Origin of the sequence: Streptomyces sp. NBC_01618, from assembly GCF_045209435.1 — a bacterium.
GTDB lineage: Bacteria > Actinomycetota > Actinomycetes > Streptomycetales > Streptomycetaceae > Streptomyces.
This window is the reverse complement of the sequence record NZ_CP109297.1, coordinates 5,260,942-5,376,284: the sequence shown is the minus strand read 5'-3', so window position 1 is coordinate 5,376,284 and position 115,343 is coordinate 5,260,942. Positions and strand designations below refer to the sequence as shown.

General features: G+C 70.4%; 100 protein-coding genes, 1 tRNA gene and 1 pseudogene (2 of these 102 only partly in view). 31 read left to right on the top strand and 71 right to left on the bottom strand.

What is annotated here, in order from left to right; genetic code table 11:
- The 3 genes from OH735_RS25095 to OH735_RS25085 form a co-directional block, all read right to left on the bottom strand.
- Window positions 1–906, bottom strand: the start of a protein-coding gene (locus OH735_RS25095; RefSeq protein ID WP_406383781.1) for a tetratricopeptide repeat protein. 1,368 nt of this gene lie to the left of the window's left edge; the window shows 906 of its 2,274 coding nt (coding positions 1–906); its start codon is at window positions 904–906; its stop codon lies beyond the left edge, outside the window.
- 213 nt (window positions 907–1,119) lie between these two features.
- Window positions 1,120–1,193: transfer RNA gene (locus OH735_RS25090), tRNA-Met, on the bottom strand.
- Between the two features lie 52 nt (window positions 1,194–1,245).
- Window positions 1,246–4,203 carry a UPF0182 family protein gene (locus tag OH735_RS25085; RefSeq protein ID WP_406386722.1) on the bottom strand — a complete coding sequence of 986 codons (2,958 nt, stop codon included), beginning with the start codon at window positions 4,201–4,203 and terminating at the stop codon, window positions 1,246–1,248.
- 128 nt (window positions 4,204–4,331) lie between these two features.
- Here OH735_RS25085 and OH735_RS25080 point away from each other — a divergent pair, with 128 nt between their 5' ends.
- Window positions 4,332–4,901: a PPA1309 family protein gene (locus tag OH735_RS25080; RefSeq protein WP_406383780.1), complete on the top strand. Its 570-nt coding sequence runs from the start codon at window positions 4,332–4,334 to the stop codon at window positions 4,899–4,901.
- A gap of 65 nt (window positions 4,902–4,966) precedes the next feature.
- Here the strand turns inward: OH735_RS25080 and OH735_RS25075 are convergent, their stop codons facing one another.
- The 4 genes from OH735_RS25075 to OH735_RS25060 form a co-directional block, all read right to left on the bottom strand.
- Window positions 4,967–6,055 (bottom strand): PDZ domain-containing protein, encoded by a 1,089-nt coding sequence (locus OH735_RS25075; RefSeq protein WP_406383779.1) that lies wholly within the window; start codon window positions 6,053–6,055, stop codon window positions 4,967–4,969.
- Window positions 6,056–6,199: 144 nt separating this feature from the next.
- Window positions 6,200–6,370 (bottom strand): hypothetical protein, encoded by a 171-nt coding sequence (locus OH735_RS25070; RefSeq protein ID WP_389983097.1) that lies wholly within the window; start codon window positions 6,368–6,370, stop codon window positions 6,200–6,202.
- A 128-nt stretch (window positions 6,371–6,498) separates the two neighbouring features.
- Window positions 6,499–6,960 (bottom strand): molybdenum cofactor biosynthesis protein MoaE, encoded by a 462-nt coding sequence (locus OH735_RS25065; protein ID WP_406383778.1) that lies wholly within the window; start codon window positions 6,958–6,960, stop codon window positions 6,499–6,501.
- A gap of 166 nt (window positions 6,961–7,126) precedes the next feature.
- Complete coding sequence (locus OH735_RS25060; protein ID WP_406383776.1) at window positions 7,127–8,269, bottom strand: SDR family oxidoreductase; 1,143 nt, start codon at window positions 8,267–8,269, stop codon at window positions 7,127–7,129.
- Between the two features lie 192 nt (window positions 8,270–8,461).
- On the opposite strand from OH735_RS25060, the gene OH735_RS25055 reads away from it, so the two are divergent.
- Window positions 8,462–9,928: a zinc-dependent metalloprotease gene (locus tag OH735_RS25055; RefSeq protein WP_406383775.1), complete on the top strand. Its 1,467-nt coding sequence runs from the start codon at window positions 8,462–8,464 to the stop codon at window positions 9,926–9,928.
- On the top strand, window positions 9,925–10,473 hold the full coding sequence (locus tag OH735_RS25050) for an NUDIX hydrolase (RefSeq protein ID WP_406383774.1): 549 nt from the start codon (window positions 9,925–9,927) through the stop codon (window positions 10,471–10,473). Before OH735_RS25055 ends, OH735_RS25050 begins: the two co-directional genes overlap by 4 nt.
- A gap of 76 nt (window positions 10,474–10,549) precedes the next feature.
- Here OH735_RS25050 and OH735_RS25045 read toward each other — a convergent pair whose 3' ends face one another.
- The 4 genes from OH735_RS25045 to OH735_RS25030 form a co-directional block, all read right to left on the bottom strand.
- Window positions 10,550–11,305 (bottom strand): AIM24 family protein, encoded by a 756-nt coding sequence (locus OH735_RS25045; protein ID WP_406383773.1) that lies wholly within the window; start codon window positions 11,303–11,305, stop codon window positions 10,550–10,552.
- Between the two features lie 19 nt (window positions 11,306–11,324).
- Window positions 11,325–12,005 carry an AIM24 family protein gene (locus OH735_RS25040; protein ID WP_406383772.1) on the bottom strand — a complete coding sequence of 227 codons (681 nt, stop codon included), beginning with the start codon at window positions 12,003–12,005 and terminating at the stop codon, window positions 11,325–11,327.
- Window positions 12,006–12,016: 11 nt separating this feature from the next.
- Window positions 12,017–13,654 (bottom strand): TerD family protein, encoded by a 1,638-nt coding sequence (locus tag OH735_RS25035; protein ID WP_406383771.1) that lies wholly within the window; start codon window positions 13,652–13,654, stop codon window positions 12,017–12,019.
- Between the two features lie 107 nt (window positions 13,655–13,761).
- Window positions 13,762–14,385 (bottom strand): M48 family metallopeptidase, encoded by a 624-nt coding sequence (locus tag OH735_RS25030; RefSeq protein ID WP_406383770.1) that lies wholly within the window; start codon window positions 14,383–14,385, stop codon window positions 13,762–13,764.
- A gap of 220 nt (window positions 14,386–14,605) precedes the next feature.
- Between OH735_RS25030 and OH735_RS25025 the strand changes: the two genes are divergently transcribed.
- Entirely contained in the window at window positions 14,606–15,742 is a 1,137-nt protein-coding gene (locus OH735_RS25025; protein WP_406383769.1) for a ThiF family adenylyltransferase, read from the top strand.
- A gap of 41 nt (window positions 15,743–15,783) precedes the next feature.
- Window positions 15,784–17,193, top strand: coding sequence for an ABC1 kinase family protein (locus OH735_RS25020; protein ID WP_406383767.1), 1,410 nt, complete (start codon window positions 15,784–15,786; stop codon window positions 17,191–17,193).
- 51 nt (window positions 17,194–17,244) lie between these two features.
- On the opposite strand, the gene OH735_RS25015 is transcribed toward OH735_RS25020, so the two are convergent.
- The 5 genes from OH735_RS25015 to OH735_RS24995 all read right to left on the bottom strand — a co-directional run bounded on the left by OH735_RS25015 (window position 17,245) and on the right by OH735_RS24995 (window position 21,326).
- Window positions 17,245–17,460 carry a hypothetical protein gene (locus OH735_RS25015; protein ID WP_406383766.1) on the bottom strand — a complete coding sequence of 72 codons (216 nt, stop codon included), beginning with the start codon at window positions 17,458–17,460 and terminating at the stop codon, window positions 17,245–17,247.
- Between the two features lie 193 nt (window positions 17,461–17,653).
- On the bottom strand, window positions 17,654–17,977 hold the full coding sequence (locus tag OH735_RS25010; protein WP_406386721.1) for a hypothetical protein: 324 nt from the start codon (window positions 17,975–17,977) through the stop codon (window positions 17,654–17,656).
- Window positions 17,978–18,009: 32 nt separating this feature from the next.
- Window positions 18,010–18,378: a WhiB family transcriptional regulator gene (locus tag OH735_RS25005; protein WP_384448887.1), complete on the bottom strand. Its 369-nt coding sequence runs from the start codon at window positions 18,376–18,378 to the stop codon at window positions 18,010–18,012.
- A 173-nt stretch (window positions 18,379–18,551) separates the two neighbouring features.
- Window positions 18,552–18,905 carry a hypothetical protein gene (locus OH735_RS25000; protein WP_406383765.1) on the bottom strand — a complete coding sequence of 118 codons (354 nt, stop codon included), beginning with the start codon at window positions 18,903–18,905 and terminating at the stop codon, window positions 18,552–18,554.
- Window positions 18,906–19,070: 165 nt separating this feature from the next.
- Window positions 19,071–21,326 (bottom strand): ATP-dependent DNA helicase UvrD2, encoded by a 2,256-nt coding sequence (locus tag OH735_RS24995; protein WP_406383763.1) that lies wholly within the window; start codon window positions 21,324–21,326, stop codon window positions 19,071–19,073.
- A gap of 182 nt (window positions 21,327–21,508) precedes the next feature.
- Between OH735_RS24995 and OH735_RS24990 the strand changes: the two genes are divergently transcribed.
- Complete coding sequence (locus tag OH735_RS24990) at window positions 21,509–21,763, top strand: mycoredoxin (RefSeq protein WP_351075460.1); 255 nt, start codon at window positions 21,509–21,511, stop codon at window positions 21,761–21,763.
- A gap of 130 nt (window positions 21,764–21,893) precedes the next feature.
- Here OH735_RS24990 and nudC read toward each other — a convergent pair whose 3' ends face one another.
- The 5 genes from nudC to OH735_RS24965 form a co-directional block, all read right to left on the bottom strand.
- Window positions 21,894–22,841, bottom strand: coding sequence for an NAD(+) diphosphatase (gene nudC, locus OH735_RS24985; RefSeq protein WP_266748400.1), 948 nt, complete (start codon window positions 22,839–22,841; stop codon window positions 21,894–21,896).
- 44 nt (window positions 22,842–22,885) lie between these two features.
- Entirely contained in the window at window positions 22,886–24,280 is a 1,395-nt protein-coding gene (locus tag OH735_RS24980; RefSeq protein WP_406383762.1) for a dipeptidase, read from the bottom strand.
- A 10-nt stretch (window positions 24,281–24,290) separates the two neighbouring features.
- Window positions 24,291–27,929: a UvrD-helicase domain-containing protein gene (locus OH735_RS24975; protein WP_406383761.1), complete on the bottom strand. Its 3,639-nt coding sequence runs from the start codon at window positions 27,927–27,929 to the stop codon at window positions 24,291–24,293.
- 61 nt (window positions 27,930–27,990) lie between these two features.
- Window positions 27,991–31,461, bottom strand: a complete 3,471-nt coding sequence (locus tag OH735_RS24970; RefSeq protein ID WP_406383760.1) for an ATP-dependent helicase — start codon at window positions 31,459–31,461, stop codon at window positions 27,991–27,993.
- Between the two features lie 393 nt (window positions 31,462–31,854).
- Entirely contained in the window at window positions 31,855–32,286 is a 432-nt protein-coding gene (locus tag OH735_RS24965; RefSeq protein WP_406383759.1) for an MGMT family protein, read from the bottom strand.
- A 236-nt stretch (window positions 32,287–32,522) separates the two neighbouring features.
- On the opposite strand from OH735_RS24965, the gene OH735_RS24960 reads away from it, so the two are divergent.
- The 3 genes from OH735_RS24960 to OH735_RS24950 all read left to right on the top strand — a co-directional run bounded on the left by OH735_RS24960 (window position 32,523) and on the right by OH735_RS24950 (window position 39,021).
- The gene (locus OH735_RS24960; protein ID WP_406383757.1) at window positions 32,523–35,372 is read left to right on the top strand and encodes a YbhN family protein; all 2,850 of its coding nucleotides are present in this window, start codon (window positions 32,523–32,525) and stop codon (window positions 35,370–35,372) included.
- 374 nt (window positions 35,373–35,746) lie between these two features.
- Entirely contained in the window at window positions 35,747–37,354 is a 1,608-nt protein-coding gene (locus OH735_RS24955) for an alpha/beta hydrolase (RefSeq protein ID WP_406383756.1), read from the top strand.
- Window positions 37,355–37,440: 86 nt separating this feature from the next.
- Window positions 37,441–39,021, top strand: coding sequence for an alpha/beta hydrolase (locus OH735_RS24950; RefSeq protein WP_406383754.1), 1,581 nt, complete (start codon window positions 37,441–37,443; stop codon window positions 39,019–39,021).
- A gap of 164 nt (window positions 39,022–39,185) precedes the next feature.
- Here the strand turns inward: OH735_RS24950 and moeZ are convergent, their stop codons facing one another.
- The 7 genes from moeZ to OH735_RS24915 form a co-directional block, all read right to left on the bottom strand.
- On the bottom strand, window positions 39,186–40,364 hold the full coding sequence (gene moeZ, locus OH735_RS24945) for an adenylyltransferase/sulfurtransferase MoeZ (protein ID WP_406383753.1): 1,179 nt from the start codon (window positions 40,362–40,364) through the stop codon (window positions 39,186–39,188).
- An 85-nt stretch (window positions 40,365–40,449) separates the two neighbouring features.
- The gene (locus OH735_RS24940; RefSeq protein ID WP_406383752.1) at window positions 40,450–41,328 is read right to left on the bottom strand and encodes a spherulation-specific family 4 protein; all 879 of its coding nucleotides are present in this window, start codon (window positions 41,326–41,328) and stop codon (window positions 40,450–40,452) included.
- Window positions 41,316–42,281, bottom strand: coding sequence for an NAD-dependent epimerase/dehydratase family protein (locus OH735_RS24935; protein ID WP_406383751.1), 966 nt, complete (start codon window positions 42,279–42,281; stop codon window positions 41,316–41,318). Before OH735_RS24935 ends, OH735_RS24940 begins: the two co-directional genes overlap by 13 nt.
- 158 nt (window positions 42,282–42,439) lie before the next feature.
- Complete coding sequence (locus OH735_RS24930) at window positions 42,440–43,483, bottom strand: hypothetical protein (protein ID WP_406386720.1); 1,044 nt, start codon at window positions 43,481–43,483, stop codon at window positions 42,440–42,442.
- Window positions 43,484–44,102: 619 nt separating this feature from the next.
- Window positions 44,103–45,986 (bottom strand): DUF3492 domain-containing protein, encoded by a 1,884-nt coding sequence (locus OH735_RS24925; protein ID WP_406383750.1) that lies wholly within the window; start codon window positions 45,984–45,986, stop codon window positions 44,103–44,105.
- A 425-nt stretch (window positions 45,987–46,411) separates the two neighbouring features.
- The gene (locus tag OH735_RS24920) at window positions 46,412–47,686 is read right to left on the bottom strand and encodes a DUF3152 domain-containing protein (protein WP_406383749.1); all 1,275 of its coding nucleotides are present in this window, start codon (window positions 47,684–47,686) and stop codon (window positions 46,412–46,414) included.
- An 8-nt stretch (window positions 47,687–47,694) separates the two neighbouring features.
- Window positions 47,695–48,654 carry an alpha/beta fold hydrolase gene (locus OH735_RS24915; RefSeq protein WP_406383748.1) on the bottom strand — a complete coding sequence of 320 codons (960 nt, stop codon included), beginning with the start codon at window positions 48,652–48,654 and terminating at the stop codon, window positions 47,695–47,697.
- 109 nt (window positions 48,655–48,763) lie between these two features.
- Between OH735_RS24915 and OH735_RS24910 the strand changes: the two genes are divergently transcribed.
- The 4 genes from OH735_RS24910 (at window position 48,764) to OH735_RS24895 (ending at window position 50,683) form a co-directional block, all read left to right on the top strand.
- Complete coding sequence (locus tag OH735_RS24910; RefSeq protein ID WP_266748386.1) at window positions 48,764–48,979, top strand: hypothetical protein; 216 nt, start codon at window positions 48,764–48,766, stop codon at window positions 48,977–48,979.
- A 168-nt stretch (window positions 48,980–49,147) separates the two neighbouring features.
- Window positions 49,148–49,789, top strand: a complete 642-nt coding sequence (locus OH735_RS24905; protein ID WP_018105511.1) for a TetR/AcrR family transcriptional regulator — start codon at window positions 49,148–49,150, stop codon at window positions 49,787–49,789.
- 142 nt (window positions 49,790–49,931) lie between these two features.
- Entirely contained in the window at window positions 49,932–50,159 is a 228-nt protein-coding gene (locus OH735_RS24900; protein WP_406383747.1) for a DUF3107 domain-containing protein, read from the top strand.
- A gap of 254 nt (window positions 50,160–50,413) precedes the next feature.
- A complete protein-coding gene (locus tag OH735_RS24895) occupies window positions 50,414–50,683 on the top strand; it encodes a hypothetical protein (protein ID WP_406383746.1) in 270 nt (89 codons plus the stop codon).
- Window positions 50,684–50,738: 55 nt separating this feature from the next.
- Here OH735_RS24895 and OH735_RS24890 read toward each other — a convergent pair whose 3' ends face one another.
- A complete protein-coding gene (locus OH735_RS24890) occupies window positions 50,739–51,473 on the bottom strand; it encodes a ferritin-like fold-containing protein (protein ID WP_406383745.1) in 735 nt (244 codons plus the stop codon).
- A gap of 477 nt (window positions 51,474–51,950) precedes the next feature.
- Here OH735_RS24890 and OH735_RS24885 point away from each other — a divergent pair, with 477 nt between their 5' ends.
- Window positions 51,951–53,795 (top strand): DEAD/DEAH box helicase, encoded by a 1,845-nt coding sequence (locus OH735_RS24885; protein WP_406383744.1) that lies wholly within the window; start codon window positions 51,951–51,953, stop codon window positions 53,793–53,795.
- Between the two features lie 160 nt (window positions 53,796–53,955).
- The gene (locus OH735_RS24880; protein WP_406383743.1) at window positions 53,956–54,804 is read left to right on the top strand and encodes an alpha/beta fold hydrolase; all 849 of its coding nucleotides are present in this window, start codon (window positions 53,956–53,958) and stop codon (window positions 54,802–54,804) included.
- A gap of 20 nt (window positions 54,805–54,824) precedes the next feature.
- On the opposite strand, the gene OH735_RS24875 is transcribed toward OH735_RS24880, so the two are convergent.
- On the bottom strand, window positions 54,825–55,712 hold the full coding sequence (locus OH735_RS24875) for an NYN domain-containing protein (RefSeq protein WP_406383742.1): 888 nt from the start codon (window positions 55,710–55,712) through the stop codon (window positions 54,825–54,827).
- Between the two features lie 243 nt (window positions 55,713–55,955).
- Here OH735_RS24875 and OH735_RS24870 point away from each other — a divergent pair, with 243 nt between their 5' ends.
- Window positions 55,956–56,108, top strand: a complete 153-nt coding sequence (locus OH735_RS24870; protein ID WP_177328023.1) for a hypothetical protein — start codon at window positions 55,956–55,958, stop codon at window positions 56,106–56,108.
- A gap of 79 nt (window positions 56,109–56,187) precedes the next feature.
- Here OH735_RS24870 and OH735_RS24865 read toward each other — a convergent pair whose 3' ends face one another.
- The 3 genes from OH735_RS24865 to OH735_RS24855 form a co-directional block, all read right to left on the bottom strand.
- Window positions 56,188–56,793, bottom strand: coding sequence for a MarC family protein (locus OH735_RS24865; protein WP_406383741.1), 606 nt, complete (start codon window positions 56,791–56,793; stop codon window positions 56,188–56,190).
- A 245-nt stretch (window positions 56,794–57,038) separates the two neighbouring features.
- Window positions 57,039–57,905, bottom strand: a complete 867-nt coding sequence (locus tag OH735_RS24860; RefSeq protein ID WP_406383740.1) for a PHP domain-containing protein — start codon at window positions 57,903–57,905, stop codon at window positions 57,039–57,041.
- 127 nt (window positions 57,906–58,032) lie between these two features.
- The gene (locus OH735_RS24855; protein ID WP_406383739.1) at window positions 58,033–58,671 is read right to left on the bottom strand and encodes a DUF6758 family protein; all 639 of its coding nucleotides are present in this window, start codon (window positions 58,669–58,671) and stop codon (window positions 58,033–58,035) included.
- A 154-nt stretch (window positions 58,672–58,825) separates the two neighbouring features.
- Here OH735_RS24855 and OH735_RS24850 point away from each other — a divergent pair, with 154 nt between their 5' ends.
- Window positions 58,826–60,058 (top strand): MFS transporter, encoded by a 1,233-nt coding sequence (locus OH735_RS24850; RefSeq protein WP_406383738.1) that lies wholly within the window; start codon window positions 58,826–58,828, stop codon window positions 60,056–60,058.
- Window positions 60,059–60,158: 100 nt separating this feature from the next.
- Here the strand turns inward: OH735_RS24850 and OH735_RS24845 are convergent, their stop codons facing one another.
- A complete protein-coding gene (locus tag OH735_RS24845) occupies window positions 60,159–60,743 on the bottom strand; it encodes a suppressor of fused domain protein (protein ID WP_406383737.1) in 585 nt (194 codons plus the stop codon).
- A 424-nt stretch (window positions 60,744–61,167) separates the two neighbouring features.
- Here OH735_RS24845 and OH735_RS24840 point away from each other — a divergent pair, with 424 nt between their 5' ends.
- Together OH735_RS24840 and OH735_RS24835 are read left to right on the top strand one after the other, a co-directional pair.
- A complete protein-coding gene (locus tag OH735_RS24840) occupies window positions 61,168–62,283 on the top strand; it encodes a magnesium and cobalt transport protein CorA (RefSeq protein WP_406383736.1) in 1,116 nt (371 codons plus the stop codon).
- Window positions 62,284–62,295: 12 nt separating this feature from the next.
- Complete coding sequence (locus tag OH735_RS24835; protein WP_406383735.1) at window positions 62,296–62,817, top strand: hypothetical protein; 522 nt, start codon at window positions 62,296–62,298, stop codon at window positions 62,815–62,817.
- Window positions 62,818–62,937: 120 nt separating this feature from the next.
- Here OH735_RS24835 and OH735_RS24830 read toward each other — a convergent pair whose 3' ends face one another.
- On the bottom strand, window positions 62,938–63,717 hold the full coding sequence (locus OH735_RS24830; protein ID WP_406383734.1) for a hypothetical protein: 780 nt from the start codon (window positions 63,715–63,717) through the stop codon (window positions 62,938–62,940).
- Window positions 63,718–63,920: 203 nt separating this feature from the next.
- Between OH735_RS24830 and OH735_RS24825 the strand changes: the two genes are divergently transcribed.
- The 3 genes from OH735_RS24825 (at window position 63,921) to OH735_RS24815 (ending at window position 67,023) form a co-directional block, all read left to right on the top strand.
- Entirely contained in the window at window positions 63,921–65,195 is a 1,275-nt protein-coding gene (locus tag OH735_RS24825) for a magnesium transporter MgtE N-terminal domain-containing protein (protein ID WP_406383733.1), read from the top strand.
- Window positions 65,185–65,742, top strand: a complete 558-nt coding sequence (locus OH735_RS24820) for a DUF1003 domain-containing protein (protein ID WP_406383732.1) — start codon at window positions 65,185–65,187, stop codon at window positions 65,740–65,742. The genes OH735_RS24825 and OH735_RS24820 overlap by 11 nt, the downstream gene beginning before the upstream one ends.
- Before the next feature lie 147 nt (window positions 65,743–65,889).
- Window positions 65,890–67,023: an Mrp/NBP35 family ATP-binding protein gene (locus OH735_RS24815; RefSeq protein WP_406383731.1), complete on the top strand. Its 1,134-nt coding sequence runs from the start codon at window positions 65,890–65,892 to the stop codon at window positions 67,021–67,023.
- A 244-nt stretch (window positions 67,024–67,267) separates the two neighbouring features.
- Here OH735_RS24815 and OH735_RS24810 read toward each other — a convergent pair whose 3' ends face one another.
- The 5 genes from OH735_RS24810 to sigE form a co-directional block, all read right to left on the bottom strand.
- The gene (locus OH735_RS24810) at window positions 67,268–67,927 is read right to left on the bottom strand and encodes a hypothetical protein (RefSeq protein WP_406383730.1); all 660 of its coding nucleotides are present in this window, start codon (window positions 67,925–67,927) and stop codon (window positions 67,268–67,270) included.
- Window positions 67,928–68,046: 119 nt separating this feature from the next.
- Window positions 68,047–68,532 (bottom strand): sec-independent translocase, encoded by a 486-nt coding sequence (locus tag OH735_RS24805; RefSeq protein ID WP_406383729.1) that lies wholly within the window; start codon window positions 68,530–68,532, stop codon window positions 68,047–68,049.
- A gap of 99 nt (window positions 68,533–68,631) precedes the next feature.
- Complete coding sequence (locus tag OH735_RS24800) at window positions 68,632–70,326, bottom strand: trypsin-like peptidase domain-containing protein (protein ID WP_406383728.1); 1,695 nt, start codon at window positions 70,324–70,326, stop codon at window positions 68,632–68,634.
- A gap of 110 nt (window positions 70,327–70,436) precedes the next feature.
- The gene (locus OH735_RS24795) at window positions 70,437–71,522 is read right to left on the bottom strand and encodes a zf-HC2 domain-containing protein (RefSeq protein ID WP_406383727.1); all 1,086 of its coding nucleotides are present in this window, start codon (window positions 71,520–71,522) and stop codon (window positions 70,437–70,439) included.
- Window positions 71,519–72,280, bottom strand: a complete 762-nt coding sequence (gene sigE, locus OH735_RS24790; protein WP_406386718.1) for an RNA polymerase sigma factor SigE — start codon at window positions 72,278–72,280, stop codon at window positions 71,519–71,521. Before sigE ends, OH735_RS24795 begins: the two co-directional genes overlap by 4 nt.
- Before the next feature lie 182 nt (window positions 72,281–72,462).
- Between sigE and OH735_RS24785 the strand changes: the two genes are divergently transcribed.
- Entirely contained in the window at window positions 72,463–73,128 is a 666-nt protein-coding gene (locus tag OH735_RS24785; RefSeq protein ID WP_219574098.1) for an O-methyltransferase, read from the top strand.
- A 173-nt stretch (window positions 73,129–73,301) separates the two neighbouring features.
- Here the strand turns inward: OH735_RS24785 and OH735_RS24780 are convergent, their stop codons facing one another.
- A complete protein-coding gene (locus OH735_RS24780) occupies window positions 73,302–73,469 on the bottom strand; it encodes a DUF3117 domain-containing protein (protein ID WP_003966491.1) in 168 nt (55 codons plus the stop codon).
- Between the two features lie 313 nt (window positions 73,470–73,782).
- Between OH735_RS24780 and OH735_RS24775 the strand changes: the two genes are divergently transcribed.
- Window positions 73,783–74,595: an enoyl-CoA hydratase/isomerase family protein gene (locus OH735_RS24775; protein WP_406383726.1), complete on the top strand. Its 813-nt coding sequence runs from the start codon at window positions 73,783–73,785 to the stop codon at window positions 74,593–74,595.
- 15 nt (window positions 74,596–74,610) lie between these two features.
- Here OH735_RS24775 and OH735_RS24770 read toward each other — a convergent pair whose 3' ends face one another.
- The gene (locus OH735_RS24770) at window positions 74,611–75,201 is read right to left on the bottom strand and encodes a DNA-3-methyladenine glycosylase I (protein ID WP_406383725.1); all 591 of its coding nucleotides are present in this window, start codon (window positions 75,199–75,201) and stop codon (window positions 74,611–74,613) included.
- Window positions 75,198–75,827 carry a DivIVA domain-containing protein gene (locus OH735_RS24765; protein WP_406383724.1) on the bottom strand — a complete coding sequence of 210 codons (630 nt, stop codon included), beginning with the start codon at window positions 75,825–75,827 and terminating at the stop codon, window positions 75,198–75,200. Before OH735_RS24765 ends, OH735_RS24770 begins: the two co-directional genes overlap by 4 nt.
- 109 nt (window positions 75,828–75,936) lie before the next feature.
- Between OH735_RS24765 and folP the strand changes: the two genes are divergently transcribed.
- Entirely contained in the window at window positions 75,937–76,809 is an 873-nt protein-coding gene (gene folP / locus OH735_RS24760) for a dihydropteroate synthase (RefSeq protein ID WP_406383723.1), read from the top strand.
- Between the two features lie 118 nt (window positions 76,810–76,927).
- Here folP and OH735_RS24755 read toward each other — a convergent pair whose 3' ends face one another.
- Both OH735_RS24755 and dapE read right to left on the bottom strand, forming a co-directional pair.
- Window positions 76,928–77,686, bottom strand: a complete 759-nt coding sequence (locus tag OH735_RS24755) for a TIGR00730 family Rossman fold protein (protein WP_406383722.1) — start codon at window positions 77,684–77,686, stop codon at window positions 76,928–76,930.
- A gap of 97 nt (window positions 77,687–77,783) precedes the next feature.
- Window positions 77,784–78,863, bottom strand: a complete 1,080-nt coding sequence (dapE, locus tag OH735_RS24750) for a succinyl-diaminopimelate desuccinylase (protein ID WP_406383720.1) — start codon at window positions 78,861–78,863, stop codon at window positions 77,784–77,786.
- Between the two features lie 118 nt (window positions 78,864–78,981).
- Here dapE and OH735_RS24745 point away from each other — a divergent pair, with 118 nt between their 5' ends.
- Together OH735_RS24745 and OH735_RS24740 are read left to right on the top strand one after the other, a co-directional pair.
- The gene (locus tag OH735_RS24745) at window positions 78,982–79,962 is read left to right on the top strand and encodes a hypothetical protein (RefSeq protein ID WP_406383719.1); all 981 of its coding nucleotides are present in this window, start codon (window positions 78,982–78,984) and stop codon (window positions 79,960–79,962) included.
- A gap of 405 nt (window positions 79,963–80,367) precedes the next feature.
- Window positions 80,368–80,781, top strand: a complete 414-nt coding sequence (locus OH735_RS24740) for an ATP-binding protein (RefSeq protein ID WP_406383718.1) — start codon at window positions 80,368–80,370, stop codon at window positions 80,779–80,781.
- 84 nt (window positions 80,782–80,865) lie between these two features.
- On the opposite strand, the gene dapC is transcribed toward OH735_RS24740, so the two are convergent.
- Both dapC and fdxA read right to left on the bottom strand, forming a co-directional pair.
- Complete coding sequence (gene dapC / locus OH735_RS24735; protein ID WP_406383717.1) at window positions 80,866–81,960, bottom strand: succinyldiaminopimelate transaminase; 1,095 nt, start codon at window positions 81,958–81,960, stop codon at window positions 80,866–80,868.
- A 124-nt stretch (window positions 81,961–82,084) separates the two neighbouring features.
- The gene (fdxA, locus tag OH735_RS24730) at window positions 82,085–82,405 is read right to left on the bottom strand and encodes a ferredoxin (RefSeq protein WP_037688837.1); all 321 of its coding nucleotides are present in this window, start codon (window positions 82,403–82,405) and stop codon (window positions 82,085–82,087) included.
- A 117-nt stretch (window positions 82,406–82,522) separates the two neighbouring features.
- On the opposite strand from fdxA, the gene OH735_RS24725 reads away from it, so the two are divergent.
- Window positions 82,523–83,524, top strand: a complete 1,002-nt coding sequence (locus tag OH735_RS24725; RefSeq protein ID WP_406383716.1) for a GNAT family N-acetyltransferase — start codon at window positions 82,523–82,525, stop codon at window positions 83,522–83,524.
- A 17-nt stretch (window positions 83,525–83,541) separates the two neighbouring features.
- Window positions 83,542–84,399, top strand: a complete 858-nt coding sequence (locus OH735_RS24720) for a tetratricopeptide repeat protein (protein WP_406383715.1) — start codon at window positions 83,542–83,544, stop codon at window positions 84,397–84,399.
- Between the two features lie 91 nt (window positions 84,400–84,490).
- On the opposite strand, the gene OH735_RS24715 is transcribed toward OH735_RS24720, so the two are convergent.
- The 3 genes from OH735_RS24715 to OH735_RS24705 form a co-directional block, all read right to left on the bottom strand.
- On the bottom strand, window positions 84,491–84,676 hold the full coding sequence (locus OH735_RS24715; protein ID WP_406383714.1) for an ATP-binding domain-containing protein: 186 nt from the start codon (window positions 84,674–84,676) through the stop codon (window positions 84,491–84,493).
- A gap of 285 nt (window positions 84,677–84,961) precedes the next feature.
- Entirely contained in the window at window positions 84,962–85,210 is a 249-nt protein-coding gene (locus OH735_RS24710; protein WP_406383713.1) for a hypothetical protein, read from the bottom strand.
- Between the two features lie 428 nt (window positions 85,211–85,638).
- Window positions 85,639–86,853 (bottom strand): hypothetical protein, encoded by a 1,215-nt coding sequence (locus tag OH735_RS24705; protein WP_406383712.1) that lies wholly within the window; start codon window positions 86,851–86,853, stop codon window positions 85,639–85,641.
- Between the two features lie 333 nt (window positions 86,854–87,186).
- On the opposite strand from OH735_RS24705, the gene OH735_RS24700 reads away from it, so the two are divergent.
- A complete protein-coding gene (locus OH735_RS24700; RefSeq protein WP_406383710.1) occupies window positions 87,187–87,912 on the top strand; it encodes a class F sortase in 726 nt (241 codons plus the stop codon).
- A gap of 233 nt (window positions 87,913–88,145) precedes the next feature.
- Here OH735_RS24700 and OH735_RS24695 read toward each other — a convergent pair whose 3' ends face one another.
- The 8 genes and pseudogenes from OH735_RS24695 to OH735_RS24660 all read right to left on the bottom strand — a co-directional run bounded on the left by OH735_RS24695 (window position 88,146) and on the right by OH735_RS24660 (window position 96,006).
- Window positions 88,146–88,757, bottom strand: coding sequence for a response regulator transcription factor (locus OH735_RS24695; protein ID WP_406383709.1), 612 nt, complete (start codon window positions 88,755–88,757; stop codon window positions 88,146–88,148).
- A complete protein-coding gene (locus tag OH735_RS24690) occupies window positions 88,754–89,938 on the bottom strand; it encodes a sensor histidine kinase (RefSeq protein WP_406383708.1) in 1,185 nt (394 codons plus the stop codon). The genes OH735_RS24695 and OH735_RS24690 overlap by 4 nt, the downstream gene beginning before the upstream one ends.
- The gene (locus OH735_RS24685; RefSeq protein ID WP_406383707.1) at window positions 89,935–90,690 is read right to left on the bottom strand and encodes an ABC transporter permease; all 756 of its coding nucleotides are present in this window, start codon (window positions 90,688–90,690) and stop codon (window positions 89,935–89,937) included. Before OH735_RS24685 ends, OH735_RS24690 begins: the two co-directional genes overlap by 4 nt.
- Window positions 90,684–91,622, bottom strand: a complete 939-nt coding sequence (locus OH735_RS24680; RefSeq protein ID WP_406383706.1) for an ABC transporter ATP-binding protein — start codon at window positions 91,620–91,622, stop codon at window positions 90,684–90,686. The genes OH735_RS24685 and OH735_RS24680 overlap by 7 nt, the downstream gene beginning before the upstream one ends.
- Before the next feature lie 297 nt (window positions 91,623–91,919).
- Entirely contained in the window at window positions 91,920–93,740 is a 1,821-nt protein-coding gene (locus tag OH735_RS24675; RefSeq protein WP_406386716.1) for a hypothetical protein, read from the bottom strand.
- A 430-nt stretch (window positions 93,741–94,170) separates the two neighbouring features.
- Window positions 94,171–94,617 carry a DUF6113 family protein gene (locus tag OH735_RS24670; protein ID WP_406383705.1) on the bottom strand — a complete coding sequence of 149 codons (447 nt, stop codon included), beginning with the start codon at window positions 94,615–94,617 and terminating at the stop codon, window positions 94,171–94,173.
- Window positions 94,618–94,826: 209 nt separating this feature from the next.
- Window positions 94,827–95,732: pseudogene (gene mshB / locus OH735_RS24665) on the bottom strand (N-acetyl-1-D-myo-inositol-2-amino-2-deoxy-alpha-D-glucopyranoside deacetylase); the annotation flags it as partial.
- Between the two features lie 79 nt (window positions 95,733–95,811).
- The gene (locus OH735_RS24660; protein ID WP_093896879.1) at window positions 95,812–96,006 is read right to left on the bottom strand and encodes a hypothetical protein; all 195 of its coding nucleotides are present in this window, start codon (window positions 96,004–96,006) and stop codon (window positions 95,812–95,814) included.
- 166 nt (window positions 96,007–96,172) lie between these two features.
- Here OH735_RS24660 and OH735_RS24655 point away from each other — a divergent pair, with 166 nt between their 5' ends.
- The gene (locus OH735_RS24655; protein ID WP_406383704.1) at window positions 96,173–98,305 is read left to right on the top strand and encodes a prolyl oligopeptidase family serine peptidase; all 2,133 of its coding nucleotides are present in this window, start codon (window positions 96,173–96,175) and stop codon (window positions 98,303–98,305) included.
- A gap of 68 nt (window positions 98,306–98,373) precedes the next feature.
- Here OH735_RS24655 and OH735_RS24650 read toward each other — a convergent pair whose 3' ends face one another.
- The 13 genes from OH735_RS24650 to OH735_RS24590 all read right to left on the bottom strand — a co-directional run.
- The gene (locus tag OH735_RS24650; RefSeq protein WP_406383703.1) at window positions 98,374–99,384 is read right to left on the bottom strand and encodes a hypothetical protein; all 1,011 of its coding nucleotides are present in this window, start codon (window positions 99,382–99,384) and stop codon (window positions 98,374–98,376) included.
- Between the two features lie 216 nt (window positions 99,385–99,600).
- Complete coding sequence (locus tag OH735_RS24645) at window positions 99,601–100,836, bottom strand: ABC transporter ATP-binding protein (RefSeq protein WP_406383702.1); 1,236 nt, start codon at window positions 100,834–100,836, stop codon at window positions 99,601–99,603.
- A complete protein-coding gene (locus OH735_RS24640; protein ID WP_406383701.1) occupies window positions 100,826–101,803 on the bottom strand; it encodes an ABC transporter ATP-binding protein in 978 nt (325 codons plus the stop codon). The genes OH735_RS24645 and OH735_RS24640 overlap by 11 nt, the downstream gene beginning before the upstream one ends.
- 13 nt (window positions 101,804–101,816) lie before the next feature.
- Entirely contained in the window at window positions 101,817–102,791 is a 975-nt protein-coding gene (locus OH735_RS24635; protein ID WP_406383700.1) for an ABC transporter permease, read from the bottom strand.
- A complete protein-coding gene (locus OH735_RS24630) occupies window positions 102,784–103,707 on the bottom strand; it encodes an ABC transporter permease (protein ID WP_406383699.1) in 924 nt (307 codons plus the stop codon). Before OH735_RS24630 ends, OH735_RS24635 begins: the two co-directional genes overlap by 8 nt.
- 117 nt (window positions 103,708–103,824) lie before the next feature.
- Window positions 103,825–105,459: an ABC transporter substrate-binding protein gene (locus tag OH735_RS24625; RefSeq protein ID WP_406383698.1), complete on the bottom strand. Its 1,635-nt coding sequence runs from the start codon at window positions 105,457–105,459 to the stop codon at window positions 103,825–103,827.
- A gap of 231 nt (window positions 105,460–105,690) precedes the next feature.
- On the bottom strand, window positions 105,691–106,845 hold the full coding sequence (locus OH735_RS24620; RefSeq protein WP_406383697.1) for an ABC transporter ATP-binding protein: 1,155 nt from the start codon (window positions 106,843–106,845) through the stop codon (window positions 105,691–105,693).
- Window positions 106,838–107,893, bottom strand: coding sequence for an ABC transporter ATP-binding protein (locus OH735_RS24615; protein WP_406383696.1), 1,056 nt, complete (start codon window positions 107,891–107,893; stop codon window positions 106,838–106,840). The genes OH735_RS24620 and OH735_RS24615 overlap by 8 nt, the downstream gene beginning before the upstream one ends.
- Before the next feature lie 17 nt (window positions 107,894–107,910).
- On the bottom strand, window positions 107,911–108,834 hold the full coding sequence (locus OH735_RS24610) for an ABC transporter permease (RefSeq protein ID WP_406383695.1): 924 nt from the start codon (window positions 108,832–108,834) through the stop codon (window positions 107,911–107,913).
- Between the two features lie 31 nt (window positions 108,835–108,865).
- On the bottom strand, window positions 108,866–109,789 hold the full coding sequence (locus OH735_RS24605) for an ABC transporter permease (RefSeq protein ID WP_406383694.1): 924 nt from the start codon (window positions 109,787–109,789) through the stop codon (window positions 108,866–108,868).
- A 166-nt stretch (window positions 109,790–109,955) separates the two neighbouring features.
- Window positions 109,956–111,608, bottom strand: a complete 1,653-nt coding sequence (locus tag OH735_RS24600) for an ABC transporter substrate-binding protein (RefSeq protein ID WP_406383693.1) — start codon at window positions 111,606–111,608, stop codon at window positions 109,956–109,958.
- 582 nt (window positions 111,609–112,190) lie between these two features.
- Window positions 112,191–114,062, bottom strand: coding sequence for a translational GTPase TypA (typA, locus tag OH735_RS24595; RefSeq protein WP_406383692.1), 1,872 nt, complete (start codon window positions 114,060–114,062; stop codon window positions 112,191–112,193).
- A gap of 546 nt (window positions 114,063–114,608) precedes the next feature.
- Window positions 114,609–115,343: the 3' portion of an ABC transporter family substrate-binding protein gene (locus tag OH735_RS24590; protein ID WP_406383691.1), read on the bottom strand. Its footprint extends 1,407 nt past the window's final position; the window shows 735 of its 2,142 coding nt (coding positions 1,408–2,142); its start codon lies off the right edge, out of view; the stop codon is at window positions 114,609–114,611.

The following is a 115,343-nucleotide window of genomic DNA, read 5'->3' as shown; positions in this document are numbered from 1 at the left end:
AGCGTCGTGCGGGTCGTCGGCGGCGTTGCGGTCCAGGATGCGCGCGAGGCGGTACGCGGCCTCCCGGTGCCCCTGCTCGGCGGCGGCGCGCAGCCAGCGCTCGGCGCCGACGTCGCTGCGGTGTTCCAGCAGGTCGGCGAGGGCGTACGCGCCGAGCGCGTGGCCCTGCTCCGCGGACTGCCGCAGCCAGTACTCGGCACCGGGCTCGTCGCCGCGCTCCCGGTAGTGGCGGCCGAGGGCGTGTGCGGCGGCGGCGGAGCCCGCAACGGCCGCGATACGCCACCAGCCGGCCGCGTCGTCGACGTATCCGCGCTGGTGGAGGAGGACGCCGAGGTTGTTGGCCGCGGCCCGGTCGCCGTCGGCGGTGGCCGCGCGCAGATAAGGCTCGGCGCCGTCCAGATCGCCGCGGCGCAGCAGCAGGGCCCCGAGGACGCTCATCGACGTGGTGTCCCCGGCGTCGGCGGCGCGACGGTGGCGCGCCTCACTCTCGGCGCTCTCCGGACTCTCCCGGACCTCCGGACCCTCCCGGACTTCCGGGTTCTCCCGGACCTCCGGACCCTCCCGGACTTCCGGGTTCTCCCGGGTCGCCGGGATTTCCCGGACCCCGGAGCCTTCCGCAGCCTCGATGGCCCCGGCGCTCCCGATGGCCCCGGCGCTCGCCGTGCCCTCTGCGTTCTCTGCGCTCTCGACGGTCGCGGCACACCCCGCAGTCTCGGCGGTCTCGGTCGTCCCAATGATCCCAGAGGTCTCAGTGTTCCCGGAGGCCCCGGTGTTCTCGGCGGTCTCGTCGTTCTCCACGGCGGCTACACCAAAAGCCGCATTCATCACGCTATCCGGCCGATGAGCGCGGCGCTGCACAAACCGCCCTGTCTCCAACAGAGTTGCCCTGTCCCCCATAAATACCATCGTCGCACCACCTGCAACCCGCGTACACCTGGTATATCGCGGCCAGTGAGGTCACTTCAGCGTTTTGTCGACATGCCCACAGAGAGATAAGTCAAACACGTCCGGGCCTAACTCGCGCCCTACGAACCGCCCTTCACACACACCGCACAAGAATGTCGCCGCGACACGACGAAGGCCCGGATCCTCGAAAGGATCCGGGCCTTCATCTTTCAGTAGCGGGGACAGGATTTGAACCTGCGACCTCTGGGTTATGAGCCCAGCGAGCTACCGAGCTGCTCCACCCCGCGCCGTTGTGTTCAAACCGTACCACGGCGCGAGGGGGAGCCTTTACCGAGTTACTCAGCCACCACTACCAGCTTCGGATGTTTTGTCCGCATGATTCGAACTGTCCGCATTGCTCGCGCTGTTCGCTCCGTCGGCGCTGTTCGAGCTGCCCGACTTGGGCTGGGCGGCCGCCGCACGCTGCAGGGCGTCCTGCAGATCCGCCTGGGCCTTGCCGTAGGCGCTCCAGTCCTGCTTCTTCAGGGCCGCCTCGCCTTCCGCGTAGGCCTTCTGCGCGTCCGCGATCGCCTTCTTCAGCGCCGCGTCACCGGTGGCCGGCGGCTGCGTCGTTTCGCCCGGTGGCCGGGTGGTCTCCGGTGGCTGGGTGGTGCCGGGGCCCGTCACCCCGAAGACCGCGTTGAGCGCCTCCCCGAGGCTGTTCTCGAAGACGGTCTTCGACCCGTACGAGGCGGCGACCTTACGCAGCAGCGGGTAGTTCTGCGTGCCACCGCGCGTGTACACCGGCTCGATGTAGAGGAAGCCCCCTTCGAGCGGCACGGTCAGCAGGTTGCCGTACTCGATGTCGGAGTCGGTTCCCTTGAGGTTCCTCACGAACTCGGCGACGTCGCCGTTGCCGTTGAGCTCACTCTGTACCTGGCCGGGGCCCTTCACCGTGGTGGTGACTCTCAACAGCCTTATCGTGCCGTAGTCCTTACTGGCCGCGTCGGCGTCCACCGCCATGAACGCCCCGAGGTCGGGCCGCCCCTTCGGGGTGAACGTCGTCGTCAGCGAGAACTTCTGGGCCGGCTGGTCCGGCATCTTTATGCTCAGGTAGTACGGCGGGACTGCACCGGACTCCTTCTTGGTCGGGTCATCCGGGACCTGCCACGCGTCACTGCCGCTGTAGAACTGGGCGGGGTTGGTGACGTGGTAACGGGTGAGCAGCTCGCGCTGCACCTTGAACAGGTCCTGCGGGTACCGCAGATGTTCCCTGAGCTCCTGCGGGATGTCCGCCTTGGGCTCGACGGTCCCGGGGAACGCCTTGCGCCAGGTCTTGAGGACCGGGTCCTCGGTGTCCCACTCGTAGAGCTTGACCTTGCCGTCGTACGCGTCGACGGTGGCCTTCACCGAGTTGCGGATGTAGTTGACCTGGTTCTGCTGGGCGACGACCGCGCGCTGGTTGGTGGTCAGCGAGTCGGCCGTGGTGTCACCGAGCGTCGTACGCGAGGCGTACGGGTAGCCGTTGGTGGTGGTGTACGCGTCGACGACCCACTGGATACGGCCGTTCACCACGGCCGGGTAGGCGTCGCCGTCGATGGTCAGCCACGGGGCGACGGCCTCGACGCGCTCCTTGGGCGTGCGGTTGTAGAGGATCCGCGAACCGTCGCCGATGGCCCCCGAGTAGAGGATCTGCGGCTCGCTGAACGCCACCGCGTACGCGGCACGGTTGAAGGCGTTGGAGAGACTGACCCCACTGTTGCCCTGGTAGCTGGTGGTCTTCTCGCCGTCCTCCTCGTAGTCGAGCTCCTTCTGGGGCCCGCCGACGATGGAGTACTGCTCGGTCTTCTCGCCGTAGTAGATCTGCTGCTCGTACTTGCCGAGCTCACCCGAGGTCGGCAGACCGGACTCGGTGAAGTCCGGTGAACCATTCGGGTTCTTGCCGGTCGTCGTGCCCTTGGCCGCGATGGCGCCGTAGCCGTGGGTGTAGGTGAAGTGGTCGTTGATCCAGTTGCGCTTGGGGATGCCGTCGAGGTTGAGCTCGCGCAGACCGATGACCGTGTCCTGGTCCTTGCCTGCGGCGTCCTTGTAGCGGTCCACGTCCAGCGTCTTGGGGAACTGGTAGTAGTTCCTCTTCTGCTGGAGCTGCTGGAAGGCCGGGGAGACGACGTTGGGGTCCATCACGCGGTAACTGGCGGCGGTATCCGCGCTCGCGCGCAGCTTGGCGTCGTCGTTCGTCGTGCTCTTGCCCGCGTAGTCGTCGACCTGAGCGTTGCTGATGTCGTACGCGTCACGCGTCGCTTCGATGTTCTTCCGGATGAACGGGGCTTCCTTGGCCTGCTCGTTCGGCTGGACCTGGAACTTCTGCACGATCGCCGGGTACAGCCCGCCGATCAGGATCGCCGAGAGCACCATCAGACCGAAGCCGATCATCGGGAGCTGCCAGGTGCGGCGCCAGAGCGTCGCGAAGAAGAGCACGGCGCAGATCGCGGCGATGCAGAACAGGATGGTCTTCGCCGGAAGGTAGGCGTTGGCGTCGACGTACCGCAGGCCCGTCCAGTTGTCCGTGGCCTTGAAGTCGCTGGACTTCACGGCCAGGCCGTACCGGTCGAGCCAGTACGCCACGGCCTTCAGTGAGACGAAGACGCCGAGCAGCACCGACAGATGGCCGGTGGCCGCGCCGGTCGCCCGTGCGCCGGGACTGGTGATACGGAGCCCGCCGTACAGATAGTGGGTCAGCGCGGCGGCGATCAGCGAAAGCACCGTGGCCGCGAAGCCGAAGCCCAGCAGGAAGCGGTACCAGGGCAGGTCGAAGGCGTAGAAGGAGACGTCCAGATGGAACTGGGGGTCCTTCTGGTGGAACGCCACGCCGTTCACGTACATCAGCCAGGTACGCCACTGGCCGGAGGCGGATGCTCCGGCGATCAGTCCGACGAGCGCGGTGATCGCGAGCAGCACCCACTTCTTGTACGGGGCGAGGCTCATCCGGTAGCGGTCCAGGCTCTGCTGTTCCAGGGACATCGCGCTCAGCGGCGGCCGGAGCCGGTGCGCGAGCCAGATGTTCAGGCCGACGGCGATCGCCATCAGCAGTCCGAAGACGAGGAACAGCCCGATCTTGGTCCACAGGGTGGTGGTGAAGACGGATGAATAGGCGACCGACCGGTACCAGAGCCAGTCCGTCCAGAACCCGGCGAACATGACGAACGCCATGGCGAGAACCGCCAGGACGCCAAGTGTCATGAGCAGGGTACGGGCGCGCCGGGACGGGCGGCCGACTCTGATCCGTGGCCCGGTCGGGCCTCCGCCGCGGTCCGGCATCTGGAAAGCCAACGTGCGCACCTCGAAGTTCGCGGGTCGTGTGAAGCGGGCCCAGCGATCGTAGAGCCCACCTATGCAACTTACTGAGGCTTTACCTAGTTCCCGCTCCCGGGGCGGAAGGAGGCAGGATGTTGGTCATGCCCAACGTTTCCCCCTCAGGCCCCCCGATGGCCGCGAGCCCTCTCACCGTCGCCGTGCTCGAAATCGACGAGTACATCTCCGGTCTCGGCTGGGACCAGCCGGCCCGGCTCTTCGCTCTCGTCGACACCGCCCGGCTGCGGGCCCAGGAGCCCGGCCTCGCCGCCCAGCTCGGTCTCGACAGCTCCGATTCCCCGACCGCCTCACTCACCCCCATCGAGCAGGAGGAACTTCCGCCGGGGACCGCCCTGGACGAGTTCCTCGCCACGATCGCCTGGCCCGACGCGGTGATCGGATGCGCGATGACGGTGGAGCGGCTGATGCTGCCGCCGTCCGCCGAGGCCTCCGTACCGGAGGGGCTCAGCGATGCCCAGCTGACCAAGTGGGTCGCCGAGCACCCGGAGCGCCAGGAGGTGCGGATGACGGTGGCCGTCCTTCGGGACGGTACGCGCGAGGCGGCCGTACGGCTTCGCGAGAAGGACGCCCCGCGCGAGGTACGGACCGGCGCCGGACTGGTGCCCGGGCTGGCCGACGCACTGGCCGCGACCTTCGAGGCCTGACCCCGCAGCGTCCCGCCGAGGTCCTGTCCGGCCTTGATCGGCCGGACAGGACCTGAAGGGCGCGGTCAGCCCGCCGAGCAGCTCGGCAGGCCGGCCGTGTTCCCTGCCCTGATCTTCTCCAGCGACTTCTTCGCGTCGTCGATCGTCTTCACCTTCACCAGCGTGAGTCCGCTCGGGATGTCGGTGGCGGCGGCCTTGCAGTTCTCGTCCGGTGTCAGGAAGTACCGGGCGCCCGCGTCGCGCGCGCCGACCAGCTTCATGTTGATGCCGCCGATCGGGCCGACCTTGCCCTTGTCGTCGATCGTGCCGGTGCCCGCGACGAACTTCCCGCCGGTGAGGTCGGTGGGCGTCAGCTTGTCGATGATGCCCAGGGAGAACATGAGGCCGGCGCTCGGGCCGCCGACGTCGGCGAGCTTGATGTCGATCCGGAACGGGAACGTGTGGTCCGTCCCGGCCTGGATGCCGACGATGGCGCGGTTCTCCTTGGGGGCCTTCGCGGTGGTGATGACGATCTTCCGGGTGCCCTCGGGCTCCTTGCCGGCCTTCTCGGCCTCCAGTGCCGTCTTCGCCGGGATGATCGTGAACGTGACGTCCTCGCCGGGCTTGTGGCGGGTGACGAGCTTCGCGACGTCCTCGGGCTGTTTCACCGCCGTGCCGTCGACCTGCTTGATCACATCGCCGGCGTGCAGCTTGCCCTGGGCGGGGCTGTCCTTGATGACCGTGGAGACCACTACGCGTGAGGACACCGGGATGTGCAGCTCGTTCAGGGCGGCGACCTTGGCACTCTCCTGGGACTGGCTGAATTCCTCGGCGTTCTCCTGCGTCGACTGCTGCTCGGTCTTGCCGTCGGGGTACAGGGTGTCGTGCGGTACGACCACGCTGTCGTGGGCCAGCCAGCCGTACACGGCCTCGACGAGGTTCATTCTGTAGTCGGCGCCGGTGACCCTGACCGTCGTCATGTTGAGGTTGCCGGACGTCGGGTACGTCTTGTGCCCGGAAATCTGCAGGACCGGCTGGCCGTCGACCTTGCCGAGGGTGTTCTCGGTCGGGCCGGGAGACATTTCCGAATACGGCACTTTGATCAGCAACACTGCGCAGAGCAGCGCGATGAGGATGAGGGTGGAGGCGAGCATCGTCGCGGTGCGGCGTGGCATGGAACGACAGTACGGGAAGGGTCTGTCAGTGCACTGTCGGGGCCGGTCCGTACGGGGCGGGGAACGGGGTGTGGCGCTGTGCCGGAGAGCGTCCGCGGTCGGCGCCGCTATGCGGATTGGCGATTGCGTACGTTCGCTGAAAAGTCAGAGGACATCGGAACCGGAGTGCGACTTCTCCATCGCCTCACGGAACCTGGCATAGCCGGCGAGTTCTGAAACATCACCGGCCGTACGATTACGGGTGGCCCAGCTTCCCCATATCGCAGCGCCGAACGCAGCGAAAAGCGGAATCAACAACCAAGCGAGTGCCGCCATTACGACCTCCCTACCCCGTGAGCGACCGCAACTGCACGATCAGCAGATTAACCATCTGCAGGATCAACGCTCACGGCAGGGGTGCGGTTACGCAAATCGGGGCGGACAACCACCCGATCGGCTTGCACTCAGCAGGCGCCGACCCACTCCTCGGTGCCGTCCGAGAACCGCTGGTGCTTCCAGATCGGAACCTCGTGCTTGAGGTCGTCGATGAGCTTGCGGCACGCCTCGAACGCCTCCGCACGGTGCGGGCAGGAGACGGCGACGACGACGGCGAGGTCGCCCACTTGGAGGTCACCCACACGGTGGACGGCAGCGAGTGCCCGGACCGGGAAGTCCGCGGCGACCTTCTCGGCCACCCGGCGCAATTCGTCCTGCGCGGAGGGGTGGCAGGAGTATCCGAGCGCACCGACGTCCTGACCGCCGTCGTGGTTGCGCACCGTGCCGACGAAGAGCGCCGTGCCGCCCGCGGCGTCGTCCCCGACGGCCCGGAAGATCTCGTCGACCGACAGCGGCGTCTCTCGAATCGCCAGCAGCCGGATGGGGTCGGTTGCCGCCCGCTCGCCGGGGTGGTCATGGGTGGGAGCCATGGCCCCATGGTGCCGTACGGCACCGACATCGTGGAATAGCGTTATCCACCGGCGGACCGCCCCTGACCTTGGATCCTCCTACAGACGTCCCTCGGTGCGCGGACGTCCGCGGCCCGCCCGGCCCCAGGGCCGAGCCCGGCCCCTGATCCGGACGAGAGGCCACAGCCTAGATGCGGCGGCGGGCCTTGCGGGCCCGGCGGACCAGGGCGGCGGTGCCGAGCAGCGCCACGGTCGCACCGGCGGCACCTGCCGCGGTCGCGTCCTTGCGGCCGAGGCGACGTCCGGCGACGGTGTGCCGGCCTTCCACCTCTTCCAGGAGCGCGGCGAGCACCTCCTCGTTGGTCCAGCCCGGGCGCCAGCCCGCGTCGTGCAGCCGGCTCACGCTGACCACCCAGGGGTGCATCGTGTACGCGAGATCGCCCGCCGGGGACGGGGTGAGGCCGATCCGGTGCAGCCGGGCGGCGGCGCCGAGGGCCACGGCGGAGGGCAGTTCCATCCGGCGGACGCCGCTGAGCTCCTCGACCTCCTCCTGTTCCAGCCAGCCGTCGCAGCCGACCGCGAACTCGCCGTCGATCTTCTCCAGCGCGGCGTACTCCAGGGCCGTGACCAGGTCCTCGACATGGCAGAACTGCCAGGTGGGGCGCGATCCGGCGACGACCAGGAGGCGCGGCGACTCGAAGTAGCGGGTCAGCGCGGTGTCCGTACCGCCGACCAGGACGGTCGGCCGGACCACGGTCACGTTGAGTCCGGGGTGGGCGCGGGGCGCGCGTCGGCCGAGCCGCTCGATCTCCAGGAGGTCGCCGACGCCGGTGGCCTCGGCCGTGGCGCGCAGTTCGGCGTCCTCGGCGAGCGGGATGTCGTTGTCGGGCAGCGCCCCGTAGACCATGGCCGAGGTGCACAGGACGACCCGGTGGACCCCCACGGCCGCGGCCGCCGTCAGCACGGTCTGGGTGCCGCGCACGTTGTAAGCGGTGCGGGCGGCGGGGTCGGTCTCCAGGTCGAGATCGAGTGCCAGGTGCACGACGACGTCGGCGCCGCGCAGCTTCTCCGCGATGGCGGGATCCCGGACGTCGAGGATGTGCCAGGTCGCCTCGGAGACCTCTCCGCGGCGCTCATCGATGGCGATGACCTGCTTGATCTCCTCGGATGCCGCGAGGCGTGCGGTGAGCAGCTCACCGACGCCCCCAGCGGCTCCGGTGACCGCAACGACGGGGCCGCGGCTCCTGGAGCGGTTTTTTGCGGGCTTGTTCTCGGTCGAGGGGTCGGACAGGTTTCGCGCTGCGCGAACCTGAGGATCTGGGGAACTCACCGGGCGTCTCCAGCGGTTGACTTCAGTACGTACCCGAATGACGCGTACGTACCAGGTGGCTTCCATCCTGCCGCAGGCCGGGAGCCGGCGGAGCACTGAGGCCCCAAGCGGACTTTTGGTGTCTACGCTGGATGGTGATGTCGGGCAGTCGCCGTCGGTTCGAGCCGGCGGCCCTACGAGCCGAGGAAACCCGTGAGTGACACCCCATTCGGATTCGGCCTTCCGCCGGAGGAGCCGGAGAACGGCGACGAAGGCAAGAAGAAGGACCCCACCGGAGGTGGGCAGGGTTCGGGCGGGCCGGCGAACCCGTTCGGCTTCGGGCCCGGCGCGGGCGGGGACAACCCGTTCGCGGCGATGTTCGGCACGATGAACCCCAACGACCTGGGGGCGGCCTTCCAGCAGCTCGGCCAGATGCTGAGCTACGAGGGCGGTCCCGTGAACTGGGACATGGCCAAGCAGATCGCCCGCCAGACGGTCTCGCAGGGCACGCCGGACGGCACCAAGGACGTGAGCGTCGGCCCGTCCGAGCGGTCCGCGGTCGACGAGGCGCTGCGGCTGGCCGACCTCTGGCTGGACGGGGTGACGTCGCTGCCCTCCGGTTCGGTCTCGACCGTGGCGTGGAGCCGTGCGGAGTGGGTCGAGGCGTCCCTCCCCGCCTGGCAGAAGCTGGTCGACCCGGTGGCCGAGCGCGTCGGTCTGGCCATGGGTGACGTGCTGCCCGAGGAGATGCAGGCGATGGCGGGCCCGCTGATCGGCATGATGCGGTCGATGGGCGGCGCGATGTTCGGCCAGCAGATCGGGCAGGCAGTCGGTGTGCTGGCGGGCGAGGTGGTCGGTTCGACCGACATCGGGCTGCCGCTCGGCCCGGCGGGCAAGGCCGCACTCCTGCCGTTGAACGTCGAGAGGTTCGGCAAGGACCTGAGCGTGCCGCAGGAGGAGGTGCGGCTCTATCTCGCCCTGCGCGAGGCCGCCCACCAGCGGCTCTTCGCCCATGTTCCGTGGCTGCGCTCGCATCTGTTCGGCGCCGTCGAGGGGTATGCGCGCGGTATCAAGGTCGACACCAGCAAGCTGGAGGACGTGGTCGGTCAGTTCGACCCGTCGCAGCCCGAGCAGTTGCAGGACGCGCTTCAGCAGGGCATGTTCCAGCCGGAGGACACCCCGGAGCAGAAGGCCGCCCTGGCCAGGCTGGAGACGGCGCTCGCACTGGTCGAGGGCTGGGTGGACGCCGTGGTGCACGAGGCCGCGAAGTCTCGTCTGACCTCGGCCGACGCGCTGCGCGAGACCATGCGCAGGCGCCGCGCCTCCGGTGGGCCGGCCGAGCAGACGTTCGCCACGCTCATCGGCCTCCAGCTGCGTCCGCGGCGGCTGCGTGACGCCTCGCGCCTGTGGGCGTCGCTCACGGACGCCCGCGGTCTCGACGGCCGCGACGCCTTGTGGGCGCACCCCGACATGCTGCCGACCGCCCAGGACCTCGACGATCCGGACGGCTTCGTGCACCACGAGCAGCTGGACTTCTCCGAGCTGGACAAGATGCTCGGCGAGGCCGCGAAGGGTCCGCAGCAGCCCGAGGCCGCAGCGGACGGCACGAGCGAGCCGGGCTCCGGAGGAACGGACGACCGAAAGAGCGACGGCGACGGCAAGGGCGACACCGACCAGTGAGCCTGTACGACGACGCCGTTCTCGTACTGAAGGGGTACGAGAACCCGGTGGACCCGGCCCAGGAGGAACTGCGCCAGGTCTATCTGGATCATCTGGCTCAGCATTCCGACGGCATGTGGAAGGCCTGCGAGGCCGGGCACCTGACGGCCAGCGCACTGGTCATCGATCCGGACCAGGGCCGGGTTCTGCTCACTCTGCACCGCAAGCTGCAGATGTGGCTGCAGATGGGCGGCCACTGCGAACCACAGGACACGACGCTGGCCGCCGCGGCCCTGCGGGAGGCCACCGAGGAATCCGGCGTCAGCGGCCTGACTCTGCTCGCGGGCGGACCGGTGACGCTGGACCGCCACCGGATCCCCGCGCCCTGTCACTGGCACCTGGACGTGCAGTACGCGGCGCTGGCGCCGTCGGGCGCGACGGAGCAGATCAGTGACGAGTCGCTGGACCTGCGCTGGTTCGCGTACGACGAGGTCGCGTCGGTGGCCGACACATCGGTCGTACGCCTGATGACGCGCGCCCGCGCCGCGCTGGAGCAGCGCCGGTAGGCACGACATGTAGCACGGGTAAGGGGCGGTCTCCTGGAGACCGCCCCTTACTCATGTGGTGCCGGTGCGCGGCGGCTCAGTTCCAGGCGTTATTCTGGTTCTGGCCGTGGGCTCCTTGCTGGCCCATGCCGTACTGGGCCCGGATGCCCTGGCCGATCTCGTGGTTCTGCGGCGGCAGCACCTCGCTCGGCTGGACCAGGGCGAAGCCCTGGCCGAGGAAGCTGAGTTCCCAGCCCTCGCCGGTATTGCCACGCCGCCGCCAGACGCCCGAGGAGTGCGTCTGGGCCTGCATCTGCACGCGCAGCGCGCTGGACCAGGCGACGATCGCGTCGGCGTCGGCGTTGACGTACTTGTCCGGCGTGACCTGCATCATCAACGGCTGGCCCGAGGTCATCAGGGCGACCTTGCCGGTGCCGGAGATGTTGAGCTGGTACTTGCCGGTGCCGGAGATGCCGTACTGGCTGTCCACCGCGATGACCTCGGTGTGCAGCGAGGAATCGAGGGCCAGGACGTAGGCGCTGTCCACCGTGATGCCGTCGCGGTCGACGTCCACGACGTGGATGTACTGCGCGAGGTTGGCGAGGTAGACGGTGCCCTGCCCGGAGCAGCGCATCAGTTCCAGGCCCTCGCCGGTGCTCGCGCGGGCGCGGCGCTGGCCGTGCGACTGGTACTCGCCGTCGAACTCCATCAGCCCCTGGTAGGCGACCATGGCGCCCTTGCGGGCGAGGACGTCGTCGTGACCGGTCAGCGAGACCCGCAGGAGCTGCGGGTTCTGGACGGTGTACCGGTCCTGGGACTGCTGTTCCGTGTAGCTGAAAAGCGGACTCTGCATGGTGTGTTCTCCCTCCCCCTCAGTTCCGGATCCGCAGGCGGTCGGTACTGTCCTCGCTCGGCTGTACGACGACGATGCCCTGGCCGGAGAAAGCCATTTGGTACGCCTCGCCGCTGCCCCGCCCGATGAGCGAGGAGGCCTTGAAACTGCGCTTGCCCTTCACCTTGAGGTTCGGGGACCACGCCACGAGGGCGTCCGGGTCGACGTAGGTCTCGTCCTCGCCGCGTCCGCAGTCGACGACGATCGGGGTGCCGCGTGAGGTGATGGCGACCCAGCCGGTGCCCGAGATGCAGACGTTCCACAGTCCCTGGCCGACGAACTTGGCGAGGCCCTTGACCCGCTCCACGCCCCAGGTGAGATGTCCGTCGAAGGCGAGGACGTTGGTGCCGTTGACCGAGAGGGAGTCGTTGTTGAGGTTGATGACGACCACGTCGGCGCCGTAATCGGCGAGGTAGAGCAGTCCGTCGCCGGAGCACTTCATGATCGGCGCACCCTCGCCGGTGATCCACTGGGAGGCGATCTGTCGGACGGCCGGCGGGTTGGGTTCGTACTGGATGAAGCCCTCGTACGCGACCATCGAGCCGGTGCGGGCGTAGAGGTCCTGGCCGGTGGCCATGGCGACCTTGAGCATCGTGTGCCCGTGGTTCTCCATACGGGCCGTGACGGGGGTCGGGGCGTAGCCCGCGAGTTGCTGGTTCATGACGGGCTCCCTCAGACCTCGTAGGGCTGGACGACGATGAAGTTGCCGGGGGCGCCCCGGAACTGAAGGTTCACGGTCTCGCCGCTGTGCCCCGGGTACGCGTTGCGGCGCAGCCGGACCTGGCTGGAGATGATCACCTGGGACGCGGACGACCAGGCGACGACGGCGTTGCAGTCGGCGAAGGTGGTCGGGGTGACGGGCAGGACGACGGGGACGCCGTGAGTCTTGACGACGACCGTTCCGGTGCCCTGGAACTGCATGGTGAACAGGGCGCCGCCGGGGATGCCGTGGCCTTCGATCCTGCGGACCTCGTGCTGCAGCGACTCGTCGAAGGCGAGGACGTTCTCCGCCGAGACGCAGATGCCGTCGCCCTGCAGTTCGATGGCGTGCAGATGGGCGCCGTCCTCGGCGAGGAAGACCTGTCCGCGGCCGGTGCAGCGCATCAGCTGCATTTCCTGGCCGGTCGCGTTGCCGACGACGCGGCCGGCGAAACCGGCGCCCTTGTAGCTGAAGTCGACCTTGCCCTGGTACATCACCATGCTGCCCTGGCGGGCGAGCACGGGCGTACCGCCCATGGTGAGGTCGACCCGCATGAGCTGCTGGTTCTGCGGGGTCCAACGCTGCCCGGTGGCCGTCTCCTTGTACGGCTGGAGCGCGGCCTGCAGCCCGGCCCCGGCCTGCGGCACCCCTTGCGGCACGCCCTGGGGCATACCGGGGAGCTGCATACCGGGCGGCTGCTGGCCGTACGGGGCAGGAGTCTGCTGGCCGTACGGAGCGACGGGCGCGGGCTGCTGTCCTGGGATCTGCCCGAACTGCGGTTGTTGGGGCGGCTGGCCGGGCTGTCCGTAGGGAGCCGCCGGGGCGGGGGCGGGCGGCGGCACCATGCCGCCGTGCGGTGCCATCGGGGCCGCTATCGTCGGCGCGGCATGCATCTGCTGCTGCGGCGTGGGAACCGGGGCCTGTGCGGCCGGGGCACCGAAGGACGGGGCGGGCTGCGGTGCTTGAGGGGCCTGTGGTGCGGCCGGGGCACCGAAGGACGGGTCGGGTGCCGGTGCGGCCGCCTGGGCAGGCGGGGCGAACGACGGGGCGGCGGCCTGCGGCTGAGGCGCGGCGGGCGCTTCCTCGGCGACCTCGCCGCCGAAGTTCTTCAGCAGCGCGTCGAGGCCGCCGTCGAAGCCTTGACCCACGGCGGCGAACCGCCAGACGTCCTTCAGATAGAAGTCGCCCAGCATCACCGCACGCTCGGTGGTGAACTCCGAACCGTTGAAGGCGTACCTGACGACTTCTTCGCCACCCGCGACGATCCTGATGTAACCGGGGCCGACCTGGGACATCTGCCCGGCGCCGTCGACCGTCGCGGTGAACGACAGCTTGTGGATGTTCGCCGGAATGCGCTCCAGCGTGACGCGGAACGACTCGGTGTCACCGGCCTGGGCGCCGAGGAGCTGAATGGACTCCTCGGGTGATTTAGGCTGATTGAAGAAGATGAAATACCGGTCGTCGGAGAGCTGCTCATTGGCATCGAGGCCGAAGCAGCTGATGTCAAAGGTCAGTCCCGGGCCGGCGATCTGCACACCTACGTACAGGTCCGTCCCCGGTGTGAGATCGCTGATCTTGGCCTTGTGGCCGCGTTGGAATTCCCTGGCCATGCGTAACGACCGTCCCCCATCCCGAATGTGAATGCGTCGCGTCAGGCTAACCGCAAACTCCGACATTGAGCTAAGTCGGTACAGACCCGGTACAGAACCGCTGACAGTCACTCACCGCGCGCGGCGGGCAGATGCGGCAGCCGGTCGGCCGCCACCACACCCTCCAGGTAGCCCCTGGCCCGTTCGGTACGCGGATACGCCTCCAGCAGCCGCCAGAAGCGCGGACCGTGGCCGGGGACGAGCAAATGGGCAAGCTCATGGACCAGTACGTAATCGACAACGTACTCGGGCATGCCCTGCAGCCGGTGCGACAGGCGGATGCTGCCCTCCGCCGGGGTGCAGGACCCCCATCGGGTGTTCTGATTGGTCACCCATCGCACGGACGCGGGTCTGGCCCGCCCCTCGAAATACTGGGCGGACAACCGCTCGGCGCGCTCGGTCAGTTCGCTGTCACCGAGGATGCGCTTGCTCTCCTGGGCCGCGAGCTTGTCGAGCATCACGTTCACCCAGCGCTGCTCCTCGGCCTCGGACATCCGGGCGGGGATGAGCACGATGGTGCGGTCACCCTCCCGGTACGCGGAGACGGTTCTGCTGCGGCGGGTGCTCCTGCGGACCTCGACCGCGCTCGTCGCCGAGGCGCGGGGCGGACGATTCACCGCGCTGCGCTGAGGGGTTCCGGCACTGCGCGCGGGGGTCTCCCCGGCGAGTCCGGGTGACGGGTCGGCGGGCACGCCACGACGTTACCCGGTGTCAGTGGGGGAAGTCCCGTCTCCGGGACGGTTCGCGCGCGATCCACCCCACGCCATGCACCATTTGAACGACTAATACCCCATGCCTGTGGATAACTTTCTGCACACTTCGCCGCCGACCTGCATTCTGACAACGGATCTCGCGGAGATCCGGGCCACAGCCCACGCACAGAGATCATGGAACACAGACCGGGGGGAAGGCGTGTATCCGATGTTGAAGCCCGCACTGCGCCGCGCGTGGTGCGCACAGGGCACCGTGCAATTCGGGGTGACCGCCGCTCACGCGGTGAAGCTCGGCCCGATGGATATCGCCACGGGCTGTTTTCTGGAACTGCTCGACGGTACGCGCGGCCTGCCACTGCTGTGTGAAGAGGCCCGCGCGCTAGATCTGTCGGACCATCAAGTGGACACATTGATCCGCCGGTTGTTGGACGCCGGCCTGATCGACGATGTGCGGGCCGCCGGCCCGGAGACCGATGCGTTACGGAACCGGCCCGATGCCATGGAGCGGTACCGCCCTGATCTGGCGTCGCTCTCAGTCGTCCATCCCGAGCCGGGTGGCGGGATGCGGCGGTTGGCGGCCCGCCGGGCGATGCGGGTACAGGTGCGGGGTGCGGGGCGGGTCGGTGCCACGATCGCGGCGGTGCTGTCCGGCTCCGGGGTGGGCCGGGTGGAGGTCCTGGACGGCGGGTGCACCGAGCCGTGGGACGTGTCACCCGGTGGGCTTCCAGCGGCCGCCGTCGGGGAGCGCAGGGCCACCGCGGCCCGGCAGTTGGTGCGCAGATCCGCCGCCGGTCCGGCTCCCCGGACGGCGGAGACGGCGGAGGTCTCGGCGGGTTGCGAGCCGGGGCTGTCGCTGATCGTGGTCGCCCCTCGTGACGGCCTCGCGGTGTACGTCCCCGACCCGCGCCCGGCGGAGCCGTGGATCGCTTCGGGGACTCCCCATCTCTATGCCGGGGTGATGGAGGCGACGGGGGTGGTCGGGCCGCTGGTCCTGCCCGGGGGCACGGCGTGCGCGGGATGTCTGGCACTGAAGCGTGTGGAGCGGGACAAGGACTGGTCCAGGATGCTCTCGCAGTGGCGGTCCGGGCGGCGCGCCGCCGTCCAGGCCTGCGACCTGGCGCTGGCGACGGCGGTGGCCGGTCTGGCGGCCGCCCACGCGCTGTCCTTTCTGGACGGGGAGCTGCCGACCAGTACGGGGGCCCGCTGGGAGGCCGCGCTACCGCTGTTGGACTGGCGGTCCGAGCGGATCGGGGCGCATCCCGACTGCTACTGCGGAGCGGCTGGGCACACTGAGGGGGAGCGCGCCTCCGCGGTACACGACACAATGGCCGGGTAACCGTCGCAGGCGGTACGGCAGTCTGGGATTTGGAGGGGCTCATGTCTGATCTACCCCGGAAAGCGGTCACCCGTACCGCCAAGTTGGCCGCCCTGCCATTGGGGTTCGCGGGCCGTGCCACGTGGGGCCTGGGCAAGCGGATCGGCGGGAAGTCCGCGGAGTTGGTCGCCCGGGAGGTCCAGCAGCGCACCGCGGATCAGCTCTTCAAGGTCCTGGGGGAGTTGAAGGGCGGGGCGATGAAGCTGGGTCAGGCCCTGTCCGTCTTCGAGTCGGCACTGCCCGAGGAGGTCGCCGGACCGTACCGGGCGGCGCTCACCAAACTGCAGGAAGCCGCGCCTCCCCTGCCCAGCGGCACGGTGCACGCGGTGCTGGAGGAGCGGCTCGGCGAGGACTGGCGGGAGCTGTTCCTCGAATTCGACGACAAGCCGTCGGCCGCCGCCTCGATCGGTCAGGTCCACCGTGCGGTGTGGCACGACGGGCGGGACGTCGCGGTGAAGGTGCAGTATCCGGGCGCCGGTGAGGCGCTGCTCTCGGATCTGACCCAGCTCAGCAGGTTCGCCCGGCTGCTCGGCCCGTTGATCCCGGGAATGGACATCAAGCCACTCATCACGGAGCTGCGTGACCGGGTCTCGGAGGAGCTGGACTACGAACAGGAGGCACGGTCGCAGCGGGTCCACGCGGAGGAGTTCGCGGCCGATCCGGATGTCGTGATCCCCGGTGTCGTACACCAGTCCGACCAAGTGCTGGTGACGGAGTGGATGGACGGTGTTCCGCTGGCCGATGTGATCGCGGAGGGCACGCCGGAACAGCGGGACCGGGCCGGTCAGTTGCTTGCGCGTTTCCTTTTCTCGGGCCCGGCGCGCACCGGGTTGCTGCACGCTGACCCGCATCCGGGCAACTTCCGGCTGCTGTCCCCGGACGACGAGACCGCCGAAATCGGTGGGAAAGGCGAGGCCGGCGAGGCCGGGCAGTGGCGGCTCGGGGTGCTGGATTTCGGCACGGTGGACCGGCTGCCGGGTGGTTTGCCGCAGACGATCGGTGATTCCTTGCGGCTGGCGCTAGCGGGTGACGCGAGGGCGGTGTACGAGCTGCTGCGCGAGGAGGGGTTCGTCAAGGAATCGATCGATCTCGACCCTGCTGCGGTGCTCGACTATCTCCTCCCGATCATCGAACCGGCGCAGGTGGAGGAGTTCGCCTTCACCCGGAGCTGGATACGCAATCAGGCGGCGCGGATCGCGGATCCTCGCTCGCCCGCTCATCAGCTGGGCAAGCAGTTGAATCTGCCGCCCGCCTATCTGCTGATACATCGGGTGACGCTGAGCACGATCGGGGTGCTGTGTCAGCTGGGTGCGACGGTGCGCCTGCGCGAAGAACTCGAATCCTGGGTACCGGGGTTCCTGTCGGCGGATGAGCATGAGCCCGTGGTGCAGGAGTTGGCGGGCGACGCGTAGGGCAGAGCCTTCAGGCACCGGTACCGAACCCGGGCCCTCATACCCGGGGCCTCACCACCAGGCAAAGTCGAGACGGCTCTCGATCGCCCTGATGTGGGTGCGGCCGCACTCTTCGCAGAAGTACTGGTGTCTGCCGTTCTCCACGGAGCAGATCCAGGTCGGCGGTGTGGTCTCGCTGTCGGCGGAGGTGCCGCACAGTGCACACGCGACCACCGCGGCGTCCCTCTGCGGGGGTTGCTGAATCCGGTGATGAGTCTCCTCGTTCACCTTGTGACGATAACTCCGTCGCTGCTGTGCCGCGCGGCACGGCACAACGCGACCGCGCAGCAGATCCGCGCAGCACGACCGCGGGGCCGGTCCGTTCGGACCGGCCCCGCGGAAGGGGTACTCACTATGGGTACTGATTGCTCCCGGACAGAGCGGCTGCCCGGCAGCGGGGTGGTACTGATGTCCGGCCCGACTAGTGCATGACTGCCATGGCCAACGCACGGCGGGCGCGCATCGAGGCGCGCTCGGCCCGGCGCTGCATCCGGCGGGCGGTGACCAGGCGGACGGCCTGGCGTTGCGCGTCGGCGTCCCTCAGGCGGTCGTGCATATGCGCACGAGCCAGGGCTTCTGGGATGAGTTGCATCTCGCGGGTCCTGTTCTGACGCGAGTCGTTCGCGCCGGTGATCGTGACGTTCGGTGTTGCGGAGCCGACGGGCTCATTCGTGGGGACGGACATCGGAGCCTGATTTCGGGGATCGTGGGTGTGGGGACGGTCGATGGTTCCGGGGCGCTTCATAAGTTTGGGGGCCGTGACCCCCAGCACGGCGGTCACGCCGCGACCGGGTTCTTGCGCGGACGGCCACGCGGCCGCTTGCGAGCGACGACGACGCCCTGGATGAAGAGCTCACCGCCCCAGACGCCCCACGGCTCGCGCCGCTCCTTGGCGCCGGCGAGGCAGGCCTCCACGAGCGGGCAGGTGCGGCAGAGGGACTTGGCGTACTCGACGTCGGCCGGCGACTCGGCGAAGAAGACCTCCGGGTCATAGGAGCGGCAGGGGACGGGCACGCCGAGGTTCTCGATGGCGTCGTCGAGCGCGGTGAGCGCAGTGAGGGGGATCAAGGCGGAGTCCTCCGTGAGGCCGGGCGGCGGGATCGTGTCGGAAGTCGGTACGGACGGGGCGTGCGCTTCGAGTTGCACGGTGGGTGGTGTCCTCGTCTGGTCGTTCCGGCCTGTTGGCCGGGGGGCGGCTGGTACCGGGTGCTGCTTGTCCCGAGGCTCCTTCGCGTCGTCTCGTCCGTTTGGACAAAACAAAAGGGCCGCGGATCCCGAGTGGGGTTCCGCGGCCCTGAAGGCGCCGGCCTGATGGTGAATCAGGCTGGATCACTCCAGGGTTCAGGCCCACGGAAGGCCCACATCGTGTGGTGGTGCGTCATCTGCTTCTTGGCGCCGGATTCCGCTCCCGCACCGACGGCCGCAAAGGCATAGGCCTGGGCCTGTCCCTTCGCTACTGCTGCTGCCGGTGCCTGGGTCGGTCGCTCATTGCGCTCCCGCACGGGGAGGCTCGCCAGGGACAGCGGGGCGGCGGCAGAAATGCCGGACACACCGGTGCCACGGAGCGCGGACTCGGAAGAGCAGGCGAGGCCGAGCGAGCAGGCGGAGACGACCGAGCAGGCGGAGACGACCGAGAGATCGGTCACTTTGTTGGTCTCGATGATGCTGATCACTTCAATCGCCTCCTCTCGGCGTCTCGGGGGGACCGGTGAACCGGTCCTACGTATTCGGATAAGTACAGCACAGGGCCAGGGCTTCAGAGAAGTCGCTGTTCCCGTGGTTAAGAACCTATGGTGATGACTGGGGCGGGCGCAAACTATTTTTTCGACGAGTTTTTCTCACACCTCGTCAACGGCGTCCCCGACCCCTTCCTCCACCGTCTCACCTGCGCAAATGGCAAGTACCGCGGTCCCGAACCGGTCCAGCTTCCGCGCGCCGACCCCGGAGATCCCGGCCAATTCGCCCGCGCTGCCCGGCACCGCCTCCGCGATCGCCATCAGCGTCTTGTCCGTGAAGACGCAGTACGCGGGCTGACCGATCTCCTTCGCCCGGACCGCCCGCCAGTCGCGCAGCCGCTCGTACAACGCCTCGTCCATGTCGGAGGGGCAGTCGTCGCAGCGCATCAGCTTCATCTCGCCCGCGTCGGTGAGGGTCCTGCCGCAGACCCGGCACCGGGCAGGGCCGCGCGTGCCGCGCCTGGCGACCGGTCCGAGTCCCCGCTCGATCCCGCCGCCGCCACCCGCCGCGCCACGCGCGCCGAGGGCCCCCGAGCCGGGGCGCAGTCCGTTCAGGAACCGGCTCGGACGGCGTCCGGCGCGGCCACCGGGCGAGCGGGACAGCGACCACGACAGCGAGAGGTGGAGGCGCGCCCGGGTGACACCGACGTACAGCAGCCGACGCTCCTCCTCGATCTGCTCATCGGTCTTGGCGTAGGTGATCGGCATCATGCCCTCGGTCAGACCGACCAGGAACACGGCGTCCCACTCCAGGCCCTTCGCCGAGTGCAGCGAGGCGAGAGTGACCCCCTGGACGGTAGGGGCGTGCTGGGCGGCGGCCCGCTCGTCGAGCTCCGCCACCAGGTCGGAGAGCGTCGCGCCCGGCTTGGCCTGTTCGAAGTCCTCGGCGAGCCGGACCAGGGCTGCCAGGGATTCCCAGCGGTCGCGCACCGCGCCGGAGCTCGCGGGCGGTTCCGTGGTCCACCCCTTGGTGGAGAGCACCGCGCGCACCTCCGCCGACAGCCCCTCCGCGTCGTCGAGCAGGGAGTCGTTGCCCCCCGCGCGGGCCGCGCCGCGCAGGGCGACGCCCGCCTCCCGTACCTCTGCCCGCTCGAAGAAGCGCTCGGCGCCGCGCAGCTGGTACGGCACGCCCGCGTCGGCCAGGGCCTGTTCGTAGACCTCGGACTGGGAGTTGACCCGGTAGAGCACGGCGATCTCGCCGGCCGGGACGCCCGCGGCGATCAGATCGCGGATGCGGCGGGCAGTGCCCTCGGCCTCCGCGGGCTCGTCCGCGTACTCCGTATAGGCAGGCTCGGGGCCGGGCTCGCGCTGCGAGACCAGTTCGAGCCGGTGCTCGGCGGCGCGGCCGCGGGCCTGGCCGAGCAGCCCGTTGGCCAGATGGACGACCTGGGGGGTGGAGCGGTAGTCCCGGACCAGCTTGACCACCGTCGCGTTGGGGTGGCGGGTGCGGAAATTCAGCAGGTGGTCGGGGGTGGCTCCGGTGAAGGAGTAGATCGTCTGGCTGGCGTCGCCGACGACGCACAGGGTGTCCCGGTCCCCGAGCCAGAGATCGAGCAGCCGCTGCTGGAGCGGGCTGACGTCCTGGTACTCGTCGACGACGAAGTGCTGGTACTGGCGACGGACGTGGTCGGCGATGTCATGGCGGTCCTGAAGGATGGCGACGGTGAGAAGCAGCACATCCTCGAAGTCGATCACCGAGCGTTCGCGCTTCAGCTGCTCGTACATCGCATAGATCTGGGAGATCTCGGCCGGGTCGCGCGGGGCGTCGCGCTGGGTCTTGGCGACCACGGCCGGGTAGTCGGCGGGCACGGTCTGGGTGACCTTGGACCACTCGATCTCGCTGGTGACATCGCGCAGCTCGTTGCGGTCGAGGCGGATGCGGCAGCGGGCCGCGGCCTCGGCGACCAGCTGGACCTTACGCTCCACCAGCCTCGGCAGTTCGCCACCGACCGCTTTCGGCCAGAAGTACTGGAGCTGGCGCAGGGCGGCGGAGTGGAACGTCCGCGCCTGCACCCCGCCCGCGCCGAGCTGGCGCAGCCGTCCCCGCATCTCGCCCGCGGCCCGGTTGGTGAAAGTGACGGCGAGCACGCTCGTCGGCTGGAGTATTCCGGCGCGCACCCCGTAGGCGATGCGATGCGTGATCGCACGCGTCTTGCCCGTACCGGCTCCGGCCAGCACACACACCGGGCCGTGCAGGGCCGTGGCGACCTCGCGCTGCTCGGGGTCCAGGCCGTCGAGCACGGCGTCGGCCGACTCGGGGACCTGCGGGAAGAGGGAGGAATGCGTTGCTGCTGTCACCCCGCCATGCTGCCAGGTCGGAAGAGGCCGGTGCGGAGGTTGTCCACAGGGGAGCCGCATCTGTCGTACTAATGCGGGGGGCGGCCTGATACAGGGGGCGGTCTGCCGCCCGATACGGGGGGCGCGGGAATGGTGGTTGCCTCACGTACGTTGCCCTTCCGTGCGGTGACGCACTTTCCGGTCTCTCCGCATGACGGATGAGACGGATGAGACAGACTGACGAGACAGAGGAGCGCGAAGACATGCCGGGCACTGTGACGATGTACAGCACCACGTGGTGCGGCTACTGCCGTCGGCTCAAGGGCCAGATGGACCGCGAGGGCATCGCGTACAACGAGATCAACATCGAGCAGGACCCGGAGTCCGCGGCCTTCGTCGAGAAGGCCAACGGGGGCAACCAGACCGTTCCCACCGTCCTGGTGGTCGGCTCCACGGGTGTCGAGGCCGTCATGACGAACCCGTCCCTGGCCCAGGTGAAGCAGGCGCTCGCCGCCTGATCCGGCAGCTCCCGCAGTGCGGGAACGCGGTACGGGAACGCCGTACGCGAACGCCCTCTCCGGTGCGCGACCGGAGAGGGCGTTCTCGTGTGCCGTGGGCCGTGTGCCGTGGGCCGTATCCAGCCGTACGTCAGCCGACCGTGCCCGGCTTCGGGAGCGGCTTGCCGTACCAGAGCTCGATCAAGCGGGCCGCGATCGAGATGCCGAACGGCGGCATGACCTCGCCCGACTCGAAGGCCGCCGTCAGGTCCTCGCGGGAGAACCAGCGGGCCTCCTCGATCTCCTCGCCGTCCACGTCGATCTCCGACGAGGTCGCGCGTGCCATGAAGCCGAGCATCAGACTGGACGGGAACGGCCAGGGCTGACTGGCGATGTACTCGACCTCGCCGACCGTGATGCCCGCCTCCTCGAAGACCTCGCGGGCCACGGACTGCTCGATCGACTCCCCCGGTTCGACGAAGCCCGCGAGCGTCGAGAAGCGGCCCTCGGGCCAGTGCACCTGGCGGCCCAGCAGCGCGCGGTCCTGGTCGTCCGTCACCAGCATGATGACCGCCGGGTCGGTACGCGGGTAGTGCTCGGCGCCGCAGGCCGGGCAGCGGCGGATGTGGCCGGCCGCCGCGATGACCGTGCGTTCGCCGCAGCGCGAGCAGAAGCGGTGCAGGCGCTGCCAGTTCTCCAGGGCCACCGCGTGCACCATCAGGCCGGCGTCGCGGGGGCCGAGCAGCAGCCCGGCCTCGCGCAGTCCGGCCGGACGGGCAGGCTGGTCCATGCGGCCGGGCAGGGAGTCCTTCTGGAGCGCGAAGTAGCTGATGCCGTCCTCGTCCGTGCCGAGGAAGTAGCGGTGGGTCTCTGTGACCGGGGCCTCGAAGGCCGGGGTCATGACGATCTCCGTACCGCCGTCGGCCGTGTCGTCGATCAGCACCTGCCCGCCGGAGACGACGAACACACGGGTGGTCGGGTGGCTCCACGCGGCTGACAGCCAGGCCTCGTCGAGGCGGTGGTGCGCCGCACGGTCGATGCCGCTGGGCGCCGTGAGACCGATGGGCCGGTCTGTGGTGGCGTTGTCGAAGGTGCTCACAGGTGCTTCCTACTCCCCCGGGATGGATCGGGTGTTCAGAGGATTCAGCGGAGTGCGGCGGCCAATTCGCCCCAGAGGTGGGCCGCTGTCTCCACGCCCTTGAACAGAAGGCCGAGTTCGACCTTCTCGTTGGGTGCGTGCCAGCCGTCGGACGGTACGGAGATGCCCAGGAAGAGGACGGGTGCGCCGAGCACGTCCTGCAGGTCGGCGGCGGGCCCCGAGCCTCCTTCGCGGGTGAAGAGGATCTTCTGGCCGAAGGCCCGTCCCATGGCGCGGGCCACGGCCTGCAGGGCGGGGTGGTCCAGCGGCGTGAGGCAGGGGCGGGTGGCGGGCGCGAAGGTGATCCGGTGCCGGACACCGGCCGGAACCTGCGCCTCGGCCCAGGCCCGGACGGCCTGCTGGACGTGGTCGGGGTCCTGGCCCGCGACCAGCCGGAAGCTGAGCTTCACCAGGGCGGAGGACGGGATGATCGTCTTGCTGCCGGCGCCCTGGTATCCGCCGCCGATGCCGTTGACCTCGGCGGTGGGGCGGGCCCAGATGCGTTCCAGCGTGGAGTGGCCGGCCTCGCCCGACGCCGCTCGGGACTTGGCGGTACGCAGCCAGGTCGCCTCGTCGAAGGGCAGTTCGGCGAAGAGCGCGCGCTCGGTGTCGGTGAGTTCCGTCACGCCGTCGTAGAAACCGGGGATCGCGACCCTGCCGTCCGCGTCGTGCAGTGCGGCGACGAGCCGGGCCACGGCCGTCGCCGGGTTGGGGACCGCACCGCCGAACGATCCGGAGTGGATGTCCTGTTCGGGGCCGTGCAGCTCGATCTCGCACTCGGCGAGGCCGCGCATGCCCGTGCAGACCGTGGGCGTCGTCTCGTCCCACATGCCGGTGTCGGAGACGATCACGGCGTCGGCGGTGAGCCGGGCGGCCCGCTCCTCGGCCAGGGCGCGGAAGTTCGGGGAGCCCGACTCCTCTTCACCCTCGATCAGCAGCTTGAGGTTGACGGCGGGGGTGGTGCGGCCGGTGGCGGCGAGGTGGGCCCGTACGCCAAGGGTGTGGAAGAACACCTGCCCCTTGTCGTCCGCGGCGCCCCGTCCGTACATGCGGCCGTCGCGGATCACCGGCTCGAACGGGTCGGTGTCCCAGCCGTCCTCGCGGGCGGCGGGCTGCACGTCGTGGTGCCCGTAGACGAGGACGGTCGGGGCGTCCGGGTCGTGGGACGGCCACTCGGCGAAGACCGCGGGAGCGCCGGGCGTCTCCCAGATCTCGGTGACCGGGAAACCGGTCTCCTTGAGCTTGGCGGACAGCCACTCGGCGCTGCGTCGTACGTCCCCGTCGTGGACCGGCTGGGCGGATACGGACGGGATGCGCAGCCACTCGGCGAGGTCGTCGAGGAAGGCTGCACGGTGCTGTTCGGTGTACGTACGGACGGCGCTGTCCGGGGTCTCGCTCATGTGGTTGAGCCTATCGGCCTGTGGAGGGTGGCTCGTCCAGCAGGAGTCGCTCCAGCTCCGCCCGGCCCGGGAGGCGGGTGGGGTGGACGGTCTCGCCGCTGCGTACGTACAGGAACGTGGCCGTGACGGCGGTGAGCGGCAGGTCGTGCAGCTCGGCCCAGGCCAGGCGGTACACGGCGAGCTGGAGGGGGTCGGCGGTGTTGGTGCGGGTGGTCTTCCAGTCGACGATCTCGTACGTGTCCCCGGTGCGGTACACCGCGTCGATCCGGCCCCGGATCACCCGGCCGGCCAGCGTGATCTGGAAAGGCGTCTCCACGCGGTACGGAGTTCGGCGGGCGTACGGGGTGCGCTCGAAGGCCTCCTTGAGTGCGGCGAGGTCGCGCTCGTCGGCGATCTCGGCGTCGCTCTCGTCGCCGCCGGGCAACTCGTCCGGCCCGAGCATGGGCAACGGCAGCTCCTCGAAACGGGACTCCACCCAGGCGTGGAAACGAGTGCCTCTTCGGGCCGCGGCCTGCGGGGGGCGCGGCATCGGGCGGGCCAGCTCCTGGGCGAAGCCCTCGGGGTCGTCGGCGAGACGCAGCAGCTGGGTGGCGGAGAGCGAGGCGGGCACGAGGACGTCGCGCACGGTGGCGCGGGCGCGGCGCAGTTCGCCGGTGAGGGCGTCGAGGTCACGGTCCCAGGAGGCGAGCGTGCGGGATTCCTCCGGGGTGAGGGCGCGTTTCCCGGCGGGCTCGGGAGTACGGGCTGCGGGGACATGGGGCGTGGGGGCGTGGGGAGTGGAGGCGGGGGGAGCGGAGGCGTGGGCTGCGGGGAGATGGGGGGTGGGGGCGTGGGGAGTGGAGGCGGGGGCCGGGGGCTGCGGGGGCTCCGCGGACAGGGCGTCCCAGTCGTCGGCCCCGTCGGAGAACGCCCCGTCGGGGAACGCCTCGTCGCCAGGGAACGTGGCGTCGCCGGCGAACAGGTCGTCGTCGGGGAACAAGCCGTCGTCGTACGGGGCGCCATCAGGGCCGTCGTACGGCTCCGGGGCATCGGGCAGCGCCTCGTACGCATCCGGCAGCGCACCGCCCGTCGCGGCCAGGGCCTCCAGATGCGCCATCACCGTGTCCGCGGCGGCCCGGCGGCGGGTCAGCGCGGTGTCGTCGAGGGGAAGCGGCCACGCGTGGTCGGCGTCCCTCTCGGCGAGCGCCGGGTTCTCCTCGCCCTCGGCCGGTTCGTCCGCCCAGGCCTCGATCTCGCCGTGTCCGGCCACGCAGTGCTCGTACAGCGCGTGCAGGAAGCCGGACGGGCCGCGCGGCTTCTTCTGGCTCGGGCCCCACCAGTGGCCGGAGCCGAGCAGCAGGGTGCGGGGCCGGGTGAAGGTGACGTATCCGAGGCGGAGCTCCTCGGTGTGCTGGTGCTCCTTCATCTCCTCCTTGAAGCCCTTGAGCCCCTTGGCGTCCCAGGAGTGGAGGACGGGGAGGGTGGCCGCGTCCCCGCGCAGGGCGTGCGGGAGGACCTTGGACTGGGCGGTCCAGGCGTCGCGGGACTGGCTGCTCGGGAACTGGCCGGTGACCAGGCCGGGCACGGCGACGACATCCCACTCCAGTCCCTTGGACTTGTGCGCGGTGAGGACCTTGACGGTGTTCTCGCCGCCGGGCAGGGCGTTGTCCAGGCCCTTCTCGTACTGGACCGCGGTCCGCAGGAAGCCCAGGAAGGCGAGGAGGGTGGCCTCGCCTTCGACGGCGGCGAAGCGGGCGGCCACGTCGAGGAAGTTGGCGAGGGTCTCGCGGCGGCGGGCGGCCAGGGCGTGCGGCGACGCGGAGAGCTCGACCTCCAGGCCGGTGGTGGCGAGGACGCGGTGCAGCACGTCCATCAGGGGGTCGGCCAGTGAGCGGCGCAGGTCGCGCAGTTCGGCGGCCAGGCGGGCGAAGCGGATGCGGGCCTCGGTGGAGAACGGAAGCCCGTCGTCCACGCCGCCGCCCGATTCGAGGAAGGTGTCCAGCGCGTCGGCGAGCGAGATCACTTCGGCCGGGTCGATGCCCTCGACGGCCTCGGCGAGGCGGCGGTCGGCGTCGAAGTCCTCCTCGTCGCCGTGGGCCGCGCGGTGGACGAGGAGGCGGGCGCGGCGACCTAGGAGCGCCAGGTCGCGGGGGCCGATCCGCCAGCGGGGGCCGGTGAGCAGCCGGACCAGGGAGGCGTTGGCGCCGGGGTCCTGAAGGACCTCGCAGACCGCGACGAGGTCGGCGACCTCGGGCAGGTGCAGCAGCCCGGACAAGCCGACGACCTCGACCGGGATGTCACGGGCCACCAGCGCCGCCTGGATCTCCGGGAAGTCGCCCGCGGTGCGGCACAGGACGGCGATCTCGCCGGGCGCCTTGCCGGTCGTGACGAGGTGGGCGATCGAGTCGGCCAGCCAGTCGATCTCTTCGGTGTGGGTACGCAGCAGGGCGCAGCGGACGATGCCGTCGCGCTCGGCACCAGCGGCGGAGCGCAGGGCCTCGACGCCCTCGTGCATGGCGCGCAGGGGTGCCGCGAGGCCATTGGCGAGGTGGAGGAGCCGGCCGCCGCTGCGGCGGTTCTCGCTGAGGGAGTAGCGGGTGGCGGGGGTGCCGTCGGCGTGCGGGAAGTGGAGCGGGAAGTCGTCGAGGTTGGCCACGGAGGCACCGCGCCAGCCGTAGATCGCCTGGCAGGGGTCACCGACGGCGGTGACGGCGTGCCCGGTCGCCGCCGTGGCTTCGAGGACGCCGCCTTCCGGACCGCGGCCCTCGGGGACTCCTTCCGGACCGCCGCCTTCCGGACCACGGCCGAAGAGGGCGGAGAGCAGCAGGCGTTGGGCGACCGAGGTGTCCTGGTACTCGTCGAGCAGCACGACGCGGAACTCGTCGCGCAGGATCGCGCCGACCTCCGGGCGGGTGAGGGCCAGCTCGGCGGAGAGCGCGATCTGGTCGCCGAAGTCGAGCAGGTCACGGCTCCTTTTGGCCTCGCGGTAACGGCGGGTCAGTTGCAGCAGCTCCCGGCGGGCCTGGGCCGTCTCGGGGATCTTGCGCAGCTCGGCGTTGGTGAGCCGGGCCGATTCGAGCGTACGGAGCAGGTCGGTGTCGTACTCCGCGAGCTGTTCGGGGCGTACGAGATGTTCGGCCAGCTCGGCGTCGAGGGCCAGCAGATCGCTGACCAGTGTGGGGAACGACCTGGTCAGGGCCGGGTAGGGGCCGGGCGCCTCGCGCAGTACGCGGGCGGCGAGCTGGTAGCGGATGGCGTCGGCAAGGAGGCGGGTGCTGGGTTCGAGACCGATGCGCAGTCCGTGCTCGGTGAGGAGCCGGCCGGCGAAGGCGTGGTACGTGGAGATGCTGGGCTCGCCCGGGGGGTTGTCCGGGTCGATGGCGTCCGGATCGGTGACCCCGGCCGCGACCAGGGCCTTGCGGACGCGCTCGGCGAGTTCGCCCGCCGCCTTATTGGTGAAGGTGAGTCCGAGGACCTGCTCGGGGGCCACCTGTCCGGTCCCCACCAGCCACACCACGCGCGCCGCCATCACCGTGGTCTTCCCCGACCCGGCTCCGGCCACGATCACCTGCGGGGCGGGCGGCGCTGTGATGCAGGCCGTCTGCTCCGGGGTGAACGGGATCCCAAGAAGCTCCTTCAGCTGCTCGGGATCAGTGATATGCGAGGACACCCGACCGAGGCTAACCGGACGCACTGACAACGTGCGGGCCGCCCAGAACTCCGGACCCGGCTCACTCCAGGATGTGCCGGCCCTCCGGCTGTGCGCTGCACGAGGCGCGGAAGGCGCAGTGCGTGCAGTGCTGGCCGGTCGTGGGCGTGAACCGTTCGTCCAGGACCCGTCCGGCAGCCGTGGCCAGCAGGTCGGGGACCCACTCACCGGAGAGGGGCTCCTGGGCCTGCACCTTGGGAAGGGCGTCGCCGCCCTCCTTCTTGGGGGCGGGCTGGCGCAGTTGTACGAGTTCGGCGCCGCCGGGCACGGGGCGCCGCCCGTCGAAGATCTCGTCGACCGCACCTTCCCGTACGGCCAGCTGGTAAACGGCGAGCTGGGGGTGGCGGGCAACCTCGTCCTTGGTCGGGGACTGTTTGCCGGTCTTGAAGTCGACCACGTACGCCCGGCCGTCGGCGTCCTGTTCGACGCGGTCCATGGAGCCCCGGATGCGTACCTCGTACTCTCCCGCCTCCAGCGTCACGTCGAAGTCGTGCTCACTGGCGGCGGGGGTGCGCCCGGCGCGGTCCATGACGTGCCAGCGCAGGAAGCGTTCGAGGGCGGCCCTGGCCTGTTCCTTCTCCTGCTGGGACTTCCAGGGGGCGTCGAAGACGAGGCCGTCCCAGACCGAGTCGAGCCGCTCCATCAGGACGGCCAGATCGGCGGGGGTGCGCCCGGATGCCACCTCGTCGGCCAGGACGTGGACGACGTTGCCGAAGCCCTGGGCGGCCGTCGCCGGGGCGTCGGCCTTCACCTCGCGGCCGAGGAACCACTGGAGCGCGCAGGTGTTGGCGAGCTGATCGAGCGCGCTGCCGGACAGGGCCACGGGCTGGTCCCGGTCGCGGAGCGGGGCGGTGGAACGGGTCGGCTCGTACAGGCCCCACCAGCGGTAGGGGTGGGCCGCGGGTACGAGCGGCTGGCCCTCGTCGTCGGTGAGCGCGGCGAGGCGGGCGAGGCGGTGGGCGGCTTCCTCGCGCAGGGCGTCGGAGGCGTCGGGGTCGACGGTGGTGGCGCGGAGTTCGGCGACGAGCGCGGCGACGGCGAGCGGGCGGCGCGGCCGGCCGGTGACGTCGCGCGGTTCGACGCCGAGTTCGGTGAGGAAGCGGGAGGGCTGATCGCCGTCGTCGGCGGGTGCCTTGACCGCGGTGACGACGAGACGTTCGCGGGCCCGGGTCGCCGCGACGTAGAAGAGGCGGCGTTCCTCGGCGAGGAGGGCACCGGGGGTGAGCGGCTCGGCCAGGCCGTCGCGGCCGATCCGGTCCGCTTCGAGCAGCGAACCGCGGCGGCGCAGATCCGGCCAGAGCCCCTCCTGCACGCCGGCGACGACGACGAGGCGCCACTCCAGGCCCTTGGAACGGTGCGCGGTCATCAGCCGTACGGCCTCGGGGCGCACCGCGCGCCTGGACAGGGTGTCGGCGGCGATGTCCTGGGCGTCGACCTCCTCCAGGAAGTTGAGCGCGCCCCGTCCGCCGGTACGTTCCTCGGCCCGGGCCGCCGTGTCGAAGAGCGCGCAGACGGCGTCGAGGTCGCGGTCGGCGTTGCGGCCGCCCGCGCCCCCGCGCAGTGCGGCACGCTCCAGCCGCCCCGGCCACGGGGTACCCGCCCACAGCTCCCACAGCGCCTCCTCCGCGGTGCCGCCGCCTTCGAGGAGCTCGCGCGCCTTGCGCAGGAGCGCACCGAGGCGCTGGGCACCGCGGGCGTACGCCGGATCGTGCGCGACGAGCCGTTCGGGCTCGGCGAGCGCGCGCGCCAACAGGTCGCCGGAGGGCGCCGGTACGCGATTCCCGGCGGCCCGCTCCTCGTCGCGCAGGGCCCGGCCGAGCCGGCGCAGGTCGGCCGCGTCCATGGAGCCGAGAGGGGAGGTGAGGAGGGTCAGTGCGGTCTCGGTGTCCAGCCAGGGGGGCGCATCGGGGGCGGGCGGTTCCTCCGTGGGAGTGCCGGGTTCCCGGTCGGGATCGAGGTCGGGACCGCGATCAGGATCGAGGTCGGGTTCGCAATCGGGATCGAGGTCGGGATCGCGATCGGGTTCCTGGTCGGGAGCGGGGGCCTCCGCGCCCGGCGCACTCCGGCGCAGGGCCGCTGTGGCGACCGCGCGGAGTGCTGTCAGGAGCGGGGCCACCGCCGGTTCGTGGCGCAGGGGGAGATCGTCGCCGTCGACCTCCAGGGGGACGCCCGCCGACGTCAGGGCCCGGCGCACGGAGGGGATCACGCGGCCTCCGGCCCGTACGAGCACCGCCATCTCTTGCCACGGGACGCCGTCCTCCAGATGCGCCCGGCGCAGCAGATCGGCGATGTTGTCCAGCTCGGCGGAGGCGGTCGGATAGGTGTACGCCTCCACGCTGCCGCCCTCGTGGACCGCGACGAGCTCCCGGTGGGCGCGGACCTTCGCCGAGGGCAGCCGGGTCAGCGGCATCCGGCGGGTGAGCATCCGGGTGGCGGCCAGCAGCTCTTTGCCGGAACGGCGCGAGGTGGTGAGGACGCCGACCGGGGCCGGGGCGCCGTCCGCCCGCCGGAACATGTCCGGGAAGTCGAGGATGCCGTTCACATCGGCGCCCCGGAACGCGTAGATCGACTGGTCCGGGTCACCGAAGGCGATCAGGTCCCGGCCGCCCCCGGCGCCCGGGGCGCTCCCCCGGTTGCCGGCCAGCGCACGCAGCAGCCGTACCTGCGCCGGGTCCGTGTCCTGGTACTCGTCCACGTACACCGCGTCGTACCGCCCGGCCAGCAGCTCCGACACCTCGGGGCGCTCCGCGAGCAGGACGGCCCGGTGCACCAGCTCCGCGTAGTCCAGCACCCCCTGCGCGTCCAGCACGTCCAGGTACTCGGCGAGGAACGCGGCGGCGGCGGCGCCCCAGTCCGGCCGGCCGGTACGGCGGGCGAAGTCGGCCAGCGCGTCCGGGCCCAGGCCCAGCTCGCGGCTGCGGGCGAGCACCGCCCGTACCTCGTCGGCGAAACCGCGCGTGGTCAGACAGGCCCGCAACTCGTCGGGCCAGCGGATGTGCGGGAAGCCGTCCCGTTCCAGTTCGAGCTGGCCGGCGAGCAGCTCGCGGACGGTGACGTCCTGCTCCGGCCCGGAAAGCAGCCGCGTCGGTTCGGCGAAGAGGTCGGCGTCCTGATGGGCGCGGACCAGTGCGTAACAGAAGGAGTGGAACGTGGTGGCCTGCGGACCGCGGGCCGCACCGAGCCGGGCAGCCATCCGGTCGCGCAGCTCCACGGCGGCCTTGCGGCTGAAGGTGAGGACCAGGATGCGGGCCGGGTCGGTGCCCGAGGTCACACGGGTGGCGACCGCCTCGACGAGCGTGGTCGTCTTGCCGGTGCCGGGTCCGGCGAGCACCAGGAGCGGGCCGCCGGGGTGATCAACCACCGCGCGCTGCGCCGCGTCCAGGAGAGGGGGGTCCACGGAGCCCGGCGGGGTGCGCACCAGCCGGTACGCGCCCGCGGTCCGCTGCCGTGCCTGACGGTGCGGACTGTGCCGGGTGGTGGAGGAGGTGCTCACGTGGGTCGCCGGTCCTGGTGGGTGTACTGGGTGTACTGGGTGTACATGTCGGGTGTACTGGATGTGCGTGGGTTGTGCGTGCGCGCACGGGGCTTTTACGTGCGTGTACTGGGTGTACCGGTGATGAGAGTGCGGTACGTGCTGCGAACTGACGACGCTACGCCAGCAGGGGCGCGGTGCGGGGCGAGTCCGCTGCGTACCTCGTCACGTTCGGGGCCACGGGTGTCGCAGGTGTCACAGATATCGCAGGTGTCACACACCTCGCGCGTGCCACAGGCGTCACGGGTGTCTCAGGTGGCACATACCTCGGGGGTGCCGTCGCGCACCGCGTCGTGTTCCACATCACGCGCCGGGCCCGGCGCCGCCCATTGGGCACCCGAATGGCCGAAGCTGTCAGATGTGAGCACCTCCGCCCCTGTCCCTGTCCGCGTCGGCGTCACCGACCGCGCGACCGGTGACGCCGTCCCACCGCGCCCGCTTCATGTCGAGGCGCGGCAGATGGCCCTCCGCGCCGCGCGACGCCTCGCGCAGCGGGGTGCTCTCCTCGCGGTAGCGGTCCAGCGCCCGCAGTTCGTGGCCGGGCAGCAGCGCCCCGTCGGCGCGCACCACACGCCACCACGGCACCGCGGCCCCGTACAGCGCCATGACCCGGCCTACCTGGCGCGGGCCGCCGTCGCCGAGCCACTCGGCGACATCTCCGTACGTCATGACACGGCCGGGCGGGATCAGCTCGGCGACATCGAGGACCCGCTCCGCGTACTCCGGCAGCTCGTCGATCGCCCGGTCGTCGCTCGTCCCGTTGCCGCTCGTCCGGTGTTGGCTCATCCGGTGTTGGCTCATCCGACCCATCCTGCCGTACACCACCGACAGCCCGGCCCGGCCCGCGGGCGCCCGTTCATGGGGCGTGCGTGCGGAAGCAAAGGAGCGTATGTTGCGCTTCGCGTGTCCGCGCAGTGCACCCTGACGCCCTCCTCTGTCGCCGGGCCGTGCCACCATCGTGCAGGCGGTGACCGGTGATACGAGAACACGAAGACCAATCAGAGGCGACGAAGGAGCAGGGCGTGCAGCCACCGAAGGCGGCGGACGCCCCTGACGCCGAGCCGCACTCGGACATGTCGGATGTGTCGGACGGGCCCGCCGAAAAGCCCGGAGCGGAGCGAGGTACGCCCGGTACGGAGCCGGCGAAGCAGGCGGAGCACGACGCATCCGGCGCGCAGCGGACAACTCCAGGTGTCGGGCGGCAGGACGTCCCCGAGCACCTGACCGGCTCGACGCTCTCGACCTCCGCGGCGGAACAGGCCGAGCGCGTCTCGGGCGACGAGCCGCTGCTCCCCGCCCGGGTGCACCGCCCCTCCGATCTCATGCGGCTCCTCATCGGCGTCCTCGCGATCGTCATCCTGTTCTTCATCGCCGCGTTCGCCCACGGCACGACCACCGGCCTCGAACAGGACATCAACAAGGGCACCGGCCAGGCGCCCGACATCCTGATCAAGATGGCCGGGCTGGTGTCCAGCATCGCCGTGCTGCTCGTTCCGGTCGCGTTCGCCATCGAGCGGCTGATCAAACGCGACGGGCTACGGATCGCGGACGGCGTGCTCGCCGCCGTACTGGCGCACGGCGTCACGCTCGCCGCCGACCTCTGGGTGGCCAAGTCCGCCCCCGGCACCATCCAGGACGCCCTGACCCAGCCGCAGCCCGGTGACGCGCTCACCGATCCCGTACACGGCTATCTCGCGCCCGTGATCGCTTATATGACGGCGGTCGGGATGGCGAGACGGCCGCGCTGGCGGGTCGTGCTGTGGGTGGTGCTGCTGCTCGACGCGTTCGCCATGCTGGTCGGCGGCTACACGACCCCGTTCTCGATCGTCCTCACCGTGCTGATCGGCTGGACCGTGGCGTACGGCACGCTGTACACGGTCGGCTCGCCCAACGTACGGCCGACCGGTCAGCACCTGATGGCCGGTCTGCGCCATGTCGGCTTCCACCCGGTCACCGCGATGCGCGCCGAGGACGCGCCCGACTCCGGTGACCAGAACGACCGGGGGCGGGGCTATCTGGTCACCCTGGAGGACGGGCCACCGCTCGACGTGACGGTCGTCGACCGCGAGCAGCAGGCCCAGGGCTTCTTCTACCGGGTGTGGCGCAGGCTCACGCTGCGCGGCATCACCCAGCGCCGTTCCATCCAGTCGCTGCGCCAGGCGCTGGAGCAGGAGGCGCTGCTCGCGTACGCGGCGATCGCCGCCGGGGCCAACGCGCCCAAACTGATCGCCACCTCCGAGCTCGGGCCCGACGCCGTGATGCTCGTGTACGAGCACATCGGCGGCCGTTCGCTGGACGCGCTGGAGGACTCGGAGATCACCGACGAGCTGGTGCGCGGCGCCTGGCATCAGGTGAAGGCGCTCCAGTCGCGACGCATCGCCCACCGCAGGCTCACCGGTGACGCCATCCTGGTGGATCGTTCCGGCAAGGTGTTCGTCACCGATCTGCGCGGCGGCGAGATCGCGGCCGGGGATCTGGTCCTGCGGATGGACGTCGCCCAGCTGCTGACCACCACGGGTCTGCGGGTGGGCGCCGAGCGGGCCGTGGCCGGTGCGCTGGAGGTGCTGGGGCCCGATGCCGTGGCGGACTGTCTGCCGTTGCTCCAGCCGATCGCGCTGAGCCGCTCCACCCGGGCGACCCTGCGCCGGCTCGCCCGGGAGCGCTCGCAGCGCGAGCGTGAGGCGGTGCTCGACGCGTCGGACGCGGCCAAGCGGGCCCGGGCACTCGAACACGCGGCGGCGCAGGAGCCTGCCACCGCCGCCACGGGTACCGACCACAAGGCGGCCCGCAAGTCGCTCCGTATCCAGAAGCAGGCCAAGAAACGGGCCATGGAAGACGCCCTGGAAGAGGCGCGCGAGGAGGATCTGCTCTCCCAGATGCGGCAGCAGGTGCTGCTGATCCGGCCGCAGGCACCGGTCGAACCGGTCCGGCTGGAGCGCATCAAGGCGCGCACCCTGGTCAGCTGCATCGCCGGCGCGATCGCCGCGTACTTCCTCATCTCGCAGGTCACCCAGGCGGATTTCGGTGCGGTCGTCGAGCAGGCGGAGTGGGGCTGGGTGGCGGCCGCGGTCGGCTTCTCGGCCCTCAGTTATGTCGCGGCGGCGATGAGCCTGCTGGGCTTCGTGCCGGAGCGGGTGCCGTTCGGCAAGACCGTGCTGGCGCAGGTCGCCGGGTCGTTCGTGAAGATCGTCGCCCCGGCTGCGGTGGGCGGTGTCGCGCTGAACACCCGCTTCCTCCAGCGTGCCGGCGTACGCCCGGGGCTCGCCGTGGCGAGTGTCGGCGCCTCGCAGCTGTTCGGTCTCGGCTGCCACATCCTGCTGCTGGCGGCGTTCGGCTATCTGACCGGTACGGAGAGGACCCCGTCCTCGCTCACGCCCTCCAGGACCGTGATTGCCGGGCTGCTGACGGTCGCCGTGCTGGTGCTGGTGGTGACGGCGGTTCCGTTCCTGCGGAAGTTCGTGGTGACACGAGTGCGGTCGCTGTTCGCCGGAGTCGTACCGCGCATGATCGACGTGGTGCAGCGGCCGCAGAAGCTGCTCACAGGCATCGGCGGGATGCTGCTGCTGACCGGCCTGTTCGTGATGTGTCTGGACGCGTCGGTACGGGCGTTCAGCGGCCCGGATGTGCCGCATCTCAGTTACGCGAGCATCGCGGTGGTCTTCCTGGCCGGTAACGCGCTGGGCTCGGCGGCGCCCACGCCGGGCGGAATGGGTGCGGTCGAGGGCGCGCTGACACTCGGGCTGATCGCGGTCGGCCTGCCGAAGGAGGTCGCGGCACCGGCCGTTCTGCTCTACCGGCTGCTGACGCTGTGGCTGCCGGTGCTTCCCGGCTGGCTCTGCTTCAACCACTTGACCCGTAAGGGCGAGCTCTGACCCGTAAGGGCGAGCTCCGACCCGTAAGGGCGAGCTCCGACCCGTAAGGGCGAGCTCCGACCCGCAAGGGCATCTGTCCCGCAGAGGCCGCTTCGACCTGCAAGAGCGAGCTCTGACCCGCAGAGGCTGCTCCGACCCGTTAGGGCGAGCCCCGACCCGCAGGACGAAGACGGACTCCGACGCCCGTACGGCCGCGAGCGAGCGCTGACAGGTCCTCAGCCGTCCTGCGAGCTCGTTCTCGGGCCGGTCGGCGTCCGCCGCCCATGAGGCCGGTCGCGCCATCGCAAGGCCGGTCGGGCGATCCCGGCGCCCCTCGGCCACCCGCTTGGACCGGTGCTCGTGCAGCGGTCCGGTTCCCGCCGCACGATGGGGCCATGAGGACCTCCCCTGCCCTGCGTGCCGCCGCTCTCGCCGCCACCGTCACCGTGCTCCTTCCCCTCACCGCCTGCTCGGAGAGCAGCGACAAGGGCGGCCCGGTCGGGCCGCAGAACTCCCCGCTCGCCGCGAACGCCGCCGAGGCGAGCAGCGGCTCCGGCGACCTCGCCTCCCAGAAGCTGACATGGAAGCCCTGCCCCGCCCCGTCCCCCGAGCAGGGCAGCGGAAAGGCGCCGTCGCCCCTGCCCGGCGGCGCGCCCTGGGAGTGCTCCATCATGAAGGCCCCGCTCGACTACGCGAACCCCGGCGGCGCGACGATCGAGCTGGCGCTCATCCGGGCCAGGGCCAAAAGCGCGGACAAGCGGATCGGCTCCCTCATCTTCAACTTCGGCGGCCCCGGCGCCTCCGGCGTCGCCACCCTGCCCGCCTTCGGCACCGACTACGACAAGCTCCGCGCCCGCTACGACCTGGTCAGCTTCGATCCGCGCGGGGTCGGTAACAGCGCGGGCGTGGAGTGCGAGACCGACCGGCAGCTCGACGCCCGCTACCAGACCGACGCCACCCCGGACGGCAGCGCCGACGTGAATGCCTTCGTCAAGGACATCAAGACGTTCGCGTCGGCCTGCGAGAAGAACTCCGGCAAGGAGCTCCCCTACGTCGGCACCACCAACGCCGCCCGCGACATGGATCTGATGCGTCAGGTGCTCGGCGACAAGAAGCTGTACTACTTCGGCATCTCGTACGGCACCGAGCTGGGCGGCGTCTACGCCCACTTGTTCCCGAAGAACGTCGGCAGGTTGGTGCTGGACGGGGTGGTCGACCCGACCCTGGACTCCGAGCAGTCCTCGCTCGGCCAGGCCAAGGGGTTCCAGCTCGCGCTGGACAACTTCGCCAAGGACTGCGTGGACCGCGGCGCCGCCTGCAAGCTCCCCGGTTCCACCGGGAAGGAGGTCGAGCAGGGCATCTCCGGCCTTCTCACCCGGCTGGAGAAGAAGCCGATCCCGGGGATCGGGTCCCGGCAGCTGACGCAGACCCTGGCCCTCACCGGCATCGCGGCCGCCCTCTACTCCAAGGAGACCTGGCCTCTGCTGGAGCAGGGCGTGGACGAGGCCGACGGCGGCAACGGCGCGCTGCTCCTCGCCCTCGCGGACTCGCTGAACGGCCGTGAGGCCGACGGGCACTACGACAATTTGATGGCCGCCAACACCGCCATCAACTGTGCCGACTCCAAGCAGCGGTTCACCGCGGACCAGGCCATGGCGAAGCTCCCGGAGTTCCGGTCCGCCTCGCCGATCTTCGGTGACTATCTGGGCTGGGGTCTGCTGGCCTGCACCGGCTGGCCGGTGGCGGGCGCCTGGACGACCCCGGACGTCAGCGCCCCGGGCGCGGCCCCCGTCCTCGTCATCGGCAACACCGGCGACCCGGCGACCCCTTACGCGGGCGCGAAGGCGATGGCCGACGCGCTGGGCAAGGGTGTTGGTGTGCAGATGACGTACGAGGGCCAGGGGCATGGCGCGTACAACAGTGGCAACGCCTGTGTGCAGAACGCCGTGGGCGGCTATCTGCTGGACGGCAGGGTTCCGGCGGCCGGGACCGTCTGCAAGTAGGCCCCGGCCGTGAACGGCCTGACAGGCCCTAGCATGGGCGCACCTTCTGTACGTAGTACGTACAGGTACATGGGGAGGACGTACACGTGGTAGGACACGCACGCGCCGGGGCGCTGGCCGGCGCCGCACTACTGCTGACGGGGCTGCTCGCCGGCTGTGACAGTGGTACGGACGACAAACCGGCCGACAGGACGGACCACGGTGCGGCGTCCTCGCCCGGCAAGTCGTCCGCCACGACGGGCGGGCAGCCCGGCACGCCCGCCCTGCCCGCCACGCTCACCTCCCAGCGGCCGGTCTGGAAAAGCTGCAAGGCCCCCGCGGGCGGCAGCGCTCCCGGGGCCGGGTGGCGGTGCGCGACCGTCGAGGTACCGCTGGACTACGCGAAGCCGGACGGCGACACCATCCGGATCGCGCTGATCCGCAAGGAGGCCCGGGACAAGGGCCGGCGCCTCGGCTCGATGCTGTTCAACTTCGGCGGCCCCGGTGGTTCGGGCGTCTCGATACTGCCGCGCGCCGCCGGTTCGTACGAGAAGCTCAACGCCCGCTACGACCTGGTGAGCTTCGACCCGCGCGGCGTCGCGGGCAGCGCGGGGGTGAACTGCCGTACCGACAAGGAGGCGGAGGACGCCTACCGGAAGGTCGACATGACTCCGGACACGGCGGCGGAGGAGGCCGCGTTCATGAAGGACGGCGCGGACTTCGGCGCCGGCTGCGAGCGCCGCTCCGGCAAAGTCCTGCCGTACGTCGGTACGACGAACGCCGCCCGGGACATGGACCTCATCCGCGAGGTGCTCGGCGACCAGAAACTCACCTATTTCGGCATGTCGTACGGCACGGAGCTGGGCGGCACCTACGCGCACCTCTTCCCGAAGAAGGTGGGCCGCACCGTCCTGGACGCCGTCGTCGACCCGACCGCGGACGCGATCGGGCACGCCCGCAACCAGGCGACAGGATTCCAGCGGGCGCTGGAGAACTACCTCAAGGACCGCGGCCAGGCCCCGAAGGCGGGCACCGAACGCATCGCCCGGCTGCTGGAGCGGATCGACAGGAAGCCGCTGCCGACCGCCTCGGGCCGTGAGCTCAACCAGTCGCTGGCCATCACCGGCATCGTCATGCCGCTCTACTCCAAGAGCAGCTGGCCGTATCTGACCCAGGCGCTGGACGAGGCCGAGAAGAGGGGCACCGGCACGATGCTGCTGCAGATGGCCGACGCGTACAACGGCCGGGACGAGAAGGGCCACTACGACACCCAGAACCACTCGCAGCGCGCCGTCTCCTGCGCGGACAGCAAGCTCCGACCGACGGCGGCCGAGGCCCGGGCCATGCTGCCCGAGTTCCGGCAACTGTCCCCGGTGTTCGGACCGTTCCTGGCGTGGGACACGGCCGGCTGGTGTGCGCAGTGGCCGGTGGAGGGCGAGCACGAGAACCCGGAAGCGAGCGCTCCGGGCGCCGGTCCGATCCTGGTCATCGGCACGACCGGAGACCCCGCGACGCCTTACGAGGGTGCGCGGAAGATGGCGGACGAACTGGGCAAGGGCGTCGGCATCATGCTCACCAACAAGGGCGAGGGGCACGGCTCGTACGGTGAGAGCGCGTGCGTGACGTCGACCGTGGACGCGTACTTCCTCGACGGGAAGGTCCCGGCGGACGGCAGGACCTGCTCGTAACGCGGATCCCCGGGGATACCGAAGGGGCCGGTCCGCAACATGCGGACCGGCCCCTTCGAAGCGTTCGTACCCGGTACACCAGCGTTCGTACTCGGAACACCAAGGACTCGGTACACCAACGGTTCAGTACACCGGTTCGGTACGCGCCGGCTCAGTGCGCCGGCTCAGTACACCGGCTTCTCGGGCTCGATCTGGTTGACCCAGCCGATCACGCCGCCGCCCACGTGCACCGCGTCGGCGAAGCCCGCCGACTTGAGGACCGCGAGGACCTCGGCGCTGCGGACACCGGTCTTGCAGTGCAGGACGATGCGCTTGTCCTGCGGGAGGTCCTGGAGGGCGTTGCCCATCAGGAACTCGTTCTTCGGGATCAGCCGGGCGCCGGGGATCGAGACGATCTCGAACTCGTTCGGCTCACGGACGTCGATGATCTCGATCTTCTCGTCCGTGTCGATCCACTCCTTGAGCTGCTTCGGAGTGATCGTGGAGCCGAGCGCCGCCTCCTGGGCCTCCTCGGACACGACGCCGCAGAATGCCTCGTAGTCGATGAGCTCGGTGACGGTCGGGTTCTCGCCGCAGACCGCGCAGTCGGGGTCCTTGCGGACCTTGACCTGGCGGTACTGCATCTCCAGGGCGTCGTAGATCATCAGCCGGCCGACCAGCGGGTCGCCGATACCGGCGAGCAGCTTGATGGCCTCGGTGACCTGGATGGAGCCGACGGAGGCGCAGAGCACCCCGAGCACGCCGCCCTCGGCGCAAGAGGGAACCATGCCCGGCGGGGGCGGCTCCGGGTAGAGGCAGCGGTAGCAGGGGCCGTGCTCGGACCAGAAGACGGACGCCTGGCCGTCGAACCGGTAGATCGAGCCCCAGATGTACGGCTTGTTCAGCAGTACGGCTGCGTCGTTGACCAGATAGCGGGTGGCGAAGTTGTCCGTGCCGTCCACGATCAGGTCGTACTGGGCGAAGATGTCCATCACGTTGTCGGCTTCGAGCCGCTCCTCGTGAAGGACCACGTTCACGTACGGGTTGATGCCCAGCACCGAGTCCTTGGCGGACTCGGCCTTGGAACGGCCGATGTCGGCCTGGCTGTGGATGATCTGGCGCTGCAGGTTCGACTCGTCGACCTCGTCGAACTCCACGATGCCGAGCGTGCCGACACCGGCGGCGGCCAAGTACATCAGGCCCGGCGAACCGAGACCGCCGGCGCCGACACAGAGCACCTTGGCGTTCTTCAGCCGCTTCTGCCCGTCCATCCCCACATCCGGGATGATCAGGTGGCGGGAGTACCTGCGGACCTCGTCGACGGTGAGCTCAGCAGCTGGCTCGACCAGGGGTGGCAGCGACACAGGAACCTCAACAATGCAGGTGGTCGGTTTCTACGTACTTCAGCTACGTACGGTTGTTCTTGCCGTAACACTGCCACGCTCCTTCTCATTCCGAGATACCCGGTCCGATCCGCGAGACGATTTCGTCCCAGTACCCGGGCAGCGCCGCGAATGGATCGGTTTGTCCGTGCGGTCCGTGCAGTCCGTGCAGTCCGTCCCGTCCGCGCAGTCCGCGCAGTCCGTGCTGTCCGTCCCGGTCCGTGAAGAAGATCGTGCCCGCGCCCTGCCAGCGGGCGATGCGCATGGCCTCTTCGAGATGGGTGCGCGGAACGCCGTGGACGAAGTGCGCGAACCGCTTCGGCGGATAGGCGGCAGTCCACTCCGCCACCTGTGACCAGCGGTAGTCGGTCCAGGGGCCGGAGAAGGTGACAAGCTGGTCGGCGGCCTCGGCGTAGCCCGGATGCGGATGGGTGCCCAGCCCCAGCACCAGCGGCCCATGCTCCTCTGCGCCTTCGTCGTGTTCGAGGAGCGTCGCGAGTGTGCTGGTGAGACGGCGGACGGCCGGGAGTTCGGCGCGGCCGGCCGGGCACCGGCCGAGATAGAAGCCGTCGACGCGGTACCAGTCGAGGAAGGACTGCGCGTCGGCGATCAGCTCTCCGAAAGGGCGGCTGCCGAAGGCCAGATCGAGATGGCCGAGCAGCCGGCCGCCCGCCGCCCGGACGGAGTCCTGCGGGGTCTCGCCGTGCACAGCCCGTTCCCGGGCATTGCGGAGCCGGCCCGCGGCCTCCAGACAGTGCGGGTCGGGGCGGGCTCCCGGGCCGTCGTCGATGTTGAGGACCGCCCAGTGCAGCGGGGTGCCGGGGCAAGTGAGCTCGGCCCACTCGGTGGGGGCGAGCAGCGGGTGCGCGTAACCGGGGACGCCGAAGCCGAGCTGTTCGGCGCCGCCGGCCCGGCGAGTGGTGCCGGTGGAGGTCAGATACGGCACGCCGCCTCCATCCAGATGTCGGCCAGGGACTCCTCCAGATTGATCCGGGGCCGCCAGCCGAGCCGGTCCCGGGCGGTGCGGACGTCGGCCTGCTGCCAGGCGCCGCAGCCGTCCGGGTAGGGGGACGGGGTCGCCGAGGGGTGCTCGATGACCGACTCGGTCGAGGACCGCGGGGCACCGATGGGCAGCCGGGGCGGGGGCGCGTCGAGCTCGTGGAGTGCGCCCGCGTATCCGGCGACCCTGGCGAGGACGGAGGCCGCGTCCCGGAGCCGCACGGCGCGGCCGGTGCCGATGTTGACGACGCCCTGCGCCGCGGAGAGCGAGGCGGCGTGCACGGCGCGCGCGACATCGCGTACGTCGACGAAGTCGCGCTGCACGCCGAGGCCGCTGAGCTTCAGCTCGCCGTCACCGGACTGCATGGCCCGGCGCATCGCCTCGGCGAGCCTGCCGAGCGGGGAACCGGCCGGGGTGCCGGGGCCGACCGGGGAGAAGACCCGCAGCACGACCGCGTCGAGGCCGGAGCCGAGGACGAGTTCGGTGGCGGCGAGCTTGCTGACGCCGTACGGGCCGCCGGGGCGCGGAATCGCGTCCTCCGCGGTCGATGAGCCGGGCTGCGAGGGCCCGTACTCCGACGAACAGCCGACCTGGACGAGCCGGGCCGTACAGCCGCTGCGCCGCATCGCCTCGCAGACGGTGGCGACGGCGACGGTGTTGTGGCGGGTCAGATCGCGGGCCCCGCCGCGGGTGGCGCCCGCGCAGTTGACGACGACGCCGGGGTGGACGGCGTCCAGGAAGCGGGTCAGCGCGCCGGGGCTGCCGCCGGCGAGGTCGAACCGCACGTCGGCGTCGTCGCCGCGGCCGAGCGCCGTGAGATGCACGGCGGGGTCGGCGAGCAGGCGGTCGGCCACGAACCGGCCGAGGAATCCATTGGCTCCGAGCAGCAGCACCCTCATCGCGTGCCCCCTCGGTGCCGACGGCGGGCTGCCGGTGCGGGGGATTGGGGGGTCATGTCCGGTGTCTCCTTGAGGAAGTGACGTGTGGTGCGGTACGGGGAACGGACCCGCGGCGTCGGCTCCGCGGGGCATATGGGTGGTTCTTATGGGGGTGGCTCTTATGGGGGGGTGGTTCTTACGTGGGCGGATGCCCTGGACAGGAAGACGGCGGTGGTGATCAGCAGCCCGAGCGCGGCGGCGCCACAGGCGAAGGCGGGTACGGCTCCGGTGCCTGCCGCCATGACCAGGGCGTCGACGGGGCGGGCGAGGAAGTGCAGGCCGGGCAGCCGCCCGGCCAGGACCAGGGCAGGTGCCAGCGCTTCGACGGCGCAGGCGGCGGCGAGTCCGAAGGTGGCGGGTTCGGGGAAGCCGTGCACGGCCAGCAGCCGGGCCAGCAGGAGCAGCACACCGAGCGCGGCTGCCCCGACGAAGGGGCCGCCGCCCCCGTACCCCAGGTGCGCGACGTAGAGCAGTCCGGCGAGGGCACACAGATGGAGCGCGACGGCTCCGAACAGCAGGGGGCGCACACCTGCGGCGAACTCCTCCAGTGCGCGGCTTCCGATGAGTTTGCGGTGTGCGTGTACGGAGAAGAGGTGCGCGCACCAGGCGGCCGGGGCAACGGAGAGCGCCAGCCCCAGCAGCGGTGCGGGGGTGACCGCCCAGGAGCCTTCGGGGCCGCCGCTGAGCACTTGGTCGAGCAGCGCGTCGCCGTACAGGACATAACCGAGGAGCCAGCAGCCGTACACATGGGCGGTCCCCGACGAGCCGCCCACGGCGTGCAGGGGGCCGCTGCGCAGGCTGAGGGCGAGGCCGACGAACGCCACAAGCGCTCCGGTGACGGCGATCGCGAGCCGTCCCTGACCGCCGAGCGTCCCCTCGGTGAGCCTCAGAGCACTCGCGGTCGCGATGCAGGCGGCGCCCGGCACCAGCGCGCGGAGCGACCAGGCGGCGCGTGTCCCGGTGTCGCGCTCCGGCGCGCGGAGCCCTGTCGCGGGCTCCCCCGCCACGGCGGGTACCCGGGCGAAGAGTTCCTCGGCGAGCGAGAAGACGTCGCGGTGCCGGTAGCGGGCGGCGGAGCGGTCGGTGACGCCGTGGGCTTCGAGCCCGGCGGCGATCTCCAGCGGATCGACGGCGCGCTCGCACAGCTCGCGATGGCGGTGCATCAGCGATCTCACGGGGTCAACGGGACCACGGCGCGAGGCGGTCCGCTTGCGCGCTGGAGCGGCACGCGCGATCTCCGGGGCCCGGGGCGCGGCAGCCCGCTCCTCGGTGGTCGGCTCGGCCTGTTCCGTAGCCCCTTCCTCTGTGGCGGCCACCTCCGCGGCGGTGGTCTCAGTGGCGGTGTTCTCTGCGGCGGTTACCTCTACCGCGGTGTCCTCCGCGACAGTGGTCCCCGCAGCGGTGTCCTCCGCGACAGTGGTCCCCGCAGCGGTGTCCTCCGCGACAGTGGTCCCCGCGACAGTGGTCTCCGCGGCGGTGGTCTCCGCGACAGTGGTCTCCGCGGCGGTGGTCTCCGCGGAGACTTCCTCTGCGGTGACTTCCTTCGTGGTGACTTCCTTCGTGGTGACTTCCTTCGTGGTGACTTCCTCCACAGCGGTCCCGGAGAGGAAACTCCCGGAGACCAGGGCCCGGGAGCGAACGTCCCAGCTCCCGCCGGTGGACGGTGGGGCGGGTGCGTCGGACACCTCGGTCGGGCGGCCCATCGTCTCTCCTCCGTGATCGTCGCCGACTCCCTCGGACCGTCCCGCCCCGCCGCTGCGGCCCGGCCGGTCCGTTCCCGGTTCACGCATCGCCGCCACCCGCTCCCCGCGCTCCCGCGCAGACGGCCGGGGGCTCGGCGGCCCAGCGGGGTGCGCGGTCCAGCGGTCGTGCCGCGCCGGCGCCCGGGGCCGCCCACGGGCCCAGGACATGCGCCTCCGGCGGGGTGGCGAAGGGGCGCGGTCCGCCGTCGGCGTCCACCGCGTCGGCCTCCCGGCACACCGGGGCGTGCGAGATCAGCTCCAGGTAGATGCCGCGATATGCCGCGAGGTTCTGTTCGACGGTGAAGAGTTCCAGCGCGCGGGCGCGCGCCGCCGCTCCGAGCCGTGCGCGGCGCTCCGGATCGCGCAGCAGCGCGAGGCAGGCGTCGGCGAGCGCCTTCGGATTGCGCGGGGGCACCACGAGCCCGGTGCCGCCGATGACTTCGACCACCGCGCCGGCGTCCGTCGACACCGTCGCCCGTCCGCAGAACATCGCCTCGACGAGACCGATGGGGAAGCCCTCGACCACGCTGGACAGGACGACGACCCCGCCCGCCCCATAGGCCTCCGGCAGCCCCGGCACCTCGGCGCCGCCGATGTCCTCGAAGGAGACCGGGTTGTCGCCGACGGCGTGCGCGTCCGCGGCCTCGTCGGGGAACAGCTGGGCGGCGAGCGCCCGGCAGTGCGCGAGATACGTGGCGCCCTCCGGACCCTGCGCCGCCGCGCCGATGATCCGTAGCCGGGCGTCCGGTTCGGCCTTCCGTACCTCCGCGAAGGCGTGCAGCAAGGCGATCAGGTCCTTGGCGGGCTCGATCCGGCCGACCCAGACCAGGGTGTCGTCGGGACCGCTGTCGCCGCTCTCCCCCAGCGCCGTGAACTGGTCCGATTCCATGCCGGGGTAGACGGTGCGCAGCTTCTCGCGCTCGGCACCGCACCGTTCCTGCCAGCGGCGGGCGTGCGTGTCACCGGGAGTGAGGATCGCGGCCTGCCGGTACACCTCGGTGGCGAGCCGTCCGTGGAAGCCGGCGAGCAGGGCGCGTACCGGCGCGCTCAGAGGCGTGTCGGTTGCGGCGAGGTAGTGCGCCCGTAGTCGCACGCCGTGCTCGGTGACCAGCAGCGGGACCCCGAAGAAGCGTTTGGCCAGCAGACCCGGCAGAGCGGCGGCGCCGCCGGATGTGGCGTGGCAGAGGTCGACCGCGCCGAGGCTCTCCTCGTCGTACCAGTCGAGGGAGAGCGGGCGCAGCACCCGGTCGAGCTCCCGGGCGAAGGCGAGGAGGTCAGGAACGGTGGCGGTCTGGACGGTGCGCCCGGTGCCCGGGGCGCGGCAGGCGGCTTCGAGTACGCGTACGGCGGTTTCGGAGCGGAGCGCCTCGGGAAGTCCCCCGTGTTCGCGGGCCAGTTCGGCGAGCCCGTACAGCCCCTCCGTGAACTGCGCGTCCGCCGCACCGGTGGTCATGCGCCCCGCACGTCCTTCTTCACTCCATTCGCAGGGAACCGCGCCCCCGCTCGCGCCCCCGCCGCCGTCCACCTCAGGCACCTCCCCCGCCTCAGGCACCGTCCCAGCCGCACGCGCCTCACCCGCCGCACAGACCGCGGTCGCGAGAGCCGTGAAGTGCGCCGTGAAGCGCCGTCGTTCGCGCCGCCCGTACGAGCGTCCGCCGCCGCCCGTCATCAGCCGGGCGAGCAGGCCCTTGGGAGCGCGGGTGCCCGGGATGTCCTCGTCGGCCGTCCACAGCGGCGCCGTCCGTACCCGGCCGACCTGCGTCGGCAGCGGGACCCAGCCCTGCTCCTCCTGCTCGGCGGAGCGGCTGAGCGCGAAGAGATCGAACTCGTGCTGCTCGAGTCCGCGCACCAGACGGTCGCACCAGAGCCTGGACTCACCGGTCGCATACGGATAACCACCGTCGGTGAGAAGTCCGATCCGCACGAGTGCACCCCCGATCTCCCTTGTGGGCGGCCGCCGTTGGAATGGCGACTCACAGCGGGACGACCGTAAGCGGATACGCCGGTGGTGCGACGGACGGTTGTCCGTCGCACCACCGAAAGGGGTGAACCGTCGTAACTTTCCCGCCCCGATGGCGTTCTGTCGCGCTATGGGAGCGTTCAATCACACAGGGTCAAGCTGCGGCCAGCTCCTTGCGGGCTGCTCGGCGCACCGCCGCGAGCGCCTGCCCCAGCGCGAGGCGCTGACCTGGAGCCGGCTCAGTCCGAAACGCGTAACGGAGCTGCACGAACACGACCGCGAGACCGCCGCTCGGTGATCCCTGCGACGAGATCAGAACTGACACCAACCGTGCGTTTCTGGCGCCCGTTCGACACTGCACGTGCGCTCTGTAAACACAACTGACAATGTCAATCCACTGGATGCACCCAGGCGTTGGGCCGACACTTGATCCCGTCGATGTCCAGGGACTTCGTCTGCTGCTGCATCACAGGGGCGAGCGCTCCCGGCGTGCGGCAACTCACATGGTTGTGACCCAGCCGGTGACCGACCTCATGGTTGATCAGCATCTGGCGGTAGGCGAAAAGTTTGTCCGACCCGAACGTCGACGATCCCTGCGCCCAGCGGTAGGCGTTGATCATCACGCGCTCGGTCGCCGCGGAGTCGCACGAGACGTTGTCCTCGGTCGTGTCCAGGCCCGACTTCATGCACCAGTCGCCGGTCGTCCCGGGACTGGCCAGGGTGATCACGAAATCGGGATCGCCGGAGGAGATCCGCTCGAACGTCATGGCGCCGTCGTGCGCCCAGCTGCGGTCGTCGTTGAGCGTTTCCTGGACGGCCCGGGCGAAAAGCGCGGCGTCGAGGCCGAGCCCCTTCTCGACATCGATCCGGTAGCGGTACTTGTGCCCCCTCCCGGGGGCCTTCGCCGCCCCCGGAACCGCCTCGAACTTTCCGGAGCCGTGCAGTTCCGGGGAGAGCGGGTAGGCCTTGACCATCTTTTCCGCGTACGAAAGAGGCTTGGCCTGCGCCGCCTTCGGGGTCGGCCGGTCGTCCGAGCGGGAGGCGCCGTCGGTGCCGTCCCGGTCGACGCCCGTGGGCTGTGCGGCGCTGGTCCCGCCGCTGTCGTGGGCGACCTGCCCGGCCACGACCACCGCGAGCACGGTGGTCACCGCGGCGGCCGCGATGCCCGTGAACGTACGGCCCCGGGTTCCCCTGCCGTCCCGGCCCTTCTCGGTGGGAGCCGGCGCGGCGGCGCCGCCGCGCGGTGGCTGCTCGGCCCACTCGCCGACCGAGCCGTACGGATCGGCCGACCGGGCCGGCGGGACGGCGGGCCCACGGGGCGCGGGCGGAGCCGGTGGCGCGTCGAACGCCTCGACGAACTCGCGTCGCGGCCCAGGTATCAGCGGCCCGGTGCCGACCGGTGGTTGACGCCGGGGCACCGTCTGCTGCGGCCCGGTCCCCCAGCCGCCGCCGGGCTCACGCTGTTCGGGGTGGCCACCGCGGACGTGGCCGATCTGCTGGAACGGGGTGTGCCCGTCGGACCCGGCCGCCGCGTCGGCCACCCGCCGGCGCCGCCCGCTGCCGGGCCCCGGGTGGACGCTCCCGCGACCGCCGCCCTCATTCGCGAGAGCGGCCTCGATATCGGGGCCCGCGGGTTCGGGGCCTTTTCGGCTATGTCGTCCCACGCCCCGGATCAGCTCCTGCCGCGCTCGTCGAGCAGTTCCCGGAACGCCTGGGCGACCGCCTCCGGATACTCCATCATCGCCACGTGCCCCGCGTCGGGCAGTGTCAGCAGCCGCGAGTCACGGAACGCCGCGGACGCCCTGCGTGCCATCCGGTACGAGACGAGCTGGTCCCGGCCGCCGTACACGAGCTGGGTCGGTGCGAGCACCCGCTCGGCCTGGCGCCACAGTCCGTGCTGACCGCCGAGCGTGTACGCGTCGACGATGCCACGTGCCGAGCGGGCCATCGCGTCCCAGAAGTACGGCAGTTCCAGCCGGTGCTCCATTTCGGCCACCGCTTCACGGAAGCCGGACTCGGAGACGCGCGCCGGATCGCCGTAACAGAGTGCCATGACGCCGCGCGTGCGCTCCTCCGCGGTCCAGCCCCTGGTCATCCGGGCCAACAGCGACGCGACGCCCGGAACGGCGAGCAGTGCGGTCGGCGCGGCCGTCCGCTGCACCCGGATCTCGGGGAGCGCGGGCGAGACGAGGGTGAGGGTGCTCACCAGATCGGGGCGGACCGCGGCGACCCGGGTGGCCACGGCACCGCCCAGCGAATTGCCGAACAGATGGACGGGCCCGCGCTCCGCCGCGTCGAGGAACCGGATCACGGCGCGGGCATGACCGGTGACCGAGTAGTTGCCGTCGTCCGGCGGCGGCGAATCGCCGAAACCGGGCAGGTCGACCGCCTCGCCGTCCACCACGTCCTGGAGCAGCGGCATCAGGGCCGACCAGTTCCGCGAGGAGCCGCCGAGCCCGTGCACGTAGAGCGCGGGCGGCAGGCCGGTGCGCCCCGGCGGCCGGGACCGGATGGTCAACGTCAGTCCGGGCAGCGCGACGGAGCGCAGCTCCTCCCCCTCCGCGGCCCTGACGGTGCTCACCGTCGGGGCCACTGCGGCGGCGCGGACTCCCGGCAGGTCGGTCGAAGACATGCGGCAATGTTACGAGACGATCACACCGCGGTTCATGTGTTCGCGGTCACAGACCGCATAGCGGCTTGAGGGGCTAGCTCCTAGGCTCGAAGCAAGGAAGGGAGTCACCATGTCGGTCGACCCCAGCGACCCGGAGACCTTCGAGGACGTCCAGCCGGACGAACCGGACGAGGAGACACCCCGGGCGGACGCCGCCGAGCAGCGGACCGATCTCCAGCAGCGGCGCGACGAACCGCTCACCCACATCGACCGCGACCGTGCCAATGTGGCGGATGCGGCCGAGCAGGCTCGTGTTGTCACACAGGATGAAGACGATTACCGCTAGTACGCCCCGCTTTGCCCCACTGGTCGACGAATCTGTGGCTACCGCAGTCGTCCGGTCCGTGAAATTCTGCGTCCGCGCCGCGCGTACCCGGGTTACCCGAAAGTACGATGGCTGTGTGGTGCAGCGTGCACGGAAAAGCTGTGTCCGATCACAAATTTGGGAGGCGGCGTGACAGCCATCGAGCAGACCGAGGCGGCGCGCCCGCGAGGCACTCGACTGCCTCGACGCGCCCGACGCAATCAGCTGCTGGGCGCCGCGCAGGAAGTATTCGTGGCGCAGGGGTACCACTCCGCCGCGATGGACGACATCGCGGAACGCGCCGGGGTCAGCAAGCCGGTGCTCTACCAGCACTTCCCGGGCAAGCTGGAGCTCTATCTGGCCCTGCTCGACCAGCACTGCGAGTCGCTGCTCCAGGCGGTCCGTACGGCACTGGCGTCGACGACCGACAACAAGCTGCGCGTCGCCGCGACGATGGACGCGTACTTCGCGTACGTCGAGGACGAGGGCGGCGCCTTCCGGCTGGTCTTCGAGTCGGACCTGACCAACGAGCCCGCAGTGCGCGAGCGCGTCGACCGGGTCTCGCTGCAGTGCGCGGAGGCGATCTCCGACGTCATCGCCGGTGACACGGGACTGTCCAAGGACGAGTCCATGCTGCTGGCGGTCGGTCTGGGCGGTGTCTCCCAGGTCGTCGCCCGCTACTGGCTCTCCAGCCGGTCCGCGATCCCGCGAGACACGGCGGTGCAGTTGCTCACCTCGCTGGCCTGGCGGGGCATCGCGGGCTTCCCGCTGCACGGCATCGATCAGCACTGACGGTGCCGGGCGGGCGCGCCCGGCGTCCGTGTTCGCTGCGGGCGTTGCCCACCGACCCCTGACGGCTCCCCTCAGCGGGCTAATGTGTGCTGCGTACGGCGCGGTTCACCGCGCAGGGACTGACCGTCGGAGGGACATAGCCGTGGAGGTCAAGATCGGGGTGCAGCACACGCCCCGGGAGATCGTTCTGGAGAGCGGGCTTTCCGCCGAAGAGGTCGAGAGCACGGTCGCCGAGGCGCTCACCGGCAAGGCGCCGCTGCTCAGCCTCACGGACGAGAAGGGCCGCAAGGTCCTGGTGCCGGCCGACCGGATCGCGTACGTGGAGATCGGCGAGCCCAGCACGCGGCGCGTGGGCTTCGGCGCGCTGTAGGCGACACGCTCGACGCAGTGGTCGTGTGAGCGGCCCGGTGGGAAACCCCACCGGGCCGCTTTCCGTTCCGCTGAGGGTTCCGTCCGTCGTTTCCGCCGGGCGGGCTCTGCGTCGACACGTTTCCGCCGGGCGGGTTTGCGTCGGCCGGGCGATTCCTGTGCGAATCCTGTCCGAGGAGGGTTGTGTTCCGCACCTCACGGGTAGTACCGCTATCGACCGATCTACCCGCCCCGCAACACGCGAGGTGATCATCTGTGATCTTGGAACCTCTCGGCTCCGTCGTGCTCGGACTCGCTCTCGCCTGGGTGGCGCTCCACTCGCTGCCGGACCGGCTGCCGTCCCGCCGTGCCGTCCTCACCACCGGCGCGCTGGGAGCCCTGTTCGGCGCCTTTCTCATGCACTCGGTGCTGGGCCCCGGCCACGTCGTGGCCACGCTGATCGGCGCGGCGCTGATCGGCAGCGTGACGCTCTCGTTGCTGGTCCGCCCGCGCAGCCGCCATCTGAGCCGATCAGCGGCGGCCTGAGACCGTCCGGCGCCCGCCCGTGCGGGCGGACGACCGGACGGCCCGGGTGAACCGGCTACGCCGCCAGTCCCAGCGCGGCCATCCGCTTGGTGTGCGCCTCGGTGATCCGCGAGAACATCCGCCCGACCTCCGCCAGGTCGAACCCGTCCGCCACGCCCCCGACGAGCATCGTCGACAGCGCGTCGCGCTCGGCCACCACCCGCTGGGCCTGCGAGAGCGCCTCGCCCATCAGCCGCCGCGCCCACAGCGCGAGCCGGCCGCCGAGCCGCGGGTCGGCCTCGATCGCCGCGCGCACCTTCTCCACGGCGAAGTTGCCGTGCCCGGTGTCGTCGAGCACGGCGAGGACGAGGGAGCGGGTGTCCGAGTCGAGCCGGGCGGCGACCTCACGGTAGAAGTCACTGGCGATCGAGTCGCCCACGTACGCCTTGACCAGGCCCTCCAGCCAGTCCGACGGCGCGGTCTGGCGGTGGAAGTCGTCGAGCGCCTTCGCGAACGGCTCCATCGCGCCCGTCGGCTCCACATCGATAGCGGTCAGCCGGTCCGTCAGCCGCTCGAAATGATGGAATTCGGCGGAGGCCATCTTCGCCAGCTCCGCCTTGTCGGCCAGCGTCGGCGCTAGTTTGGCGTCCTCGGCGAGCCGCTCGAAGGCCGCCAGCTCCCCGTACGCGAGTGCTCCCAGCAGGTCCACGACCGCTGCCCGGTACTGCGGCTCCACGGATGCGGTGGCCCAGTCCTGGGCGGCGATTCCGGTGAGAACGGGGGCTTCATTGGCGTTGTCAGGCGTCTCCATGGAGCGCAGAATAGCCCGCCGGGCAGGGTACGGAAGGGCCTGGTCAGCCGGTGACCTCACACCGTTCCGACGAATTCGCCCAACACACATGCGCGAATCCGGGGTACAGTGGTATTGCGCCTACTGAGTATTTTGGACGTACTCGTGTGGCGCGAACATTAATGAGGATGCCCGGTCGGTGGCCCGATCGGCTCCGACCCGACAGCCCTCCGCGCGAGGCGTACGCCATGTACGACCGCAGATGAGGGGCCCCCTCAGCGGCACGAGCGCTCGAGCGACGGCAGTGGTCCCGCGCCACCCGGCCCATCCACGGCCGGATGACCAACCCCGGCACGGTACGACCCCCAGCGTTCGCCTCGGACCGCGTCTCACAGAAGAGGCAGCACCCTGACTACGTTCCGAGACCTCGGGATTCTTCCCGAGACGGCCGAGGCCCTTGAGGCCGTCGGCATTGTGTCCCCGTTCCCCATCCAGGAGATGACGCTCCCCGTCGCGCTCTCCGGTTCCGATGTCATCGGCCAGGCCAAGACCGGCACCGGCAAGACCCTCGGTTTCGGTCTGCCGCTGCTGGAGCGCGTCACCGTCCCCGCAGACGTCGAGGCGGGCCGGGCCCAGCCCGAGCAGCTGACCGAGGCGCCGCAGGCGCTGGTCGTCGTCCCCACCCGCGAGCTCTGTCAGCAGGTCACCAACGACCTGCTGACCGCCGGCAAGGTGCGTAACGTCCGCGTTCTCGCCATCTACGGCGGCCGTGCGTACGAGCCGCAGGTCGAGGCCCTCAAGAAGGGTGTCGATGTGATCGTCGGCACCCCGGGCCGCCTGCTCGACCTGGCCGGACAGCGCAAGCTCGACCTCTCGCACGTCCGCTCGCTCGTGCTCGACGAGGCCGACGAGATGCTCGACCTGGGCTTCCTGCCCGATGTCGAGAAGATCATCACCATGCTGCCGCCGAAGCGCCAGACGATGCTGTTCTCGGCGACCATGCCGGGCGCCGTCATCGGCCTCGCGCGCCGCTACATGTCGCAGCCGACGCACATCCGCGCCACCTCGCCCGACGGTGAGGGCGCGACCGTCGCGAACATCTCGCAGCACGTCTTTCGGGCCCACTCGATGGACAAGCCCGAGATGGTCTCCCGCATACTGCAGGCCAACGGCCGCGGACTCGCGATGATCTTCTGCCGTACGAAGCGCACGGCCGCCGACATCGCCGAGCAGCTGGAGAAGCGCGGTTTCGCGTCCGGCGCGGTCCACGGCGACCTGGGCCAGGGCGCGCGCGAGCAGGCGCTGCGTGCATTCCGCAACGGCAAGGTGGACGTGCTCGTCTGCACCGACGTCGCGGCCCGCGGTATCGATGTCGAGGGTGTGACCCACGTCATCAACTACCAGTCGCCGGAGGACGAGAAGACGTACCTCCACCGCATCGGCCGGACCGGCCGTGCCGGTGCCAAGGGCATCGCGATCACGCTGGTCGACTGGGACGACATCCCGCGCTGGCAGCTCATCAACAAGGCGCTCGACCTGAAGTTCAACGACCCGGTCGAGACGTACTCCACGTCGCCGCACCTCTTCGAGGAGCTCGACATCCCGGCCGGCACCAAGGGTGTTCTGCCGCGTGCCGAGCGGACCCGTGCGGGTCTGCGCGCCGAAGAGGTCGAGGACCTCGGCGAGACGGGCGGCCGCGGCCGCAAGCCCGCCGCGTCGTCGGCGCCCGTCCGCGAGGAGCGTGCGCCGCGGACGCCGCGTCAGCGCCGTCGTACGCGGGGCGGCTCCGCCGTTTCCGCCGTCGAGGAGACCACCGCTACGGTCCCCGCGCCGTCCACCGAGGTGGCCGAGGACGCCGCGTCGGAGCCGCGTACGCCGCGCCGTCGCCGCCGCACCCGCGTCGGTGCCGCGGACGTCGCGGCCGAGGCCGCTGTGAGCACGGTGGAGGCTCCGGCCGCCGCCGTCACGACGAAGACCGAGGTCAAGGCCGAGGCCGAGGCCGAGGTCAAGCCCCGCCGTCGCCGCGCCCGGGCCGCCGTGGTGAAGCCGGTGGCGGAGGAGGTCGACTTCCAGATCGCCCCCATCGCCGATCCGGTGCCCGAGGCGAAGACGGTGACGAAGCCGCGTCGCCGCGCCCGCGTCGTCAGGCCCGTCGAGGACGAGGTCGACTTCCAGATCGCGCCGATCTCCGAGCCCACCCCGGAGACCAAGCCGCGCCGCCGCACCCGTGCGGCCGCCAAGCCGAAGACGGAGACCGTGGCGCAGGCCCCGGCCGCCGAGGGCGAGGCGAAGCCGCGGAGGCGGCGGGCGCCGCGTGCGACTGCCGTCAAGACCGAGGGCTGAGTGCGCGACGCCGGTTGAGCCGGGGCTTTTGCCCCGGACCCGCTCCTCGCCCCTCCACAGCCTCAACGGCACGGAAGGTACCCCAGGAGCATGATTTTCGCCGGACGGGCTTGAGGGCATCCTCAAGCCCGTCCGGCGTTTCACGGCATAACCTCGTCCCATGAGTCGGCCGCACACCTTCACCCCGCCCCCCTGCGCCCATGCCCGCCAGCTCCGCACCGCGCGCGGGGACTTCGCCGTACTGGACGCCTCGCCGAGCACCGTGCCACGTGGCACCGCCCTCCTGCTGCCCGGGTACACGGGCAGCAAGGAGGACTTCATCGCACTCCTCGAACCCCTCTCGGCAGCCGGGTACCGCACCGTCGCCGTGGACGGTCGCGGACAGTACGAGACGGACGGGACGGACCGTCAGGAGACGTATGCGCAGGGCGAGTTGGCTCGTGACGTGCTCGCGCAGGCGGCCGCTCTCGGCGCCCCCGGCGACGGCACCGTGCATCTGGTCGGGCACTCGCTCGGCGGGCAGATCGCCCGCGCCGCCGTGCTGCTCGACGCCGCGCCGTTCCGTTCACTGACCCTCATGTCGTCCGGACCCGCCGAGGTCGCCGAGTCCCAGCAGCTCAAGGTGAAGGTGCTCAGCGATGCGCTCGCGGCACTGACCATGGCCGAGGTGTGGGAGGCGATGCGCGCGCTCGACCCGCCCGAGGAAGCGGCGACCGACGGCGAGGCGCTGCGCCGACGCTGGCTGCGCCACCGGCCCGCCCAGCTGATCGCCACCGGTCGCCAGTTGGCGACCGAGCCGGACAGGGTGGCCGAACTCGCCGCCGTACCACTGCCCGTCCATGTGCTCTCCGGCGAGCGCGACGACACCTGGCCGGTACCGCTCCTCGACGAGATGGCGCAGCGGCTGGGTGCGCGCCGTACGCGGATCGCGGGCGCCGAGCACTCCCCCAACACGGACCGCCCCGAGGAGACGGCGGCCGCGCTCGTAGCCTTCTGGAACAGCCTGTAGCCCGACAAGCGCGAGCGGGCTCAGAACTGCGCCTGGAGGTGCTGCCAGAAGCCGTCGCGCAGGGCCCGTCGCAGATGCGCGTGGCCGCGCAGCGAGTGCTGCAGCAGCCGTTCGGCCTCGACCAGCAGGTCCTGGTCGACCGAACCCGGCAAGTACGGGTGTCCGGGCAGCAGATCGGCGAGGGACTCCCGGCCCCGGGCGGCCAGCCAGGCCGCGGCGATCTGCGCGCCGACGAAGCGGACATCTTCGCGCGAGGGCGCGGGGGTGTCCTCCTCGTAGGTGGTGACGGGGCGTCTGGTGACGTACGGGCGGCAGAAGTCCAGGTCGAAGGTGCGCTGGCTGTCGACCTCCCAGAGCAGCGGTTCGGCCTGGTTGCGCCCCTCCCCCGCCTCGATGCCCCACAGGTGCACCCGGGCCCCGTACCCCTGCGCCGCCTCGACCGCGGACACCAGGTCCTCGTCGCCGCCGACCAGTGCCGCGTCGCTGATGGCGCGGTGCCGGGCGAGCGATTCGAGGTCGGTGCGGATCAGTGAATCGACGCCCTTCTGCTGGTTGTTGGCGTTGAGGTTGCCGAGTCTGACCTTGACGTCGGGGAGTTCGGCGATGGACTGCTGCTCGACGGTGTGGATGCGTCGCCTGGCTCCGTCGTACCAGTAGACGCGCAGCAGTCTGCTGTCCGCGAAGATCGTGCGGGCCTTGTCGATGAAGGCCTCGATCAGTCCTTCCGCGTCGAGGTCGAAGGAGCGGCGGTCCTCGGTGCCGGTGACGAGCAGTCCGGCGGCAGCGTACACATAGCCCGCGTCCACGAAGATCGCATGGGTCGAGGGGGTCTTCGACACCTCGGCGAGCACGCGCTGGAGCAGCTCGTTGGTGCGGTCCAGGCGCTCGCGGATCTCTGCCTCGTTCATTCGGGCCTCGTCGTGAGCCTCGTCGTGGGCCTCGTCGTGGACCTTGTCGGCGCGTGCTCGGTGACCTGCTGATACTTAGACATCCAAAAAATTTCCTTAGCGTAGGGAATGTTTGCCGCAGGCAAGCCGTTGAACATCTCGTAGAGCGCAGGACAGCGGTGTCGGGCGCTCTCATCCTTGTGGACGGGGTCACCCGTCCTCCCAGTAGTTCTCCAGCAGGAGGATCAGACGAAGGGAAGCCTTGTGCGCTTCGAGATCATGCGACTCGACGATGTCGACGGTACCGCCGTGGACAGCACCGTCGTGGACGCCGCCTCCGTCAACCGGATCGTGCAGCAGGCCGCAGCCATAGGCCAGCGCATCTATATCCGCCCGGCCGAAACCTCGGCTTCGTAACGCACAACGACGCTCAAAGACGAAGCGCCCCCGCACGGAAGTCTTCCGTACGGGGGCGCTGTGGTGTCCGCCGGCGCCGTCAGGCGTTCTGGATGACCTGGGTGACGCCGTTGATGATCTGCTGCACGGCGATGGCGGAGAGCATCATGCCGGCGAGCCTGGTCACCAGCACCACGCCGCCGTCCTTGATGACCCGGATGATCAGCAGCGAGTAGCGCATGGCCAGCCAGAGCACGATGTGCATGACGATGATCGCCGACCAGACCGCGAGCTGGCTTCCCACGCTGTCGGCATGCTGCACCGCGAGGATCACCGACACGATCGCGCCGGGCCCGGCGAGCAGCGGCATGCCGAGCGGTACGAGCGCCACATTGACGTCCTTCGTCTGCGTGGGCTCGTCGGTCTTGCCGGTGAGCAGATCGAGCGCGATCAGCAGCAGCAGGAGTCCGCCCGCGATCATCAGGGCGGGCACGGAGACATGCAGATAGTCGAGGATCTGCTGGCCGAGCACGCCGAAGACGACGATCACACCGAAGGCGACGGCCACGGCCTGCAGCGCCATCCTGCGCTGCATCTTGGCGGGTCGTCCAGCGGTGAGGGCGAGAAAGATCGGGGTGATCCCGGGCGGATCCATAATCACAAAAAGCGTGAGAAAAAGGGATCCGAAGACAGCGACGTCGAACACAGTGAGCCTTGCGAGAAGAGAGCGGGATATTGCCTGAAGGGGGCGCACCCCGAAGCCATGACGGCGGCCTGACGGCCGGGTGCGTGGAAGTGGAAGTGGAAAGTGAAGGTGGAGACGGGACGCGCGGACGGAGCGAGTGGCGTTACGTGTCCGTCCGCGGGGCGGAGCGGTCCAGGGCCTCACACCCCTGCCGCGACGCGGACCTCCGCGTGCGCGGTTGCGCGCGCCCCGTTACCCGTACGTCGTTACGCGGGGCGGGCTCCACCGGCGCCCGGCACCGGGAAGGCTCCTGTGGCGCGCCGGGTGATCTCGCCGTAGATCTCGGGGTCGGTGGTGTACTCGCCGAGCCCGACGGTCTTGTGGCTGCCGTGGTAGTCGCTGGACCCGGTCGTCAGCAGCCCCAGCTCCAGGGCGAGCCCGCGCAGCCTGGCCCTGGTCGTCTCGTCGTGGTCCATATGGTCCACCTCGATGCCGTCGAGGCCCGCGGCGGCCAGCCGGGCGATCGAAGACTCCGGCACCACCTCGCCGCGCTTCACGGCGAGCGGGTGGGCGAAGACGGTGACGCCACCGGCGGCCTTGACCAGGCGGATCGCGTCGAAGGGGTCGAGTTCGTGCTTCTCGGCGTACGCGCGTCCGCCGTTGGCGAGCCAGGCGGGCGTGAAGGCGTCGGACACCGACCCGACGACGCCGAGTTCGACGAGCGCGGCGGCGATGTGCGGCCGGCCGACCGATCCGTCCCCGGCGATCCTCGCGGCCTGCTCCCACTCGATCGGGACACCGAGCGCCTGGAGCTTGCCCACCATCGTCCGGGCGCGCGGCACCCGGTCGTCCCGTACCAGCTCGCGTTCGCGGGCCAGGTCGGGCTCGTCGGGATCGAAGAGGTACGCCAGCATGTGCAGGCTCACACCGTCGATCCGGCAGGAGAGCTCCGCGCCGGTGACGAGGGTGAGCCCCTCGGGGAGGGCGGCGATCGCCTCGGCGTGACCGCGCACGGTGTCGTGGTCGGTGAGGGCGACGACGTCGAGCCCCGCGGCCGCGGCGTTGCGCACCAGCTCGGTGGGGCTGTCCGTGCCGTCCGAAGCGGTGGAGTGGGTGTGCAGGTCGATGCGCACGACGCGTACTCCAATGCTCGGGGCCGGACAGGGTGACGTCCCAGGATAACCGGCATTCGAGCGCGGCCCGGGCGCGCAGGACGGCCCCGCGGGCCTCAGGTCCGGTCGCGCGCCGATGCGGTCGGTCTCAGTTGATCAGGCGCGGGGTGAGCGCCCCGCACGGCACCAGGTCCATCTCGCCCCCGGCCTCGCGCAGATCGGCGAGCACCAGCTCGTCGTACATCAGGAGACCGGACTGCTCGGGCCAGACGATCGCCCAGAGCCACAGCCCGCGCGCCTCGCCCGCGAAGACCGCGCGGTCCTCCGGCGCTCCCTTGACGTGCCAGAGCGGGGTGGGCCGGCCGGCGGCGAGCATCTTGACGTCCGGCGGGCCGTCGACGTCCAGGTGCGGACCGGGGTCGGGGCCGTCGATGCCCGCGTAGCGCGCCCCGAGTCCGACGCCGAGCTCCTCGGTGACGAGCAGCAGCTCGCCGATGCCGCCGACCGGACCGGGACCGGAACAGGCGACGACAGTGGCGCGACCGCCACTGCGGTCGTCCCCCGCGCTCGCCACACCGGTGAACAGCCAGCCCACCGGCAGCGGCCAGGGCATCCACACCGGCACCTCGGCCCGGCGCACCACCGCCGCCAGCGCCTCGACGCTGGGCGGGATGGCCGGCTGCAGCGGTTGCACACTGCCGTGCACGGCGCACTGCCAGGTGTCGGCGAAGAGACCGGGCGCCCTGACCCGGCCTCCACACTTCGGGCAACTGGGTTCGCCCCTCATAGCGACCAACGGTCCTCCTCGACCGTCGCCGCGTCAAGGAAGATCACCCGTCCGCAGCGTGGCCCCCACCTGGGCATTTAGATGTAACTTGCACTCATTAGGCACTCTAACTTATTCTGCATAACACAACGATCTAGTGGAGAGCGAGAAGCCCATGCAGGGAGAGGATCCGTTCGATCAGGGAGCGGGCAGCATCCTGCGCCAGCCGAAGGCCGTCTGGGCCACGGCGGGCGCCTCTGTCGTCGCGTTCATGGGAATCGGCCTGGTGGACCCGATTCTGCCGTCCATCGCCAAGGGCCTTGAGGCGACGCCGAGCCAGGTGTCGCTGCTCTTCACCTCGTACTTCCTGATCACCGCCGTCGCGATGCTCGTCACCGGCTTCGTGTCCAGCCGGATCGGCGGCCGTAAGACGCTGCTGACCGGCCTCGCGCTCGTCGTCGTCTTCGCCGCGCTCTCCGGCACCTCGTCGTCCGTCGCCGAACTCGTCGGCTTCCGGGCCGGCTGGGGTCTGGGCAACGCGCTCTTCGTATCGACCGCACTCGCCGTGATCGTCGGTGCGGCGGCCGGCGGCAGCGCCGCGGCGATCCTGCTGTACGAGTCGGCGCTCGGTCTCGGCATGGCCTGCGGACCGCTGCTCGGCGCCCTGCTCGGCGACGCAAGCTGGCGCTACCCGTTCTTCGGCACGGCCGCGCTGATGGCGATCGGCTTCATATGCATCACGCTGTTCCTGAAGGAACAGCCCAAGCCCGCCAAGAAGACCTCGCTGCTCGACCCGATCAAGGCGCTCGGCCACGGTGGCCTGGCCTCCGTCGCGACCTCGGCGTTCTTCTACAACTACGCGTTCTTCACGATCCTGGCGTTCACGCCGTTCGTGCTGAACATGACGCCGTACAGGTCGGGCGCCGTCTTCTTCGCCTGGGGTCTGCTGCTCGCGGTCTTCTCGGTGCTCGTCGCCCCGCGGCTGCAGAAGCGCTTCGGATCACTGAAGGTGCTGGGCGCCTCGCTGGTGCTGCTCGCCGCCGACCTGCTGATCCTCGGATACGGCAACCACACCGCCGCCATCGTCTGCACGATCGTCTCCGGCGCCTTCATCGGCATGAACAACACCGTCTACACGGAGCTGGCGCTCGGTGTGTCGAACGCGCCTCGCCCGGTGGCGAGCGCGGGCTACAACTTCGTCCGCTGGTTCGCCGCTGCCGCCGCCCCGTACCTCGCCCCGAAGATCGAGGAATGGAGCAACATCCACATCCCGTTCGTGGTCGCCGCGATCGCGGCCGTGGTCGGTGCGGTCGTCGTCTGGATCCGGCGTACGGCGCTGACCCACGAGGCGGAGGAACTGGAGCCGAAGCATGCCACCGAGGACGGTGTCACGGTCTTCGCCAACTGACCACGGCGCCGACGTTCCCCCCGTTCCGCCCCGCCCGCGGCTCCCCCTCCTGGCCGCGCGGCGGAGCTTCCCGTATGCCCGGCCGGCCATGGCGTACGTCTCAGTCCAGGTTCACGGAGCCGCGCAGCGGATCACGCAGGTCCGTACCGTGCGAGAGCCACCGCTCCTGAAGCTCCTGCGCGCCCCGGACCCGCTTCCACGCGGCCTCGTTGTGCGTCATCGGCAGCAGCGGCAGGAACCGCACCGGCTCCACGGGCGCGTCCATCTCCAGGTCCTCCACCAGACCCCCCGGTTCGGCGACCAGTACGGAGCTGAACGGCGCCCCGGGCCACAGCGGTTCGCCCACGTCCAGCGAGGCGCCGGGGGCCACGATCACCCCCTCGACCTGCGGGGAGGCCGCCAGCACGGCCAGCGGGCGCAGCACCTTGTCGGTGTCGGCGAGTCCGGCGCGCACGGAGAGGATCAGCTCGGCGCGCGGCCCCTTCACCGGGTCCGCGAGGGTCGCGGTCGGGTCGGCCATCGGCTGTGCGGACATGCCGAGCGTGGCGTAGCGCACCACGTCACCGTCGACGAAGCGGAGCACCTCGATGCGGTCCGTTCCGAGGAACGTCACCGCCGCGCGCGCGTCGGGCTCTCCGAGGGCCGCGAGCAGCCGGGCCTCGACCAGAGCAAGAATTTCTCCCATCCCGCGAGCATAGGACGCGTATGGAACGGGCAAAGTAAAGGATTGACCCTCAGTCGGCTGATAGTCTTGGCCGTTGGTCGGGGCAGCACGCAGAAGCGTCGCTCTCAGTCTCGACGACACGTCATCCCCCACGGGGGACCGACTGGAGGAGGTGGGGCTGCCATGGATCGAAGTCGACCATGCAGTACCAACCGCTCTTCCGTATCTCACCTCTCTTCGGTGATCTGAAGCCTTCTCGGTCAAGGCCCAAGGCATTGCGCACGGCGGAAGAGCCCCCCTTGCCTGTCTGTAGCGAATTTGCCTGTCTGTAGCGAACGCCGTCATCGTGCCGCCGCGGTGCCGCCCGCTTTGCGGACGTGAGCACACGTCCCCATTCCGGGCTGTTCCACGTGCCCGACGACGGCCCTCCGTGAAGGAGCCAGCCATGTCGATGATCCGCGACCTGCGCGCCGCCGTGCGCCCGTCCCTGCGCAAGAGCAACGCCCTGCACAACAGTTACGACACCACCCGCGACCCGTCCGCCTCCAGCGCGGTCGTCGACTGCGCGGTCTACCGCGACGGACGGCGCGTGGAGAGCGGCTCCTGCCGCACACCGCACGAGGCGATGCTCGAAGTGCGGGAGGAGGGCGGCTTCGCCTGGATCGGCCTGCACGAGCCGACCGAGGAGGAATTCGCCGGTATCGCCCGGGAGTTCGGTCTCCACCCGCTCGCCGTCGAGGACGCCGTCCACGCCCACCAGCGGCCGAAGCTGGAGCGGTACGACGACACGCTGTTCACCGTCTTCAAGACCATCCACTACGTCGAGCACGCCCAACTCACCGCGACCAGCGAGGTCGTGGAGACCGGCGAGGTGATGTGCTTCACCGGCCGGGACTTCGTCATCACCGTGCGGCACGGCGGCCACGGCTCGCTGCGCGCGCTGCGGCACCGGCTGCAGGACGACCCCGAGCTGCTGGCCAAGGGGCCCTCCGCGGTCCTGCACTCCATCGCCGACCATGTGGTCGACGGCTACATCGCGGTGGCGGGCGCCGTCCAGGACGACATCGACGAGGTGGAGATCGAGGTCTTCTCCACTCCCGCGAAGGGCAGCCCGCGCGGCTCGGACGCGGGCCGGATCTACCAGCTCAAGCGTGAGGTCCTGGAGTTCAAGCGGGCCGTATCACCGTTGCTGCGGCCGATGCAGCTGCTGAGCGAGCGGCCGATGCGGCTGATCGACCCCGACATCCAGAAGTACTTCCGTGACGTCGCCGACCACCTGGCGCGGGTGCACGAAGAGGTCATCGGCTTCGACGAACTGCTGAACTCGATCCTCCAGGCCAACCTGGCGCAGGCGACCGTCGCGCAGAACGAGGACATGCGCAAGATCACGTCCTGGGCGGCCATCATCGCCGTACCGACGATGATCTGCGGCGTCTACGGCATGAACTTCAAGCACATGCCCGAGCTTCGCTGGACGTACGGCTACCCGATGGTGCTGGGCGTCATCGGAGTGGTCTGCTTCTCCATCCACCGCACGCTCAAGCGCAACGGCTGGCTCTAATAGAGTTCAGGTATGACTGCTGCTGCGACTGACGTGCCGCTGGGCCGGGCCCTGGTCGAGGAGGCCACGAAGAAGTCCGGCCTCATCTGGGTGCGGGGCACCGGCCCCGCGCGCGCCCTGTGGCACGTATGGCACGAGGGTGCGGCGCATCTGGTCGGCGACGGCCCCGGCGAGCAGCCGCTGCCGGCCGGTCTCGCCGACGGGTCCGCCGCCGAGGTGACCGTGCGCAGCAAGGACAAGGGCGGCCGGCTGATCGCCTGGACGGCCGCCGTGTCGGAGCTCGCGCCGCACTCCGAGGAGTGGGAGGCCGCGGTCGCCGAGCTCAAGGGCAAGCGGCTGAACGCGCCGGACGCCGAGCAGATGACGGAGCGGTGGGCGCGCGAGTGCCGGGTGCTGCGGCTGACCCCCGGCGAGTTCCGTACGGAGCTGCCGGACGGTTCACTGGCGGCACCGCCGCTCCCGACGTCCGCGACCACCCGCCGACCGGTGCCGGCCGGGCTGCCGCGACTGCTGAAGCGGGGCCGCAAGGGCTGAGGCGGGGCGCCGCGAGGGCTGCGGGGGGGGGCGGAGCCTGCCCGCCCCCCGATCCGCCGGGCGGAGCCCCGGGCCGTACGGGCCGGGGCTCCTGCGATCCGTGGCTCCCGCGGGCCGCTCTCAGGAGGACGTCTTGGGCAGCTGCTTTCCGTAGTCGACCGTGTCGTCCTTCGCCGGGGCCTCCAGCGGGAATTCCCTGCCCCAGTCCGACAGCGTCACGGTCCCCCCGCCGCCGCCGCGCGCGAAGCGCAGGGGATACGGCGTGCCCTCCAGCGAGACGTCGAGCGTGCCGCCCTCGCCCTTGCCGCCCGTGATCTGCACGGTCCGGGTCGTTCCGACCTTCTCCCGGTCGCCCTTGTTGAGGGTGCCGTGCAGGGCGAGCAGCCCGTCGAGCAGGGTCTTCTTGTCCGTGAAGCCGCGCAGCTGCTTGTACGTGGGGTCGTCCTCGGGCACCTTCACGTACTTGTCCTCCAGCTTGTCCGCGGCCGCTCCGCCCGCGTCGCTGTCGGCGCCGGACTCCTCGCCGGACTTCTCGTCGTGGCTCCAGAACCCGGAGTCCGCCTTCAGATAGAGCTCGTCACCGATGCGCAGCAGCTCGAAGGTGCTGTCCTTCGAAGTGACGGAGCCGGTGCCGCCCTTCTCCCTGAGCTGCATATTGAGCTTGTACGTGCCGCCCTTGCTGACCAGCGTCCCGGCGAGGCGCACCGCGTCGGCGGAGGCCGCGGCGGCCTGTGCCTTCTTCTCGATCTCCGTGGCGGCGAGCTTGCCGACGCCGTTGGTCCCCTGGTCCGGATCCTCGCCCCCGCACGCCGCGAGGGCGGCGGTCAGCCCCGCGCAGAGCACAACGGCGAGGGCGGTCCGGCGGCGACGGATCCGGACGGACGGGGCGGAAGAGGTCACGGGCGCACTGCCTCTCATCTGCGGGGCGGGGGTGGCAGACGGCAGCGTACCTGTGCCGTACGCGCCGTCCAGCAGAGAGCCGTACGGACGGGTCCACCGGGGCAGCCCGGAGCGGTACGGGCTAGCCTGATCCCGTCATAACGGTTAATTAGCTGTCAAACGGACCGGACAGAGAAGTCGTACACGGAAGAAGGAGGCGCACCATGGCGGCAGGCGCCCCCCGGATCTTCGTCTCGCATCTCGCCGGCGTCCCGGTCTTCGACCCCAACGGCGATCAGGTGGGCCGCGTCAGCGACCTGGTCGCGATGTTGCGGGTCGGTGGCCGGCCGCCCCGGCTGCTCGGCCTGGTCGTCGAAATGCTCAGCCGCCGCCGGATCTTCCTCCCGATCACCCGGGTCACGGGGATCGAGTCCGGTCAGGTCATCACCACCGGTGTGGTCAACATGCGGCGCTTCGAACAGCGGCCCACCGAACGTCTGGTGCTCGGCGAGTTCCTCGACCGGCGCGTACGACTCGTGGAGACCGGCGAGGAGGTCACCGTCCTCGATGTCGCCATCCAGCAGCTCCCGGCCCGCCGGGACTGGGAGATCGACAAGTACTTCGTACGCAAGGGCAAGGGCGGCGCGCTCCGGCGCAAGGGCGAGACGCTGACGGTGGAGTGGTCGGCGGTCAGCGGGTTCTCGCTGGAGGAGAGCGGGCAGGGCGCCGAGTCCCTGGTCGCCACGTTCGAACGGCTGCGCCCGACGGACGTGGCCAACGCGCTGCACCATCTTTCACCGAAGCGGCGGGCCGAGGTCGCCGCCGCGCTCGATGACGACCGGCTCGCCGATGTCCTGGAGGAGCTCCCCGGGGACGACCAGGTGGAGATCATCGGCAAGCTCAAGGAGGAGCGCGCCGCAGATGTCCTGGAGGCCATGGACCCGGACGACGCGGCCGACCTGCTGTCCGAACTCCCCGAGGCGGACAAGGAGCGGCTGCTCACCCTGATGCGTCCGGACGACGCGGCGGATGTGCGGCGCCTCATGTCGTACGAGGAACGGACCGCGGGCGGTCTGATGACCACCGAGCCGATCATCCTGCGCCCGGACGCGACGGTCGCCGACGCGCTCGCGCGGGTCCGGCAGGCCGATCTGTCCCCGGCGCTCGCCGCCCAGGTGTACGTGTGCCGCTCGCCGGACGAGACACCGACCGGCAAGTACCTGGGCACCGTGCACTTCCAGCGGCTGCTGCGCGATCCGCCGTACGCCCTGGTCAGCTCGATCGTCGACAGCGATCTCATCCCCCTCGCACCGGACACCCCGCTGACGTCCGTGACGAGCTATCTGGCCGCGTACAACCTGGTCTCGGTGCCCGTGGTGGACGAGAGCGGCTCACTGCTCGGCGCGGTGACCGTCGACGACGTGCTCGACCACCTGCTGCCCGAGGACTGGCGGGAGACCGACTTCCACGGTGCGGAGGAGGCCGCCCATGGTCGGTGAGGACCGCGCGAAGGGGACGCCGGCGGGTGCCTCGGGCATCGCGCGCCCGCCCCGTTACCGGCTGGACCAGCCGAAGGCCCCGCGGCGGCGGGTACTGCCCGAATACGACCCCGAGTCGTTCGGCCGGCTCTCCGAACGGATCGCCCGCTTCCTGGGCACCTGGCGCTTCATCGCCTGGATGACGCTCGTCATCATCGTCTGGGTGCTGTGGAACGCCTTCGCGCCCGCGCACTGGCGGTTCGACGGGTACCCGTTCATCTTCCTGACGCTGATCCTGTCCCTCCAGGCCTCGTACGCGGCCCCGCTGATCCTGCTCGCGCAGAACCGGCAGGCCGACCGCGACCGGGTCACCTACGAGCAGGACCGCAAGCAGAACGAGCGCTCCATCGCGGACACCGAGTACCTCACCCGGGAGATCGCCTCCCTGCGGATGGGCCTCGGCGAGGTCGCCACCCGCGACTGGATCCGCTCCGAACTCGAGGACCTCGTGAGGGAGCTGGACGACCGCCGCGTCCTGTTCCCGGGCGAGAGTGACGAAGACCGCTGACGGTGGCTACTCACGCGTAGTGGCGGGCGCCGTAACGCCCTCCCGCCGCCCACCACCCTTTCAAGGAGCGCTGCGCGCACCCGCCCTCCCGTCGCCCGCCACCACCCTTTCAAGGAACGCTGCGCGCACCCCCCGTACTATCGATGTATGGCTACGGAAGACGCGGTGCTTGAGGCACTGGCGACAGTGAACGACCCCGAGATCCACCGTCCGATCACCGAGCTCGGCATGGTGAAGTCGGTCGAGATCGACGCTGACGGTGCAGTCGCTGTCACGGTCTATCTCACGGTCTCCGGCTGCCCGATGCGCGAGACGATCACCAAGAACGTGACCGAAGCGGTGGCGAAGGTCGAAGGCGTCAGCCGCGTCGACGTCACGCTCGACGTGATGAGCGACGAACAGCGCAAGGAGCTCGCGACCTCGCTGCGCGGCGGCACGGCGGAGCGCGAGGTGCCGTTCGCCAAGCCCGGCTCTCTGACCCGGGTCTACGCGGTCGCGTCCGGCAAGGGCGGCGTCGGCAAGTCGTCGGTCACCGTGAACCTGGCGGCCGCGATGGCGGCCGACGGCCTCAAGGTCGGTGTCGTGGACGCGGACATCTACGGGCACAGCGTGCCCCGGATGCTCGGCGCGGACGGCAAGCCGACCCAGGTCGAGAACATGATCATGCCGCCGTCGGCACACGGCGTGAAGGTCATCTCCATCGGCATGTTCACCCCGGGCAACGCCCCGGTGGTGTGGCGCGGACCGATGCTGCACCGTGCGCTCCAGCAGTTCCTCGCGGATGTGTACTGGGGCGATCTGGATGTCCTGCTGCTCGACCTGCCGCCGGGCACCGGTGACATCGCGATCTCGGTCGCACAGCTCGTGCCGAACGCCGAGATCCTGGTCGTCACGACCCCGCAGCAGGCGGCGGCCGAGGTGGCCGAGCGGGCCGGCTCGATCGCCGTGCAGACCCACCAGAAGATCGTCGGTGTCGTCGAGAACATGTCGGGCCTGCCGTGCCCGCACTGCGACGAGATGGTCGACGTGTTCGGCACCGGCGGTGGCAAGAAGGTCGCCGAGGGCCTGACGAGGACGGTCGGCGCGGAGGTGCCCGTGCTCGGCTCCATCCCGATCGACGTACGGCTGCGCGAGGGCGGCGACGAGGGCAAGCCGGTCGTCCTGTCCGACCCCGACTCCCCGGCCGGCAAGGCGCTGCGCACCATCGCGGACAAGCTGGGGGGCCGTCAGCGCGGTCTGTCGGGCATGTCGCTGGGAATCACCCCGCGCAACAAGTTCTGAGACGTCGGGGACTGCTCTCGATCGCCGGACGGGCGTGATGTGTCAGGCCCGTCCGGCGAAACCGAGCGCGGTCGGTGATTGCGGCCCGTCTTCGAGCCCCCCGAGCCCGGTCGGTGGCTGAGGCCGCCTTCGAGCCCGGTCGGTGATCGGGGTCGACGCGGCGACCAGCCTCGGCCGGTCACCGCCGGCCCCGCTCGTTACGCGTACGTCTCTCGTTACGCGTACGTCGCGATGTCGCCTCTCGTTATGCGTACGTCGCGATGTCGCGGACGACCGAGAAGCCCAGTCCGTACGCGCTCATCCCCCGCCCGTACGCCCCGATGTGCACCCCGCCGTGCGCCGACCCGGCCAGCACCCAGCCGAACTCGGACTCGCGGTAGTGGAACGGCACGGGGACGCCGTCCACGGGCAGTGACAGCGTCGACCACGCGGGGCCGTTCAGATCGTCGGCGAGTTCGAACGCCGTCTCCGTCTGCTGATCCAGCCAGTCGTCGCGCAGCGAGTGGTCCAGCTGCGGGGGCCAGGTATAGGCGAGCAGACCGGACCCGGCCAGCCAGGCCGCGGAGGAGACCGTGGTCGCGTCCAGCACCCCCGTACCGTCGCCGCTGCGCCGCACCGGACTGCTGCCCACCGTCACGACAACGGCGAATCGTTGTTTCTCGGTGCCCGCGTCGGCCCGTGCCGACGGTTCGTCACCGTGGCCCAGGGAACCGTGCTGCACGGTTCCGTCCGCAGCGGTGCCGACCTGCATCAGCCAACGGGGTCCGGTGAATGCCTCGTCCAGTGCGTACCAGGGAAACGGAGCTGCCAGATAACCGTCGACAACAGTCCGGGCCGCCGACACCCCTTCTGCGGCGACTGTGCCCGGCGCGTCTTCCGCGCCCGCCCGACTGGTCGTCTCCATATGCCCGGCCCGCCTCCTCGATCCGTTGGGTCCGGAGCGGCCCGCCCCCCACGGGCGTCCTCACAACCGGACAGATGGAGAATAGCCATACCGCCCGGACGACTCGGGATTGACTGCCGTCAGGTGGCGTCGGCGTCGAACGGCGGGTGGTCGTCCTTCGCAGGCTGCGTACGCTTCTTGAGCAGGTCCGGAGCACCGCCTGAGCCGTTGGCGGCGGTGATCCCCGCGGCGCCCGACACGCCGCCGTCGGAGTCCGCGGACTCCACGGCCGCGCTCTCCCGGCCGTTCACCGCGTCGGTGACCTCGGCCAGGTCCTTGCGCAGGTCGAAGCTCTCGCGGATCTCCTTCAGCCCCAGATCGTCGTTGCCGTCCATGAGCTGCTTACGGACGAACGTCTTGGGGTTGAGGTCCTCGAACTCGAAGTCCTTGAACTCCGGACCGAGCTCCGTACGGATGTCCTCCTTGGCGCTCTCCGAGAACTCACGGATCTTGCGGATGAAGCGCGAGGCGTCCTGGATGACCTTGGGCAGCTTGTCCGGGCCGAAGATCAGCACACCCAGGATCGCGAGCGTCACCAGCTCGAGTGCGCCTATGTCATTGAACACCCTGTTGCTCCTTGTGTTCTCCGAGACCGTGTCGGTCGAGGTCCGGACCCGGACCACGGTACCCGCCGAAACTGTCCGCGCGGTAGCGTCCCGTCGCCGTCACGTGCCGGTTGCGGAACCAAGAGTCAAAGAGATGGACAGGTCTTTACCACTTCGGGTCAGACCGAGGTCCAGCCGGTCGCCGGGCCGGTGCGCACGGATCTTCACGATCAGCTCCTCGCCGCTGTGCACCCGCTGGCCGTCGACCTCGGTGATGACGTCCCCGGGCTGGATCCCGGCCTTGGCCCCGGGGCCGTCCGGCGTCACCGCGGGCTTGCCGGCCGCTCCCTTCGTGCCGACCTTGGCGCCGTCCCCCGTGTACTTCATGTCGAGCGTGACACCGATCACCGGGTGGGTGGCCTTTCCGGTGTTGATCAGCTCCTCGGCGACCCGCTTGCCCTGGTTGATCGGGATGGCGAAGCCGAGACCGATGGATCCCGCCTGCCCGCCCTCGGCGCTCGAACCGCTGTCGGCGGCGCGGATGGCACTGTTGATGCCTATGACATGGGCATCGGTGTCGACGAGCGGACCGCCGGAGTTGCCCGGGTTGATCGGGGCATCGGTCTGCAGCGCGTCGACGTAGCTGACGTCGCTGCCGTCGCCCTTCTCGCCGCCCGCGGTGATGGGCCGGTCCTTGGCGCTGATGATGCCGGAGGTCACCGTGTTGGACAGGTCGAAGGGGGCGCCGATGGCCACCACGGGGTCGCCGACCTGCACATTGTCGGAGTTGCCCAGAGGCAGCGGCTTGAGGCCAAAGACGCCGGTCACCTTGACCACCGCCAGGTCGTAGCCGCTGTCCTTGCCGACGATCTCGGCGCGCGCGGTCTCGCCACCGCTGAACGTCACGGTGATCTCGCCGGAGGACCCGGCCGGGGCGACGACGTGGTTGTTGGTGAGGATGTGACCGGATTTGTCGAGCACGAAGCCCGTACCGGTGCCGGATTCGGTGGTACCGCTGACGTGGAGGGTGACCACGCTGGGCAGCGCGCTGGCGGCGATGCCCGCGACGCTGTCGGGGGCGCGGCCCCCGCTGTTCCGGCTGGTCTGCGGCAGCTCGACCTGGGTGAGGCCGCCGTTGCGCTCGATGTAGGCGCCGATGCCGCCGCCGATGCCTCCCGCCACCAGTGCGAGCAGCACGGCGCCGATGAGGAGGGAGCCGCGGCGGTTCTTCTTGCGGCCGGTGTCGGCCCCGAGCGGCGGGCCCGGGTTCGTCAGCGCCTGCCGGGGCGCACCCCAGGGGTCGTACTGGAGCCACTGCGTCGACTGGGGCTGCTGCGGCTGCTGCTGCGGGAGCGAGGGAGGAGGCGTGGGCATGGGCGTGGGCGTGGGTGTGAAGCCGGGGGTGGTGGGGTGGGCGGGCGCGCCGGGTGCTGTGGGCGCGGTGGGGCCCGCAGGGCCGGTGGGGATGCCTGCGCCGTTCGTCCCGGCGCACTGCGCGGGGACGGGGGTGCCGTGCGCGGGGGTCGGGACCGGTCGCTGTACGGGTGGCGCGGGTGCCCAGGGGCCGGGTCCGCCGTAGGGCGGGGTGCTGTACTCGTCGGGCTGGTGCAGCGGTGCCGTGGGCCGCGCGGCCGGTACGGACGCCATGGGCTCGGGCGCGGGCGCTTCCGCCATGTCCGTCACGGCCGTCGTGTCGGCCGTGGGTGCCGCGCCCTGCACGGGTGACGGCTCGTCCGGCGCCGTGCGGGTGGTATGCCCCGGCGCGGGCCGGCTCCACCATTTCACCTTCGGCCCGGTGGACTTCCCGTCTTCCATTTTCTCCCCGCAACTGCCGCAACTGGCCTCTGCACGCCCCCGCAGGGGCGTCCCTCCCGGAACTGCTCCCGGAATTCAACCAGGTTTGCGAAAGTCTGCGCAGACCCCGGTCAGCGCCGGGAGGAAAGCGGCAGACCGCGGTCGGCGGGGGTGGGGAGGGCCGAGGCCGACGGCTGTGCCCAGGACGGCGGGGCGGAGGGGGCCGGGGGCTGCGGGGCGAGCCGCCCGGGCACCCGTGCGAAGAGCGGGGACGTGCCGGTCGGGCGTATCAGCGATGGCGCGGACACATTGGTCAGGACCTGGACGCCAAAGGTGTTCCCCCCGAGGGTCCCGGACGCCAGGGTCACAGGCGTGAGAGTCCCGGACGCCAGGCCTCCGGACGAGAGATCGCCGGGCGCGAGGTTTCCGGAGGAGAGCAGCGCGGGGGCCGTGGCAAGCGCCGCCGGTGTGCCCTGCGGCACGGACGGCGGGGCGACGGCGGTCGCGCGGTCGCCCGCCTCCGTAGCGGCGAGCGTGCCCTGGCCGCCACCGTTGCGACGGCTCACCGAGCCGCTGCTCTCGCCGCGCGAAGCGGCGTCGAGCGGGGTCACCGCGTTTCCGGCGCCCGAGGCGCGGGCCGGGGTGTTGGAGCCCGCGCCCGTCGGCAGCGCACCGCCCAGGGCGATGGCCGCCAGAGATACGGCGCTGGCCGCGGCGAAGGCGAACCTCCGGCCACGCCACGGCAACCGGTCCGGCTCGCGGCCCACCTCATGGATCCGGAAGCCCGACCGGGAGGATGGCCCACCCGGCAGTACGGCGGTCGAGCCGTGCGGGGCCGGGGCGAAGCCGAAACTCCCCAGTGGTGAACTCCCCGGCGAATCGGTGCGGCTGCCGGGCTGCTGAATCACCGGGAAAAGCCCGTCGGCGAAACGCCCGGAGCCGCCGAATGGTCTTCCCTGGCCGTCGTCGTCACCCCCCGGTCCCCCGGGAAGGCCCTGCAGCCGGGCGAGGAACCCCTCGGACGGCGAAGGCGGGGCGGACTGTGCGAAGACGCTCTTCAGGCGCCGCTGTGCGGCTGCCTCGGCCTTGCACTTGGCGCAGGTCGCGAGGTGGGCGAGCACCCGCTCACGGGCATCGTGTTTCAACTCGCCGTCGACAAGCGCGGCGAGCCGGTCCCCCAGATGCTGCTCCGCGGGGGTCGGGCTTGTGCCACTCACGCCGTTCCGCCCTCCCCTGCCAGGATCGCGCCCGCCAACGAGCGCTGCTCGGCACGGGCCTCGGGCGAACGGTGCTGCAGCGCCTTGCGCAGGTGCGAGCGACCGCGGTGGATACGGCTGCGCACGGTGCCGAGCTTCACGCCCAGCGTCGCGGCGATCTCCTCGTACGAAAGGCCCTCGATGTCACAGAGCACGACGGCGGCACGGAATTCGGGCGCGAGGGTGTCCAGCGCCTGCTGCACGTCCGCGTCGAAATGCGTGTCATTGAAGACCTGCTGCGGGGACGGCTCACGGCTCGGCAGCCGCTCGGCGGCGTCGTCACCGAGGGAGTCGAAGCGGATCCGCTGCTTACGACGGACCATGTCCAGGAACAGGTTGGTCGTGATGCGGTGCAGCCAGCCCTCGAAGGTGCCCGGCGTATAGGTGGACAGCGACCGGAAAACGCGGACGAAGACCTCCTGCGTGAGGTCCTCCGCATCGTGCTGGTTGCCCGTCAGCCGGTAGGCGAGGCGATAGACACGGCCGCTGTGCGTGCTGACGATCTCTTCCCATGAGGGCGGCGTCCACGCCTGGGAGTCCGCATCAGAGGCGAAGGTCGCGGTCGGTGCGGAATCGTTGGAAGAACGGTCAGCGATGTTGGTCACGGATTTCGGCTCACCCGCCGACCTGAGGAAGCGCCGCAGCACTCCTCTCCGATCCACAGGCGCAGCCGCACCTCCCCTATCGGCTCTGGTGGTGTCCAGCGGAGCCTCTACCATAGCCACCTCGCCCGTTAGCTCCGGATAAGCCTTTTTCCTGCTGGGGCCGGGAATCACCCCGGGAACCGCCGGCCCATGGCCTCCGGACCCGATCCGCGGGCCGATTCCATGTGCTTTCCCCTGCCCTTGGATAACGCCCGGTCCCATCTGCGGGTTCCCGGGCGCAGCGGATACAGTCACCGTTGCGCCAACTACGGGGACAGGAGAGGGTCATTACCGCCAACCGGCAGACGAGCTGGGCGTTCGCCGACGCCTTTGTCGCCGAGGACGAAGCATTGCGCTGGGCCCGGGACCGGGCCCGGGACGCAGGGCTTCGCTCGGTGTCGCCAGGTACCGGCGCCGCGCTGCGCCTGCTCGCTGCCACGACGGACGCCAAAGCGGTGGCCGAAATCGGCACCGGGACCGGCGTGTCCGGGCTCTATCTGCTGCACGGCATGCGGCCCGACGGGGTGCTGACCACGGTCGACCCCGAACCCGAACGCCAGCAGTTCGCCCGTGAGGCGTTCCGGGCCGCGGGGTTCGCCGCCAATCGGGCCCGCTTCATCCCCGGCCGCGCCCTGGACGTACTGCCGCGGCTCGCGGACGGCGGATACGACCTCGTGTTCTGCGACGGCGACCGGCTGGAGAGCCTGGACTGTCTCGCTGAATCGTTGCGTCTGCTGCGGCCCGGCGGTCTGGTCTGCTTCGAGGGGGTCTTCGCGGACGGCCGTACGGTCGACTCCGCGGCGCAGCCCGCGGAGGTGCTGCGGCTGCGGGAGCTGCTGCGGGCGGTGCGGGAGAGCCAGGAGCTGATGGCGACGCTGCTGCCGGTGGGCGACGGCTTGCTGTGCGCGGTGCGAAGGGGCTGACGCCCCGGAGAACGGGGGCGGAGCCGGGGTCGGGGTCCGGGTCGTGCCCCTGCCCGGGCTGAACCGGCGGTGTCCTCAATCGCCGGACGGGCTCGAATTCACCGGCTGCGGACGCATCACTGCCCCGGCACGGGCATCGTGTCGGGGCAGTGGAGAAGTGTGGGCGCCTCTGCTCAGCCGACGACCTTCTTGAGGGCATCGCCGAGTGCATCGGCCTCGTCCGGAGTCAGCTCCACGACAAGCCGACCGCCGCCTTCGAGCGGAACGCGCATGACGATGCCCCGCCCCTCCTTTGTCACCTCGAGCGGGCCGTCGCCCGTCCGCGGCTTCATGGCCGCCATGCTCGTTCCCCTTCCTGAAACCAGCTCATCGCAACCGGCGGCCCCATGACAGGCGCTGTGTCACCGGCATCGAACACATTGCTTCATGGCCATTATCCCGCATCACAGACCCCGATGACCAACATCGGTCGGCATCGCTTGCGCAACGCGCTCTCTCAAAACCACCCAATTCGGCGATCGAGCTGCGATACTCCGCCCCCCGCGCCCCTTCATCGGAGCGCAATTGTTAGACGCAGGTCACATGTTCGCTCCGGCCCGATTCGGCCATGCTTGCCTGGACAGGCATAGCCCGAGGTGCAGAGGGGACAGCAAAATGGCCGACCAGATGGCGGACAGCGTGCGCTATGAAGTGAACGACGGACTCGCGACGATCACGATCAACCGTCCCGACGCGATGAACGCCATGAACACCGAGGCCAAGGTGGCGCTCCGTGACGCACTGAAGTCCGCGGCGGCCGACACCGCCGTACGGGCCGTTCTGCTCACCGCGACCGGGCGCGCGTTCTGCGTCGGCCAGGATCTGAAGGAGCACGTCGGCAAGCTCGCCGAGGCCCGTGAGTCCGGCGGCGGCAACGCGCTGAGCACCGTGCAGGAGCACTACAACCCGATCGTGCGGGCCATCACCGAGATGCCCAAGCCGGTCGTCGCCGGGGTGAACGGTGTCGCGGCCGGGGCCGGTTTCGGGTTCGCGCTGGCCTGCGACTACCGGGTGGTCGCCGACACCGCCTCGTTCAACACGTCCTTCGCCGGGGTCGCCCTGACCGCCGACTCGGGCGTCTCCTGGACGCTGCCCCGCCTGATCGGGCAGAGCCGCGCCGCCGACCTGCTGCTCTTCCCGCGGTCGATCTCCGCCAAGGACGCCCACGAGCTGGGCATCGTGAACAAGCTGGTGCCCGCCGCCGACCTGGCCGCCGAGGCCGCCGGTGTGGCGCGCGCCCTGGCGTCCGGTCCCACGGTGGCGTACGCCGCGCTCAAGGAGTCCCTGGCCTACGGCGCCGCTCACACCCTGAGCGAGGCGCTGGAGAAGGAGGACGAACTCCAGACGAAGGCGGGCGCGTCCGAGGACCACACGATCGCGGTGCAGGCGTTCCTGAACAAGGAGAAGCCGAAGTACCTCGGGCGGTAGCCGCCCCGACCGGGTCTACGCCCCCGCTCCCCCGCGCGCCACGCAGTCGGCCAGGTGGTCGTCGACCAGGCCGCAGGCCTGCATCAGGGCGTAGGCCGTCGTGGGTCCGACGAACCGCAGCCCGCGCTTCTTGAGGGCCTTGGCCAGCGCCGTGGACTCCGGGGTGACCGCGGCGACGTCTTCGACGGTGCGCGGGGCCGGGCGGCCGGCCGGATCGGGGGCGTGGGACCAGATCAGGTCGTCCAGCTCGCCGGGGCGCCAGTCGGCCAGGACCTTGGCGTTGGCGAAAGTCGCCTCGATCTTCGCCCGGTTGCGGATGATCCCGGCGTCGGCGAGGAGCCGCTCCTTGTCGGCGTCGGTGAACTCCGCCACGGCGGGGATCTTGAACCCGGCGAAAGCGGAGCGGAAGCCCTCGCGGCGGCGCAGGATCGTCAGCCAGGAGAGGCCGGACTGGAACGCCTCCAGGCAGAGCCGCTCGAACAGGGCATCGTCGCCGTGGACGGGCTTGCCCCATTCGGTGTCGTGGTACGCGAGGTAGTCCTCCGTGGAGAGCCCCCACGGGCAGCGCAGTCCGCCGTCCGGGGCCGTTTGTGCGCCGCCGCTCATCGGCGGGGCTCCTCTCCGGGTCGCTGGTTCTGTCCGGGGGTTCGCCACGGATCGGGCCGGGTGTCCTGCCAAGAGCCCTGTCCAGGGTCCTGCCGAGGTTCTTGCTGAGGTTCTTCCGGTGGTTCCTGCCGTGGTTCCTGCTGAGATTCCTGTCGGGGTTCCTGCTGAGGTTCCTGCCGAGATTCCCGTCGGGGTTCTTGCCGAGGTTCCTGCCGCGGGTCCTGGCCCGGCGCCTCCCACGGTGCCTTCGGACGCTCCTCGGGGCGCTCCGTGGCCGGCTGCGCCCGGTCCTCCGGCCGCTTGAGGAGACCGGGGCCGCCGACCGCGGTCGCCTGCGCCCCGGCCAGCGCCGACTCCAGCTCCGCGATCCGCGCGTCCCGCTCGGCGAGCTCGGCGCCGAGTCTGCCGAGCACCTCGTCGACATCCGTCATGCGGTAGCCGCGTACGGTCACGGGCAGCCGCACCGCCTCGACATCCGCGCGACCGACCGGACGCGTCGCGGGCAGCGGGTCGGTCAGCTGCTCGGGCGCCGCGTCCTGCAGGACGGCACTCTTCCCTCCGCCGACCACCGCGAGGGTGACCGCGGCCACGACCACCACCATCGCCAGCAACAAGAACCAGAACACGCGCATCTCCCCAAGAGCGGAAACCTGTCCGAGTCCGATCGTGCCATGCGGTACCGACAGTTAGGGTCGCAGGCGACCCACGGGCGATCTACCAGAGGAGATACACGGGATGCGAAGCGGTGCGCTCAGGCTTGGGCGGCGTGAATTCGGTGCGCACGAGCCGGTGATCATGGCGATCGTGAACCGTACCCCGGACTCCTTCTACGACCAGGGCGCGACCTTCCGGGACGAGCCCGCGCTCGCCCGGGTCGAGCAGGCGATCGCGGACGGCGCGGCGATCGTCGACATCGGGGGTGTGAAGGCGGGCCCCGGTGAAGAGGTGACCGCCGGGGAGGAGGCCCGTCGCACGGTCGGGTTCGTCGCGGAGGTGCGGCGCCGCCACCCGGATGTGGTGATCAGCGTCGACACCTGGCGCCACGACGTCGGCGAGGCGGTCTGCGAGGCCGGCGCGGACGTGCTGAACGACGCGTGGGGCGGCGTCGACCCGAAGCTCGCGGAGGTCGCCGCGCGGTACGGCGCCGGTCTGGTGTGTACGCACGCGGGCGGCGCCGAGCCGCGGACCCGGCCGCACCGGGTCGCGTACGACGACGTGATGACGGACATCCTGCGCGTGACGACGGGGCTGGCCGAGCGGGCGATCGGGCTCGGGGTGCGGCCGGACGGGATCATGATCGACCCCGGTCACGACTTCGGGAAGAACACCCGGCATTCCCTGGAGGCGACACGTCGGCTCGACGAGATGACGGAGACCGGCTGGCCCGTCCTCGTATCGCTGTCCAACAAGGACTTCGTCGGCGAGACGCTCGACCGGCCGGTGAAGCAACGGCTGCTCGGGACGCTCGCGACGACGGCCGTGTCGGCGTGGCTGGGGGCGCGGGTGTACCGGGTGCACGAGGTGGCTCAGACACGGCAGGTGCTGGACATGGTCGCGTCCATCGCCGGCCACCGGGAGCCGGCGGTCGCGCGGCGCGGACTGGCCTGAACGACCGGGGCTCCGCCCCGGACCCGCTCCTCGATCGCCGGGGTGGCCTGAGAACGCCCGTGCGGAGCCCCGGTTCCAGAGGGGCCTGTGATCCGGCCCTGATCCGCCGGTCACGGCACTAGTGGCCGACCCGGCCGACCTCCTTCGTGACGAGGTTGACCGCCTCGTCCACGTCGTCCGTGACGTGGAACAGCAGCAGGTCGTGCTCGGACGCCTTGCCCTGTGCCACCACCGTGTCCCGCAGCCAGTCCACGAGCCCGCTCCAGTACGCGGTGCCGAACAGCACGATCGGGAAGCGGGTGACCTTGCCCGTCTGGACGAGGGTGAGGGCCTCGAAGAGTTCGTCCAGGGTGCCGAGGCCGCCCGGCAGGACGACGAAGCCCTGTGCGTACTTCACGAACATCGTCTTGCGGACGAAGAAGTAGCGGAAGTTGACGCCGATGTCGACGTGCGGGTTGAGGCCGGACTCGAAGGGCAGCTCGATGCCGAGCCCGACCGAGATGCCCTTGGCCTCACGCGCCCCCTTGTTCGCCGCCTCCATGGCTCCGGGGCCGCCTCCGGTGATCACCGCGAAGCCGGCTTCGACGAGGGCCTTGCCGATCCGTACGCCCGCCTCGTAGTCCGGCCCGCCGGCCGGGGTGCGGGCCGATCCGAAGACGCTGATGGCGCTCGGCAGCTCGGCGAGGGCGCCGAACCCTTCGACGAACTCCGACTGGATGCGCATCACCCGCCAGGGGTCGGTGTGCACCCACTCGGAGTCGCCCTCGGTGTCCAGCAGCCGCTGGTCGGTGGTGCCGGGCTGTACCTGTTCCCTGCGGCGGAGCACCGGCCCCTGCCGCTGCTCCTCGGGGACGTGCGCTCCCTCGGGGTTGCCCATGACCTGCTCCCTCCGACGATCGATGACCATCACCGATGACCATCTGTGTCAGGTCAGGGTAGATCGACGGAGGTTACGACGAGGGGAATGCCGTGGGTCAGCTGGTGAGCCAGGAGCGGAGCCGTTCCTCGCAGTGGGTGATCCGGTCGACCGCCACGTGCTCGTTGCGCTTGTGCGCAAGGAGCGGGTCGCCGGGGCCGTAGTTCACCGCGGGGACGCCGAGGGAGCTGAAACGGGAGACGTCCGTCCAGCCGAACTTGGGCTTGGCGGTGCCGCCGACCGCCGCCATGAATGCCTTGGCCGCGGGGTGGGAGAGGCCGGGCATGGCCGCGCCCGAGTGGTCGTCGACGACGAATTCGGCGACACCGCAGTCCGCGAAGACCTCGTGGACGTGGGCGAGCGCCTCTTCGGCGGTGCGGTCGGGGGCGTACCGGTAGTTGACGACGACGGTGCAGGCGTCGGGGATGACGTTGTTGGCGACGCCGCCCTCGATCCGTACGGCGTTGAGGCCCTCGTGGTATTCGAGCCCGTCGATGACCGGGCGGCGCGGTTCGTACGCGGCGAGGCGGGCCAGGATCGGGGCGGCGGCGTGGATGGCGTTGGATCCCATCCAGCCGCGCGCGGAGTGGGCCCGCTCGCCCTCGGTACGGAGGAAGACCCGCAGGGTGCCCTGGCAGCCGCCCTCGACCTCGGCGTCGGAGCCCTCCAGGAGTACGGCGAAGTCACCCGCCAGCCAGTCGGGGTGGGCGGCGGCGATGTGACCGAGTCCGTTGAGGTGCGCGGCGACCTCTTCGTTGTCGTAGAAGACGAAGGTGAGGTCGCGGTTGGGCTCGGGCACGGTCGCGGCGATCATCAGCTGCACGGCGACGCCCGACTTCATGTCGGAGGTGCCGCAGCCCCACAGCACGCCGTCGTCGTCGAGCCGGGAGGGCACGTTGTCGGCGATCGGCACGGTGTCGATGTGCCCGGCGAGCACGACCCGCTCGGCACGGCCCAGGTGCGTCCGCGCGACGATGTTGTTGCCGTGCCGGTCGACGGTCAGGTGCGGCAGGGTGCGCAGCGCCGACTCGATCGCGTCGGCGAGGTCCTTCTCCTGACCGCTGACCGACGGGAAGTCGACGAGCCGGGCGGTGAGCGCGGGGCCGTCCAGGGTGAGATCAAGCGTGCTTTCGGGCATGGAACCGACCCTAGACGAACGGAACCGCCCGCGAGGGGCTGGGCCTGTCCGACCCCGATCCGCCGGATGGGGCCCTGGGGCCCTCGGACCCGGCCGGGCACTCCAGTACGGTGGCCCCGTGCCCCGGAAAGTCTCCCCCGCCCGCCGACACACCCGCCGCTCCCGCCTCTTGCGCTTCACGGCGGCCTTTGGCGTGCTCGCCGCGCTGGGCGGCTATCTGACCGTGCAATACGTATCCGGCAGCCGGTTCACCGAAGGGTGCACCGTGGAGTCCGCCGATGGTTCGGCCGGCCAGGGCCGGACGTACCGGCTGAGCCCGGAGCAGGCTTCGAACGCCGCGACGATCTCCGCGGTCGGCACCTCGCGCGGGATGCCGGAGCGCGCGGTGACGATCGCGCTGGCGACCGCGTTGCAGGAGTCGGCGCTGCGCAACATCGAGCACGGCGACCGGGACTCGCTGGGACTGTTCCAGCAGCGTCCCTCGCAGGGCTGGGGCACCGAGCAGCAGATCCTGGACCCGGTCTACTCCGCCGGGGAGTTCTACCGGCACCTGGCCGAGGTTCCCGGCTATTCACGGCTGCCGCTGACGGTCGCCGCGCAGCGGGTCCAGCGCAGTGGCTTCCCGCAGGCGTACGCGAAGCACGAGCCGGACGCGGCGTTGCTGGCGGCCGCGCTGACCGGCCGTACGCCCGCCACGCTGAACTGCACGCCGCCGCGGACGACGGCCGCGAAGGCCGACGCGGCGAAGGTGCGGGCCGAGCTGGTGCGCGCCTTCGGCAAGGACGTGCTGCCCGCGGAGCGTCCGTCCGCGAAGCGGGACGACAAGGGGGCGGCCGGTGCGTCGGCGACGGCGACGGCGACGCGCACGGTCTCGGTGCCGGTGCGGGCGGCCCGCGCCTCCGGGGACGACGACCCGTCACGGCGCGGCTGGGAACTCGCGCACTGGGCGGTCGCACGGTCCGAGGCGCTCCACCTGGAGGAGGTCGCGTACGCGGGCCGGTTGTGGAAGGCCGGGGACGGCTGGCGGACGGTGGGTACGGGCGGCACGGACGGCAAGGGCTCGGGCACCACCGAGGTCCGCATGGGGCTCGCGCCGTAGGCGGCCGGTGCGGTGGTCGGCCGGTGGCGTAGCCGCCCCCATTTCGTAGCCGCCCCCATTTCGTAGCCGCCCCCTGCCGTAGTCGTCCCCTGCCGTAGTCGTTCGGCAGTGCGAAGAGTCACCCGGAGGTGTTGTCCGGCCCCTCCGGAACACCCACGCACGCAACACCTCCCGACACCCTCTCCCCCATCCCCAATTCCCCTGCGTACAAAGAGAAGTGACGGTTCATCGGCCGTTCCGGGAATGCGGCGTCCGCCCGGGTTCGTCCATTGCGGATTATGTGACGCATTGCCGACTCTTTACCTCGGCGTACCGCAACCTCCCCCACCCTTACGACGGTTGTCACTGCGTCCGATCAACGGACAGACCGGTTCATCATCTTCCTCATTCCGTCGAAGGAGCATCATGTCCCTCCCCCTGACCCGCCGGATCGCCCGTGCCGCGCTGCTGATCGCCGCGGGTGCAGCCCCCGTGGTCGGTGCGGCCGGAGCCGCAGGTGCCGCGGAGCTCCCGCAGGCCCCGGAGCTCGGCGGTCTGACGACCGTCGACGGCGCCGGCCTCGGCAAGACGGTCGACGGCGCGTCGCAGCAGGGCACCAAGGCGGCGGGCGAGACCGGCGGCAAAATCGTCGGGACGGCCCTCCCGGCCGCGGGCAAGACCGTCGGCAAGGCCCGCGCCCAGGCCGCTCCGGCCGTGCAGAGCGCCGCGGGCGGTGCCGCGGGCAGCGCGGGCGAGGTCCTCGGCGGCGCTGCCGGTGCCGCGACCCAGGGCGGCCTGCCCACCCAGGGCCTGCCCACCCAGGGCCTGCCGATCGGCTGACCCGCACCGGCCACCGGCCGGCGCACCACATGCGAGGGGCCTCGGGAGTGCACTCCCGAGGCCCCTCGCATGTGGTGCCGGCTGTCAGGCCAGCCGCTTGACCGCTGCGGCCACCCGCTCGTCCGTCGCCGTGAACGCCACGCGTACGAAGCGGTCACCGGCCGGCCCGTAGAAGTCGCCCGGCGCCACCAGAATGCCGAGTTCCGCCAGGTACGCCACGGTCTCCCAGCACGGCTCGTTGCGCGTCGCCCACAGGTACAGGCTCGCCTCGCTGTGCTCGATGCGGAAGCCGTGTGCCTCCAGCGCAGCGCGCAGGGCCGCGCGCCGCTCCGCGTACCGGGTCCGCTGCTCGGCGACGTGCTCGTCGTCGCCGAGCGCCGCGATCGTCGCCGCCTGGACCGGGGCGGGCGTCATCATGCCGCCGTGCTTGCGGATCAGCAGCAGCTCGCCGAGCACGGCCGCGTCGCCCGCGATGAAAGCCGCGCGGTATCCGGCCAGGTTGGAGCGCTTGGAGAGCGAGTGAACGGCGACGACGCCCTCGTACGTACCGCCGCAGACGTCCGGGTGCAGTACGGAGACGGGTTCGGCCTCCCAGCCCAGCTCCAGGTAGCACTCGTCACTGAAGACCAGCACGCCGTGCTCGCGCGCCCAGGCGACGATCCGGGTCAGCTCTTCCTTGGACAGGACGCGACCGGTCGGGTTGGACGGCGAGTTGAGCCAGAGCAGCTTCAGGCCGGCCGGGTCCAGCTCGGCGGGGTCGTCGTAGACGACGGGCTCGGCGCCGCAGAGCCGGGCGCCCACCTCGTACGTCGGGTAGGCGAGGCGCGGGTACGCCACCTTGTCGCCCGCGCCGAGACCGAGCTGGGTCGGCAGCCAGGCCACCAGCTCCTTGGAGCCGACGACCGGCAGGACGTTCTCGTGCGCCACGGAGACCGCGCCGAGCCGCCGCTCCACCCAGCCGGTGATCGCGTCGCGCAGCTCGGCGGTCCCCCACACCGTCGGATAGCCGGGGCTGTCCGCGGCGGCGACGAGCGCCTGTTGGATCAGCTCGGGAACCGGGTCCACGGGCGTGCCGACGGACAGGTCCACGATGCCGTCCGGGTGGGCGGCGGCCGTCGACTTGTAGGGCGCGAGCTTGTCCCAGGGGAAGACCGGGAGACGGGAGGAGACTGCGGACACGGATCTCTGCTTTCTCGTACGGGGATTCCGAGGGGTGCTCGGGCCGCTCCGGCGGCAAAAACGCCTCGGTCCCGTACGCTGACGAGCCGTACGGGACCGGGGCGGCGCACCTGCCTGCCGTTGACTACTGGTTCTGCGGCGGCAGCGCGGCGATGAACGGGTGGTCGCGTTCGATCAGGCCCAGCTTGGAGGCACCACCGGGCGACCCGAGGTCGTCGAAGAACTCGACGTTCGCCTTGTAGTAGTCCTTCCACTCCTCCGGGGTGTCGTCCTCGTAGAAGATCGCCTCGACCGGGCACACAGGCTCGCAGGCTCCACAGTCGACGCATTCGTCCGGGTGGATGTACAAGGACCGCTGGCCCTCATAGATGCAGTCGACGGGGCACTCTTCGATGCAGGCCTTGTCCTTCACGTCGACACAAGGCTGCGCGATGACGTAGGTCACGCTGTCGTTCCTCCTCGGTAGGGCGTTGGCTCTCGCGCGGGAGCGCGGCGTCGTCGATGCCCACCCCTAGTATCTCCGTTCGCGGGCACGAACCGAACAGGAGGGGCGGAGAGAGCTGTGGAATTCACCATCGGCGGACAACTCGAAGTCCGAATTGCACCGGCTGACGTGGGCAAACGGGTATCAGTCCGGCGTACGTCGGCGAACGGCCCGCAAGGGGCGAAATTCACTGACACGGTTGGCGTTCTCACATCGTGGGACCACGGTGTGCTGTCGATCACAACGAAGAGCGGGGACTCCGTCCGCATCCCGGAATCGACACTGGTGGCGGGCAAGATCGTGCCCGCCGCCCCCGCCCGGCGGCGCGGTCCCGCGGCCTCCTTCGACGAACTCGCGCCCGTATGTGCCCGCGCCTGGCCGCCGGTGGAGAGCGAGCCGCTGGGCGACTGGCGGCTGCGCGCCGCCGGGGGGTTCACCCGGCGCGCCAACTCGGTGCTGCCGCTCGGCGACCCGGGCATGCCGCTCGACGAGGCGCTCGGGCGCGTCCGGCGGTGGTACGGGGAACGGGAGCTGCCCGCGTACATTCAGACGGCGACCGGTGCGGAGGGCACCCAGGAGCTGCTCTGCGCCGAGCTGGAGGAGCGCGGGTGGCGGCGCGAGGTGACGGCGGAGGTACAAGTGGCCGCGCTGGCGCCGGTCGGTGATCTGGACGCCGATGTGTCCCGGGTGCGGCTGAGCCGGGACCTCGACGAGGCGTGGCTCTCCCGCTATCAGCGCTTCGAGACGCCGGGGCCGCACGTCCTTCAGGTGCTGCGCGGCGGCCCGTCGGTGTGGTTCGCCGCCGTGCCCGGTGACGCCGAGGACGCCGCGCCCGCCGCGATCGGGCGGTGCGTGGTGGACGGGCGGTGGGCCGGTTTCATGGCCGTCGAGGTGGACCCGGCGCACCAGCGGCGCGGGCTCGCCTCCGCCGTGATGACCGCGCTCGCCCGCAAGGCCCTGGACGAGGGCGCCTCGGCGGCGTGGCTCCAGGTCGAGACGGACAACGACGGGGCGCGGGCGCTGTACGAAGGCATGGGGTTCGCGGTCCATCACCGGTATCACCACTTCCGGCCGGCGTGACGGGGCAGGGAGGCGCGATGAGTCCTCACGGGCCCGACGGGCCGGGGCGCCCCGGCCGGGACGAGTTGTACCGGCGGTTCGCCGAGGAGGCGCGCGCCGAGCGGCCGGACCTCGCGCTGCTCTGCCTGCTGCTGGGCGCGGTGGCCGACCCGGCGCTGGACACGAACGGGACCGACGCCGCACAGATCGAGCTGGACGAGCTGGCGGGCCGGCTCCCGTACGGGGTGCGGGGCGGCCGGGCCTGGGCCTCGGCCCTGGCGGAACTGCTCGGTGAGCGGTGCGGTTTCGCGGGCTCGTCGGCGGACTACCAGCGGCTGGAGTCGTCGCTGCTGCACGAGGTGCTGCGGCGGCGGCGCGGGCTGCCGATCCTGCTGTCCGTGGTGTGGATCGAGGTGGCGCGGCGGGCGGGCGCTCCGGTGTACGGGGTGGCGCTGCCCGGCCATTTCGTCGTCGGGTTCGGCGATCCGGCCGAGCGGGTGCTGGCCGATCCGTTCGACGGCGGCCGCCCGATGACCGGGCAGGACGCGGAGCTGCTGGTGGCGGGGGCGACCGGGGAGCCCCTCGGCGAGTCGATGCTGGTGCCGGCGCGGCCGCTGGAGATCGTGCTGCGGATCCTGAACAACATCAGGGCGTGGGCGGCAACCCGCCCGGAACGGACGGACGTGGCGCTCTGGGCGGTGGACCTCTCGCTGCTGCTGCCCTCGCACCCGGCGCGGCTGCGGTACGAGCGGGCGCAACTGCTCGTACAGAGCGGGCAGTTCCTGCGCGGGGCGGCGGAGATGGAGGAGTACGCGGAGGTCGTGGACAAAGTCGAACCCGAGGCGGCGGAAGCGATCCGGCGGAAGGCGCAGGCGGCGCGGGCGATGCTGAACTGAGCGCCGCGGGGTGCGCGGGCCCTCTCGCGCCCCGGTCCGCGACCCCGGTCCGCGCCCCCTCGCTCAACGCCGCTCTCTCACTCCCGCTCCCTCACCGCCGTCGCCAGTACCTCGGGGGCCGGCCCTCGTGCACGATGCCCAGGCGTTGCGTGGCCCGGGTCAGGGCCACGTACAGGTCGTTCGGGCCGCGCACCGAACGGTCGAGGACGGCCGCGGGGTCGGCCGGCAGTACCGCGTCGAACTCCAGCCCCTCGGCCTGCCGCACGCCGAGGACCACGACCCGGTTCCCCGGCGGTGCTCGACATGCTCTTGTCGAAGACGGCATGGGAATGGCTCTGCTGGGGCCAGCGCGCCCCTGCTCTCCGGAGCGCAGGGGACCACGACCGATTCCAGTGTCGGCGGGGCGAACCAATTTCCCGGCCCGGTCGTGTCCGGTTCGCCGACCGTATCGCCGACCCGGATGTCGCCGAGTCCCCGGAGCTTGGCGATCCGGCCGGCTCCGACCGCCGCCTCGCGCAGGACCGAACCGCGGTCGAAGACCCTGATCGCGGTCACTTTCCCCTCACCACGCCCCGCCGCCGCTGCCCGCGTGTCCGTCGCTCCGGCCGAACGGCACCCGATCTCGGACCCGTACCGTGCCCGAGAACATCCGGACGTACGCGATCTTCTCGCCGCCCGGCCCCCGCTCGACCTTGAAGACGGTGCCCGACACCGGCCCCTCGGCATCGCCCGAGCTCGCGGGCAGCAGCTCCCTGACCTCGCTGATCAGGGCGGCCACCCCCACTCCGGTGATCGCCGACCCGAAGAACACCGGACGCACCAGCGCCTGCCCGGTCTGTACCGTCAGCCCTTCGCGCAGCCTGCGGTAGGGGAGCGGCGCCGCGTTCTCGTCGTACGCGGCCAGCAGCGCGTCGTCGTGGTCGGTGAGAAGCTCGGCCGGCCGGTGCCCCGGCCCACGCGTCCGGGAGATCCCAGCCGGCCGGAGCGGTCAGCGAGGCACAGCGCGGTCGACTCGGCCAGGGCTCCGCCCCTCAGAGCGGTCCGGGGCGAAGCCCCACCGCGACCCGGCACACTGCGGTCCTCGCCCCAATTCCCTTGCCTTCAACGGGCGTTCATGCCAACCGAAAGACCCATCGCGGACCGCGAAGACGCCCGGACAGTCGAACGGAAAACTCGGCAAACGAGTGGACCGTCGCCGCCCAAACCTCCGCCCGGCGCTGCATGCAGTCCAACGGGTGATTATCGACGATTCGCCACTCGAAGGGCCCACGACCTGGCTCCACTACGGCGCTCCCCGCTGGCGCGAACCCCCATTCCGGCTGACGGTGGATCACGTCGCCACTGCCCCACACTGAGTCGACAGCCCGTCACTCTGCGCAGTTGCGGCGGAAGGAATGTGTTCAGATGCGCTCTGCCCGCACACTGTTCGCTTCGGCCGCTGTCACAGCGGTCCTCGCCATCACCGGTCCCTCCGCCTACGCCATGGTCACGGCGGCGGACTCGGGACATGACCAAGGCTCCTCGTCGTCGCGCGGCGACGAGCACGGAAGGGACGACAACGGCGACCGCGGCGGCCGGGAGGACCACGGCGACCGCGGCGGTCGGGACGAGGGCCGCGGCGACGACCGCGGCGGTCGGGACGAGGGCCGCGGCGACGACCGCGGCGGCCGGGACGAGGGCCGCGGCGACCGCGGCGACGACCACGGCGGCCGTGACAAGGGCCGGCCGCAGGGTGGTATGCACACCGGCGGTGGCTTCATGGCCGGCATCGTCACCGGCGACCGCGACAACGGACGCGACGAAGGCGGTCGCGACGGTGACCGCGGCCGTGACGAAGGTGGCCGTGGCGGCGACGAAGGCGGTCGCGACGAAGGTGGCCGCGGCGGCGACGAAGGTGGCCGCGGCGGCGACGAGGGCAAGCCGCGCGGTGGTATGCACACCGGCGGCGGCTTCATGGCCAAGGTCGTCGCAGGCGACGAGCGTGGTCGTGGCGGCGACGAGGGCGGCCGCGGCGGCGACGAGGGCGGCCGCGGCGGCGACGAAGGTGGCCGCGGCGGCGACGAAGGTGGCCGCGGCGGCGACGAGGGCGGCCGCGGCGGCGACGAAGGCGGTCGCGGCGGCGACGAAGGTGGCCGCGGCGGCGACGAAGGCGGTCGCGACGAAGGTGGCCGCGGCGGCGACGAGGGCAAGCCGCGCGGTGGTATGCACACCGGTGGCGGCTTCATGGCCACGACCCTCACCAGCGACCGCGACGAGGGCGGCCGTGACGAGGGCGGCCGCGGCGGCGACGAGGGCGGCCGCGGCGGCGACGAAGGCGGCCGCGGCGGCGACGAAGGCGGCCGCGGCGGCGACGAAGGCGGCCGCGGCGGCGACGAAGGCGGCCGCGGCGGCGACGAAGGCGGCCGCGGCGGCGACGAAGGCCGTGGCGAGGGCAAGCCGCACGGTGGTATGCACACCGGCGGCGGCGGGATGGCGATGACCGGTAGCAGCCTGGCCGCCGGTTCGGTGCTGCTGCTCGGCGGCATCGGCGCCGGCGCGTACAAGCTGCGCCGCCGTCAGTCCTCGGGTGGCGCGATCGCCTGACCGGGCCCAGCCCTCAGCCGGTCGTTACGTTGTCGCGGCCGTCGTCCCTCGGGGCGGCGGTCGCGGCGCCTTCGTTTCACCGGCGCCACCGCCCTATCCGGCCCCACCAGTCCGTCCGGCCCCGCAGCCTGTCCGGCCCCTACCGGTCGAGCCCCGGCACACCCCCCTCAACACCACGCAAGTGCAAGTGAAAGGCACGTCCCCATGGCAGCCGCCCCGCAGTCACCCGGCTCCGCCCCCTCCCGGACCGCCCCCGGATCCACACTAGGCCGCGCCTTGACGTGGCCTGCCGTGGCAGCCGGGCTCGGCATGCTCCTCATCTACAACTCGATCAACCCCTCGGTCGACGACAAGCCCCCGGCCCCGCCCGCCGCCGCTGTCGCGCCCGCCGTGCCCGAGGTCCTCGGCTCCCACGCCCCGCCCCCTCCCGTCACCCCGTCGGAAGCGCCCGTCGGCCCGGCGATGTCCCGTTCCGTACCGAAGCGGCTCCAGATTCCGTCGCTCGCTGTCAACGCACCGTTCACCGGCCTGGCCGTCGGCGCCGACGGCCGGCTGACCCCGCCGCCCGCCAACGACCCCAACCTGGTGGGCTGGTTCAAGGACGGCGTCACCCCCGGCGAGCGCGGCGCCGCGATCGTCGCGGGCCACGTCGACACGATGACCGGTCCGGCCGTGTTCCTGCAGCTTCAGTTCCTCAAGCCGGGTGCCACGGTCGACATCACCCGTGCCGACGGCTCGGTCGCCACGTTCAAGGTCGACACCGTCGAGACGTTCAGCAAGGCCAATTTCCCGGACAAGCGCGTCTACTTCGACACCCCGTCCGCGCAACTCCGCCTGATCACCTGCGGCGGCGCGTACAACAAGACCGTCAAGGACTACGAGGACAATGTGGTGGTCTTCGCCCACCTCGACTCCCCCAAGAACGGCTGACGGCCGACCGGCGGCCCACGACGCCGCGATGCGACCACCCGCCGGGGGCGGCACGGACCCCGAGTCCGTACCGCCCCCGTACGTACGTCTTCCTCAGCGCCGCAGGCCGTCACCCTTGACCGCCGTGACGAACGGCGTCCAGGCCGAGGCCGCGAAGACGACGGCCGGTCCGTGCGGGTCGTGGTCTCGGTGAACCGAGCGGAGAACGCCCCCATTGCCTTTCTCTCGACGCTCTACAGCCAGCCCTTCTCGCGGGCGATGCGGACCGCCTCCGCGCGGTTGCGGACCGCCAGTTTCTGGATCGCCGTCGAGAGGTAGTTGCGGACCGTGCCCTGGGAGAGGTGGAGTGCGGCGGCTATCTCCGCGTTCGTGGAGCCGTCCGCCGCCGTGCGCAGCACATCGCGTTCGCGGTCGGTGAGCGGGTTCGCCCCGTCGGCGAGCGCGGCGGCCGCGAGGGTGGGGTCGATGACGCGCTCCCCGGCGAGCACCTTCCGTACCGCCGAGGCCAGTTGGGCGGCCGGGGCGTCCTTCACCAGGAAGGCGTCGGCGCCCGACTCCATGGCGCGGCGCAGGTAGCCGGGGCGGCCGAAGGTGGTGACGACGACGACTTTCACGGCCGGAAGTTCGCGCCGCAGCGCCGCCGCCGCGTCGATGCCCGTCATGCCCGGCATCTCGATGTCCAGGAGCGCCACGTCGATGCGGTGCTCGTGGGCCGCGGCGAGCACCTCGTCCCCGCGGGCGACCTGGGCCACCACCTCGATGTCGGATTCCAGGCCGAGGAGTGCCGCGAGAGCCTCGCGCACCATGGACTGGTCCTCGGCGAGGAGGAGTCTGATCATGCTCATTCCGTGGATCCTAGGCCGGATCCGAGCGGAACGGTCAGGGTCAGGGTGAAGCCTTTACCGGATGCGGAGCGGGAGTTGCCGGCCGGGGCGATCAGCGTGCCGTCGACCGTGGCGAGGCGTTCGGTGATGCCCGTGAGGCCGTTGCCCGGTTCCGTGCCCGAGGCGCCGACGCCGTCGTCCGCGACGGTGAGTTCGAGGACCCGGCCGTCGAGGGTCTGGCGCGGGACGAGGGTGACGGTGCAGTGCCGGGCGCCGCTGTGGCGTACGACATTGGTGACGGCTTCGCGCAGCGCCCAGGCGAGCACCTCCTCCGGCTTCTCGGGAACGTCCTCGGGAGCCTCGGCGGGGACGTCGGCGGTGATGCCCGCGGCGGCGAGTGCGGTACGGGCTCCGGCCAGTTCGCCGGGGAGGGTCGGACGGCGGTAGCCGGTGACGGCGCCGCGTACGTCGACCAGGGCCTGGCGGCTGACCCGTTCGATGTCCGCGACCTGCGCGGCGGCCTGCTCCGGATGGTCGGGGAGCATCCGCCCGGCCAGCTCGCTCTTGAGCGCGATGAGCGAGAGGGAGTGGCCGAGCAGGTCGTGCAGATCGCGGGCGAGCCGCAGCCGCTCCTCGTTGGCGGCGAGCTGGGCGACGGTCGCGCGGGCTTCGCGGAGCTGGATCATCGTTCGGATCATCTGCCGTACGCCGGTCATCGCGAAGCCGCCGAGGAGCGACGGGAAGACCAGGGCGGTGATGATCTCGCGGGGGTGGTCGTCGGTGAGGCCGAGGAGGACCAGGACGGTGACGACCGCGGGAATCAGCCAGCGGGCGGTCCGCAGCGGCAGTGTGGCGCCGACGGAGACCGCCACGTACACGAAGAGGACCAGCCAAGCGGTGCCGAGCGTCAGGGAGAGAGTGACGGCGAGGGCGCCGAGGAAGGCGATCGAGGACTGGACGACGCGCCGGTCGAGGGCCTTCGACGTGTGGCGGAAGACCAGCACCAGATAGGTGCCGACGAAGACCAGCAGACCCAGTATGCCCAGGGCGGTGCCCCACGGGGTGTGGTGGCCGTCGGACAGGTCCTTGACCGGGGCGCTCATGAACGCGAGCCAGACACCGATCCAGAGCAGCTTGATCCCGACCTGCCGGCGGCTCGTCGGCGGGCGCCCGGCACCCACGTACTCCTCCTCGTCGTTCACGCCTTCAGGGTGTCCTTCCGGTAGAGCCAGGCCGCTCCGCCCGCGAAGATCAGGAAGTAGACGCAGAGGACGGCGACGTCCTTGCCGTGCGGCGACCCGCCCATTTCGATCGCCTGACCGAGAGAAGCGTACGCGTGTGTGGGCAGCCATTCGGAAATGTTCTGGAGCCACTGTGGGAAGGTCGCGCTGGGCATCCACAGACCGCCGAGGATGGAGAGCCCGAAGTAGATGATCATCGTGATCGGGCGGACCGCGTCGCCGCTGGCGATGTAGCCGATGGCGGCCCCGAGCGCGGCGAAGGCCAGCGAACCGGCCCAGATGACCCCGGTCAGCGCGAACCACTGCCAGGTGTCCAGCCGTACGTGTTTGACGGTGGCGGCAACCAGGAACACGACCACGATGCAGGGCAGGGTGACCATCGCCGCACCGGCGATCTTCGCCAGGACGTAGCCGCGACCGGGCAGTGCGGTGAGCCGGAGCTGGCGGACCCAGCCCTTCTCGCGCTCCTTGGCGATGCGTTCGCTGTTGCCCATGAGGACGGCGGTCAGCGCGCCGAAGGAGGCCATCGAGACCATGAAGAAGGCCTGGAGGGTGAGGTCGCTGTCGGGGACCTTGTCCGTGGTGTTCCGGGTGCCGGAGATCAACAGGTAGATCACCGACGGGTAGATGACCGAGAAGAACATGAATTTCTTGTTCCGCAGGGTGCGGGTCACTTCGAGCCGGATGAGGGCCCACGAGAAGAAATTCAGCACGGGGTCTTGGCCTCCTCGGCCTCGGTGATGGCGACGAAGGCCTGCTCCAGGCCGAGTCCCGCGACTTCGAGTTCGCGCGGGTAGAGGCCGAGCCCGTAGACCGCGTGGACGGTCGCGTCGGCGTCGTGCGACTGGATGCGGACCCCGTTGCCGCTGATGTCGAGGGTGGACAGGAACGGCAGGCCGCGCAGGGCCGCCTCGTCGACCGGGCCCTCCAGCTCGAAGGAGATCCGGCGGGCCCCGGCCTTCGCCTTGATCTCGGCGGCCGTGCCGTCGGCCAGCAGCCGGCCCTTGTGGAGGACGAGGACGCGGTCGGCGATCGCGTCGGCCTCTTCGAGGTAGTGGGTGGCGAACAGGACGGTGCGGCCCTGCTCGGCCTGCTCGCGCATGGTCGCCCAGAAGGCCTGGCGGGCCGTGACGTCCATGCCGGTGGTCGGCTCGTCGAGGACGATCAGGTCGTTGGCCCCGGCGGTGGCGAGCGCGAACCGTACGCGCTGCTCCTGGCCGCCGGAGAGCTTGTTGACCATGCGGTCGGCGATCTGCGCGATGCCGGCGCGGGACAGCACCTCGCCCACCGGGTGGGGCCTGGGGTGCAGATCGCAGGCGAGGCGGACGAGTTCCCCGACCGTGACATCCTCCATCAGGCCGCCGCTCTGCAGCATCGCGCCGACGCGGCCCGCGGCGATGGCGCCCTGCGGGGTGGTGTCGAAGACCCGGACCGAACCGGAGTCCGCGGTGCGCAGGCCGAGGAGCAGATCCAGGGTGGAGGACTTTCCGGCGCCGTTGGGGCCGAGGAGCGCCACGGTCTCGCCGGGGTGCAGATCGAGGGTGAGTCCGTCGACGGCGCGCACCGTCCCGTACACCTTGCTGACCCGGTCGAAGCGGACCACGGCGGTCTTGGCTCCGGTGGTCTCGGGGGCTGTCGTTGTCATGCGTCCAGCGTGGCGGAGCGGGGGGTGGGCTCGGCAGGGCCGTGGGTCGTGGAATCCGGATGACAGATGTCATGCGGAGCGCGTGACACCGGACGCCGGTGGGGGTGGCGGGGGCGGGCGTCGGGAGCACCTGTGGGTGGCGGGGGCGGGCGGGCGTCAGAAGCACCTGTGGATGGCGGGGGCGGACGGGCGGGCGTCAGAAGCACCTGTGGGTGGTGCGCCCGCCCGGACACGGCGCCGCCCCCGGCCGGGGTCCGGACGGGGGCGATGTACGGGTGTACGGGTGTGCCGGTGCGGTTATCCGTTGCCGCCGAGGTCGATCGTGACGGTCCGCTCGACGGGGTTCCTGCCGAGCAGCGCGGTCTGCATGGCGTGCGCCACGTCGTCCGCACTGAGCTGGTGCTTCTTGCCGTCGGCCTTGGTGACCATGATGCCGTCGAAGACGCCGTCGCAGAGGGTGTCGATGGCCTTCTTGTCGTAGTGCTCGACGAGCCGGCCCTTGACCGGCACCATCGTGAGGATCTGCGGCAGCGACCGCGCCGGGCCGAACTGGATCTGCTTGGGACCGGCCTTGATGGTGATCAGGCCGGACATCGCGGGCTTTGCGAACTCCTTCATCGCCCGGTCCAGTTCCGCCTGGCTGATGGTGGGTTCGCGGCTGGTGACGGGCAGTTGGACGGGGTTCGTCCGGCCGGTCTCCACCTGGGCCCGGTACGCGTCACGCACCGAGATCAGCGACTGGTTGACGTCCAGCGCCTTGCCCGTCTTGCCGGGTACGGCGACGGCCTTGCCCGGCTCGAAGCGGATCGTGCCGTCGTTGGCCGAGCCGGAGACGCCCGCCAGGTCCGTGAGCGCGACCCCGAGCTTCTCCTCGTCCACCGGGATCACCGGGTCGACGACGCGCTTGCTGCCGAAGAGGGAGCCGATGACGGAGAGCGGGTTGTAGTCGCTGCCCGCGGCCGAGCGCACGGTCTCCTGGCTGTCCAGGCCGAGCCCCGCCTTGTCCGGTGCGAGCTCGGTCTTCTTGCCGTCCACGGACAGTTGGAGGGGGGTTTCGGCGCGCTTGCCGAGTGCGGCGTCCAGCTTCGCGACGCCCTCCTCCTTCGTGCCGCCGCCGATGTCGACGCCGAGGACCGTGGTGCCCTTGGGGACGTCGGAGTGGTTCATCAGCAGCCCGGCGCCGTACGCGACACCGAGCAGGCCGACGACACCGGCGCAGAGGAGGACCAGCTTGGAGCGGCCCTTCTTCTTCGCGGGCGGGGCCGCCGGAGCGGGACGCGCGGCAGGAGTGGGCGACGCGCCGGCGGGACCGCCGGGCCCGGCCGGACCGGTGCCCATCGCGTCGTCCGCAAGACCGGGCGTCAGGCCGGAATGCCCGCCGCCGGGGCCGCCCGCGCCCGTGAACAGGGACGGGGGCGGGAACGGCGAGCGGTGCTCCGGCGGGACGACGGGGATGCCGCTGGTGAGCGTGTCACCGGAGACGTTGCCGCCCCGGCCGGCGGAGGCCGGGCCCGGCGACTGGGGCGTCAGCACCGCGGTGTCGTCGGACATCCGCGGAGGCACGCCACCGGGGGCGCCGGGACCCTTCGGGCCCGCCGAACCTCCGGGGCCCGCCGTGCGGAAGCCGCCCGCCCCGTCGAGGTTCGGGGTCAGGGCCGAAGTGCCGGTGACGCCCGTGGTCGGTCCGGAGGGGCCGGGCGTGTGCACGCCGAGGTCGGGCGTGGGGCGCGGGCCGCCGGGCGCGCGGGGGCTGAGCTCGTCGAGGGCGCTGCCGGGGCGGGGCGCGTCCTGCTCGCCCGTGCGCTGCGGCCCGTCCGAGAAGTACGGCAGCTCGGCGCGCGGCGGGGTGTGCGCCGCGCCCTTGGTGCCGTCGGCGCCACCGGGCGCGGCGGAGCCGACGACCGAGGTGTTCGTGGGGGCTTTGCGCGGGGCGAACCAGTCGCCGCCGTTCTTCTCCCTGGCCGGCTTCTCGGCGGCCGGTTCCGCACTCGCCGAACCGGGTCTCGCCTCGGCGGCCGGTGCGGTGTCGGCCGTGTCCGACGCGCCGCTCGACGCCGGCGAGGCGGGGCGCGGGATGCTGCTCGTGCGCTCGGCCTCGGTGGCGTCGGCGTCGCCCATGGGCGTACGCATGACGACGGGCGGGATGGGACGCGACCCCGGGATGTTGATCCGGATGCGCGTCGTCAGCGTCGTCTCGGTCCTCGGTTCCTCGGACTGAGGCGGATCCGCAGGCTTCGGGGCCCCCTCCGGGGCGTCCTGCGAAGGGTGCAGCGACGGATACTGGCGGGATCCGTACGGCGGCGTCCCCGAGGGGTACGCGGCTCCTCCACGCCCCTGAGGCCCGGAGGGCGAACTGTCAGTTTCACGACTCAAAGCAGGTTCTCCCGATTGGCTCCGCCGCCCGTACTTCCCCCATGCCGCAGGCCAGGGGACGGCTCGGCGCGCGAACCACCTTACTGGCCGCCGCCGACAGACACCTCGCGGCCGGGGGAATCGACTGCGCGACCGCCGGACGGACAAGGGGCATTACGGGATCGGACGTGGCACATTACTTGCCAGGTCGGCCGCTGTCGGCATCCGTTCGCGGCGACCGCGACATGGTGGCACAGATCACAGCGACAGCCATCCCGCCCAGCATGAAGAGGGTGAGGCCCAGTTCATCGCCGAAGACATAGTCTCCTTCCGGCCGTCCACCCAGCAGCACAATGACCGAAATCAGCCAGCCCGCGGCCGGGGCCAGAGCGCCGAGCTGGGTGCCGAAGACGCAGCGCCCGCCGTAGAACAGTCCGGCGCACGCGGCCAGCGCGAGCAGCAATCCGGCGGGGAACCAGGCCGCTTGGACCAGTACCCCGGCGATCCCGACAAGCGCACCGAGGACGGCGAGGCCCGCATAGGCGGCGATCCGCCCGGGGTTGAGGGGCGCGGCGAGGCCGGTGGCCGCGGTGTCCCTGGCGGGCGTACCGGTGCGTGGTGTGCGCTGCTTGCCGTCGCTCATCGTTCGGCTCCCGATACGTCGGCTCCACGCACGTCCGCTTCCGGTACGTCCGCTTCCGGTACGTCCGCTTCCGGTACGCCTGCTTCCGGTACGCCTGCTTCCGGTACGCCTGCTTCCGGTACGTCCGCTTCCGGTACGTCCGCTTCCGGTACGCCTGCTTCCGGTACGTCCGCTTCCAGTACGCCTGCTTCCGGTACGTCCGCTTCCGGTACGCCTGCTTCCGGCACTCCGGCGAACAGGTCGTCCTCGCGGGCGCCTTGAGGGGCCCCGGAGGTGCCGCGTACCAACTCGTAGTACTCGGTGGTGAAGACGGGCTGGCCGAGGTCGTTGGAGAGAGCGAAGAAGGGGCCGTCCACGACGATCTGAGTAGTGTGGGCCCGCATCGCGGCGCTCTTGGCGGCCGCGTGGGCCGAGCCGTCGATCCGCGCGGTGATCCTCGTGTCGTCGGCCACACCCGGTACGTCGTCGAGGGCGGCGATCCTCGGGAAGGCGTCCGGCGCCGTCTCCCGCAGGCGCGCGAAGCCCTCTTCGGCCACCGAGCGCGGCACCCGGTTCCAGTAGATCTTGGCGATGGTGTGCGGGGCGTCCGGGGCGTCCGGTCCCGGGCGGTACGCCGGGTCGGCGGCCAGCTCCGCCGCCCGCATCGCGACGCGGTGCGCCTGGATGTGGTCGGGGTGCCCGTAGCCGCCGTCGGGGTCGTACGTCACGAGAACCTGCGGGCGCACCGAGCGGATCACCTCCACGAGGTACCCGGCGGCGGCGTCCACGTCCGCGTCCCAGAAGGCGCCGGGGCGGTGGTTCTGCTCGGCGCCCATCATTCCGGAGTCGCGGAAGCGGCCGGGGCCGCCGAGGAGGCGGTGGTCGGTGACTCCCAGCTCCTTCATCGCCGCGGCGAGTTCACCCCGGCGGTAGGGGCCCAGGGTGTCGTCCCGGTCGGCCGCGAGATGGGCGAGGGCGGGCGGGATGATCTCGCCCTCCTCGCCGAGTGTGCAGGTCACCAGGGTCACCTGGGCGCCCTCGGCCGCGTACTTGGCCATGGTGGCGCCGTTGTTGATCGACTCGTCGTCGGGGTGCGCGTGCACCAGAAGCAGACGCCGGGCGGGATGGTCCGTCATAGGGACCACCCTACGAGCCGAGCGCCTCGGGGCCTGACCGCACACCGGCCGACGACGAACCGGGGCGCGTAACCGGGGCTCAGAACTTGAGGCTGCCGATCATGCCGGCCACATTCGTGGTCAGGTTCGAGATGCTGGGCGCAATGGACGAGCTGGCCAGATAGAAACCGAGCAGCGCGCAGACCACCGCATGTCCGCCCTTCAGTCCGGATTTCCGGATCAGCAGGAAGACGACGATCGCCAGCAGCACCACCGCCGAAATCGAGAGTGCCACGGCGGTTCACCTCCATCAGTACGGTCGGGACGGGCAGCACACATGGAGCCAGCAGGTTCATACCCACCAAGCGCTACGGATCATAACTATCCGTGGCACCGCATTGATCGGGGCACAGCAGCACGAGGGGCGCACGACCGGGTGGTCGGGGACTAGGTTCGAGCCCATGACTTCGCAGAAGATCTCGTTTCCCCGCCAGCACGCCAGGACCATGCGGTTCACCCTCGGCGCCCCCCGTGCGTTCACCGTTTCACCCGACGGTGAGCGGGTGATCTTCCTGCGGTCCGGCTCGGGCACGGACCGGGCGGGCCGGCTGTGGGTGCTGGACCTGCCGGCGGGCGGGGCGCCGAAGGAGCGCGTCGTCGCCGATCCCGGGACACTGCTGGGCGGTTCGGCGGAGCGGCTGTCGGCGCAGGAGCGGGCCCGGCGCGAGCGCAGCCGTGAGGGCTCCTCGGGGATCGTCGGCTACGCGGTCGACGCGGCGGCCGAGTTGGCGGCGTTCGCGCTCTCCGGGAAGGTGTACGTCGCGCAGTTGCGGGCGGGTACGGCGCGGGCGCTGCCGGTGCCCGGTCCGGTGATCGACCCGCGGCCCTCGCCGGACGGGCGGCACATCGCGTACGTGTCCAAGGGCGCGCTGCGCGTCGTGGGCGCCGACGGCGACGGGGACCGGGCGCTCGCGGAGCCGGAGGGGGAGAACGTCAGTTACGGTCTGGCGGAGTTCATCGCGGCCGAGGAGATGCAGCGCTCGCGGGGCTTCTGGTGGTCGCCGGAGTCGGACCGGCTGCTGGTCGCCCGGGTCGACGACAGTCCCGTACAGCGGTGGTGGATCGCGGATCCCGCGCACCCGGACCGCAGGCCCGCCGAGGTCGCCTACCCGGCGGCGGGGACGCCCAACGCCGAGGTGCGGCTCTTCGTGACGGGCCTGGACGGCAGCCGTACCGAAGTGGTCTGGGACCGGGCACGCCATCCGTATCTGGCTCAGGTGCACTGGTCGTCAAACGGGGCTCCGCTGCTCCTCGTACAGGCTCGTGACCAGCAGAGCCAGCTGTTCCTCGCGGTGGACACGGAGACCGGGACGACGCGGACGGTGCATGCCGACGAGGACCCGGTCTGGCTGGAAATCTTCCCCGGCGTGCCCGCCTGGGCACCGGACGGGCGGCTTGTGCGGATCGCGGACGAGGGCGGGGCGCGGGTGCTCGCGGTCGGCGACCGGCTGCTGACCGGGGCGCAGTTGCAGCTCCAGGCGGTCCTGGACATCGGTGATTCGGATGTCCTGGTGTCGGCGTCGGCGGGCGAGGAGGCCGCGGAGCCGGAGATCGGCGAGAGCCATGTGTACCGGGTCAACGAGCTGGGCATCGAGCGGATCTCCGAAGGGGCGGGGGTGCATTCGGCGGTCCGCGCGGGCGGGGTGACGGTGCTGGTCTCCCAGTCCCTGGACCGGCCGGGGGCCCGTGCCGAGGTGCTCCGGGGCGGCAGGCGGATCGCCACCGTGACGAGCTTCGAACAGGAGCCGGTCCTGTCGGCACGGGTGCGTCTCACCGAAGGGGGCGCACGGCGAATTCCGTGCGCCGTGTTGCTCCCCGACGGGTATACGGAATCGGACGGTCCGCTTCCGGTCCTCATGGATCCGTACGGCGGACCGCACGGCCGGCGGGTGCTCGCCGCCCACAATCCGCATCTGACGTCACAGTGGTTCGCCGATCAGGGCTTCGCGGTGGTCGTCGCGGACGGCCGGGGCGCGCCGGGGCGTTCACCGGGCTGGGAGAAGGCCGTCAAGGACAATCTCGCCCTCACGGTGGACGACCAGATCGAGGCGCTGCACGCGCTGGCCGGGCGGTTCCCGCTGGATCTCGGCAAGGTGGCGATCCGCGGCTGGTCGTTCGGCGGCTATCTGGCGGCGCTGGCCGTGCTGCGGCGGCCGGATGTCTTCCACGCGGCGGTGGTGGGCGCTCCGGTGACCGACCAGCGGCTGTACGACACCCACTACACCGAGCGCTACCTCGGCGACCCGGCGAAGCAGCCGGAGGTGTACGCGCGCAACTCGGTGCTGACGGACGAGGGGCTCTCCGGGGCCGCGGACCAGGTCCGGCCGATGATGATCATCCATGGTCTGGCGGACGACAACGTGGTGGTCGCGCACTCGCTGAAGCTGTCGTCGGCGCTGCTCTCGGCAGGGCGCCCGCACGAGGTGCTGCCGCTCAGCGGGGTGACGCACATGACGCCGCAGGAGCAGGTGGCGGAGAATCTGCTGCTGCTCCAAGTGGACTTCCTGAAGCGGTCGTTGGGGCTGTACGAGTGATCTGATCAGGACGCCCCGGCAGGCGTCGACCGGCGGGCGGCAGTCGATGGACCGACTGCCGCGATCCGTCACCAGCCCGGCGGCGGCTGGGACGGGGGCGGCGGGCCGAAGACGCCGGGCCGGGGATAGCCGTACCCCTGCCCATAGCCCTGGTGGGGCTGGGCGGGGGCGTCCGCGGTGCCCCGGCGGGCCAGCACGATGAGCACCACCGCACCGGTGACGACTTCGAAGAACCAGGTCAGTACGGTGAGTTGCTCCTCGGTCGGCAAATCACCGAAGTGATCGAGGAATTCGTAGTGCACGGCGCGGGCCACTCCCAGCACGCCGGCGGACAGCAGCGCACCGGCCGCGATCATGCCGAACGGCCGTGCGTGCACGGCGCGGCAGAGCGCGCTCGTCCCCGCGTACAGACAGAGCAGCGCGACGAGTGCACTGCTCCAGCCCGGCGGAGGGTCGGTCAGCGCCTGGATCGCCCGGTTCCCGCCCAGGTACCAGTCGGGGTAGAACTCGGGGAACCGCACGGCCTGACGGATCTCCCAGGCGATCAGGACCGCTCCGGCGGCGCCCAGCAGCAGAAAGGCGGTCACTCCGGCGCCCTGCCCCGGACGGCCCGGGGTGGCCTCGGAGAAGTCGCGCGGCGTCCTGCGCCCGGCCCCCGCGGTGATGATCAGCGCGATGCCCGCCGCGAGGGCCACGAAGGCACAGACGAGGGCGCGGGTGCGGAGGTCGTCGGAGTACGCGGCGTCCATCCGGGACTCACCGATGTTCCAGAGTCCGGGGAGCCGCATGGCGAGGGTGACCACTCCGGTGGCGACCAGCACCGTTCCGGCCACCGAGGACCGCAGGGCCGCGACGGCGGCGACCACATACGCCACGAGCAGCATCACGTCGTCGGCCGAGGTGGTGGGCAGCACGGCCGGTCGCATCTCGTACATCTCGTAGTAGCCCGCCCAGTACTTCCACAACTGCCCCGGATCGTCGACGGCCTGGAGATCCCGTACGAGCCAGCCCGCGACGATCACCGCGAGCAGGGCACAGAGGACAGCGCCGGTGATCCTTGCTCCGCGCGTGACTATCACGCGAGCGATACTCCCCCGGCCGCCGCCCGCCGGACAAGAGGGTCGCCCGGATGGTGCCTTAACGGGCAACCGGCCGGAGGGACTTGAAAGCCCCCCGGCCGGTTCACAGCACCCGCACGGCCGTACGACGACCATCGTGGCGCGTTCGTATATCGGAGGTGGGACGGATATCGGAGGTGGGACGGCCGAGTTGCCCGCGCGTTGACGCGTCCGCGCTCAGCCGGCCCGGCTGCTCCCGGACGGCGACGGCCCGTCCTTGCGCCCCACGGCGCCCGGGGAGCCCGTCCCGCCCTCCTCCGGCGCCTCGTCGGCCCCCCTGGGCAGCCCCTCCGGCGACTCCCCCGGCAGTTCCTCCGTCGGCTCCGTCGGCAGCTCCCCCGGCGTCTCCAGCAGCCCCTCCGGCGGCACCACCTGCTTCTCCTCGGCGAAGTGACAGGCCGAGTCGTGCTTGGCCGGGATGTCCGTCAGCCGGAAGACCGCCGGGACCGCCAGCAGCGGCACCTCCAGTGCGCACCGCTCCTGCGCCTTCCAGCAGCGGGTGCGGAAGCGGCAGCCGGAAGGCGGGTTGGCGGGCGACGGGACGTCACCGTGCAGGATGATCCGCTCCCGGTGCTCGCGCGCCATCGGGTCCGGCACCGGCACGGCGGACAGCAGCGCCTGGGTGTACGGATGCGTGGGGTGCTCGTAGATCTGCTCGTCGGTGCCGATCTCGACGATCCGGCCCAGGTACATCACGCCGACCCGGTCGGAGATGTGCCGGACGATCGACAGGTCGTGCGCGATGAAGACGTAACTCAGTCCGAACTCCGTCTGCAGCCGGTCCAGCAGGTTGACGACCTGCGCCTGCACGGAGACGTCGAGGGCGGAGACGGGTTCGTCGGCGACGATGATCTCGGGGTTCAGGGCCAGGCCGCGGGCGATGCCGATGCGCTGGCGCTGGCCGCCGGAGAACTGGTGCGGATAGCGGTTGATGTACTCCGGGTTGAGCCCGACGACGTCCAGCAGGTCCTGGACCCTGCGGCGCCGGTCGCCCTTCGGCGCCACCTCGGGATGGATCTCGTACGGCTCCCCGATGATGTCGCCGACCGTCATCCGGGGATTGAGCGAGGTGTACGGGTCCTGGAACACCATCTGGATGTTTCGGCGCACGGCCTTCAGGGCGCGCCCCGACAGCTTGGTGATGTCCTCGCCCTTGTACTTGATCGCGCCGGCCGTCGGCTGTTCCAGATGGACCAGCATCCTGGCCACGGTCGACTTGCCGCAGCCCGACTCCCCCACGATGCCGAGCGTCTCGCCCGCCGCCAGGTCGAAGGAGACCCCGTCGACCGCCTTGACGGCGCCGATCTGCTTCTTGATCAAGATGCCCTGGGTCAGCGGGTAGTGCTTGACGAGATCGCGGACCTCCAGAATGGGTTCGCCGCCCGCGCGGGTGCTCCCCGGTTCAGCGTGCATCGAGCGTCTCCTTCCAGAAGTAGCAGGCGCTCTCGCGGTTTGCGGCCACCTCGAACAGCGGCGGTACCTCGCCCCGGCAGATCTCCTGGGCCATCGGGCAGCGCGGATGGAAGGCGCAGCCGGGCGGGATGTGCAGCAGGTTGGGCGGCAGGCCCTTGATCGCGTACAGCTCCTGGCCCTTCTGGTCCAGGCGCGGGATCGACTGGAGCAGGCCCTTGGTGTACGGGTGAGCGGGTGCCCGGTAGATCTCGTGGACGGGGGCGGTCTCGACGATCCGGCCCGCGTACATCACGGCGATGTAGTCGGCGACGTCCGCGACCACGCCGAGGTCGTGGGTGATCAGGATCAGGCCCATGTTCAGTTCGCGCTGGAGCTCGGCGAGCAGGTCCATCACCTGGGCCTGGACGGTCACGTCGAGGGCGGTGGTGGGTTCGTCGGCGATGATCAGCGAGGGTTCCAGCGCCATCGCCATGGCGATCATGATGCGCTGGCGCATGCCGCCGGAGAACTGGTGCGGATAGTTCCCGACGCGTTCCTTCGCGGCCGGGATGCGGACCCGGTCCATCAGTTCGACGGCCTTCCGCTTGGCGTCCTTGTGGGACATTCCGCGGTGGACGACGAACATCTCGCCGAGCTGCTCCCCCACGCTGAGCACGGGGTTGAGGGAGGAGAGGGCGTCCTGGAAGATCATGGCCATCTCCTGGCCGCGGATCTTCCGGCGTTCGTCCTTCTTCATCTTCAGCAGGTCACGGTCCTTGAAGAGGATCTCGCCGCCGCTGATCCTCCCGGGGGGCATGTCGAGGATGCCCATGACGGCCTGCGCGGTGACCGACTTGCCGGAGCCGGATTCGCCGAGGACGGCCAGCGTCTCGCCCTCGGCCACCGAGTAGTTGACCCCGTTGACGGCTTTGGCCACGCCGTCGCGGGTGTGGAACTCCACGTGCAGATCGCGCACTTCGAGCAACATGGCAGCGGGCTCCTCAGCGCAGCTTGGGGTCGAGGGCGTCGCGCACCGCGTCGCCGAGCATGATGAACGCGAGCACGGTGATCGCCAGCGCACCGGCGGGCCAGAGCAGCATGTGCGGGGCGTTGCGGATGTACTGGGACGCGGCGGAGATGTCGATGCCCCAGGAGACGGCCGGCGGTTTCAGGCCGACGCCGAGGAACGAGAGGGTCGCCTCCAGCGAGATGTACGTACCGAGCGCGATGGTCGCGACGACGATCACCGGCGCGATGGCGTTCGGGGTGATGTGGCGCAGCATCATCCGCGTGTTGGAGGCGCCGAGCGCGCGTGCCGCCTGTACGTAGTCGTTCTGCTTGGCGGTGATCACGGAGCCCCGGGCGATGCGGGCGATCTGCGGCCAGCCCAGCAGCACGATGAAACCGATCACCGGCCAGACGGTGGAGCTGGTGACGACGGAGAGGAAGACCAGGCCGCCGAGGACGACGGGGATGCCGAAGAAGACATCGGTGAGGCGGGAGAGCATGGAGTCCCACCAGCCGCCGAAGAATCCGGCCAGGCCGCCGAGGAAGCCGCCGAGCAGGGAGACGCCCAGGGTGGCGCAGACGCCGACGGTGACGGAGTTCCTGGCGCCGTAGACGGTACGGGTGTAGACGTCGCAGCCCTGTCCGTCGAAGCCGAAGGGGTGGCCGGGCTGGGAGCCTTCCTGGGCCTTGCTCAGATCGCAGTTCAGGGGATCCTGGTCGGCGATCAGCGACGGCCAGATAGAGATGATCACCAGGAAGAGGATGATCAGGGCGGAGATGATGAAGACCGGGTTGCGGCGCAGGTCCCGCCAGGCGTCGGACCACAGGCTGCGCGGCTTCTCGGCGGGCCCGGTGCCCTCGGGACCGCCCGGCGTCTTTTCGAGGGTAGCGCCCTCCTCCAGTGCCAGGTCCATGACGCCTCCCGCGCCGGCCGGTGAGATCGCCTCGTCCGGTGTCTGCTCAGGCATAGCGGATCCTCGGGTCGAGAACGGCGTACAGCAGGTCGACGATCAGGTTCGCCGCCAGGAACACGAGGACCAGAATGGTGACGAACCCGACGACGGTCTGGGAGTTCTGGCGCAGGATGCCCTGGTAGAGCTGGTAGCCGACGCCATGGATGTTGAAGATCCGCTCGGTGACGATCGCCCCGCCCATCAGGGCGCCCACGTCCGTGCCGATGAAGGTGACGACGGGGATCAGCGAGTTGCGCAGCAGATGCCGGATGACGACGCGGCGCCTGGGCAGTCCCTTGGCGACGGCGGTACGGACGTAGTCGGCGCGGGCGTTCTCGGCGATCGAGGTCCGGGTGAGCCGGGTGACGTACGCCAGGGAGACCGAGGCGAGGACGAGTCCCGGGACGAGAAGCTCGTTGAAGGGCGCCTGAGGTGAGACGGACGGTTTGATGACGCCCCACTCCACTCCGAGGAGGAGCTGGAGCAGCAGACCGGTGACGAAGGTCGGGACGGAGATGACGACCAGGGTGAGGATGAGCACGGTGGTGTCGACGGGGCGGCCCCGGCGCAGACCGGTGACGACGCCGAGACTGATGCCGATGACGACTTCGAAGACGATCGCGACGACGGTGAGCCGGATGGTGACGGGGAAGGCGCTGCCCATCAGCTCGGTGACCTTCTGCCCGTTGAACGCGGTGCCGAAGTCGCCGGTGAAGACGTTGCCCATGTAGGTGGCGTATTGCTGCCAGACCGGCTTGTCGAGGCCGAATTCCGAGCGGAGTCGGGCTGCGGTCGCCGGGTCGCACTGGCGTTCGCCGCAAAGGCCCGCGATGGGGTCGCCCATCACGTTCACCATGAGGAAGATCAACAGCGTGGCGCCGAAGAAGACCGGGATCATCTGCAGCAGCCGCCGGATCACATAACGTCCCATGAAGGGCTCCGGGGGTCGCGGGGCAAAGGCTCGGGCTGGGGAGTAACGGGCCGAGGGATGCGGAAGCCGGGTGGCCGGTGCGTTGGTCCCTGGCACCGGCCACCCGGTCTCAACGGATCACTTGACCGTGATCTGCTCGTACACCGGGACGCTGAACTGGTTCAGCGACACATTGGAGACCCGGTCCGAGTAGCCGGCGCTGCCGTTCTGGTACCAGAGCGGGATGACGGGCATCTGCTCGACCAGGACCTTCTCCGCGTCCTGGAAGGTCGAGACCGCCGTGGCCTTGTCGGACTCGGCGTTGGCCTTGTTGACGAGGTCGTCGAACTTCTTGCTGCTCCACTTGCCGTCGTTGGAGGAGGCGTCGGTGTAGTACACCGGCTGCAGGAAGTTCTGGATCAGCGGGTAGTCCATCTGCCAGCCGGCCCGCCAGGCGCCGGTCAGCTTCTGCTGGGAGACCTGGCTGCGGAAGTCGGCGAAGGTGCCGACCGGACCGCCGACGCACGCCTTGTTGTTGCCCATCACCTTGTTGATGCTGATGCAGACGGCGTCGACCCACTCCTTGTGCGAGCCGGTGTCCGCGTTGTACGAGATCTTGAGCTGGCCACCGGGGATGCCGCCGCCCTCCTGGATCAGCTTCTTGGCGTTCGCCGCGTTGTACTCGCAGGGCGCGCCGCACAGCCCCTCCTTGAAGCCGCCGTCCGCGCCGAGGACCGGGGAGGTCCAGTCGGAGGCGGGGGTGCGGGTCTTCTGAAAGATCTGGCTGGTGATCTGATCGCGGTTGATCGCCATCGACAGGCCCTGGCGGACCTTGATGCCGCCGGGGGTGTCCCACTTCTTGTCGTAGAAGGGGAAGGCGATGGTCTGGATGATGCCGGCCGGGGTGTTGATGTACCGGTCGCCGAGGTCCGCCTTGACGTTCTTCAGTTGCGAGGCGGGTACGTCGTCGACGAGGTCGAGGTTGCCGGCCGTCAGGTCGGTGTAGGCGGTGTTGTTGTCGGTGTAGACCTTGAGGTCGATGCCACCGTTCTGCGCCTTGTCGTCCCCGGGGTACTTGTCCCACTTGCGCAGGTTCATCGACGAGCCCTTGGTGTACTTGTCGATGGTGTACGGGCCGTTGCCGATCGGCTTGGACACCCAGGCGGCGTGGTCGGTGAAGAAGGCCTTGGGCAGCGGGGCGAACGCCGGGTAGCCGAGGGTGTCGGGCCACAGCGAGAACTTCTGCATCAGCTTGACGGTGAAGGTCTTGTCGTTGACGAGCTTGAGGCCGGAGAGCGTGTGCGCCAAAGCGCTGCCGGTCCTCGGGTGGACCTTGTCGTATCCGTCGATGTAACCGAAGAAGTACGCGTTCTTCTGATTGTTCTTCAGCAGGGCGCCGTAGTTCCAGGCGTCCACGAACGACTTCGCGGTGACCTTCTCGCCGTTGCTGAAGGTCCAGCCGTCCTTCACGGTGATCGTGAAGTTCTGGTTGTCCTTGGTGTCGATCTTCTCGGCGAGCACGTTCGTGGCCGCGCCGGTCTTCGGGTCGTACTTCTTGAGTCCCCGGAAGATCATGTCGAGGACCTTGCCGCCCTGCACCTCGTTGGTGTTCGCGGGTTCGAGGGGGTTCTGCGGGTCGCCCCAGGAGGAACTCACGATTCCATTGGCCCCACCGCCACCACCGCCGCTGCTGCCCCCGCCGCCACATGCCGTCGCCGCCAGGGCGACGGCCACCGCACATGCGGCCCACTTGGCCTGTGTGGCTCCGCGCATGGAGTGCCTCCTCGTAGTTCTCCGTCTCACTTGGGGTCAAATATCACCTCATAGATCACATTGCGCACATTCACTCCACCCATTCGGGCACCACGGAACCACCCGGGTGGCCCCAAGGCCAGGGCCGGGAAACGGTCGCGCCCGCCCAGGACGGCAAAAGGCCCGGAACCTCGACAGGTTCCGGGCCTTCCGTGTCACACGTGCCGTACGACGGAGGTCGCACGCGCCGTCCTACGAAGCCGCGCCGACGACGTCCTTCTCCTCGGCGAAGTGGCAGGCCGACTCGTGCGCGGCCGGTGTGTCCGAGCCCCTGAAGCGCTCGGGGACCGCCAGCAGCGGCAGCTCCGTGGCGCACTTGTCCTGGGCCTTCCAGCACCGCGTACGGAAGCGGCAGCCCGACGGCGGGTTCGCCGGCGAGGGGACCTCACCGGTGAGGATGATCCGCTCGCGGCCCTCGCGGGCCTCCGGGTCGGGGACCGGGACCGCCGACAGCAGCGCCTGGGTGTAGGGGTGCGTCGGGTGGTCGTAGATCTCCGTGTCCGTACCGATCTCGGCCATCTTGCCGAGGTACATGACACCGACCCGGTCCGAGATGTGCCGGACGATCGACAGGTCGTGCGCGATGAAGAGGTAGGACAGGTTGAACTCGTCCTGGAGCTTCTCCATCAGGTTGATGACCTGCGCCTGCACCGACACGTCGAGCGCGGAGACCGGCTCGTCGCAGATGATGATCTCCGGGTTGAGCGCGAGGCCGCGGGCGATGCCGATGCGCTGGCGCTGGCCGCCGGAGAACTGGTGCGGGTACCGGTTGATGTACTCCGGGTTGAGCCCGACGACGTCCAGCAGCTCCTGGACCCTGCGGCGGCGGTCGCCCTTCGGCGCCACCTCGGGGTGGATCTCGTACGTCTCGCCGATGATGTCGCCCACCGTCATACGGGGGTTGAGCGAGGTGTACGGGTCCTGGAACACCATCTGGATGTTGCGGCGGACGGCCTTGAGGGCCTTGCCGGACAGCTTGGTGATGTCCTGGCCCTTGTAGAAGACCTCGCCGGAGGTGGCGGTCTCCAGGAGCATCAGGACCTTGGCGACCGTGGACTTGCCACAGCCGGACTCGCCCACGATGCCGAGCGTCTCGCCCTGGTACAGGTCGAAGGAGATCCCGTCGACGGCCTTGACCGCGCCGATCTGCTTCTTGAACAGGATGCCCTGGGTCAGCGGGAAGTGCTTGACCAGGTTGCGCACCTGCAGGATCGGCTCCCCGCGGTCCACCTTCGCGTCGAGGGCGGCCACGGCCTCCGCCTCCGTGGCGGCGTCGACCGTCTCCACCTCGGTGACGTTGGGGAGGGCGTCGTCCACGGCGGCGTCCTTCTTGCTGGGCTCAGCCATGGATCTGCTCCTTCCAGAAGTGGCAGGCGCTGCCGCGGCCGACCAGCTCGGTGCCGTCCGGCTCGGTCACCGGCAGCAGGGCCGGGACGTCGGTGCGGCAGATGTCCTGCGCCTTGGGACAGCGCGGGTTGAAGGCGCAACCGGCGGGCGCCTTCAGCAGGTTGGGCGGCAGGCCCTTGATCGCGTAGAGCTCGTGGCCCTTCTGGTCGAGCCGCGGGATCGAGTCGAGCAGGCCGCGGGTGTACGGGTGCGCGGGGCGCTTGTACAGCTCGTGGATCGGGGACTGCTCGACGATCCGGCCCGCGTACATGACCGCGATCTTGTCCGCGACGTCGGCGACGACGCCGAGGTCGTGGGTGATCAGGATCAGGCCCATGTTGTACTCGCGCTGGAGGTCCGCCAGCAGGTCCATGACCTGCGCCTGGACCGTCACGTCGAGCGCCGTGGTGGGCTCGTCCGCGATGATCAGGTCGGGCTCCAGGGCCAGCGCCATGGCGATCATGATGCGCTGGCGCATACCGCCGGAGAACTGGTGCGGGTAGTCGTTGACCCGGCTGCCGGCGGCCGGGATCTTCACCCGGTCCATCAGTTCGATGGCCTTGGCCTTGGCGTCCTTCTTGGACATGCCCTGGTGGACCCGGAACATCTCGCCCAGCTGGTTGCCGACCGAGTAGACCGGGTTCAGCGCGGAGAGCGCGTCCTGGAAGATCATCGCCATCTTCGGGCCGCGCAGCTTGCGCCGCTCGCTCTCCGGGAGCTGGAGGATGTCCTGCCCCTTGAAGAGGATCTCGCCCTTGGCGACCCGCCCGGGGGGCGAGTCGAGGATGCCCATGATCGCCTGCGCGGTCACGGACTTGCCGGAGCCGGACTCGCCGAGCACGGCGAGCGTCTCACCGGCCCGGACGTCGTAGTTGACGCCGTTGACGGCCCTGACGATGCCCTCGCGGGTCTTGAACTCGACGTGCAGGTCGCGCACTTCGAGCACAGGCGTCTCGGCGTCGTCGGAGCGCTGGTTCGGCACTTCCGCGGTGACGTGTGAAGTAGTCATGTAGTGGTGCCGCCCTCTCAGCGCAGCTTCGGGTCAAGGGCGTCACGCAGCCCGTCGCCGACGAAAACGAAACCAAGGACCGTGAGGACCAGGGCGATCGACGGGTAGACCCACAGGTAGTCCTTGACCCCGAGGAAATCGCGGGCCGAGGCCAGCATGTTGCCCCACTCCGCGACTTCGGGACTGACACCGACGCCCAGGAAGGACAGCGCCGCCTCCGCCACGATCGCGGTGCCGACACTGAAGGCGGCGTACGCCATCACCGCGGCGATGGAGTTGGGAATGATGTGCCGGATGATGATCCGCGAGGTGCTGGCGCCCAGAGCCCGGGCGGCGAGCACGTAGTCGGCCTCGCGGACCGACAGGATCGAACTGCGCAGCAGTCGGGAGACCGTCGGCCAGGAGAAGACTCCCAGCGAGATGATCACCGGGGCGACGCCGCGGCCCATCGCGATGATGATGACGATGGCGCCGATCAGCAGCGGGAAGGCGAAGAAGACGTCCGCGATGCGCATCAGAACCGAGTCGGTGGCCTTGCCGAAGTACCCGGCGAGGGAACCGATGATCATGCCGATCAGGCACGCCAGGAAGATCGAGGCGAGACCGATCACCACGGCGATGCGGGCGCCGTAGATGATGCGCGAGAGCTGGTCGCGGCCGAGCGCGTCGGTACCGAGCAGGTGCCCGTTGCCCGGCGACTGCAGGGTGTTGTTGAGGTCCTGCGCCAGCGGATCGAACGGCGCGAGCAGCGGTGCGCACGCGGCGGTCAGGAACAGCAGGCCGATCAGCACCAGGCCGACCACGGCCAGCTTGTTGGCCAGGAAGCGATGGCGGATCTCGCCCCACTGGGTGACGCGGGCGATCGCCGGCTCGGCCTCGGCCGAAGCGGCCGCCTTCTGAGCGGTCCCCGCCTCCGCTGTGCTCTTGGTGAGCTCAGTCATGGGTGTGACTCCTAGAACGGGCTGCCTGGGATCAGGCGAGACGGATGCGCGGGTCGAGGACCGCGTACAAGAGGTCGACGATCAGGTTGAGCAGAACGAACACGGCGACACCGAAGGTCACCACGCCGATGATGATCGGGTTGTTCTGCTGCTGAACCGCCTGGACCAGCGCCAGCCCGATGCCGTCCCAGTTGAAGATCGCCTCGGTGATGAGCGCACCGCCGAGCAGGCCGCCGAAGGAGATGCCGAGGTAGGTGACGACCGGGATGATCGAGTTGCGCATCACATGCTTGACGAGCACCGTCCGCCGGGGCAGACCCTTGGCGACGGCCGTCTTGACGTAGTCGGCCCGCAGCACCTCGAGCATGGTGCCGCGCATGAGTCTCGCCACCAGTGCCGCGTCCAGGATCGCCAGTGTGAAGGCGGGCAGGATCAGGGAGTTGAAGGAGCCGTCGGAGATCAGTGGGAACCACTGGAGGTCCACCACGAAGAACTTCTGCAGCACCATACCGATGATGAAGGATGGGAATCCGACGGCCAGCGTGGTCAGCAGAGTGATCAGCACGTCCCAGAACGAGTATCTGAACAACGCGGCGATCAGACCGGCGAAGACGCCGATCGCGATGTCGATGATGATGGCCGTGACAGCCAGCTCGGCGGTGTTCGCGAGCTTCGGCTTCAGGATCTCGGTCACCGGGCGACGCTGGGTGAAGTCCTCACCGAGGTCGCCCTTGGCCAGGTTCTGGACGAAGTGGCCGTACTGCACCGGCAGCGGGTCGTTGAGACCGTAGCGCTCCCGGAGTTCGGCCACGACGGCCGGGTCGCGAGCCTTGTCACCACCGAGCGAACCCACGGGGTCGCCGGGCAGGATGAACAGGCAGCAGAAGAGAACAACGGTCGCACCGAAGAGGACGACGATCATCTGCCCGAGCCGGCGGATCACATATCTGCCCACGATGCCTCCTTCACATACTGAGCGTGGGGTGGGCGGCGTCATCCGATCGGGAGAGCGGCCGCTGCCGGGCGCTGGTAGGGGGTGCGCCCGGGACGGAGCGAAGGCCGTGGAAACCGAAGAAGTTACTCCGACTCCACGGCCTTCGCCTATCTGCTGGAGGAGGCTCTTACTTGGCCGAGATCTCCGCGAGAGTCGGGTCCTCGAAGAAGTCCATCTTGATGTTGTTGAACTTCTTGTTGTTCACCAGACGGTACCCACTGCGCTGCCACAGCGGAATGACACCCTGGTCGGTGTCGATGGCGATCTTCTCGGCCTGCTTGTACAGGTCGGCACGCTTGGCGGCGTCCTTCTCGGAGCGGGCCTGGTCGAGCAGCTTGTCGAACGCCGGGTTCGAGTGGCGGCCACGGTTGTCGCCCTGCGCCTTGCCGGTCGCCTTGTCCTCACCGATGCCGGCGGTGCTCAGCAGCGGGGAGAGGAAGTTGTCCGCGGTCGGGTAGTCGGCGGTCCACGCCGAACGCCACAGACCGTTGGCGCTCTTCTCCTGCTGAGCGGCCAGGGCCTCCTTGAACGGCTTGCCGTCCAGCTTGACGTTGAGGCCGAGGACGTCCTTCAGCTGGGCCGCGATGGCCTGCACCCACTCCTCGTGGCCGGCGCCGGTGTTGTAGCCGAAGTTGATGGTCGTACCCGGCTTCAGGCCGCCCTTCGCGGCGAGTTCCTTGGCCTTGGCCTTGTCCTGCTTGACGCAGGAGGTGCAGACATCGGCCACGTAGGTGTCGCCGAAGGACGGCGGGAGGAACGCGGTGGCCGGCTTCATCATGCCCTGGAAGACGGACTTGGCGATGGCCTCGCGGTCGATCGCGTACGAGATCGCCTTGCGCGCGTCGACGTTGTTCAGCGGCTTGGTCTGGTTGAAGACGACCAGGTAGTTGATGCCGGAGAACTCGGCCGAGTACCACTGGCCCTGCGGCTCGTACTTGGCCTTGGCGACCGGGAGCTGCGGGGTGGGCATACGGGCGTAGTCGAACTGGCCCGACTGGAAGCCCGTGTACTCGAGCTGGGAGCCGTTGGCCGGGTTCAGGATCTTGAACTCGACCTTGTCCAGCTTGGCCTTGGTCAGGCCGTAGTCGTCGTTGCGGACGACGGTGATCGAGCCGTTGTGCTGCCAGGAGCCCTGCATCTTGAAGGCGCCGTTGCCGATCGGGGCGTCGTTGAACGACTTGTTGTCACCGGCGCCGGCGACCTTCGGGACCGGGCTGAAGGCCGCGTGGGCGGTCTTCTTGTCGAACTCGAAGTCCGGCTCGGTCAGCTCGACCTTGAGGGTGTTGGCGTCCGGAGCGGACAGGCCGGCGAACTTGTCGCTCTTGCCGCCCTTCAGGTCGTCGTAGCCCTTGATGCCGGCCATGTGGTACGAGACGTCGGAGGCCGAGGCCTTCGCGGCGACACGGGTCCAGCCACGGATGAACGACTCGGCGTCGACGACCTCACCGTTGGTGAACTTCGTGCCGGCCTTGATCTTGAACGTCCAGGACTTGCCGTCCTCCGACGTGCCGGACTCGGCAAGCTTCGGAATGAGCTTGCCGTCCGTGGACACGTCGTACAGCTGGGTGAAGAGGGCCCGGGCGACGACCATGCCCTCGGACTCCTGGGCGTTCACCGGGTCGATGGAGACCGGCTCGGTGATGCCCATACGGAACGTGCCGCCGCCTGCCCCCTTTCCGGCGTCGTCCTTCTTGTCGCCGTCCCCGCCACCGCAAGCGGTCGCAGCCAGGGCGATGATTGCCGCTCCCGCGACCCACTTGGCGCTCTTGGCACCACGCATGGGTTTCCTCCTCATGAGTCCACTGATCTACCAGAAGGGCCTTGGCCGTTTGCCGACACCCCTGACGGCAATGACACCCAAGTACCCGAGTGTGCTCGTGAGTCGGCACTCCCCACAGTGCGTGACCCATTGACCCGAGCTCATCGAGCCAACTATTAAGTACAGCCGGGCTGTAAACCACACTTAAAGGGTCTCGTTTTGACAACATCAATCGCACGCGTAGACCCGAAATACGGACAAAGCGATCCCAGACAGACACCCCCGAAACGGACCGTTGATACATGTTCCGGAGAGCGACGCCCGATAACCGGACACTCGGCTCACAAATACGGGTTGCGCATCCGAGGGACGGCACGCTCACATCACCGCGCCTTGCGCCTGCTCGATCCACTCGGCGCCCCGGTCGCACAGGTATCCCTGCAAGTACCCCGACGCACTTGAGCCTACCCGCGTAGAACCGGTACCGGACCGTCTTCGTGAGCTCGTCCGTCGCGGTGCTGCTCCCGCCTCACCACAGAGGCCCGGCCTCCCGCACGGTGTGCGGGAGGCCGGGCCTCAGGTGACCGGGCGAGGGTGCGCGGGTCAGCGCTTGGCGCGCGAAGCGGCGCGGCCGCGCTCCTTCTGGTCCAGGACGACCTTGCGGATACGGACCGTCTCCGGGGTCACCTCGATGCACTCGTCCTCGCGGCAGAACTCCAGGGACTGCTCCAGGGAGAGCTTGCGGGCCGGCACCACGTTCTCCGTGGTGTCCGCGGAAGCCGCACGCATGTTGGTGAGCTTCTTCTCCTTGGTGATGTTCACGTCCATGTCGTCGGCGCGGGAGTTCTCGCCGACGATCATGCCCTCGTAGACCTCGGTGCCGGCCTCGGTGAAGATGACACCGCGCTCCTGGAGGTTGACCATCGCGAACGGCGTCACGGAGCCCGCGCGGTCGGCGACCAGCGAGCCGTTGTGACGGGTGCGCAGCTCGCCGAACCACGGCTCGTGGCCCTCGAAGATGGAGTGCGCGATGCCCGTGCCGCGGGTCTGCGTCAGGAACTCCGTACGGAAGCCGATCAGGCCGCGGGACGGGACGATCCACTCCATGCGGACCCAGCCCGAACCGTGGTTCGTCATGGTCTCCATACGGCCCTTGCGGGTCGCCATCAGCTGGGTGATCGCGCCGAGGTGCTCCTCGGGGGAGTCGATCGTCATGCGCTCGATCGGCTCGTGCGTCTTGCCGTCGACCTGCTTGGTGACGACCTCCGGCTTGCCGACCGTGAGCTCGAAGCCCTCGCGGCGCATCTGCTCGACGAGGATGGCCAGCGCGAGCTCGCCGCGGCCCTGGACCTCCCAGGCGTCGGGACGCTCGGTGTCCAGGACGCGGAGCGAGACGTTACCGATCAGCTCGCGGTCGAGGCGGTCCTTCACCTGGCGGGCGGTGACCTTGTGGCCCTTGCCGCCCTTGCCGACGAGCGGCGAGGTGTTCGTACCGATGGTCATCGAGATGGCCGGCTCGTCGACCGTGATCAGCGGCAGCGCGATCGGGTTCTCGGGGTCGGCCAGGGTCTCGCCGATCATGATGTCCGGGATACCGGCGATGGCGCAGATGTCGCCCGGGCCCGCCTTCTCGGCCGGCTTGCGGGTGAGCGCCTCGGTCATCATGAGCTCGGTGATGCGGACGTTGGACATCGTGCCGTCGCGCTTGATCCAGGTGACGTTCTGGCCCTTGCGCAGCTCGCCCTGCTCGACGCGGCAGAGCGCGATACGGCCGAGGAAGTTGTCGGCGTCCAGGTTGGTGACGTGGGCCTGCAGCGGGGCCTCGTCGTCGTACTCCGGGGCCGGGACGTGCGCCAGGATCGTGTTGAAGAACGGCTCCAGGCTGTCGCTGTCCGGCGGAACCATGCCGTCCTCCGGCTTGGTCAGCGAGGCGACGCCGTCACGGGCGCAGGCGTAGACGATCGGGAACTCGATCTGGTCCTCGTCCGCGTCCAGGTCCAGGAACAGGTCGTACGTCTCGTCGACGACCTCGGCGATCCGGGAGTCGGGGCGGTCCGTCTTGTTGATGCAGAGGATCACCGGCATCTTCGCGGAGAGCGCCTTGCGCAGCACGAAGCGGGTCTGCGGGAGCGGGCCCTCGGAGGCGTCGACGAGCAGCACGACCGCGTCCACCATCGACAGACCGCGCTCGACCTCGCCGCCGAAGTCGGCGTGGCCGGGGGTGTCGATGATGTTGATCGTGATCGGGTCCCCGCCGTCCTTGGGGTGATACTTCACCGCCGTGTTCTTGGCGAGGATCGTGATGCCCTTCTCACGCTCCAGGTCGTTCGAGTCCATCATGCGTTCGTCGAGGTTCTCGGCGGCGTGCGCGGCGAAGGTGCCGGCCTGCCTCAGCATGGCGTCGACCAGCGTGGTCTTGCCGTGGTCGACGTGGGCGACGATGGCTACGTTACGGATGTCGTGGCGCGTGGGCATTGGGTGGCTTGCGCTTCTCTCGGATCGTGGGATCAGGCGTCTCAGTCGCTCTCGGGTCCTCGTACGCCCGCCGGGCGGACGCGCCACGGCTACCCCCCATGGTACGGGGCTGGCGCGTCCGGGGCTTCCCGGCCCGATCCGCGAGACCGCTCTTCAGCCACTCTTCAACCGGAATTCGGCAGTCCTTACCTCGTTGCCCGCCTCGGTGCCCGGACTGCGCCGGGTGGGTGCGCAGGGTGTGAAAAGGGGCTGCTGAGGGCGGGAAAAAGGGGGATGCGGAGGGATCCGTGGGGGGATTCGTGGGGGGATCCGTGGGGGGATCCGTGGGGGGATCCGTGGGGGGATCCGTGGGGGGATCCGTGGGGGGATCCGTGGGGGGATCCGTGGGGGGATCCGTGGGGGGATCCGTGGGGCTCCGCAAGATCCCGTAGGGGGAGTATGGGAGGCAATCGGCTCGGGTCCACGTTGCACCGGCCTTGCCCGCCGGGGAGTCCGGCGGGCAAGGGACTTGAGTCAGTTCTGAGCTTCCGGTTCCGTTCTGACCTGCTACTTCTTCTTGCCTGCCGGGGCTCCGGCGGACTGCGGCTTCTTGAAGCCGATGTCCTGGTAGTGGGGTGCCCCGAAGCCGAAGGCGCCGACGTTCGCCAGCTTTCTGTTCGTCGCCACGAGCTGCGGGCGCTGGTAAAGCGGAATCGATCCGGCGGCGGCCCAGATCCGGGCGTCCGCCTGCTTCATCAGATCCCGGGCGGCCCCCTCGTCGAGCTCCGCGGCCGCCTGGTCGAAGAGCTGGTCGATGTGGTCCGTGCCGACGCGGGTGTAGTTCTGCTCGACCAGCAGCGAGCCGTCGGTGGCGGGTACCGGCTTCGCGAAGATCGGGCGGTCGTCGGTCGCCGGGTAGGCGGTGGCGGGCCAGGAGTACAGGGCCAGGTCGTAGTCGCCGGAGGCGATGTGGTCCTTGAAGTAGCTGTCGTCGGCGACCTTGGTGATCGACGTACCGATGCCGATCGAATCGAGCATCGCCGAGATCTTGTCCCCGACGGCACGCAGCGGCTCCGAGCCGGGACCGGACGGCAGGACGAAGCGCAGGGTCAGCGTCTTGCCGTCCTTGCCGAGCGGGCCGCGGCGCGCGTCGGGGGCCTGGGCGGGGGCCGCGGTGCCCGCGGGGGCGTACGCACCGGTGGCGCCGCCCGGCCCCTTGTCGGGCTTGCCCTGCTTCTCGGGCGTGGCCGCCTTGTCGTCCTTCCCGGCGGTGGCGTCCTTGTCCTTCGCGCCCTTCTTCTT

What these genes read in the sequence shown, in the direction of transcription:
- OH735_RS24845 (WP_406383737.1), bottom strand. Translation starts at nt 60,743, where the DNA reads ATGGGAGAAATTCTTGCTCTGGTCGAGGCCCGGCTGCTCGCGGCCCTC.
- OH735_RS24640 (WP_406383701.1), bottom strand. Translation starts at nt 101,803, where the DNA reads ATGTTGCTCGAAGTGCGCGATCTGCACGTGGAGTTCCACACCCGCGAC.
- OH735_RS24615 (WP_406383696.1), bottom strand. Translation starts at nt 107,893, where the DNA reads ATGACTACTTCACACGTCACCGCGGAAGTGCCGAACCAGCGCTCCGAC.
- OH735_RS25075 (WP_406383779.1), bottom strand. Translation starts at nt 6,055, where the DNA reads ATGCCACGCCGCACCGCGACGATGCTCGCCTCCACCCTCATCCTCATC.
- OH735_RS24930 (WP_406386720.1), bottom strand. Translation starts at nt 43,483, where the DNA reads ATGCACCGCCATCGCGAGCTGTGCGAGCGCGCCGTCGATCCGCTGGAG.
- OH735_RS24885 (WP_406383744.1), top strand. Translation starts at nt 51,951, where the DNA reads ATGACGCTCCCCGTCGCGCTCTCCGGTTCCGATGTCATCGGCCAGGCC.
- OH735_RS24620 (WP_406383697.1), bottom strand. Translation starts at nt 106,845, where the DNA reads ATGGCTGAGCCCAGCAAGAAGGACGCCGCCGTGGACGACGCCCTCCCC.
- OH735_RS24890 (WP_406383745.1), bottom strand. Translation starts at nt 51,473, where the DNA reads ATGGAGACGCCTGACAACGCCAATGAAGCCCCCGTTCTCACCGGAATC.
- OH735_RS24990 (WP_351075460.1), top strand. Translation starts at nt 21,509, where the DNA reads ATGCCGGGCACTGTGACGATGTACAGCACCACGTGGTGCGGCTACTGC.
- OH735_RS24855 (WP_406383739.1), bottom strand. Translation starts at nt 58,671, where the DNA reads ATGAGGGGCGAACCCAGTTGCCCGAAGTGTGGAGGCCGGGTCAGGGCG.
- OH735_RS24635 (WP_406383700.1), bottom strand. Translation starts at nt 102,791, where the DNA reads ATGCCTGAGCAGACACCGGACGAGGCGATCTCACCGGCCGGCGCGGGA.
- dapE (WP_406383720.1), bottom strand. Translation starts at nt 78,863, where the DNA reads ATGCCCGAAAGCACGCTTGATCTCACCCTGGACGGCCCCGCGCTCACC.
- OH735_RS24850 (WP_406383738.1), top strand. Translation starts at nt 58,826, where the DNA reads ATGCAGGGAGAGGATCCGTTCGATCAGGGAGCGGGCAGCATCCTGCGC.
- OH735_RS24670 (WP_406383705.1), bottom strand. Translation starts at nt 94,617, where the DNA reads ATGAGCGACGGCAAGCAGCGCACACCACGCACCGGTACGCCCGCCAGG.
- OH735_RS24980 (WP_406383762.1), bottom strand. Translation starts at nt 24,280, where the DNA reads ATGAGCGAGACCCCGGACAGCGCCGTCCGTACGTACACCGAACAGCAC.
- OH735_RS24680 (WP_406383706.1), bottom strand. Translation starts at nt 91,622, where the DNA reads ATGACAACGACAGCCCCCGAGACCACCGGAGCCAAGACCGCCGTGGTC.
- OH735_RS24810 (WP_406383730.1), bottom strand. Translation starts at nt 67,927, where the DNA reads ATGGAGACGACCAGTCGGGCGGGCGCGGAAGACGCGCCGGGCACAGTC.
- OH735_RS24695 (WP_406383709.1), bottom strand. Translation starts at nt 88,757, where the DNA reads ATGAGCATGATCAGACTCCTCCTCGCCGAGGACCAGTCCATGGTGCGC.
- OH735_RS24600 (WP_406383693.1), bottom strand. Translation starts at nt 111,608, where the DNA reads ATGCGTGGTGCCAAGAGCGCCAAGTGGGTCGCGGGAGCGGCAATCATC.
- OH735_RS24700 (WP_406383710.1), top strand. Translation starts at nt 87,187, where the DNA reads ATGGCAGCCGCCCCGCAGTCACCCGGCTCCGCCCCCTCCCGGACCGCC.
- OH735_RS24910 (WP_266748386.1), top strand. Translation starts at nt 48,764, where the DNA reads ATGTCGGTCGACCCCAGCGACCCGGAGACCTTCGAGGACGTCCAGCCG.
- OH735_RS24880 (WP_406383743.1), top strand. Translation starts at nt 53,956, where the DNA reads ATGAGTCGGCCGCACACCTTCACCCCGCCCCCCTGCGCCCATGCCCGC.
- OH735_RS25085 (WP_406386722.1), bottom strand. Translation starts at nt 4,203, where the DNA reads ATGCCGGACCGCGGCGGAGGCCCGACCGGGCCACGGATCAGAGTCGGC.
- OH735_RS25070 (WP_389983097.1), bottom strand. Translation starts at nt 6,370, where the DNA reads ATGGCGGCACTCGCTTGGTTGTTGATTCCGCTTTTCGCTGCGTTCGGC.
- OH735_RS24645 (WP_406383702.1), bottom strand. Translation starts at nt 100,836, where the DNA reads ATGCACGCTGAACCGGGGAGCACCCGCGCGGGCGGCGAACCCATTCTG.
- OH735_RS25040 (WP_406383772.1), bottom strand. Translation starts at nt 12,005, where the DNA reads ATGAACCAGCAACTCGCGGGCTACGCCCCGACCCCCGTCACGGCCCGT.
- OH735_RS24675 (WP_406386716.1), bottom strand. Translation starts at nt 93,740, where the DNA reads ATGGGCGACGCCGACGCCACCGAGGCCGAGCGCACGAGCAGCATCCCG.
- OH735_RS24935 (WP_406383751.1), bottom strand. Translation starts at nt 42,281, where the DNA reads ATGAGGGTGCTGCTGCTCGGAGCCAATGGATTCCTCGGCCGGTTCGTG.
- OH735_RS24630 (WP_406383699.1), bottom strand. Translation starts at nt 103,707, where the DNA reads ATGGGACGTTATGTGATCCGGCGGCTGCTGCAGATGATCCCGGTCTTC.
- OH735_RS24815 (WP_406383731.1), top strand. Translation starts at nt 65,890, where the DNA reads ATGGCTACGGAAGACGCGGTGCTTGAGGCACTGGCGACAGTGAACGAC.
- OH735_RS24770 (WP_406383725.1), bottom strand. Translation starts at nt 75,201, where the DNA reads ATGAGCGGCGGCGCACAAACGGCCCCGGACGGCGGACTGCGCTGCCCG.
- OH735_RS24775 (WP_406383726.1), top strand. Translation starts at nt 73,783, where the DNA reads ATGGCCGACCAGATGGCGGACAGCGTGCGCTATGAAGTGAACGACGGA.
- OH735_RS25010 (WP_406386721.1), bottom strand. Translation starts at nt 17,977, where the DNA reads ATGAAGCGCCCCGGAACCATCGACCGTCCCCACACCCACGATCCCCGA.
- OH735_RS24820 (WP_406383732.1), top strand. Translation starts at nt 65,185, where the DNA reads ATGGTCGGTGAGGACCGCGCGAAGGGGACGCCGGCGGGTGCCTCGGGC.
- OH735_RS24875 (WP_406383742.1), bottom strand. Translation starts at nt 55,712, where the DNA reads ATGAACGAGGCAGAGATCCGCGAGCGCCTGGACCGCACCAACGAGCTG.
- OH735_RS24740 (WP_406383718.1), top strand. Translation starts at nt 80,368, where the DNA reads ATGTCCCTCCCCCTGACCCGCCGGATCGCCCGTGCCGCGCTGCTGATC.
- OH735_RS24780 (WP_003966491.1), bottom strand. Translation starts at nt 73,469, where the DNA reads ATGGCGGCCATGAAGCCGCGGACGGGCGACGGCCCGCTCGAGGTGACA.
- OH735_RS24610 (WP_406383695.1), bottom strand. Translation starts at nt 108,834, where the DNA reads ATGACTGAGCTCACCAAGAGCACAGCGGAGGCGGGGACCGCTCAGAAG.
- OH735_RS25035 (WP_406383771.1), bottom strand. Translation starts at nt 13,654, where the DNA reads ATGGCCAGGGAATTCCAACGCGGCCACAAGGCCAAGATCAGCGATCTC.
- OH735_RS24915 (WP_406383748.1), bottom strand. Translation starts at nt 48,654, where the DNA reads ATGTCTTCGACCGACCTGCCGGGAGTCCGCGCCGCCGCAGTGGCCCCG.
- typA (WP_406383692.1), bottom strand. Translation starts at nt 114,062, where the DNA reads ATGCCCACGCGCCACGACATCCGTAACGTAGCCATCGTCGCCCACGTC.
- OH735_RS24955 (WP_406383756.1), top strand. Translation starts at nt 35,747, where the DNA reads ATGAGGACCTCCCCTGCCCTGCGTGCCGCCGCTCTCGCCGCCACCGTC.
- OH735_RS24825 (WP_406383733.1), top strand. Translation starts at nt 63,921, where the DNA reads ATGGCGGCAGGCGCCCCCCGGATCTTCGTCTCGCATCTCGCCGGCGTC.
- sigE (WP_406386718.1), bottom strand. Translation starts at nt 72,280, where the DNA reads ATGGTAGAGGCTCCGCTGGACACCACCAGAGCCGATAGGGGAGGTGCG.
- OH735_RS24720 (WP_406383715.1), top strand. Translation starts at nt 83,542, where the DNA reads ATGAGTCCTCACGGGCCCGACGGGCCGGGGCGCCCCGGCCGGGACGAG.
- OH735_RS25065 (WP_406383778.1), bottom strand. Translation starts at nt 6,960, where the DNA reads ATGGCTCCCACCCATGACCACCCCGGCGAGCGGGCGGCAACCGACCCC.
- OH735_RS24800 (WP_406383728.1), bottom strand. Translation starts at nt 70,326, where the DNA reads ATGGAAGACGGGAAGTCCACCGGGCCGAAGGTGAAATGGTGGAGCCGG.
- folP (WP_406383723.1), top strand. Translation starts at nt 75,937, where the DNA reads ATGCGAAGCGGTGCGCTCAGGCTTGGGCGGCGTGAATTCGGTGCGCAC.
- OH735_RS25020 (WP_406383767.1), top strand. Translation starts at nt 15,784, where the DNA reads ATGTCTGATCTACCCCGGAAAGCGGTCACCCGTACCGCCAAGTTGGCC.
- OH735_RS24965 (WP_406383759.1), bottom strand. Translation starts at nt 32,286, where the DNA reads ATGAGCCAACACCGGACGAGCGGCAACGGGACGAGCGACGACCGGGCG.
- OH735_RS25080 (WP_406383780.1), top strand. Translation starts at nt 4,332, where the DNA reads ATGTTGGTCATGCCCAACGTTTCCCCCTCAGGCCCCCCGATGGCCGCG.
- OH735_RS24625 (WP_406383698.1), bottom strand. Translation starts at nt 105,459, where the DNA reads ATGCGCGGAGCCACACAGGCCAAGTGGGCCGCATGTGCGGTGGCCGTC.
- OH735_RS24835 (WP_406383735.1), top strand. Translation starts at nt 62,296, where the DNA reads ATGACTGCTGCTGCGACTGACGTGCCGCTGGGCCGGGCCCTGGTCGAG.
- OH735_RS25045 (WP_406383773.1), bottom strand. Translation starts at nt 11,305, where the DNA reads ATGCAGAGTCCGCTTTTCAGCTACACGGAACAGCAGTCCCAGGACCGG.
- OH735_RS24755 (WP_406383722.1), bottom strand. Translation starts at nt 77,686, where the DNA reads ATGGGCAACCCCGAGGGAGCGCACGTCCCCGAGGAGCAGCGGCAGGGG.
- OH735_RS24655 (WP_406383704.1), top strand. Translation starts at nt 96,173, where the DNA reads ATGACTTCGCAGAAGATCTCGTTTCCCCGCCAGCACGCCAGGACCATG.
- OH735_RS24840 (WP_406383736.1), top strand. Translation starts at nt 61,168, where the DNA reads ATGTCGATGATCCGCGACCTGCGCGCCGCCGTGCGCCCGTCCCTGCGC.
- OH735_RS24995 (WP_406383763.1), bottom strand. Translation starts at nt 21,326, where the DNA reads ATGCGGCTCCCCTGTGGACAACCTCCGCACCGGCCTCTTCCGACCTGG.